Source organism: Nocardia sp. NPDC057440 (assembly GCF_042802915.1).
In the GTDB taxonomy this organism is placed as follows: Bacteria; Actinomycetota; Actinomycetes; order Mycobacteriales; family Mycobacteriaceae; genus Nocardia.
Genome location: NZ_JBHVDF010000013.1, coordinates 56900 through 170974, shown reverse-complemented (window position 1 = coordinate 170974; position 114075 = coordinate 56900). Strand labels below are relative to the sequence as shown.

The following is a 114075-nucleotide window of genomic DNA, read 5'->3' as shown; positions in this document are numbered from 1 at the left end:
TACGATGTGGCGGTCCAGGCCATGTGGGAGATGCCGCCCAGATCGCCGACGATGGTCGGCATCGCGGTGCCGACGATCATCTGATCGAGGCTGGCCAGGAACATCCCCGCGATCAGCGCGGAGAAGATCAGCCAGATCCGCTTCTGGGTCAGGACAATGGGGGTAGGCGGCGAATCAGCCGTCGTGGTCATCGACACGTCTCCTTTTCGAGCCGGCCGGCCGGTCGAACAGCCGAGCGGCCATCGCACAGTGATCGCGTATTGCAGTCGCCAGTGACCCGGTCGGGTCATCGGCCAAGGACATCACCGCCCTGGAGGTGATGGTTGTCACGAGTCCCGCTGTGAGCGCGGCGAATTCGGGTGTTGCCGCAGCGCCCATCCGCGCCGTCAGAAGTTCGCCGATGGCGGCCTCCAGCCGGACGCCGGAGGCGACGAAGGCCGCCAACACCCTCGGCTCGGTCTTGATGATCTCCGTCACCAACGAGATGCCTTCGCGCACTTCGTTTTCCGGCTCGAATCCCCAGGCGAACAGCCAGGTGAGATCGTCGATGAGAACGCCGGTCGGACCGCCCGCGATGAACTGCTCCCGCAGTTCCGGTGTGCCGATCTCGCCGACCGGGCCGACCACCGCGTCCATCTTCGTCTCGTAGTAGTTGAAGAACGTGCGCGGGGAGACCCCGACCGCCTTCGCAATGTCATCGACGGTCGTCGCGTCGAGCCCGTGCTCGACCGCCAAACGCCGTGCGGCGAGGCTGAGGTCGAGGAGGGTCCTGCGCTTCTTCTGCTCGCGCAAACCCATCGGTGGCGCGTCGTGCTTCGCCTGAGACATGCCGGAGAATTTAGCACGATCTGCAATATTTCATAACCTGCAATATTGATCCGGCGGGCAATCGGCCGCGCTGCGCAGCGGCCATCGGCAGGTCCGAGCGGATACCGTGGCAGGAAAGACAGTCCCGCGAGAATGTGGTGCGGTAGTGAAACTGTTGCTCACCGGAGCGTTCGGCAATATCGGCTCACATGTGCTTGCCGAGCTGCTGCGGCGCAAACATGAGGTCCGCTGCTTGGCCGCGCGCACACCCGCGGACGAGCGGCGTGCGGCGCGATTCGCGTCCGGCACCGATGTCCGCTGGGTAGACATCCGGGACGCGGACGCGGTCGCCGACGCGGTCGCCGGTGTCGAGGTGGTGCTGCATTTCGCGGCGGTGATTCCACCAGCCAGCGACGACGATCCCGGGTACGCCAGGCAGGTCAATGTCGAGGGCACCGCCAACGTGATCGCCGCCTGCCGAGCGCTGTCGACATCGCCTCGACTGATCTTCGCGTCCACCTTCGACGTGCACGGTCGCACGCTGGACAAGCCGCCGCCGCGCCGCGTCGAGGACCCGCTGCAGGCCACCGATGCCTACAGCAGGCACAAGATCGAGGGCGAGGCGCTGGTGCGGCGCAGCGGACTGACCTGGTTCATCCCGCGTTTCGCCGACGTGCCGATCATCGGCGTGCGCAAGGCGGAGCCGATCATGTTCGAGATCGGCCTCGACAACCGGATCGAGGTGCTCCACCCTGCGGACGCCGCGTTGGCCATGGCCAACGCATTGGAGACCGAACTGGTCTGGGGCACAACGATGTTCATCGGCGGCGGCGCCTCGTGCCAAGTCACCTACCGGCAGTTCGTCGCCGGTGTGCTCAACGCGATGGGGCTGCGGATGCTGCCGGAGTCGGCGTTCAGCGACAAGACCTACGCCACCGACTGGCTCGACACCGAGGCGAGCCAGCGGATGCTCTGGTATCAACGCTGCGACTTCGACACCATCACCGCCGATATCGCCGCGACACTCGGCTGGAAGCGCCACTTGATGCCGCTGAGCCGCCCGTTCGCCGAACGCGCGATGCTCCGGCTGTCGCCGTACTACGCCGAGGCCGCGGACGGCTCGTGAGCGAGTCCGTCAACGGCCGGACTGCGCGGCCGCGGCAGGTTTGCGGTGCAACCCCTTTCGATCGTAAAAGCGCGTGACCACAGCGCCCCCCAGCAGCCCGATGGCCAAGCCGAGCACCGCCATCCCGGTGCCTCGGTACAACCCGGCGGCGCCGTTGGCGTTGAAGTACAGAATCGACCGGACGCCGAGGAAGACCTGATGCATCGGCTCGAAGGTGGCCAGCCAGGCGAAGTACGCCGGTGTGGCTTCGATGGGAACGGTGCCACCCGAAGACGGCAGGCCCAGGACGATGAAGAGGATGAGGTTGACCAGCAGGCCCGCGGTGCCGAGAGCGGCGAGCACCGACAGCGCGGTGACGCCGACGGCGACGATTGCGAGCACGCAGTAGAGGAACAGGGCCAGCGGATGATCCAGCGGCACATCCAATAGGGTGGCGACGCCGAGAAAGACCGCCGAGACGATGGGGGCGGTAATGACCAGGATCGCCCACTTGAGCAGCAGCGTACGGAACCGGGATATCGGGGCCGACGGATAGTGCACGTACCACGGCCCGTACTCGGTCGGCGCGAATCCCAATGCGGAGTCGGTCATGGAGTGGATGATCATGGCGCCGGTGAAGCCCGCGAGCAAGACCATCAGCGTGTAGAAGAACGCGGACAGCCCCTGTCCGGTGCCGTCGGGCAGCGGGCGATACGGCGCGACCACCACCTGGATCGGATGGGCGAGCATCAGTTGGCTGGCTCCGGCGAGCTCGGTCCCCGGCGTTCCGGAAGTCGGCTGCAACTGGGCGTGCACGGTATCGATGAGCTGCTTGCCGACTGTTTCGTCGACCCGGCTCAATGCTTCGTCGGCGATGCGCTGCATGACCGCGGTGGCGAAACTGCCCGCGCGCGGGTTCGTGTGGACGGTGATCATGGGCTGCTCGACGGCGCCCGGCACGACACCGGCCACGCCGAGAATTGCCAGCCGTTTGGTGAAATCACTGGGTATGACGATGGCGCCGTACGCGTGCCCCTGCCGTAGCTGCCGCTGCGCTTCGGCGAATCCGACGACATGCAGGTCGATCTTGTCGGACGGCAGGTTCGCGACCAGGGCCTCGGTGATCTGGTTGCCCACATTGGCCGGCTTGCCGCCGAGAACGTCGCCGTCGTCCTGATTGACCAGAGCGACCGGGAAATCGTGCAGGTTCTTCGTGGGATTGACGACGTACGCGAGATACATCGTCGCCAGCAGCGCCATGAGCAGTGTGACCACGGCGATCGGGGCGATCCAGCCCCGCATCCGCAGGTGGCGGACGGGTCGATCGGCAATGTCGTCAGTCGTCATGGGCGAACCGTAATCCGTGCCGGCCACGGGCGCCTGTCTACCCGACGAGTCCGCCTTTCCGATGACGGCACGACCGACAGTCTGTTGTCCCGGCGGTGACACAATCGTGAACGGAATATCCAAATTGACTTATCGGCAGCCGACATCCGCGTACGCTGCGAGGATGTCGGCCGCTTCACAAGAGCGGCGGCGCAGACGCTGTCACAGCCTGGCAAACACAATCGGCTCTCTTGGGCGTACACACTGATCGGCCCTGCTGGAGTCTCGGTCGGTACCGAGCAGGTGCCGGCGACAGTGATACCGCTGCCGAGTGCGACGCACTCCCACCCTGGTGTCCTGCCACCCGGTCTGATTTTTGGGCAACCGCAAGACAGGCGGTCGATTCGATGACCCCACTGCACATTTCCCTGGTCACTGTGGTGATTACGTTCGCAACCGTAGTCGTGTGGCCCACCTCCCTGCTCCATCGACCGATCATTTTCTTGCCATCCTCGCCGCCGCCTCGCCGAGGTGAAAGTCCTCGACGCGACAGCCGATCGTCGATTCGCGCGGCGCGGGCGAATGCCCACACCGCCCCCGAAACATCCCTCACAATCGATCAGGCGCACACGGTGATGCAGCAGCACATGAATTGTCGGATTCGCCGCTGTGGCCGCAAAGCGGCCGCATTCGCCCTCCTCGTCGACGCCAACCACATCACGCCCGACCGCTCATACTTCCGATCCCGATCGTGACGCCGAGCCGACGCCCGGCGCCGGCCGTGAGCGGATAACAATTCTTCGAAATACGCGACGACACTGTGCGCGAAATACGCTCCTACGCGTGCGCGGAAAGTAGCGTGTTGTCAGCGATCGAAACGTCCGCACGCATATCTGCCGTGGGGGTGCCCGGGAATTCCATACCGAACGCTTCAACTTCGTCTGAAGGGGTCGCCGTGCGTCGCGTCTACACCACTCACACTGTCATCGGAATCACGCTGATCCTCATCGCCGCCTCCGCATGGTTCGGCGTGATCACGAGCTGAACGTTCAGCGCAACCATCCCTTCCGTTTGATATAGACCAACGGAATCACCGCCGCTACCAACGTCGTCACCGTGGTAGCCAGGAAGCCGTGCTGCCATTCCAGTTCCGGCATCCAGGTGAAATTCATGCCGTAGAACGTCGCGATCAGTGTCGGCGGTAGGAACACAGCGGTAATGATCGTGAACACCTTGACGATCTGATTCTGCTTCACGTCCAGCCAAGTCATCACCGACTGCTGCAGGTACCGCACCTTGTCGTGCTCGAAACCCGCGTGCTGCTTCACACCGTCCATATCGGCGATCAGGATGGCGATCAAGCCCTCCAGGTCGCCGCCTCGCGTGTCGGCCATCAGGTGGCGGGCGGCCCGGGCCAGTTGTAGCTGGGTCTCCTGGACACGGGAGACGATCTGCTCGGCCGCGTTCATCCGGGACATGGTGCCGCGCATGTCCGCGACGCCGATCTCGCGGCCGCGACGGTCGTAGCCGTTGGTGGCCATTTCGATGTCGCCGTTCATCGCTTCGAGTGCGTCGCTCGCGTAGTGGATCACCCGCTCCGATTCCTCGTTCAGCGCCCAGAGCAGCGCGTACATCACGCCGTGCGGGGAGCCGGTGAGCACCGGATTGCGGCGCATCTTGGCGACGGCCTTGTCGAACAGGGTGAAGGGACCGTCCGGTTGCAACGTCACCAGGAAGTCGCTGCCAAGGGCGAACATGATCGTGTCACGTTCGATGGTGTCACCGCGTTTGTGGTTGACGACGACCGGCAAGTAGATGAAATCGTCTGTCTCCCATACTCGATTCCGCGCCGTCGCGAAATCGACGCCAAGCCGCTCCCGAAGCACCGCCGCGGTGTCGGAGTCGGTGGCGGAGAGTGGAATCCAATGCTGCTGTAGAACTTCGGTGTCGAATCGGTCGGTGAGCACGGCCGCCGCGGTCGTTGTCATCGGCTACTGCCCGTAGGAGGAGTGCGCGGGTGAGACCGACGACGAGCCGACCGGCTGTTGCGCATGCACATAGTGCATCGTCAGCAGGGCCGCGCTGATCAGCAGATAGAGGCCGATCGTGAACCAGATCGCCTGGCGCTCCAAATTCGGTGCGCGGTGCGGTGATTCGATCTTGTCGAACAGAGTGGCCATGGTAGGGCTCCAATACTTGCCGTCGTCTTGATCTGGCTGCGCGCAGCATCGAGCCGCGCCCGGGTATCGGCCGACCACAGCGAGATTCGCCAGGCCGTACCGAACGCAATCGACCGGGCACTCGGAAAGTCCGAGGCGCCGGCCTGTCGGGTCGAGAGGTTGTGCTGGATGTGTGCCGCTGCCGACGACTCGTCGGCAGCGGGCGACGCGCGCAGGTCAACGACGAGCGGGCACAACCCGTTTCGCAAGGGCAGCCCGGCTGTAGACGTCGATACTGTCATCCGGCATCTGCCGCTCACCCCGCTTCGTCGGTTGAACCCGGCGCACGAATTGCGCCACCATTCATTAGAAACCCGAACTTGCGTGTCCGTCAATCAGTTGCGCAAGTATTCACCAACGCGACGGAATCCCCGGCCGCACAACGCGAGTGCCGTACCGCTGGGTCTGACTTCGGCGTTCTCGGACGATCAGTGGATCTCGCCTGTCAGCTGGCGATCTCGCTGACATCGTTGTGTGGATGCAGTGTGCGGAATTTGCTGCCGTGGAAGACAAGCGGGTCGACCTCGCCGGGGGCGGCGAGGCGGTTGATGCGGAGCAGGACTACGGCGTGGTCGCCCGCGGGCACCTGAACCTCGACGACGCCTTCGATCCACGCGGAGGCGCCGTCGACGAAGATCGCGTCGGTGGCCCCGCGGTAGAGGTCGACATTATGGAAGCGGTTGCCGTTGCGGGTGCTCAGTGCGCGGGCCGCGTCTTCCTGATGGGTGCCGAGCAGGCTCAGGCCGAGGTGGGTCGCGTTGCGCAGCTTCGGCCAGGTCGCCGAGCTGTTCTGGACGCAGAACGACACCAGGGGCGGGTCGAGGGAGACGGGAACGAAGGTGCTCACCGCCAGGCCGTGCCGGACGCCATCGATCTCGGCGCATACCGCGACCACGCCACTCGGGAAGCTGGCGAAGGCGCGGCGCAGGCCCGCGCCGTCGGCGGGAAATTCGAAGAGGTCATGCATGATTCGCGGTCCTTGTGCCTAGTGCCTGCGCGACGGCACGCCACCGATCGGTGTAGCGCTCGATCACACCGTCTTCCTGGAATGTGCGGTCCGAGAGGTAGAGCCCAGGCAGGGCCGCTGTCGCGCCGAGTTCGACGAGCACCGGCTTCAACAGCAGATCCGGCGCCAGTGCATGGACAGGACCTGCGCCCAGCATGACCGGGACGGCGACGACATCGGCCAGTCCGGTGCCTCCGTCGAATTGTTCGAGGAACAGCTTCAGCAGGCCGGTGTAGGTGGCCTTGAAGGTGGGGCTGGCGAACACGACCAGCTCCGAGGCCGCGACGGCCTGCACCGCCGCGGCGACCGCGGGGTCGCCCCACGCCAGCAGGCCCGCACCGAAGGAGACGAGGTCGATCACCGCAGGCTCAGCATCCGGGCGCAGCCCCTTCGCGACAAGAGTGGCCGCGGTCAGGGTTCGCGAGGCGGGCTTGGGGTTTCCGACGACGACCGTCACTGTCACTTTCGTATCCTTCTCTCGCTCTGGCGCTTTTCGGCTGATGGCTTGGGGTCAGATCACCCCGTGCAGCGGTGGTGGCGTGTCGTGTAGCAATGCTCGGCCGATGTGCTGGTACTTCCACCGAACCGGGTCGTGCAGCGTGTGGGTGCGCGCATTGCGCCAGAAGTGGTGCAGATTCAGATCCGCTGCGACGCTGCGTGTTCCACCCACTTCGAACAAAGCGGCCGACACTTCGTTCGCGGCTCGGTCGGACAGCACCTTGGCCGTGGCGACCGCGAGCGACGCGTGCGCCGCCACTTCGGGTGCAGCACCGCCCGACCCACCGTCGGTCGCGGCGTCGACAGCGGCACCCGCCGCCACGAGCGTCGCCTCCGCCGCCGCGACCGCTACCGACAACTCGCCGAATCGCTGGATCAGCAGCGGGTCGTCCACGGCCCTTGTGACGTCCGCTTCGAACCAGGGACGACTGGTGGTTCGGACGAATTCCGCCGCCGCCGTGAGTGCGCCACGGGCGATGCCCGCGTCGATCGCGGCGTGCAACAGTTGAGCGAAGGCACCGTATCCGGTGGGCGCGTGAACGGCCGCCGAACGCGCGATCAGCTGGCCGCCTTCGACCACGACGCCGTCGAACGACACCGTCCCGCTGCCGGTGGTGCGCTGCCCGAGGCCGTTCCAGTCGTCGATGATTCGAACACCCGCGGCGTCCGCGGGAAGGAAGGCGACATATTCCCCCGCAGGCAGGCCACTGCGCTCTTCCGGATCCTCCAGCCGCGTGAGCACGGCCAGCAGATCCGCGAAAAGTGAACCGGTGCAGTAGTACTTGACGCCATCGATACGAAACCGGCCTGCGGCCGGCCGGACAGTTGTCGCGATATCGGTGACCGTCGCGCCGCCACGCTCGGACTGCGCGTTCGCTATCCGCCCGCCGTCGAGCACCCTGGCGAAATAGCGCCGCCGCTGCTCCTCGGAACCGGCCAGGCGCAACAGATTCAGATAAACGAAGTGGCTGTGCGGGATCTGCGCGATATTGGGGTCCGCCGCGGCGAGAATACGCACCACCTCGGCCACGGTGCTCGGCGGGAGATCGGCGCCGCCGTACGCCGAGGGCACCGTCACGGCGAGCAGCCCACTCGCCGCGAGCCGGCCGACCTCCTGGTGCGGCAGCTCCCGTTCACGGTCCCGCGTGGCCGCCCCCGACGCGAACCCGGCCGCGAGTTGGGTGGCGACCGACCGTGCCTGCGCCGCGGACTGGATACGGTCGGCGCTGACCGCGGTCATCGGCTACCCACCGCCGCGGACGTGCGCGCCGCCCCCACTACCCGGTCGTCCGCACTGGCGACTGCGTGTAGGTCGTCCAGTTGTTCGGCGACACCGTCGAAGTCCCTGCCGTTGGGAAAATCCCAGCCGATGCGCCGTTCGATGTCGCTGGTGACCAGTCCCCCGCCGACGTTGGGCACCCGGTAGGCGAAGCGGATCTGCTCGGCGATGTTCTCCGTGGTCATAGCTGCTGCTCCAATATTGTCGGGGAACCCGTCGATCGGAGGCCGGGCACGGCCGTGCACCCGGCGCTCCTTCTACTCCAGCACCGCAATCCGGTCGGCACGAGGGTTTGAATCTGTGCGATCGGATCGGCGGATCGACCAGGCGGTGGCAAGGGTGTTCGAGAAGGGTCACGGTTCGTCGGGGGCGGCGGACACGGCCTGCGCCATTTTCACCAATGCGCCATGCAGCGCTGTCGCCACCCCTCCTGCCCTGTCCCCGCGCAACACGACCTCGGTGAATCCCTCGATCAACGCCGTGCCGGGGTCGAGCAGGCCATGGCCGAAACCTGCTCCACCACGCAGACTCTCAGTGATCAGCCTCCGCTGCGCTTCTTGGCGCGCGCGAAAATTGCCGGCCGTATCGAGTGCTCGACCGAATTCGCGAACGATCGTCACGTACACCGGCCGCTCGTCGTAGTCGTGCCGATCGGCACGTTTCCGGGTTGCCGAGGCCACCGCCCCTGCCGCACGGATCGGGTTCGCGACAGCGGCCCTGTCGAGGACGATCCAGGTCGCCGGGGCCTCCGGTTGCTCCCCCTCAGGAACCTCCTCTCGCACCAGGCGTGACGGCGCGCCGTCATGTGTTTCGGCGATCTCGATGCCCCGCAGGGGAATCGGATATTTCGCGAGCATGTCGTCGACAGCAACCGCGATTTCGCGAATAGTGGGTTCAGAGATGCCGGCCGTGTCGAAGCCGATGATCTCCAAATCATGTTTAGCCGCCATCTCGCGGGCGATTCGCATCGCTTCGTCATCGGTCCAGGCGCTGGCCGGTCGTCGCGACACCACGGAATCGTGGTGACGAGATCTGGCCCGCCAGCGAGGCGCCGGCGCGGGCACGATGGTAGCGCCGGTACTCGGCATCCGGGGCGCAGACACGTCAGTGGCGCCAGCACTCGGCAGGTGGAGCAAAGGCTGGGCTCCGGCATCAGGACTCGGCGCTCGCGGCGCGGGCACGTCGGACCCACCGCTGTCCGGCACGCGAAGCGCAGACACAGCTCCCGCATCAGCACTCGGTACGACAGGCACAGCGTCGGCACTCGGTACGACAGGCACAGCGCCAGCACTCGACACGCCCGACACCGGCATGTCGGCACCACCACTCGGCACACGCAGCGCAGACGCAGCGGTGCCCCTGGCGCTCGGCGTGCGTGGCGCGGACGGTCGAGAGGATGCACCGGACACGGGTCGGCAGGATGAGCTCGCGAGTGCCACCGGCGGCCTGCGTGACCACGGCGTAGGGCCCGGCTTACGGGCGACGGCGGAGTTGCCCGCTGACGGACCATTGACCTTCGCGGCCACCGCACTCGTGTCGATAACGGGCGGCAGTACCGCGCCTCGGGTACCCGAGATCGTCGAGTCGGGAAGGTGATCGCGCTGGCCGCTGTCCATGAGCGCTTCCGCGCTCGCGATGGCAGCCTTCAATTCCCCGACGGTTCGAGACGCCGCCGAGATGAGGTGCTCCAACGTCGACACCATCGCGTGAAGTTCGCCCGGGTTGATCGGCAACGACTGACTCACCGATGTCTCCTGCTGGTCGTTGCGGCGATCAGGTCGTGCCGAGTGGACGGGGTGCACCAGCCTTCCGATCTCACGTTGGCGCGTCAGCCGATTGTCGCCCACCCGAAGCCTGGTCAACTCCGTCCGGTACCTCCGATATTGGGAAGGCTCGACAATGTGACGTCAGCGGCGGAACGGGTTCGACCGGAGCACACCGCATCGTGGGAACGTCCTAGGATTCACCCATGTCATTCGCTGTTCCCGACCTCTCCGGCAACCGGTCCGAGCAGTACCGCCAACTCGTCGAGCAGGCCGAAGCGCTGGTCACCGGTGAGCCCGACCGCATCGCCAATGCGGCCAACCTGTCGTCGCTGGTATTTCACGCGCTGCCCGATCTCAACTGGGTCGGCTTCTATTTCTATAACGGGCAGGAACTCGTCGTCGGGCCTTTCCAGGGCAAACCGGCATGCGTCCGAATTGCACTCGGCAAAGGCGTGTGCGGAACCGCAGCCGATACGCGAGAAACCCAGCTCGTGCCCGACGTGCATGCCTTCCCCGGGCATATCGCGTGCGACGGTGACACCCGATCGGAAATCGTCGTGCCACTCGTTCGCGACGGTGAACTCGTCGGAGTCTTCGATCTCGACAGCCCTCGTCCGGACCGCTTCGACGCGATCGATCAATACGGACTGGAAGCCGTCGCGCACGTCTTTCTGGCCGCCATCTAGACCGAGCGCACGGCCCCTGAACCGGTCAGGCTCGATGATTGCGTTGCCGACCAGCGCGCCCGCGCCCACCGGACACAGCCAACACGCCCGTTCTGATCCCGGCTCGGTAAGCAGCTGGTCCTCGACAAACGAGAAGGCACGCACAGCACCGGCCGGAGATTCCCATGGGCTGCCCGCATCACGATCGAAAAAACGCTGTCCGTGCCATATCGCGTCGGCAACCGCGATCAATCAGTTGCGCAAGTATTCCCATCGTGCGACGCTACCCACACGGTGGAGGCGGAAGTGACCGAGCACGGCGAATCGCCGGGTCCCATCCCGGCAGATCGATTACACGACGCGGCAGCAGTTTTCGGCATGCTCGCCGCTACCGCCCGCCTCCAGATCCTGTGGCTGCTCAGCCAGGACGAGCGCGATGTCGGAACCCTGGCCGCCGAAATCGGGCAAACCGTCCCCGCGGTGAGCCAGCACCTGGCGAAACTCAAGCTGGCGGGTCTGGTTCACGCCCGAAAAGCAGGCCGCCACAATGTGTACGCCATCTCCCACCCGGACATCGCCGACATCGTCCGTCTTGCCTTCCGCCACCACCTCCGCGGGACTGCGATGCCGGGGACGATCGAGCCCTGAGCTGCCGCGACAACGGCCACCGGTGACTACTCGGGCTGCTGCAGGTTGTAGACGGTGGCGCCGCCTACCGAGGTCGGCGTGAAGGTAGCCCCGACCCATTCCGCGATGTCAGCGTGCCCGCTGCTCTGTGACCCGCCCCGCCCCTTGCCCGACGCCTGCCCCTCGCTCGATACTGCCTCTTGGTCCGATGCGGGGCCCTGGTCCGTCGTTTGCCCCGCACCGAGTGCGGAGCCTTGGCCCTGCCCCGGACCTCGGCCGGCCGCCTGCCCTTGATCCGGAGCCGGTCGCTGCCCTGGCTCGCGAGTTCGGGAGTTCCGAGGCGGCATCACGATGTAGTAGGTGACCTCGCCCTTCTTCACATAGTCCTGGAACTCGGCGAGCGACGGTGTCGGGTCGTTCTTGAAGCCGCCGATGGCCATTACCGCAGTGTCGCTGGATAATTCGAGCGCGGCCGCAGGCGAGGAGTGATCGATGGCGGCGGACCATCGTGTCGTGGTGGCTCGCAGCATCGCGTCCAACTGCGGGCTCGCCGCGTCCGCACCCGAGTAGCCGCCGGAACCCCGTCGTCCCGGCTCGGCGGGGCCGACGACGGGGCTGCCACCGGTGTGCGCCTGCCCCAGCGTTGCCGCCGCGTATGCTGACGTGCCGCCGAGCCCTGCGAGGACACCGACGGCGATCAGCACGGTCGAGAAGCGGCGCAGCCGAGACCACGAGGTCGCGGCAACGCCAACGGCGGCAACAATCGTGACGACGAGAATGGCCCATCGCAGCAACGGCAACCACTCCGAATTGCGCCGTAGCAGCACGAAACCCCAGCCACCACTGGCAAGAATCAGTGCCGCGGAGCCGTACCGGCCGAGGGCGCGATCGCGCAGCCGCCACATTTCGGCCACGCCGAGCCCGAACAGTCCGGCGATCGCAGGCGCTATGGCGAGGGTGTAGTAGGCGTGCATGCCACCGTTCATGTAACTGAAGACGATGCCGTCCACTACCAGCCAGACGCCGAAGACGAGCGCACCCGCTCGGACGACATCGGTGCGCGGACGACGACCACGGGCCATCAACACCAATACGCAGGCGAGCAGTGCCGCGGGGATGAGCCAACTGATCTCGAATCCGATTTCACCGGTGAACAGTCGGGCACCGCCCGCGTGGGAGCCGACGCCACCGAATCCGGAGCCCCCGCGACCGGGATAGACCTCCTGCGGCTGGAGGCCGGCAGGCATGCCCGCTCGCCCGGCTCCGCTGTCGCGGCCCTGGATGCGCTGCAACCCGTTGTAGCCGAACACCAGGTCCAGGAAGGTGTCATCCGTCGAACCCGCCATATAGGGGCGAGAGCCCTTGGGCCACAACATTGTCAACACGACATACCACCCGGACGACGCGACGAGCGTGACGGCAGCACCGAGCAGGTGCAGTATCCGTTTGCCGAGGGTGGTCGGCGCGGCAAGCAGATAGGCAATCCCCAACGCGGGCAACACCATCAGGCCCTCGAGCATCTTCGCGAGGAAAGCGAAGCCGAGCGCGACCCCGGCCACGGTGAGCCATCCGGCGCCTGCCCGCGGCAGGGCCCGAATTGTGCAGTAGGCGCCCGCTGTCATCAGCAGCACCATGACGGCATCCGGATTGTTGAACCGAAACATCATGGCGACCACTGGTATCAACGCGAGCACCGCGCCCGCGAGCAGTCCGGCTCCGCGCCCGCTCACCCGAGCGACCGCGCCATACAGCAGCGCCACCGCGGCCACCGCCATCAATGCCTGTGGCACCAACATGCTCGCGCTGGAGAATCCGAACAGCTGCCCGGACAACCCCATCACCCACTGCGATACCGGCGGTTTGTCGACAGTGATGAAGTTGCCGCTGTCCAACGACCCGAACAGCAGTGCCTTCCAATTCTCCGCCCCGGCCTGCGCCGACGCCGCATAGAACCCATTCCCCATACCATTGACGGTGATGTTCCATAGGTACGCGACGCCGGTCCCCACCAGTAGCGTCGCCAACCCGAGGCGCTCCCGCGCCCGATCGGACAACCCGGAGTGCCTGCGGTCCCCCGGCGACGATCTCAGGTTCGCTGTCTCCACGAGACTCGCACCATCGGCATTGATCGACGTCTCAGCGGTATCGGTCACAGCGGAATTCTCGGCACCCCAGGATCACGTCCGCTGTGTACCGGCTGGCAGTTTCCTGTGAGTGTCACCACCACCTAGGTCACGCCTGCCGAATCAGCGACAAGGCAACGCCCGGAGTTCCGTGCGGAACTCCGGGTCGTCGGCGCTGTCTGCCGCTGCACGTCTAGACCGGCTGCGCTACCTCGACCTTTCGCGCGGTGATCTGGATCCCCGGTTCGCCCGTGATGCGTTCGACCGTCGCACCGGCGACCGGCAGATCCTCGACGAGCTGCCGTCCGTCCTCCAGATCGAGGCCGTAACCAGCGATGTAGGTGCGGAAGAACGGCAGGCAGGCGCGTGCCATCGGACGCGGCAGCCGCCACCGATCGACGAACCCTTGGGCATCCTCGAAGGTGCAGCCACGGTCGGCCTCGATGATCAGCAGCAGACCGCCCGGACGCAGCACCCGGATCATTTCCGACAGGCCCTTGCGCTGATCCGGCCAATGCTTGATCGACCCGGAGCTGAGAACGGCGTCGAAGCTGTTGTCCGCGAACGGCAGATCCATCGCCGAACCCTGCCGGAACTGGACGCGGCCGCCCAGCGGCGCCCCGCGCTTCTGGGCGCGCCGGACCTGCTGCGGTGACAGATCGATGCCGCTGAGCTGCAAGTGCTCGCCGGCGGTGGCCAAGCCGACCGCGAGTTGTCCACCGCCGCAACCGACATCGAGAACCTGCGCCTTGTCCTTCAATTCGGCGGCGACGTCGTCGAACAGTGTCGGGGTCATGTCACGGACCGCGTCGGAGATGAAGTTGTCGTAGAACCAGGAGTCGATCGGGTTGTAGCGCTTGGTCTTATCCAACAGAACGGTCATGGTTTTCTCCTAGACGCGGGTAGCGAACTTGATCTTCTTGGCAAGGGTGGGAAGTTCCTGCTGCGCGATGATCGCTTCCTGGACCCGCTCCCGGCTGGAGCGCACGATTTCCATCGCCTCCTTCACCGCGACATCGATATCCATCACGGTGGGGATGTCCAGTACCTTCATGATCGATTCCAGCCGCTGCTCCGGGGTGCCGCGCACGGTCACCACGGGCTGGCCGAGCTCACTGATCGCATGCAGCAGCTTCTGATCGGAGAGGGCGCGGTAGCGCTCGTCGACCGGGCGGTGGCCGTCCGGATCCATCGGCACCTCCACCGGGAGGTGGAAGAAGATGTCGTAGTTCTGCCTGGCGCGCTGTCTTGCCATGTCCCCGTAGGCATTCAGATAGCGGCGATAGAACGGCCGACCGGGCAGGGTGATGGTGTTCTTCAGGACCTTGTGCCATCGTGCCGATCCGGGATTGGGGCCGGTGATCAGCCGGGTGGTGCCATAGATCCACTCGTTGAGCACGGAGCCGTCGGCGACGAATCCGCCCTCGGCGTCCAGGATGGCCTCGGCCTGGATCCGCAGTTCCAGGCGGCGGAAGCCGAGCGCCATGAGTTCGGTGGTGCTCAGATCCTGGAAGCGCATACCCGGATACAGTTCGGTGACCACCTCACGTGCCGACGAGGCGTCGACCCGGGGAATGCCGGTCAGCAGGGACAGTGCGGTCGAGGTGGTGGTCTTCCCGGTGGAATAGGTTCCGGAGATCACGATGCGTCGATAATTGATTCCCGACATGGGATGCCTTTCTCGGAGAACAGGTTCCGCGGAACTACGCGGGAAGTCGATGGGCCAGGTCGTATCGGATCTCGCAACCCGCGAAATCCGATTCCCAGGTGGATATTCGCCAATCGCCACCGCCGAAGGTGAGGATCATCGACCGCACCATCTGCGTCGATGCCGGGCCGGGCGCATAGGGCGGCGGCGCAGTGGCGGCCCGGGCCGTCATCCGTCGCATCCACAGCGTTTCGCTGTCCTTGCGGGCGATATTGTCCAGTTCGTAGAGCAGGACCTGGGACAGCTGCGCCAGGATCACCGTCGCGTCGACCAGCGTCACGGACGGCTGGTAGGCATCGGCGACGCCGCGCCCGCCTCCTGGCGAATCCTGCTCCACCAGTTCGAATTCGGCGCCGGCCCGGCTTTCCTCACTGGCTATCACGACGTTGCGCAGGTACTGACCGCGCGCATAGACCGCGCCGTGAAAATATCCGTGTCCTTCCTCCAGCACAGTGCATGGCTCCATGGTTCGCAATCGCGGTGTGACCGGTAGTGCGACAGTGGCTTCCAGCGCCATGGTCGCGCCGAGCTCGCTGGTGACGGTGATCGAGGAGTCCCCGACCGCGGTGACGGTTGCGACGATCCGGAACTGGTCGAGCGATTCGGTCGCCGCGGTGCCGCTGCTGAACTGGATGTAGGACAGCCACGACGACCGGATTTCACCCGGTGTCAGTCCGCAGAACTCTCGCAGGATGACCTCGAGCAGGCGGTAGCCGAAGATCGAGCAATCGATGCTGCTCAGATGCGGCTCGAGCACCCGGGAGCTCTTCTGCGACCAGTCGAGCGGATAGGTCACCCCTGCCGAGGCGGTGAGTCGTGGTCTGCCTGCCGGATCGTGATCCAGCGCGATATCGAAGATGTGGTGGGCGATTCGCTTGTAGCCTTCGCCGAAGAAGCGGCCCTCCCGGTGGCCCAATACGGCGTCGATGGTGTCGAATGCGATCAGTTCGGTGGACATGCCGCGTCCTTTCAGGCCGCGACCGGCTCGTCGCCGGGCGTCTCGAATTGGCTGACAATTTTGGTACCCAGACCGCGCAGCGACAGGCCCCTGCTGATCTCGAGCGCGGAAATCTTGAGGTCGAGCGCCTTTTCGGTGCGGGCGCCGAATTCCATCGCCATCAACGAGTCCATACCGAGGTCGGTGACCGGTTCGTCGATATTGATGGTGTCGGTCTCCACGCCGAGCACCACCGCGAGTTGGTCGGCGAGCCGCTGCGCGATGAAATCGACTCGCTGCTCGGTCGGCAATGTGAGGATCTCGGCGCGCAGCGTGCCGCCCGATGGGCCGCCGACGCCGATTTCGGCGAGCAGTTGGCGGAACCGGTGGGTTTCGGTGGAAGGCCGAGCGCCGCGCGACCACACCTCCCAATCGATGTCGGCCACCGCGGCCTGCGCGGTGTCGAGTGACAGACATTCACGCAGCAGCGTGGTCGCCCTGTCCATGTCGATGGGGAGGAAGCCGAGCATCTTGACGTACTCGACCAAGGCCTCGGTGGTGTCGGCCATACCGCCGCCACTCATGAAGCCCCAGTTCACCGACAGCACGGCCGCGCCTCGACCGCGCCGGTTGGCCGCAAGCGCGTCGAGCGCGGCATTGGCTGCGGCGTAACCGACCTGCGGAGTGATACAGCCGAGTGCGCTGATCGAGGAGTACAGCACGAACATGTCGAGCTCGACTCCGGCCGCATCGGTGGCCCGGTCGAGATTCTCGGCGCCGCGCACCTTGGCGAACAGGTCGTCGACCGACTCGCGCGTGATCTGCGGAATGGGCAGATTGTTGACCACCCCGGCGGCGTGGAAGATGCCGCGCAACGGCCCGGCCGCGCCGTCGATCCTGGCAATCAGACCGACCGTGGCGTCATAGTCGGAAATGTCGAGGCGCTCCTGGATCACTTCGACTCCTGCCTCGGTGAATTCGGCGATCTGGGCGCGGGCCTGTGGGCTGGCAGCGCCGCTGCGCCCCGCGAGCACCAGCCTGCGCGCCCCCTCCCGAACCAGCCAGCGGGCCGTGGCGAGACCGAAGCCGCCGAATCCTCCCGTCACGAGATAGCGTGCGGCAGGGTCGATCCGCGGATATTCCAGCCTCGGCCGCACCATCGGTTGATCCTCACGGAAGTCCACTACCACCCTGCCGACCTGATCCGCCCTCGCCACCGACTCGAACGCGGCGACGAGTTCGGACAGCCGATAGGCGGTGTAGGGCAGGTATTGGTAGGTGCCGTCGCGCAGGGCCTGCTGGGTGATCCGCATCGGCCTGCGCAGAATCTCCGGATCGTGCGCGAGCGCCCGATCCATGTCGACGGCGATGAATGTGAGGTTGCGGTCGAACGGCCCGAGATCGATGACGCCGCCGGTGTAGATATCGGCTTTGCCGATGTCGATGATCCGGCCGAATTCCGCTGCGACACGGAAGTTCTGCTGCAGGATCTCCCCCGGCGCCGAGCTATAGACCACGTCCACGCCACGCCCGCCGGTCAGTCGCGCGATGTCGTCGACGAAATCGGCCGACCGCGAGTTCAGCACCTCGTGCGCACCCACCGACCGCACGTGCTCGCGTCGTTCCGGCGTGCCTGCCGTCGCGATCACCCGAGCGCCGATATTCAACGCGACCTGTACCGCTGCCATGCCCATGCCGCCCGCTGCGCCATGGATCAGCACGGTCTCACCCGGCTGCAACTTGGCCAGCGCGCGCAAACCGAATTCGGCTGTCAGGAAAGGCAATCCAGAACCGCAGGTCAACGGGTCGTAGTATTCGCCGGGCTCGAGCGGATGCGGCAGCGTCGCGCCCGCGTCGGCGGGCATCGTGACGTATTTGCGCAGGATGTCGCCCGCGCACACCATCATCCGGTCGCCGATGGCGATATCGGTGACGTCCGGCCCGATCCGTTCGACCAGACCGGAGCCCTCCATACCCACTGTCATTCCGAAATAGGTGTCGCCGAGTTCCTTTTCGGTGAGAACGCCGATGATTTTCATGGCGTCCTTGTAGTTCAGTCCGACGGCATCCATCCGGATCTCGATCTCGCCGGGTCCCGGCGCGACCCGGTCGATTTCGCGCAGCGCCAGATCCGACATCAGCCGGGACCTGGGGATCTCCACCTCGAAGGATTGGTCGGGCCGCGACAGCGGTCCGGGCTGCTCGCGCTGCTCGAGGTAGGACCCGAGGTTCTGCTCGAGCCGCACGGCCCACTGCGCGGCACCGCGCACCGCGATCTCATCGACGATGTCCTCCGCCAGAATCAGATCCGCGGCAGGCTGCCCTGCGGTTCCGTCCAGATCGATCAGTCGCCACCGGGCCACCGGCTGCTCGTTGAGCAGCGCCCGGCGCGCGCCGATCAACGCGCCGTGGCGGATTCGGGCAGAGGAGTCCGCGGGCGTGCACAGTGCCTGTTCGGTGACCAGGACACCGCGAATCCGCACCGCCTCGTCGTCGTTGCGCAGATCCTCGACGGCCTTCGCGATTCGGGCCAGCCAGTAAACGTTCTGAGCGGCCGCGAATTCGGTGTCGAAGACGACGACCACCCGGATCCGTGGGCCGACCGATACTTCTTCGGTGCGCAGCGCGAGTCGCAGCCGTTCTTCGGTGCCGTCGTCGGCGGGATCGGTGATCACAACGGTCCGATCGGACCGATCCCCGAGCAGCGCGACCGCGCGATCGGCAGCGTGGGGCCCGACACAGACAGTGACGACGACCTCATCGGATTCGGTCTGTTCGGCGGATAGTTGTGGGTCGATGATCTCCCAGATCGGCTGGTAGAAAACCTGTTCCAGCTGATGTGGAATATCGACAGCCGCGCTGACGGGACGGAATTCGACTCCGGTCATCCGCATCGCGACCTCGCCGTGCTCGCCGACGATCGCGATATCGGCGCGCAGCGGATCGCTGCCCTGCCTGGTCACCACCACCCTCGGGCGCTCGGGCAGCTCGCCGAGCCACCGCACGCCCGCGATCGAGGCAGGCACGATGGCGACATCGGAATTCGCAGCCGGACCGGCGGCCAGTGCGGCAACGCACTGCAATGCCGCATCGACGATGGCCGGGTGGGCCAGATGCCGGTGTGCGACCTCGACCGGCGCCAGTGACGCGACGACAGCATCTCGGCCGACGACGGCCGACACGATGCGCTGGAAGGCAGGCCCGTAGTCGAGCCCGCGAGAAGCCAAGGCGCGGTACAGATCCGGACCCGCGATGACCGTGGCGTCCGCCGGTGCGCCGATGTTCTCGAGCGCAGGCTCGAAAGCGGCCTCGATCAGCCGGCCGTGGGCGTTCAATGTCCAGTTCACGGTATCGGCCGAACGCGAACGGATCATGAATCGGCGCGTCGATTCCTCGACGGTCACCCGCAGCACCGGCACATCGTGTTCATCGATCACCAGCGGCGCGACGAATTCCACCGACTCCAGTCCTGCGCTCGTACGGCCGGTGCGCTCGATCGCGGCGCTGAGCGCGGCATCCAGATAGGCGGCGCCCGGCAGCACGACGTAACCATCCACGACATGGTCGGCCAGCCAGGGCAGACGCGAAACCGAAAGCTGCACTTCCCATTCCGATGACACGGCCGAGATGGAGTCGCCGAGCAGCGCACGGCTGTCCGGCGTGCCGAGCCGGTCGAGCAACGTGACCGGCTCGTCGTGCCAGATGCGCTTGCGCTGCCACGGGTAGGCGGGCAGATCGACGTGTGCGACCACGGAGGCGGGACTGCCCGGGATCGACGAACCGTCCAGCGAGCCCGCGACATACAGATCGGCCACCGCGCGCAGCACATGCCGGCGGTCACGCCGGTCACGCGCCAGCGTGGTCACCGAGGCACCGACCACGCCCCGCTGGATCAGCATCTCCCGGATGTTGCCGCTGAGCACCGGGTGCGGCCCGACCTCGAGAAACACCCGGTGCCCAGCGTCGACCAACGCACCGATGGCGTCGGCGAACCGGACGGGCTCACGAACATTGCGGCACCAGTAGTCGCCGGTCCAGGTGTCGCCCGTGATCTCGTCCGCCGTCACGGTGGAATAGGTGGTTAGCTTCGCATCCCGCGGTGCGAGCGAGGCCAATTCGGCACGCAGCTCGTCGAGGATCGGGTCCATGAGGTGGCTGTGATAGGGCACCTCGACCCGCAGGGTGCGGGCGAAGACACCGGTGGAAGCCAGCATGTCGCGCAGCATCTCCAGGTCCTGGCTGTCGCCTGCGAGGGTGATCGAGCCGGGACTGTTGACCGCGGCGATCGAGATGCCCTCGGTGCGCGCGAGCAGCTCGCGCGCGTCGGCCTCGGACATGCCGACGGCGAGCATCCCGCCGGTGCCCGCCGTCGAGGCCTGCAAACGGGATCGGTGATAGCTGACGGTCACCGCGTCGCGCAGCGACAGTGCGCCGGAGACGTACGCGGCGGCGACTTCACCGACGCTGTGACCGACTACCACCGACGGATAGATGCCGTAATCGGCGAGTTCGGCGGCCAGCGCCGCCTGCAACAGGAAGTTGGCGGGCTGGGCGAACGCGGTCTGCATAATGCGCGAATCGGCCTCGTCGGCGAGCATCTCGTCGAGGATCGACCAGCCGGCCACCGCGACGAACTCACGGTCGATCTCGCGCGCCACCCTTGCGAAAGTGCAGTCGGCGGTGAGCAATTCACGGCCCATTCCCCACCACTGCGGACCCATGCCGCTGAACACGAAGACCGGCTCGACCTCCCCGTCACCGACGATCCGGCTCGGTGCGCGGCCCTCGCCCGCGGCGAAAGCGGCCAGCTGGGCGCGCAAGTCCTCGGCGTTCTCGTAGGCGAACCCGACGCGCAGTGGGTGGTGGGCGCGGCGGGTCCATGCCGCCGCCGTCACCGCCTCGATGGGCTGCTCGGCCAGCGCCGAAGCCATCTCGCCCGCGAGTGTCCGCACGGCGGCCTCGCCGCGTCCGGAGACCGGCAGCACGCGCAGTACCGGACGCTCGTCCTCGGTTGCCGGCACCGGCCGCGGCGCTTCGCCGAGCACGACATGTGCGTTGGTGCCGCCGTACCCGAATCCGTTGACCGCGACGATGCCCTTCCCCGGTGCTGCGGGCAACGGCTCGGCAGCCAACGGAACGCGCAGCCGTAGCTCGCCGAAGGGGATGTCCGGATTCGGCGTATCGAGCGAGCATTGCGGCGCCACGGTGCGGTGGTGCAGCGTCAGCGCCGCCTTGATGAGACTCGCGACGCCGGCCGCCGCTTCGGTGTGCCCGAAGTTGTTCTTCACCGAGCCGACCGGCACCGGTTCATTGCGGCCGTCCACTGCGCCGTATACCGCTCCCAGCGCCGTCAATTCGATCGGATCGCCCACGGCGGTGCCGGTGCCGTGCGCTTCCAGATAGCTCACCTCGTGCCCCGCAATGCCGGCGTCCTCGCGGACCTGTCGCGCAAGTTGTTCCTGGGCAATAGGATTCGGCACCGGAATGGCGATTGTGCGACCGTCCTGGTTGACCCCTGTCGCACGGACGACCGCGTAGATGCGGTCGTTGTCGCGCTGGGCCGCCTCCAGCGACTTCAGCAGCACCGCGCCCGCGCCCTCCGCACGGCCGTACCCGTCGGCGGCCGCGTCGAAGGTCTTGCAACGGCCGTCGACGGCGAGGAAGCGACCCTTGCACATGGAGATGAACGTCTCCGGCTGCAACATGGTGTTCGCGCCGCCGGCCAGTGCCATTTCGCACTCACCGTTCGTGATCGCCTGGACCGCCAAGTGCGTGGCGACCAGCGACGACGAGCACGCCGTGTCGACAGTCAGGCTGGGTCCGTGCAGGTCGAGCAGATACGAGATGCGGTTCGACAGCAGGGTGTGCGAGGCGCTCATCGCGGTGTGATTCGTGATCGCCTCTCGCACCAGCGGACCACTGCGGCCGAGCACGTTGTCGAGAATGAATCCGCCGATGTAGACGCCGACGGAATGTCCGGAGACCCGCCCGGCCATCCCCGCGTCGTCGAGCGCCTCCCAGGTCACCTCCAGCAGCAGCCGCTGCTGCGGGTCCAGGATGGCGGCCTCGCGATGGGCGATGCCGAAGAAGTCGGCATCGAAATCCCATAGCGGTTGAGCGAGGAAGCCACCGCGCCTGGTGTACATCCGGCCCGGCGCCTCCGGGTCCGGGTCGTAGTACTTCTCGACACTCCAGCGATCCGCCGGAATATCGACGATGCCGTCACCCTTCGCGAGGAGAAAATTCCAGTAGCTCTCCGGGTCGAATACGCCGCCGGGAAATCGGCAGCCGATACCCACAATTGCAATGTCGACCATTATCACTCCTGGTCTACGGAAATTAGATATGCCGAACCCCACCCGCAGCATAAATATCGATCGAGCCTCTTCGCTCGCGATGTCCATAATATTCGCGGGGTGGTTCAGACGTCAATCTTGTTGCATTAGAAGCGTTTCAGCCTGCGCAAGATCGATACAAGCGGCGCATTCGACAACATCCCGCTTCGTATTTTCGGATGAATTGCACTCAGGTTCATGAGCACGGCATAACGCAGGCCGTTGTCGCGCCATTCGGCCAGCTGATCGATCACTTCGTCCGGTGTCCCGGTCAGGCAGAATTCGCGCACCAGCGACCGCGGGACTTTTTCGATGTATTCGAGCACGGTCGGTTCGTCCAAGGTCTGCGGAATGAGGTCCTGCAGCCCGGCGAAATCCGCGCCCATCGGATGGGTGGCGCCGTGTCTTGTCCACATCTCGCCGGGGGCACAGAGCGTGAGCGCCCGCGCCCCGACGCTGTCGGTCAGCTCGTCGACATCGGACTGTCGCGCGCCGGTGAGCACGCTGAACACCGCCGCGGCTTCGACCGCCATCGGATTGCGGCCTGCGTCGGATGCCGCGCTGCGGACCTGTTCGAGCCGCTGCCGGTAATCCTGCGGCTGTTGAGCGAAGCCAGGGAACCACACGTCGGCGTATCGTCCTGCGGCGCGCAACATTCGCGGGCCTCCCGCGGCGACCCAGATCTCGGGCCGGGTGCCGCGATACGGCGGAATATCGAAGACGGCGTCCCGCAACGGGAAGTGCGCCGACTCCCGAGTGACCAAGCTGCCGCGTGAATCCCACAGCGCCCGGATGGTCGCCAGCGCTTCCTCGAAGCGCGCCACCGGCGCTTTCCAGTCCACACCGTAGGGCTCGTTGTTGTCGCGGATGCCGGTGCCGATGCCGAGAATCGCCCGGCCCCTGCTCAATTGGTGCAGCGTCGCCGCGGCTTGCGCGGTCACCGCCGGATTACGTCTGCCCGCATCGGTGACGCCGACCCCGAGGCGCATCCGCGCCAGCCGGTTCTGCGCGGCGAGATAGCCGAGCGCGGTCCACGGCTCATAGATCCCGTCGGCGTGCGGTGCGAGCCTGGTGATGCCGACGTGCCTTGGGTGCCAGATCGACGCGGGCAGGATGGAGGGCAGATGGTCGGTCACCCACAGCGAGTCCGCGCCGCCTGCCATCGCCAATGAACGGCTGCCGCGGAACTGCAGGTCGGGCGAAAACCGGGTGTAGACACCCGAATCCATGACGCCGGTGCGAAATTTCGCCATGTCGTGTCCTGTTCGATCATTTGGCTACTGGCTCGAGATCGACGCTGGTCTCGGAGATTTCGATGCGTTCGTGCAGAGTCGCGAGGCGGCGCGGCGCCCACCAGTTTGCGGCGCCCATCAGCCGCATCAGCGCGGGCGCGAGCACACCGCGGATCAAGGTGGCGTCCGACAGCACCGCCAGCGTCAATCCGAGGCCGAACAATTGGATGAACGACACGTGCGAGGTCACCATCCCCGCGAAGGCGATGGCCATCAGACAGGCGGCGGCGGTGAAAATGCGCGCGGTCCGCGCCACGCCCATGGCCACGGCATGGGTGTTGTCGCCGAACGACAGCCAGTCCTCACGGATGCGCGAGAGCAGGAACACCTCGTAGTCCATCGACACGCCGAAAGCGATGCAGAACATCAGAATCGGCATGGTCGGCACGAGATAGCCGGTCGGAGCGAAACCGAAGAGTGCGGCCAGATGCCCTTCCTGGAAGATCCACACCATCGCGCCGAAGGTCGCCGATAGCGACAGCGTGTTGAGCACCAGCGCTTTCACCGGCAGCACGACGCTGCCGGTGAAGAGGAACAGCACTACGAACGTGGACAGCGCGACCAGCGCGATCGCTAGCGGAACCTTCGCGCCGAGGGCACGCAGCGAATCGGCGTTCTCCGCCGCGGCGCCGCCGAAGCGGGCCTGACCGGGTGCGGTCACCGCGCGAATCCGGTCCAACTGGTCGATGCCCGCAGGCGAATAGGGATCGAGCCGAGTGCCGATCCGGAGACAGGCGCCCGCGTCATTGGCCATATCGGGCAGCGCGGAAGCCAGGCGCGTGCCGCCGATGTAGGTACCGGCCGCCGAGACCACCGAGGTGACACCGTCGACGCGCGACAGCTGCGCGGCGTAGGCGCCGATCGATTCGATCGGCCCGTGATAGTCGGGCAGCGCCACGAGCACGCCTGCCATGGCATTTTCACGGAAGTCGGTGCGCAGCGCATCGCCGACCTCGTGGCTGGTTGCCCCGGCGATCACCCGGTCGTCGGCGGACCCGAACCGTATCGACAGGAACGGCGCGCCGAGCACCAGCAGCACGGCGATCACGGCCGCCGCGGCGACCACGGGATGCCGCATCACCACGGTCACCGCGCGATACCAGCGACTCGCGGCCGGATCGACGGCGACCGGCGGCGGGCGACGCAGCAGGCGGCGCATCGGGATTCGCAGATCGAACAGGTTCACCCGTGGTCCGAGCACCGCGAGCGCGGCGGGCACGAGCAGCAACGTCGTGAACACAGCCGCCGCGAGCACGGCCAACCCCGCGTAGGCCAGCGAACGCAGGAAATACAGCGGGAACACCAGCAACGTCGACAGCGACAGCGCCACGACGAGGCCGGAGAACAGCACAGTGCGGCCGGCTGTCTGTGCGGTACGCAGCACGGCCGCCGTCGTGTCGCGGCCACCGGCGAGTTCCTCACGGAATCTGCTGACCATGAACAGGCTCGAATCGATAGCGACCGCGAAACCCAGTGCGCTCATCATGTTCAGCGCGAAGATCGACACATCACCGATCCCGGAGAGCAGCCGCAGAATCGGCAGCGTCGCGAAGATGGTGAAGACACCGACAGCGAGCGGAATCATCGACGCGATCACGCTGCCGAACACCAACATCAGCGCCAACCCGGTCAGCGGCACGGCAATTGCCTCCGTGACCAGAAGATCTTTGATGATCTGGTGGCTCATCTGGTCGAGTGCGACCGCCTGGCCGCCCGCTCGGACCGTGACGTCGCCGGTTTCGCGTGCGAGCTGTTCGGCGATCTTGCCCGCTCGCTTCGGCGCGTCGGTGTCGTCGCCGGTGACGTGGGCGAGTATCAGGCCGCTGCGGTCATCACTGCTGCGCAACGCCTGCCTCAGGTCAACGGGCAGTTCCCAGTACGACTGGACGGCGTCGATGTCGCCGCGCCCGCGCAGGTCCTTCGACAGTCGTTCGCCGACCGACCGTGCCGCGGGGCTATCGATGCCCTCCGGTGCGCTGACCAGGAGCACGATATTCGGCGCCGCGCCAGGAAAACTGCGATTCAGCAGTGCCGCGACTTGCGTCGACTCGGTGTTCGGCGGCACGAAGCCACCCGATTTCAAGTGCGCAGGCGCGGTCCAGCCGAGTGCGACACAGACAATTCCGATCAGTAAGGCCCCATAGAGAATTGAACGCGGCCGACGCGACGCAATGCGTGCGACACCAACAAGCATGACGAATACCTCGTTCAGATCTCGGGCGTTCGGGAGAATTACGCTCGGGTGACTATTCGGTGGCAGCGGATGCGGAATCGATCGAGCTGGCCAGCGCGCGCCATTCTTTGGCGTTCTTGCTGGCGAGTTCGGTGATGACCGGCACGGTGTGCGGTGGCACAGCGGCGATCAGGGTGGTCCAGACATCGCGCTGGATCGAGTGGGTGTGCAGCCAGCGCAACAGATCTCGGCCCTGTTGGTTCAACCGCATGGCGGGATCGCGGGTGAGCTGTTGCAGCAGCAGCGAGGCGTCATCCGGTTGTTCGGAACTGCCGACGCCGACCGGACAGTCCATCTCACGCAATCGCTTCCGGATGGCGTGGGCGGTGCTGATCGACACTTCCGCGGCCGCGGCCAAGGCACGCAGCGGCATATCGGGCGAGCCGGCCAGCAACTCGGCCACCCGCCGCCTGCGCTGCGTCCGATCCAGTGGCCTGCGGCGTCCGTCTGCGCCGACACGAACGTTCGACTGCGGAATTTCCGCACTCGAACGCTTTCGAATGGCGGCGACTGTCTTCCCCGACAGACCGGTGCTGGCCGCGATCGCCCGGTCCGACAACTCCGGCATCGAATCAATGATGCGCTCGGCCGCCACCTTTCGATCCGAGAGCGTCAGCGGCAGCCCGTGCGTCGTGTTCAGTTCGACGCCGCGGAGAAAGGCCTCGGCCTGACTGCCGTCGAAGAATTCGACCTCGATGCTGTCCTGCTGCCGCAACCGCGCGGCCCGCAGCCGGTGCATCCCGTCGATAACCCGCATTGTGCTGCGGTGCACCAGGATTGGCGGCAGTTCCGCCTCGATCTCGGCGAGCCGGGCGATATGCTTGCGGTCCTCGCCATTGGAACGAGGCGAGTCCGCGGGCAACAACTGATCGATCGAAACCAGATAGCGCGCGCTGGTCGAGATTGGAACTACATCACCGGCGGTAAAACTTCGCTCAGCGGACATTCGAAACCCCCAGGGGTGTCACCCAGAAACGGCACGGTCATCGATGACCAGACGGTCTCGAAACCGTCTAGGCTCCGACCGATCGGTCACAGCGTATGTGCGCGGGGTGTTCGATACTAGGCTTTCCAAAAAGAGTGGGGAGAGTGCGAAACTATGACAGTCATTGCCGACCCCGGTCGTACGGCACTGCTGATCGCGGGCACTGTGGTAGCGGAACGCGAGGGGCTACAACGCCTTTCGATCAATGCGGTGGTCGCGGAAGCCGGGATGGCGAAAGGCACCTTCTACCGCCACTTCGTCAATCGCCGCAGTTATGTCATCGCACTACACCGCCGGTTCTTCGATTCCCTCTCACAGAAGGTGATGGCTGCCCTGGTCGGCATTCCACCAGGGCTGGAGCGGGTCGGCCTGAGCCTCGACGCATTTCTCGATGCCTGCCTCGATGCGCGTGGCACCGAGGCGTTCATGGTGCAGGCGCGCACCGATCCGGATCTGCGCGAGGAGATCCGCAGACGCCACGAAATCTTTGTCGCGGTGGGGCAACCGGATATGGTCGCGGTGGGCTGGCCGGACCCGAACGCCGCGTCGCAGCTGAAGGTGGCCATGGTCGCCGAGATCTGCATCGCCGAACTCGATGTCCGCCGTCCCCGCCGCGACCTGCGCCGCGCCGCGGTCCAGATGCTCACCGCGAACCTGCAGTCCGTCGGATAGTCCTGCTCCCGCGGGCGCGGCGGGGAGAATGCGCTCAGCGTTCTTCGTACCGAATGTCGTAGGCGGCGGCGATCGGATTGATCTTCGCCGGGTCGAGTTCGCCATCGGTCAGCACCGCGGGCCCTGCCTCGAAAAGGTCCTCGAGGTAGTGCTCCCAGCCGCCCGGCGCGGAAATCTGCAGGACGCGCGGCGGCGGCGTCGAGACGCAGCGCAGCGCATGCGGAATGCCGCGCGGCAACAGCGTGAAGGTGCCTGTGCCCGCGGTGTAGGTGCGGTCGTCGTAGTCGATGCCGAGTTCACCGTCGAGGACGTAGATGCCCTCGTCGGCCGTGTGATGGATGTGACGCGGAATGTCCCTGGCGACAATCACTTCGAGCAGGGAGAAGCGGCCGTCGGTGTCGGCGGTCATCGCCTTCACGGCGAAGGCCGGCGGCATCGGCACGCGTCCCGGTCGCACCTGGCCGGGTTCGAGAAAGATGAAACGGTCTTCTGACATGGAACGCTGTCCTCCACTGTGAGATACTGGAACCGGATTCCGATTCCGTTTCAATTAACACCGAGGAGTGCAGACGTTGTCAACCCCATCGACGTCCGGCCGAAAAGATGCGCAGCGCAACCGGTTACGCCTACTCGAGACCGCAAGGGCATTGTTCGCCGAACGCGGCGACGACGTGCAGATGCCGGAGTTGGCGCGGGCCGCGGGGGTCGGGGTCGGCACCGTGTACCGGCACTTCCCCACTCGGCAGGCTCTCGTCGAAGCCGCCGCCGAACATCGGTTCGGCGAGCTGGCCGAATACGCGCGCACCGAATGCCGCAGGCAGCCCGAACTCGGCCGCGGGCTCGAGCTCTATCTGACCAGGGTCGGTGAGGTGCTGGCAGGCGACCGCGGACTCTCCGCCGCCATCGAAGCCGCCCGCGGGACATCGGAGACCGAACCACGCGGCACCGCCCTGACCGAACTCGAGGCGGCGATCCAGGTATTGATCACCGACGGCCGGGCCGCGGGAACACTGCGCGCCGACGCCACCGCCGCCGATGTCTACCTGCTCGTCGGCGCGTTGTCCGCGACCATCCGCACCGGCAGTGGCGACTGGCTCCGATTCATCGACCTCGCCGTGAACGGCTTGCGTGCGTCGTGAATCATCCACCGCGACAACAAAAACCGCCCCGGAGTCCTGACGGACGGCGGGGCGGTCGGTAGGCGGAGCTACTGCTGCGGGTTGTTACCCGGCTGCTGCCACGGACGACCATGGGGATCGTCGGGCCGGTACTGCTGCGACGGTTGCGGTGGCTGCGGCTGATCCGGCGGGAACGCTTCGTGCACGGGAATCACCGGTTGATGCGGAGAAGGCTCGTAGGAGCGCCTCGGTGCGGGCGTAGCGCCTTCGACCGGGGTGCGGGCGTCGGCCTCCGCGGCGCGGACCGCGCGTTCGATGGCTGGATCGCGGGCCGTGTCGAACCACCCCGCGACGTCGGAATCGTCCTCCGGCTTGCTCGCCACATCATCGACCGGCGCGGGCTCGTAGCGAAAGACGCCGTCCTCGCCCTTCGTGGCGAAGTTCTGCGCGAATCCTTCGAGCGCCTTTCCGAAATCGCTCGGCACCAGCCACACCTTGTTCGCATCGCCGCGCGCGACCAGCGGCAGCGTCTGCATGTATTGGTAGGCAAGCAGTTCCGGCGTCGGCTTACCGGATTTGATGGCGGCGAAGACCTTTTCGATCGCCTTCGCCTGACCCTGCGCCTGCAGGTAGGAGGCCGCGCGTTCACCCTGGGCACGCAGAATACGGCTCTGCCGTTCGCCCTCGGCCGCGAGGATCGCCGACTGCTTGGCGCCCTCGGCGGAGAGAATCGCGGCCTGCTTGGTGCCCTCGGCCGTCTTGATCTGCGATTCCCGCGTGCCCTCCGCTGTGAGGATCATCGCGCGCTTCTCACGGTCGGCCTTCATCTGCTTTTCCATCGACTCCTGGATCGACGGCGGCGGATCGATGCTCTTGAGCTCCACCCGCGCGACACGCAGACCCCAGCGCCCGGTCGCCTCGTCCAGCACGCCGCGCAACTGCCCGTTGATCTGGTCACGGGAGGTCAACGTCTGTTCCAGCGTCATGCCGCCGACCACATTGCGCAGCGTCGTCACGGTCAACTGCTCGACCGCCGCGATGTAGTTGCTGATCTCGTACACCGCCGCCTGCGGGCTGGTCACCTGGAAGTACACGACGGTGTCGATGTGCAGCGTCAGGTTGTCCTCGGTGATCACCGGCTGCGGCGGGAACGACACCACCCGTTCGCGCAGATCCACCTTCGCCCTGATCCGATCGGCGAAGGGCACCAGGAACGTCAGCTGGCCGGACACGGTCCGCGAGTACCGTCCGAGCCGCTCGATGACGGCCGCCTCGGCCTGCGGCACCAGCGCGATCGACTTGAAGACGACCACCACGACCAGCAGCACAAGAACGGCGGCAACGATCAGTACAGCCATTACGGCCCCTTCCAGACGACGGCGGTCGCGCCGTCGATCTTCATGACGAACACCTTGGTCCCCTCCGGATATTCTTCGGTCGGATCGAACGGCCGGGCGGTCCACACCTCACCGCCCAGTTTCACCTGCCCGCTGTGCTCGGTCACCGCGTCGAGCACCAGTGCCGACTTGCCGGGCAGCGCGTCCACATTGGTCGGCGTCAGCGGCGGCTTTCCGTAGTGCCGCAACAGAACCGGCCGCACCCCGAGCATCAGGACGATCGAAACCACCGCGAAGACGATCGCGTCCACGACCACCGATGTGTCTGCGGCAAAGCTGATTCCGGCGGTCAGGAGCGCACCGCTGCCCAACATCAGCAGAGTGAGGTCTCCGGTGAGCATCTCCGCCGCCGCGAGCAGAATCCCCGCGACCAGCCAAACAATTGCGGCCACAAAACCACTGTAGTGGTCCGGACCTCATCTGGGGCGCGACAGACACAAGATCAGCCCTCCGCCACCGGGCGGGCCGGGCACGGTAGCTTCGGGCGGGTGAGTTCGCGTGACATGTATGGCAACGACATCTTCGGCGGGCACTCGCGCAAGCAGAAGCGGGCAGTGCCGCAGGTGACGGCGGAACGAGACCTGGTCGTCGAAGACGCGGCGACCGGATTCTGCGGCGCCGTGGTCGGATTCGATCGCAGCTATGACGGTGACTTCGTGAAGCTGGAAGACGGGCGCGGAGCGGTGCGGCTGTTCGCGCTGCGCGAGGCCGCGTTCCTCATCGACGGCCAACCGGTCACCCTGCTCCGGCCTGCCGCTGCCGCTCCGAAAAGGGACACCCGCTCGGCGTCAGGCTCCACGCGGGTCGAAGGATTGCGCGCCCGGGTCGCCCGGACCAGCCGGATCTGGGTGGAGGGCGTCCACGACGCCGCCCTGGTCGAACGAGTCTGGGGCCACGACCTGCGCGTCGAGGGCGTGGTCGTGGAACACCTGGAGGGCCTGGACAACCTGGCCGAGCGACTCGTCGAATTCGACCCGGCCCCCGGCCGCAAAGTCGGCGTGCTGGTCGACCACCTGGTCACCGGCTCGAAGGAAACCCAACTGACCACCGGTCTCGGCCCCCATGTCCTCGTGACCGGCCACCCCTTCATCGATGTCTGGCAGGCGGTTCGCCCCGCCACGGTCGGGATCGAGGCGTGGCCGGAGGTGCCACGCGGCGAAGACTGGAAAACCGGCATCTGCCGCCGCCTCGGCTGGGGCACTCCCCAGGAGGGCTGGCGGCGCGTCTACAACGCCGTCGAATCCTTCCGCGACCTCGAAGCCCCGCTCATCGGCGCGGTGGAGCGGCTCATCGATTTCGTCGCCGAGCCCCAGCAGTAACCGGCACGTTCGAATTATCCGGTTTCGCCGAACCTCTCGTGCGGGCAGTCGACACGGCTGGGACGTCGAACGTATCCCGCCGCCGCATTCTGCAAGACTCGACGGGTGACCGACCATCGTGATGTGGACGCAACCCGGCTCGCTACCGACTCGCTTGCGCAAGGCGATCCGACCGGATGGTTCGAGCAGCTGTACGCCGCCGCGGAGGAGGGGTCGGCGATTGTGCCCTGGGATGCCGACGAACCGAATCCGCTGCTGGTCGACTGGGCCGAGCGGCACGAGCCCGCCGGTGTCGGCGGGCGGGCGCTGGTGGTCGGCAGCGGGCTGGGCAGGGATGCGGAACATGTTGTGCGGCTGGGCTTCCGCACCACCGCGTTCGATATTTCGGAAACCGCGATTCGGACGACCCGCGAGCGCTTCCCGAACTCACCGGTGGACTATGTGGTCGCCGATCTGCTCGATCCCCCCACCGAGTGGAGCGGCGCGTTCGACCTTGTGGTGGAGTCCATCACGGTGCAATCGATGCCACTGTCGGTGCGGGCCGAGGCCATCACCCGGGTCGCGACCATGGTCGCACCGGGTGGCGAACTGCTGGTCATCTCCGGCATCCGGGTGGAGGGCGAACATGTGGACGGTCCGCCGTGGCCGCTGACCCGCGCGGAAATCGAATCGTTCGCGGTCGGCGGGCTGGAACCCGTGCGCATCGAGCAGGTATCCCTGCCGACCAGGCCCGAGGCATACCGGTGGCGCGCGGTGTTCCGGAGGATCTGACACCGATGAGTTAACCATGCGCATTTCGAATCAGTCGGGCCGTCCATGCACGCAGCTCACCGGGGTACCAGGGATGGATGCCCCCGGGTAGCGATCACCCTTTATGCTCGATGATTATGTGCTCTCCTAGTGCCACGCTGACGGTGTGGGCCGGCTCATGGCTGGCCGGATGCAGCGCGCCCGACGACATCCTGGAGGCCTTGTACGCCTGGGCGCCGCAGCACACCATCGCCGCGGGCGACCCGGCGACCGGTGGCCGCAACGACCTGCCGTGGTCCTCGCGAGGCAACCTGCCCGGCACCGGAGTCATGGCCTTGCTCAAGGTGATTCGCGAGACCATGGCGCAGCCGGGCGCACAGCTGCGGCTGGTGCTTCCGGTGCCGGGCGACGTGCGCGGCCTGCCCGCGGGCACCGTGTTCGCCGCCGACGCGGTCGACACCGGTGAGGGATTGCTCATCGGCGTTCCGGGAGCCGACGGCACCGGCCTGATCCCGCAGTGGGCCGACGACGACACCCTGCAATGGACCGTCTACAGCACCCCCATCCCGCCCGCACCCGGCCCTGACATGTCGCTCGGCGAGGCCGAATACGCGATGCGCGAAGCCGTCCGCGACGCCGCCGACGCGCTGATGCAGCTGCACACCACCTCTGTCAACGCCGCCGACTCCGACCCACGCGAACTCATCGAGGCCGAGCTCGCCGACTACTCCAAACACGACTACCCCGAGTCGATTCCCTTGCGTGCCAGGCGAATTCTGAACAGCGCCGACCACGTAGCCGCCATCCTCACCGTGGCACAACGGGAACCGGCATCCTCCCCCACGTCGGCGACGGCAATCGGTGCGCAAGAAGACCTGCTACGCCCACTCTGGGACGCCATCCGCGCTGCCCGCCTCGTCGCCGTGCACGCGGCGGCACGCGGCACGTCGTGAGTCGCGCGAAACCATCGATCGGATCGCACACCGGGTGCCGGCCCTCTTCTGGTTGAATGGGGCCGACCAACCCGGCTCTCCGACTCAGGGCGGTGCGCGATGCTCCTCACCCAACGCAGTTGCGCGATCCTGGCCGCCGCGCTGATCGGCCTCGGTCTCCCCCCGGCTGTTCCCGCCTCGGCGATCGTGGGCGGCAGCGCCGCAGCGGCGACGGAATACCCGTGGCTCGCCGCGATCGGCAGCCCACTCTTCCTCACCCGCGAGTCGGGACAGTTCTGCGCCGGGGCGCTCGTCGCACCGGATCAGATGGTCACCGCGGCGCATTGCGTCCAGCTCGCCCAGCTGCTCCCACAGGCGCTCACCGTCACCTTCGGCCGCACCGACCTGCGCTCGAATGACGGAGACACCGTGCGAGTCAGAGACATTCGCATCCACCCCGGCTTCCACGACACCGACTTCGACGGCGAAACCGTCCACCACAACAACGTCGCGATCCTTACTCTGGACCGGCCACAACCAGGACCGTTCGTAGAAATCGCTACCCAGCGAGCCGATTTCGGCACGATCCTCGGGTGGGGCGCGACCGCCGAGGGCGATTACTCCAATACCGTCCTGCGCGCTGCCGTCGTCCCGCTGGTCTCCGACAGCGCCTGCGCCGCCGCATACGGCTCGGCCTTCGATCCACGCGACATGCTCTGCGCGGGCTCTACCGAAGCGGACACCGGCCAACTCGATAGTGGCGGACCATTGCTCGTCGACGGCAGGCTTGTGGGGCTGACCTCATGGGGCAAAGGCAGCGCGCGTCCCGGCTTCCCGGGTGTCTATGCACTCCCGCACCTTGATTGGTGATCGCGGGCAAACCTGATCCGCCCTTGACCCGAGGTCAGTAGGTGGGCGGCTGCTGCGGCGGGTATTGCTGGGGCTGTTGAGGATAGGGCTGCTGCCCGTACGGTTGCGGATAGCCCGGTGCGGGAGCTTGCTGCGGGTAGGGCTGCCCCGGCGTCTGCGGCGAATACGGCTGGCCCGCCTGCTGTTGGGGATACGGCTGGCCCGGCGTCTGCGGCGAGTACGGTTGCTGTGGATAGGGCTGGCCGGGGGTCTGCTGCGGGTAGGGCTGCGGCGCGTACTGCTGTTGCGGATATTGCTGCGGCGGGTACGGCGGCGGGTTCTGCGGCAGCTGGTTCTGGTTCCTGCTGTTCGACGACGAGCGGGCGACAATGATGATCGCGACGACGACGATGATCAAGCAGATGATGCCGACGATATAGGCGGAGGCGCTCACGCCGCCGCCGCTGCTGCTGCCACCACGACGCCGAGCGTCGTAGGAGTCCAACGCCGACGCCCACGTGGTGCTATCGGACCATACGTGCGTATCGAGCAGGCCTGCGTTGGTCAGCAGGTCGACATAGACCATCGGGTTCCCCCCTTCGAGCGGCTTCGGTCCTCTACCGAAGCCGAAAGGGATGCTATCGCAACCTCGTTGCCCCTCCCGGGGCTGGGCAGCCGAGGTGCACCACTCGGCAGCCGACCCCGATCCGCTCTCCGCGTGCCCGATTCACCGACCGACCGGGGCACTGCGCCGGGCCGGCGCACAGCAGCCGACGGCACACGGATCCCCATTCAGGGTGCATCCGTATCCCGGCATCTCGCCGAGCCGGCGCGCCGCCGCATCCGTCACGTGTTCGCCGATCAATTCGACGACCAACCGGGCGAATCGTGGATCGGTGCCCGGCGTCGCCGCCCTGGCGAATGCCATATCCAGCTCGGCGGCCTTCGCCTTCGCCTCGTTGTCCAGGTCCCAGATCACCTCGAGGTGGTCGGAGACGAAGCCGACCGGGCAGACCACCACGGCGTCGACGGCCTTACCGGACAGGTCTTCGAGGTGATCGACGATGTCGGGATCGAGCCACGGAACCTGCGGCGGGCCCGAACGCGACTGCCACACCAGGTCGAAATCGGTGAATCCGGTTGCGGCCGCGCACAAACGTGCCGCCTCGGCGACCTGGCGACTATAGAGTCTGCCACCGTCGGCGGGCGGGCCCGCGGTAGCGTCGGCGGAGATCGGTATCGAGTGCGCGGTGAACACCAGGCGCGCCCGATCCCGACGGTCGAGCGGAAGTTCGGCCACCGCGGCACGAATCGCGTCGGCGAAGGACTCGATCAGCAGCGGATGATCGAAATACTGGCGCAGCTTCACCAATTCCGGCGCACCTGCGCCGAAAGCCGCACGCGCCCTGGTGATGTCCTCGTGGTACTGCAGGCAACCGGAGTAGCCGCCCCACGCCGAGGTCGGGAACACCAGCGCGGAACGCACGCCGTCGGCAGCCATCCGTGCGACGGTGTCCTCGACCATGGGATGCCAGTTCCGGTTGCCGAAGTACACCGGCAGATCGATTCCGGCTGCGGCCAATTCGGCTTCGACCGCGGCGATGATATCGAGATTGAGCGCATTGATCGGCGAGACGCCGCCGAAGTGCAGATAGTGCTTCGCGACTTCGTCGAGGCGTTCGCGTGGCACTTCCCTGCCCCGCGTGACGTTCTCCAGGAACGGCATCACATCTTCCGGCCGTTCGGGGCCGCCGAAGGAAAGCAGCAGCAGCGCATCAAAACCCATGCTCAATCCATCCTCATGCCGACGCCTGCCGGAATCCGGTTGCCAGTGCCTCCGCCCACGCGACAGTTCCGACGCCGGGCCGACCGAAACACCGGTATCCGAGCGGCGGGGCCACCCCGCGCCCGGATACCGGGAGGTTCACCCGCCCGGACGCCGGGAGGTTCACGCGTTCGCGGGCTCGGATTCGGCCACCGGCGCGTCTTCACCGAGCATGCTGGCCGGGATGGACCAGTTGTGGCTGGCGCCGCCGTCGACGTAGACGATGGAGGCAGTGGTGCCGGGCAGCCAATCCGAGAGCAGCGCGCACACCGACTTGGCGACAGGGGTCGGGTCGTTGACGTCCCAGCCGAGTGGGGCGTTCTCGTCCCACACGGTGTTGAGCGCCTCGAGCTTCTTGGCCTCACCCGTCGCCGCGCCCGCGATGGCCTTGGCAGCGAGCGTCTTGACCGGCCCCGCCGCGACCAGGTTGGAGCGGATGCCGCGGTGGCCGACCTCGCGGGCGACATAGCGGTTCACCGACTCCAGGGTCGCCTTGGCGACGCCCATCCAGTTGTAGAACGGCACCGCCTGGCGCGGGTCGAAGTCCATGCCGACGATGGAGGCGCCGTCGTTGAGCACAGGCAGCAGCGCCTTCGCGAGCCCCGCGTACGAGTAGGCCGAAACCTCCAGCGCCACCGCGACATCCGACCACGGCGCGTCCAGGAACTCGCCGCCGATGCCGAGGCAGGAGCGCGGCGCGAACCCGATGGAGTGCACGACGCCGTCGATGCCCTCCGGCGCGACCTCGCGTACCCGGTCCGCCAGCGTGGCCAGGTGCTCGACGTTCTGCACGTCCAGCTCGATGGCCGGCGGCACCGGCTGCGGCAGCCGCTGCGCGACCCGGTCGATCAGCCGGAGCCGGTCGAACCCGGTGATGAGCACCTTTGCGCCCGCCTCCTGCGCCACCTTGGCGACGTGCCAGGCGATGGAAGCGTCGGTGATGATGCCGGTGACCAGGATGGTCTTGCCTTCGAGCAGTCCGCCCATGAGTTCTCGGTTCTCCTGAAAGTCGTGTGTAGGTTGCTTGCGGCCGCCGACGGCGTCGGGGCCACCCGGATTTCCGTCAGCTCAGCTCAGTGGCCCATGCCCATGCCGCCGTCGACCGGGATGACAGCGCCGGATACGTAACGTGAATCTTCGGAGGCCAGGAAGCTGATCACAGCCGCGACCTCTTCGGGCTGGCCGAGCCGCTGCAGCGGAATGAACTTCTTCGCGGTGTCGCGCAGATCGTCGGGCAGTTCCGCCGTCATGTCCGTCTCGATGAACCCGGGCGCGACGACGTTGGCGGTGATCGAGCGCGAACCGAGCTCACGGGTGATCGAGCGCGCGAGGCCGATTACGCCTGCCTTCGAGGATGCGTAGTTGATCTGGCCGGGGCCGCCGCCGAGGCCGACGACGGAACCGAGGAAGATCATCCGCCCCCAGCGCGCCCGCAGCATGGCCCGGTTGGCCCGCTTCGCACAACGGAACGCACCGGTCAGGTTGGCATCGATGACCCGGGTGAACTGCTCCTCGGTCATCCGCATCAGCAGCGTGTCGTCGGTGATGCCTGCGTTGGCCACCAGCACCTCGACCGGTCCCTGATGCTGCTCCACCTCGGTGAAGGCGGCGTCGACCGATTCGCTGTCGGTCACATCGCATTTCACACCGAACAGTCCGTCCGGCACCCCCGACCCACGATGCGTGACGGCGACCTTGTGGCCGTCGGCGACCAGACGCTGCGCGACCGCGAGCCCGATGCCACGGTTGCCGCCGGTCACCAGTACCGACCGGGATGTGATGTTCGACATAAAGACCAACCTATCTGTTCGAGTTCGTGCGCCGCGCCCGGGCACCACACATTGATGCGATGCCACAGTCGCAGCGCCCGCAGGCGAGGGCAGTGCCTATGGCAGGCGTTGACGATAGAGCAATCCGGTCACGACACCCGCGCAGACGAGGAGCATGCCGAGCAACAGCCACGGCCTACTCGCATCGCCACGGGTCATCTCGTAGCCGATCTGCTCCTCGAGGGTGTCGTAGACGGCGGTGAGCTCGGTCAGGCTCGACGCCGTGTAGAAATCGCCGCCGGAGAGTTTGGCGATTTCGCGCAGCGAGTCGTCGTCGACGGGCACCTTGACTCGCTGCGCCCCCTTGCCGTCCGGATCCGGGATCTCCACCGTGCCCCACTGCGTGCCGAACGAAATCGTCGACACCGGAACGCCTTTGTTCTTCGCGAGTCGAGCCGCGGTGAATCCGTGCCGCGGATTGTCGACGTCCTTGTCGTCGGGCACGGTCTGCTTGCCGTCCGACATCAGCACGATGCGGGCGGGCGGCGGCGTGCTGGCGCCGCCGAGCACCTGGGCGAGGGTCTCGATCGACTGCAGCGCGGTGAGAATGCCCTCACCGGTGGCGGTGCGCTCGGCCAGCTTGATGTTGTCGATAGAGGCCTTGACAGCTTCCCGGTTCGTGGTCGGCGGCTGCATCACCGAGGCGGTGCCCGCGAAGGTGACGAAACCGAGGTTGATGCCGGGGGTGAGCCCGTCGACGAATTCCTTGCCTGCCTTCTGCGCCACCTGCAGACGGCTCGGCTCGACGTCGGTGGCCTCCATGGACAGCGAAACGTCCATCACCAGCACGACTGTCGCGCGGTTGCGCGGCACCTTCTTCACCGCCGTCGGTCCCGCGGCGGCGATGGTGAGGAACACCAGCCCGACCAGCATCAGCGCGATCGGCACGTGCCGCATCGGACTCGGCCGCGTCGGTGCGACCTTTTCCAGCAGCTCCATGTTGCTGAAGCGCAGCATGTGCTTGTGCCTGCTGCGCTGAACAAGGATGTAGCCGAGGGCGATCAATCCGATGATGGCGAGGAAGCTCAGCCAGATGAGCGCGGTGAAATGCGAAATGCTCACTGGCGCGCCACCTTTCCGGTCGGCGCGCCGAAGGCATGGCGCCGGGTGGACACGAACCGGACCACGTCGGCTATCCAGTCCCGATCGGTCTGCAGCGTCATCACCGGCGCGCCGCAACTGCGCAGCGCCTGCTCGACCTGTTCTCGGTGTCGCTGGGCGGCGGCCGCGAAGTCCGCGCGCAGCGTCGGCGTCACGCTGAATTCGCGGGTGCGCCCGGTCTCCGGGTCGTGCAGCACCACATCACCCATGTCGGGCAGCGACAGGTCGCGCGGATCGAGCACCTCCACCGCGAGCAGATCGTGGCGCGCGGAGATGGCGCGCAGCGAACGCTGCCAATTGATGTCGCCGAGGAAATCGCTGATGACGACCGCGAGGCCGCGTTTGCGTTGCGGACGACGCAGGGATTCGATGCCCGCGCGCAGGTCACCGCGCACGCCGTCGGGGGCGTGCGGGGTGGTCGCGATGCTGCGCAGCAGCGACTGGGCGTGCACGCGACCACTGCGCGCCGGAATACGGACCAACTGCTCACCGGTGGCGACAACAGCGCCGATCCGGTTGCCGCCACCACTGGTGAGGTGGGTGATCGCGGCAGCGGCGGCGATCGCGAGATCGCGCTTCTGGCAGTACGCGGTGCCGAAATCCAGACTGGCCGACAGGTCGACGACCATCCAGGTTTCCAGTTCGCGATCGGCGATCATCTGCCGAACATGCGGATGAGTGGTGCGGGCGGTGACCGACCAGTCCATTTGCCGCACATCGTCACCCGGCTGGTACGTGCGAGCCTCCCCCGGCTCCGAACCGGGGCCGGGGATCAGACCCTGGTAGTCGCCGTGCAACACGCCGTCGAGCCGTCGGCGCACGGTCAGCTCGAGCGACTTCAGCGCCGCCGACAACTTCGGATCGGTCAGCTCTCCTGCTCGGAACGAAGGCGGTGCGTGTGATGACATCGTCGCTCGTGGAACCGGGTCCGATGCTCGGGTCACTTCGGCTGGTTATTGCCGGCGGCCTGCGGAATCTGCCCTACGGGCGGGTGGGGAGCCGCCTGCGGCTGCGGCACCGGGGGCTGCGGAATCGGCGGTTGCTGCGGCGGCAGCGGCGGCGTGGCGTGCGGACCCATCGTGGGCGGTGCGGCAGGCGCAGGCGCCTGCTGCGCGCTCGGTCCCATCGCCTGCGGCGCGACCTGCGGCAAGCCGATCGTCTGCAGCACGCGCTTGATCACGTCGTCCGGGCTGATCTCGTCGGCGAGCGCGTCGTAGGACAGCACAAGGCGGTGGCGCAGCACATCCGGGATGACCTCGACCACATCCTGCGGCACCACGTAGTCGCGGCCGCGGATCAGGGCGACGGCGCGGGCCGCGGCGATGATGCCGAGGCTGGCACGCGGCGAGGCGCCGTAGGAGATCCAGCTCGCCACATCCTGCATGCCGAAGTCGGCGGGCGTGCGGGTCGCCGCGATCACCCGGACCACATAATCGACAAGCGCGTGGTGCACGAAGGTGTTGGCGGCCAGCTTCTGCAGCCGGATCACATCGTCCGGTTCGAGAATCTGCTTGGCCTCCGGCGGGGTGACACCCATCCGGTAGATGATCTCGCGCTCTTCCTCGACCGACGGGTAGTCGACGACGACCTTGAACAGGAAGCGGTCGCGCTGCGCCTCCGGCAGCGGGTACACGCCCTCGCTCTCGATCGGGTTCTGCGTCGCCATGACGAGGAACGGATCGGGCATCGGGTAGGTCTTGCCACCGATCGACACGTGTCGCTCGGCCATCACCTCGAGCAGTGCCGACTGCACCTTGGCCGGCGCACGGTTGATCTCGTCGGCGAGCAGGAAGTTCGCGACCACCGGGCCGAGCTCGGTGTCGAACTGCTCGCGACCCTGCCGGTAGATCCGGGTGCCGATGAGGTCGGTGGGCACCAGGTCCGGGGTGAACTGCACCCGGGAGAACGAGCCGCCGACGACCTTGGCAAAGGTTTCCACCGCAAGGGTCTTCGCGATACCTGGCACGCCCTCGAGCAGGACGTGGCCCCGTGCGAGCACACCGACCAGCAACCGCTCGACCAGTCGATCCTGGCCCACGATAACCCGCTTGACCTCGTAGATCGCTTTTTCCAGGGTCTGGACGTCACGCTCCAGGGTGCTAGGCACGGGAGCAGGCGCCTCTTTCGCCAAGCTTGCCCCGCTCACACCGTCCGTCGAAGTCACCAACATCCCCGCTTTCGCTTTGGTCCTGTGCGTGCTGCCACAACTATTCCAGGTAATGGCCGCAAGCGCCGCAACCGGCTCCGACAGTACGGGAATCCGCGGGATTCGCCAGCCTGGTTACGCCGCAACGCCACAACCCTCAGGAGACGATACGCACCGCGTACGGCATGATGCCGCCCTCGCGTACCGCGGACACCCGGACGACCTCACCGGATTGCGGCGCTTCCACCATTTTTCCGTTGCCCAGATACAGCGCGACGTGCTGGCTACCGTTGGGGCCCCAGAACAGCATGTCGCCGCGGGCACGCTCGCCGACGGGAACCCGGGTGCCCGCGTTGTATTGATAGCCGCTGTAGTGCGGCAGCGAAACACCGATTCCGGCGAAGGCGTAGATCATCAGCCCAGAGCAGTCGAATCCGATCTTGGTGTAGTCGCCGTGGCTGTCGGCGACGCCGCCATCGCGAATGCCGAGGGTCGGCCCGTCCTCGTCGCCGCCACCCCAGGCATAGATGACACCCAGCTGGGACATGGCCCGGTCGACGACGGTTTCGACGGCATCGGAACCGCCGATAGCCGGCATGCTCGGGCGCGGGGTGCTCGACCGCGGCGGCGGCGAGTCCTCCAGCTGATTGTGTGGGCGCTTGCCCTGCCCCGCCTGAGCCGCACGCTCCCTGGCGGCAGCGTCCTGGGCCGCGCGGGCCGCCGCGGCGGCCGCGGCGGCGCGGATCGCGGCCTCCTCGGCCCTGCGCTGCTCGTCCCAGGCCAGGAAGGCTTCGCGTTGTCCTTGCAGCCCAGCCACATTCGTGCGCGCGGCGTCCAGCCGCCCTTGGGCAGCGGTGCGCTCGCGGACGATGTTGTCGCGCAGCACGGTCTGCTGATCCAGTTCGGACTTCGCGGCGGCGACGGCGTTCGCCGCGTCGACCTTCTTCTGTTCGGCCACCGCGGCGGCGGCTTCGGCCTCGGACTTCGCTCGGCGCGCACTGGAATTCTTATTGGCGTGATCGATCTGGGCACGTCGAAGGCTGTCGAGCACCTGTTGCTGGTTCTTGGATACCAGGCTCAGCACCTGGGCGCGATCGAGGGCGAGGCCGGGGGTGGCGGAGGCGAGATAGGTGACCATCGAACTGGTGCCGGGGCGGGTGTACGCCTGGGTGGCGAACTGGTCGAAGTTGCGCCGCGCCACGTCGACTTCGGTTCCGGCGTCGGCGAGTTCGCGCTGAGTCTCGACGACCACCGCGGCAGCGGCGTCAGCGGCCGCGCGCGCGTTCTGCAGGTCGACGAGGGCTTTGTTGACTTCTTCACGTTTGCAGGCAACGACGTCGTCGAGCTGCTGTAGCTGCTGGTCGGCCGCGGCGACCTGGTTGATCAGTCCGCCGACCTCGGTCAGCCTGGCGTCGACTTGGGCGCCGGCGTCGGCGATCTGGCCGTCGCTCGGGTTCGGCGGCGCCGGCGGCACCGCGGTGACGGGTCCCGCCGTCACCACCACGACCGAGACCAGCAACCCCAGAGCGACCCACAGCGGACGCTGAGAGCCGGCTTCGCCGTTGTTGCGCATCGCACCTCCCAAAGGACCCGACGTCGGCTTCGCCTCACGAGCATCAGCCGCACCATCGCGCTCAGTAGTCGGCGAATAGCTCTCCCAACACTTCTTCCCCATCGGTGGTCATTCGAACCGTACGACACATCCTTCACCAAGGAAACTCCAGCAACAGAATCACAGTCGCGTAATTTGGCATTTGCCCAAAATTAGCCGGATGCAGGCAGGGCTTCGCTCGGTTAAAACAAACCGACCGTTAGGAAAGGTGGTCGAACAGGTACTCGCTAGTGCGCAGAGTCCCGATCGCCGTCTCGACCGGAAACTCCCACCGGCACCGCGTCCGCCGACGATCGCCGAGACTTGATCCAGTACAGCCCGCCGACGACGATCGCGGTGCCCGCCAGCAACACACTCGTGATCGCGGTCCAGGAGATCATCTCCGGCTGCTCCAACTGATCCACGAAGAGCCGGGCCGCCTGTGCCGAATGCGCCTGCTGACTCTTCGAGAAGTCCTCGGCCCGCTCCAGCTTGACCCGGCTGACGGAGTCGCTGTAAGTGCCCACCCAGTCGTCGCTGAGCACCACCACAGTTCCGTGCTCGGTCTTGCCGACCACGGTGGCCAGGTCACGTAAATTGGAGTCGTGGCCTGGATTGCCGGGGATCACCACGATGCTGAGCTCGATTCCATGGGACCGGGCGTCGGCGACGACGGCCTCGAGCGCCTTCTGGTCCTTGCCCTTGGGGGTGGCCACATGGTTGTCGGCCACGTCTTTTTTGATGGCGTCCATGGCCTTCTCATCGATCCCGGGCGGCAGTTCGGCGGCCATGGGTGTGAAAACCGAGGTGTGCGAGACGGTCATCTTCCATCCGGTCTGTCGAGCCGCACGCGAGGCGACGGGCATCCAACACTGCGGGGTGAGCACTGCTCTGAGCCGGTACATGCCCACCGGCCACCCCTGCAACTCGAAAGCACAGTACGCGACGGAGTGTCGGGCCTCCCGCACACGGCACGTCCAACGGCCCCCGCGCGTTTCACAGGACAAGCGTACTGTTAGGCTCGAAGGCGCGAGGAGTCAGCACCTTCCAGCGCTGGAGCCCTCCGAAGACGTACCGCCGGCGACTGTTCGCAGGTCGCCCGAAACAACCAGCCACTGGCACAGCCCCGCCGGTGGCCACCCTCACAGACGAGTGGAGCTGACGTGACGACAAGTATCGATACTTTCGGCGCCAAGGGCACCCTCGAGGTCGGAAGCAACTCCTACGAGATCTTCCGCCTCTCCGCCGTGCCCGGCACCGAGAAACTCCCCTACGCACTCAAGGTCCTCGCGGAGAACCTGCTCCGCACCGAGGACGGCGCGAACATCACCGCCGATCACATTCGCGCCATCGCGAACTGGGATCCGTCGGCCGATCCGAGCATCGAAATCCAGTTCACCCCGGCCCGCGTGATCATGCAGGACTTCACCGGCGTGCCCTGCATCGTCGACCTCGCCACCATGCGTGAGGCCGTCGCCACTCTCGGCGGCGACCCGAACAAGGTCAACCCGCTCGCACCCGCCGAGATGGTCATCGACCACTCGGTCATCATCGACGTGTTCGGCCGCGCCGACGCCTTCGAGCGCAATGTCGACATCGAATACTCCCGCAACGGCGAGCGCTACCAGTTCCTGCGCTGGGGCCAGGGCGCGTTCGACGACTTCAAGGTCGTCCCCCCGGGCACCGGAATCGTGCATCAGGTCAACATCGAGCACCTGGCGCGCACGGTCATGGTCCGCAACGGCCAGGCCTACCCCGACACCTGTGTCGGCACCGACTCGCACACCACAATGGTCAACGGCCTCGGTGTATTGGGCTGGGGCGTCGGCGGTATCGAGGCCGAGGCCGCCATGCTGGGCCAGCCCGTCTCCATGCTGATCCCGCGTGTTGTCGGCTTCAAGCTGAACGGCGAGATCAAGCCGGGCGTCACCGCCACCGATGTGGTGCTGACCGTCACCGACATGCTGCGCAAGCACGGCGTCGTCGGCAAGTTCGTCGAGTTCTACGGCAAGGGTGTCGCCGAGGTTCCGCTGGCCAACCGCGCCACCCTCGGCAACATGAGCCCCGAATTCGGTTCCACCGCAGCGATCTTCCCGATCGACAGCGTGACCATCGACTACCTGCGCCTGACCGGCCGCAACGACGAGCAGCTCGCGCTCGTCGAGGCGTACGCCAAGGAACAGGGCATGTGGCACGACGCCGAGCACGAACCCGCCTACTCGGAGTACCTGGAGCTCGATCTGGGCGATGTGGTGCCATCGATCGCGGGCCCGAAGCGTCCGCAGGACCGAATCCTGCTGTCGGAGTCCAAGACTGCGTTCCGCAAGGACATCCACAACTACACCAGCGACGCGGAGAGCGGCCCGGCGGCCGTCACCCCGCACTCGCATCTGGACGAGGCCATCGAGGAGTCCTTCCCGGCCAGCGATCCGGCGGTGCTGTCCTTCGCCGATGACGACTCGGAGTTCGTGCCCTCGGCCGCCAATGGCGCCACCGGCCGCCCGAGCAAGCCGGTCAAGGTGTCGTCGGAGGAGTACGGCGACTTCGTGCTCGATCACGGCGCCGTGGTGGTCGCCTCGATCACCTCCTGCACCAACACCTCCAACCCGTCGGTCATGCTCGGCGCCGCGCTGCTCGCACGCAACGCCGTCGAGAAGGGCCTGACCTCCAAGCCGTGGGTGAAGACCTCCATGGCCCCGGGTTCGCAGGTCGTCAACGACTACTACAACAAGGCCGGACTGTGGCCCTACCTGGAGAAGCTCGGCTTCTTCCTGGTCGGCTACGGCTGCGCCACCTGCATCGGCAACACCGGCCCGCTGCCGGACGCGGTGTCGAAGGCGATCAACGACAACGACCTGTCGGTCACCGCGGTGCTCTCCGGCAACCGCAACTTCGAAGGCCGCATCTCCCCCGACGTCAAGATGAACTACCTGGCCTCCCCGCCGCTGGTCATCGCGTACGCGCTCGCGGGCACCATGGACTTCGACTTCGAGACCGACGCCCTCGGCCAGGACACCGACGGCAACGACGTCTTCCTGAAGGACATCTGGCCTTCGCCGAAGGAGATCGAGGAGACCATCGGCTCCGCGATCAGCCAGGACATGTTCATCAAGTCCTACGCCGACGTGTTCAAGGGCGACGAGCGCTGGCGCAGCCTGCCCACCCCGGAGGGCAAAACCTTCGAGTGGGATGCCAAGTCCACCTACGTGCGCAAGCCCCCGTATTTCGAGGGCATGCCGCAGACCCCGAACCCGGTCACCGACATCAAGGGCGCGCGGGTGCTCGCCTACCTGGGCGATTCGGTCACCACCGACCACATCTCCCCGGCAGGCAACATCAAGCCGGGCACCCCGGCCGCGCAGTACCTGGAGGCCAACGGCGTCGAGCGCAAGGACTACAACTCCTACGGCTCGCGTCGCGGTAACCACGAGGTGATGATCCGCGGCACCTTCGCCAACATCCGGCTGCGCAATCAGCTCCTCGACGACGTCTCGGGCGGCTACACCCGCGACTTCACCCAGGACGGCGGCCCGCAGGCCTTCATCTACGACGCCTCACAGAACTACCAGGCCGCGGGCATCCCGCTGGTCGTGCTCGGCGGCAAGGAGTACGGCTCGGGTTCCTCGCGTGACTGGGCCGCCAAGGGCACCAGCCTGCTGGGTGTGAAGGCCGTCATCACCGAGTCGTTCGAGCGCATCCACCGCTCCAACCTCATCGGCATGGGCGTCATCCCGCTGCAGTTCCCGGCAGGCGAGTCGGCCGCGTCGCTGAAGCTGAACGGCACCGAGACCTTCGACATCGACGGCATCACCCAGCTGAACGAGGGTGCTACTCCGAAGACCCTGAAGGTCACGGCCACCAAGGAGAACGGTGACAAGATCACCTTCGACGCCGTGGTCCGGATCGACACCCCCGGTGAAGCCGATTACTACCGCAACGGCGGCATCCTGCAGTACGTGCTGCGCAACATGATCAAGGGATAACACCCGAACGATCACGGTGACTGTGCGTGAAAGCTCCTGCCCCGCTTATGAAAGGCTAGGCTCGAGCTTTCACGCACAGTTCGTTGGCGGCATCGCGCTGAGCTTGCCGAGCGTCCGGAAGACTCCAGCGCCCGCAAGACTCTAGCCACGGAACGGAGACTGTGTGCCCAAGGTCAGTGACGATCACCTCGCCGCCCGGCGCAACCAGATTCTCGACGGCGCACGCAGCTGCTTCGCCGAATACGGTTACGACGGTGCCACGGTGCGCCGCCTCGAAGAGACCACCGGGCTCTCGCGTGGCGCGATCTTCCATCACTTCCGCGACAAGGACGCCCTTTTCCTCGCGCTCGCGCAGGAGGACGCCGTGCGGATGGCCGATGTGGCCGCCCACCAGGGTCTGGTGCAGGTGATGCGGGACATGCTTGCCGACCCGAAGCAATTCAATTGGCTCGGAACACGTTTGGAGATCGCGCGCCGGTTGCGCACCGACGCCGAATTCCGAGCGAACTGGGAGCAGCGCTCGGAGGAGCTGACCGCCGCCACCTTGGCCCGCCTAGAGCGTCGCAAGGCGGAGGGCAGGCTGCGCGACGACGTCCCGACCGACGTCCTGCTCGGCTACCTGGACCTGGTCCTCGATGGCCTGATCGCCCGGATAGCTTCCGGCCACACCAATGAAAACCTTTCAGCGGTATTGGATCTCGTCGAAGCCTCGGTTCGCCGCAGGGAGTGACTTCCCGAACGGGCGTCCCGGCCATCGACCAGTTCGAGCGGTGACCGGCCTACCAGCCGCAATGGCGGCCTCGGGTGACATCGGCCGGGATTATGATCGGTAGGTCGGGGCTGCATATTTCGCCTCTAGAGGTGGTGGACGCCATGAGCGGTTGCGATACGACACGGGGCCTGGCCGACTGCGAACATTCGGCGAATATCTGCGCGTGCCGTGGACCTGCTCCGGCCGACGAGAGAGTGCGCGGTGTCCGATGACGGTATCGGGGGGACGCAGCGCGATCTGAGGTTCGGCATCGCGGCAGAATTGGCCGAGGCCGGCTTCGACGATGCCCGCGAGGTCGGCCGCGGCGGCTTCGGGGTCGTGTATCAGTGCGTGGAGCAGGCTCTCGACCGCACCGTGGCGGTCAAGGTGCTGTCGACGGAGGTCGATGATGACGGGCGGGCTCGCTTCCTTCGCGAGCAACGAGCCCTCGGCCGGTTCTCCGGGCATCCGAACATCGTGCAGGTGTTGCGCGCCGACATCACCGCGACCGGCCGCCCGTTCATCGTGATGCCATTTCATCGCCGCGGATCCCTGGATTCCCGCATTCGAGCCGACGGGCCGATCCCCTGGCAGGAGGTGCTGTCGATCGGTGTGAAGCTGGCGGGAGCACTGGCCTCGGCCCATGCCTGTGGCGTGGTGCATCGTGACGTGAATCCGGCCAATGTCCTGGTGACCGACTACGGCGAGCCGCAGCTCGCGGACTTCGGAATCGCCCGCACCGGCGATCTGTTCGAGACCGCGACCGGGTTGGTAGCGGGCACGCCTGCCTACACTGCTCCCGAAGTCCTGAAGGGCGCGCCGCCCTCGGTGGCCTCGGACGTCTACGGCCTCGGTGCGACACTGTTTTGCCTGCTCACCGGTCACGCCGCCTTCGCGAGACGAACCGGCGAGACGATGGTCGCGCAGTTCGTGCGGATCACCTCTGATCCGGTTCCGGACCTGCGGGCAGAGGGCGTGCCGCCGCTGCTGCACGCCGCCATCGACAGTGCGATGGCACCCGAGCCGACCGACCGGCCCGGCTCCGCACAAGACTTCGGCGAGCAACTGCGCAACATCCAGTTCGCCTGCGGTCTTCCGGTCGACACGCAGGCTGTCCCGATCGGCGTGGAATCCACGCCCAGCGTGACGGCGCAAGCGGTTGCGCGCACGCCGCCGACGCCACCGGCCGCCGCGGCGACGCCGATGACCCGGTATCGGCCGCGTACATCGCCACATCGACTTGTCGAACGCCCGGCGCTGCTGGAGTTGCTGCGGGCCGGCCAGTCGCGGCGGCTGGTGCTGATCCACGCACCCCCCGGTTTCGGCAAGAGCACGCTGGCGACGCAATGGGCGGACGTCCTCGAGGCGGACGGGTCCAGCGTCGCCTGGCTCACGGTGGACACCGACGACGACAATGTCGTGTGGTTCCTGTCCCACCTCGTGGAGGCCGTGCGGCTCGTGCATCCCGCGCTGGCCGCCGAGCTGGCCCAAATTCTCGAAGAACGCGCCAGCAATGCTGCCAGGCACGTGATGACGATGCTCATCAACCAGATCCACGCCGACGGTGAAACGGTCGCCGTGGTGATCGAGGATTGGCATCTGGTCACCAGCCCCGCGTCGATCGCGGCGATGGAGTTTCTGCTGGATAACGGCTGCCATCACCTGCGCATGATCGTCACCAGCCGAAACAGGACCGGACTCCCGCTCGGGCGGATGCGGGTGCAGGACGAACTCGTCGAGATCGACGAGGGTCAGCTCCGATTCGATGCCTCGGACACCGCCCGGCTACTCGCCGGTGTCGAGGGCGTCGAACTGAACGCCGACGACATCGACAACCTGTGTCGATCGACCGAAGGATGGGCTGCCGCACTGCAGTTGGCCGCGTTGTCACTGCGCGGAAAGGGCCGTCCCGGTAGTCGTCTGAACGGGACTTCAGGTCAGCACTACGCCATCGGCGAATACCTGATGGAGAATGTGGTGTCGGATCTCGACCCCCCGGTCCTCGATTTCCTGATGCGGACCGCCGTCACCGCCACCACGTGCGGAGGCCTCGCCGAGGTGCTCGCCGAGGTGTCTTCGGGTCAGCAAATGCTCGAAGATCTGTACAAGCAGGATCTGTTCCTGCGCAACGTCGACGATGAGCTGCACTGGTTCCGATATCACGGACTGTTCGCAGACTACTTGCGCCGCAGGCTGATTCGACAACATCCCGGCCTGCTCGAACAATTGCACGCGACCGCGTCGATCTGGTTCGCCGAGCACGACATGCTCACCGAAGCAGTCGACCACGCGCTCGCGGCGGACGCGCCGGAGCGCGCGATGAGCCTGATCGAGGAACATGCCGACGAGCTGCTCGAGAACGCCAGGATGGCCACGTTGCTCGGTCTCGTCGCGAAGGTGCCCACCGCACTCTGCCTCGGCAACCCCCGGCTGCAACTGTCGGTAGCCTGGGCGACTATCGCATTGCAACGCGCCGCCGCGACCCGCACCGCACTGGAGCAGGTCGACGCCACGGTCGCGGCGCTTCCCGCCGACGATGCGCTCGGCGCGGATCTTCGCGCCGAGGCTGCCGTGGCCCGCGCGGCCGAGTTACTGGTGATCGACAGATGCACCGACCTGCCGGACTACGTGATCGCGCGGCAGCAGGCACCGCTACGGCCATTTTTCGCCAACGCCCTGGCCACCACCGCGGCGGCAATCTCCGCGTGCCACTTCGACTTCGACGGCGCGGCCCGATGGCACGAGTGGGCCGAGCACTCTCGGACCCGCGCCGCGGGCCCGTTCGACGCCGTGTACGGCCACTGCATCGCCGGAGTCGCGGCCTTCGATCGTCTCGACATCGCCCACGCCGAGACGAGCTTCCGCAAGGCGGTGCGCCTTGCGCTCGAAACCGGCACCCGATCCCACGCCACCCGCCAGTCCACCGCACTGCTGGGAGATCTGCTGTACGAGACCGGACAGTTCGTGGAGGCCGAGGAACTTCTCACACCCTGGCCCGGGATGGAAGGCGGCACCGTCGAGGTCGTGCTCGCCATCTACGGCACCGGAGCGCGTCTGGCGGCATTGCGCGGCGATCTCGACACCGCTCGAGCCCGGCTCGACGAAGGCCAGCACATCGCCGAGATCCGGAGCCTGCCCCGGGTGGCGGCCCGGATTCTCAACGAGCGGGTGCGCCACGGCCTGCCGATTCCACCGACCGATCGCGAGAATCTCGAGCACCTCGCGACCTATCGTCGACAACCGGACGCGATCCTGGCCATGACATCGGAGCTCGCGCAGGACTCGGCCGTCCACCTGCTGCTCGCTGAGAATTCCACCGACTCGATTCGGGCCGCCACCGCCAGAGCCGAGCGAATGATGCAGGTTATCCAGCGCCAGACACGGCCACGGGCACTGCTGCACGCGCAACTCCGCTACGTCTGTTGCCTGTCCGCGGCTGGAAAGTCCGACCAGGCGGCGACGCTGCTGGCTCCCCTGCTGCGCCGCTGCGCCGAGCTCGGCTTGGTCCGCGCCGTTGTCGACAGCGGACCCGGCATCAGACCGGTGCTGCAGACACTGGCCGAGGCCGCCGATGAAAAGACCCGGCCGCCGAACTCGTTCCTGCGACAGCTATCGGCGGCCATCGATCAATCGCACCGCGCGTGAGCGCGGGCTCGCGTTTCGGCGCGCTGCCGACAGCGGGGCTATGAACCGATGGTCGGCGTCGATTGCGCCGGATCGGTCAGTGACCCGTATAGCGCCTTCAAGGTACGGATCGTGGCCTCGACATCGGCTCGGGGCAGGTCGCCGAACCCTTGCTGCTCAGACTGCGCGATCAATGCCTTCGCGTCGGCGAGCAGTTGCTTGCCTGCGCCTGTGAGGGTGAGTGTGTGCTGCCTGCGAGACTGCGCCGAGACCTCGACCTGGATCCAACCTCGTTGCCTTGCGATATCGATCTGTCTGCTGACCGCGCTTTTTGCGATGCCGAGACGTTCGGCGATGAGTTGCTGGGACGGCACCTCGGGCCCGACGTCGAACAGTCGCAGCAGCGTGAACTGCCGCAGGCTGATGCCGAGCTCGCGGCGGAACATCGCATCGCCGCGCTTGTCGACCAAGGTGACGACCTGATGAACGTAGTAGCCGAACTCGCTGTATAGATCCGTCGGACGCGACATATCAGCATCATACCCACTGAGTTCACATCAGAACTGTTCACATGAGAACGATCTGGGATACGCTGGCCCGAGAGCACCCCCTCGGAAGGACAAAAAATGATTCACGAAGTAACACGCGGCCAAGCACGCAACGGTGAGGTCTCACTCGCCTACGAGATGTTCGGACCGAGCACCGGAGAACCGCTCCTGCTGATCATGGGGGTAGGCGCGCAAATGCTGCTCTGGCACGAGGACTTCTGTCTCGAGTTGGTGCGACGTGGATTCCAGGTCGTACGGATGGACAATCGCGACGCCGGACTCTCGACCCACCTCACCCATCTCGGTGAGCCGAGGCTGTCCGACCTGATCATGCGCCCGAAGGCCGCGGCCCGATATTCGCTCGGCGACATGGCCGCCGATGCGATCGCGGTACTCGACGATCTCGGCTGGCCCTCGGCCAACGTGGTCGGCGGCTCGCTCGGCGGCATGATCGCGCAAACGATGGCGATCGAGCATCCCCGGCGGCTGCGTTCGCTGACCTCGATCATGTCGTCACCATCGGCGCGCATCGGACGCGCCACCATCAGGACGAGCATGAAAGTTGCCGCGTTGCTGAAACATCCGGTGAACACCGCGGAGGAGGCCGGACAGCAGCTCATCGACACGTACAGGATCATCGGCACACCGGCCGATACCTATCCACTCGACGACAAGTGGCTCGAAGAGATCGGCGCGTTGAGCTTCCAGCGGGCTCACGACCCCGCGGGCAAGCTCCGGCAGCAGGCAGCCATGCTCGCGGCCCCGGATCGAAGAAAGGCGCTGGCCGCACTCCGGCTGCCGACACTGGTCATGCACGGCACCGCCGATCCGATGATTCGCCCCGCCGGCGCACGAGCGACCGCCGAGGCCGTCCCCGGGGCGAAACTCGTCATGATGCCCGGCGTCGGGCATGGCGCGTTCCCCCGCGAGGTCTGGCCGATCATGATCGACAATATCTGCGCGATCGCCGAGTAAGCGGTCACGACATCGTGCGCCGGGCCGGCGAACCTCCGTTCAGTAGGTGTCGTTGAGGTAGTCGGCGGCGTGCGTTGTCCAGAGGACGTCGGTACCGGGCATGTTGTGACCCGAGTACAGGACGTGCTGACCATCGGGCCACGGGGTCAGATACCCGATGACCCCGTTCACGGCCGTGGCATACCGGCCGAGGTTGGCGATCGGGTCGTTCATCAGGAAACTCAGCAGTTCGGCGAAGATCAGCGGCGCCACGTTGCCGATGCGGGCTCCTTCGACGAAGGAGAACGGCGATATCCCGACGTCGATCACCCGCAGCGGCGAGTCCTGCGGTGACGAGGTGATGATGTCGCCGGGATTGGCATACTCGCGCACGTCGAGGGCCGGCCAGGCGCCGCGCTCGCCGTGCAGTCCGTAGGTCGTTGCGGGGCAAAGATTTCCGACTGACTGACCGCGCTTGCGCAGCGGGTTCGCGATATTCACCGCGAAGGCGATCTCGAGGGGTGAGCCGTCGGCGTTGGTGTACTTGCCCGAACGCACTCCTTCCAGAATCTTGCTCGCGCAGATACCGCCGAGCGAATAGCTCAGCAGCCCACAGACATTCGGCGAGTCCTGGATGGCCCGCACGCCCGCCGCGACGCCGCGACGGATCGAGGTCTTCAGTGACGGGCCCCAGAGCTCCGGCGTCGGTCCGATCGAGGCGGGCCAGTCCGGTTCGAAGCAGGTGAAGCGGTCGGCGTCGAGCAGCTTGGTGACATCGTGGAGCATCCCTGCCGGCGTCCCGTTGGCGTTCCGCGGCTCACCAGTGCCGCGGAGGGTGACGATATCGATCATCATGCTCTCCTTGTGCACCGCACTTCGGTGCGATAACCCCAAGGATGACCCACTGATCGTCCCGCCACGCGAGTAGCGCACTACCTCATTGCCCGCAGGTCAACCACCGTGTTCGAGGCTGCCGAGCAGGGTGCGAGCGATGCGGTCGAGTTCACGGCGGTCCGTGGCCGACAGCACCGACAGGATGCGGGTTTCGTTCTCCGCGTGCGCGGTGACCACCGTGTCGATGAGCTCGCGGCCCGAATCGGTGAGTGCGACGCGGACCGCACGACGATCCTCGGCGTCGGCGATGCGCCGGACCAGCCCGGCGGACTCGAGACGATCGAGGCGTCCGGTCATTCCGGCGCGCGACAGCATCAGCGTGTCGGCGAGCACCGACGGGTTCAGTTCGAAGGGCTCCCCCGAACGGCGTAGCGCGGCAAGCACATCGAACTCACCTCGCTGCAGTCCGTGCGCGGTGAAGACCGCTTCGATCGCTCGTTGCGCGACCACTAGCAGTCGCCCGAGGCGACCGATCACGGCCATCGCGTCGAGCTCGAGGTCCGGTCGTTCCCGGCGCCACTGCTCGACGATCGCGTCGACGGGATCTTGCTTCATATCGGCCATGGACAAGATTCTATTCGTTACGATATAGTTCGGTAGCGAATTATCAATGACCGAATCAGTTGGAGGCATCATGAACGACACCACCACCCGCAGCTTCGCCATCCGCCAGCCGCAGGACGCCGAGGTTCTGCGGACGGACTCGGTCACCATGCGACTTCTCATCGACTCGAGCGAAGCGGGCGGCGCGGTAAGCCACCTGGAGGTCAGCATGGATCGGGGCGCCGACGGTGCGGCCCCGCACTTCCACACCAAGTCCGACGAGCTCTTCTATGTCGCCGACGGCGAGCTCCAGGTACTGGCCGGCGACGAGATCGTCACCGTCGGCGCGGGCGGATCGATCGTCGTGCCCAAGCTCATGCCGCACGCTTTCGGCGCCACCCCGGACAGCTCGGCACGAATTCTGATCGCCCTGATGCCCGCCGTCGAACGCTTCGGATACTTCCGACTGCTCGACCGGCTCGTCAAAGGCGAGGCGACCTTCGAGGAGCTCGCCGCGGCTCAGGAAGAATTCGACAACCATTTCATCGATGCACCGGCCTGGTGGGCCGAGCGCAACGCCAACAGGCGGTGATTCCGGCACGCACCGAATATGGACCACGACCGACAGCGCGATACCCGGATCACATGAATGTGGCGAAGGCATCAGCCCGCACGGGAACAATCCGCACCGAACGCGAGGTTTTTCCTGGCATGACATTTTCCGTTCCTGTCGTGGTGCGCGGCTATGAGCTCGATACACAAGGCCATCTGAATCAGGCCGTGTATCTGCAATACGCCGAGCACGCCCGGTGGGAACTGCTGCGCGCCGCCGGAGTGGGCCAGGACAAGCTCCTGGCCACCGGTGTGGGGCCGGTCGTGCTGGAGACCACCATCAAGTACCGACGCGAGCTGCGCGGCGGCGATGACGTGAGCATCACCTGCGAATTCGATTGGCAGCAGGGCAAAACCTTCCGCATCCGCCAGGAGATCCGCAAGCTCGACGGAACGGTCGCCGCCGAGGTTTCGGTAATCGGCGGCGTCCTCGATCTCACCGCGCGCAAGCTCGTCGAGGCTCCGGGTGAACGTTTCCGCACCCTGGCCGAACGACCGGATCTGCTCGGCCTCTGAACAAGCTCACCATCCAGCGCCGCCGGACGGGTCGGCCAGAACTTGCACGTTCGCCTGCACAGCCGCCAACACTCGGCAATACCACTAGGCATACCTAGGTATTCCGATAGCGTGCCGATTGCTGAACATTGTTCTCCGGCGCACCGAAAATCTTTCGGCTCAAGCGCATCCCACGCGGTATCCGGTTTGCCAGCCACCGTGAAATCTTTCGATCCGAACCGATCGACGGCCTCTGCGCGTTATGCTTCAGATCACGCTCGGGGGCCCTGGCAAATCGCGAGCAGATCGGAGAACCCACTATGACCGACGCTATCCACCTTCCCGGTACCGCGCCGACGGGAGATCGCGTTCCCGCGTTGCAGGGCCTACTGGTGGCCGAGTCGGAACGCGCTATCACCGTTCGGGTCAACGAGGGCACCTGGACGTTCCGCAGGGACGACGTACTGCGGGTGCTCCCCGATCAGCACGCCACGAGTTCCGACGGTCGCCCGGTCCTGGTCGACATTCGTCCCGGCGCCACCGCCGACTTCACCCGACGCCTGCGCGTCGACCTCGTCGAACGCCCGATGACCATCGCGGCCGAGCCGTCACTCGCACTGGGAGATGAACTGCTGCAACAACTCACGGCGTCGTGGGCCGACTCGCTCGAGCTCGTCGACTGCCCGGGCGCCGGCAGCGCAACCTTCACCTATTGCCAGACCAAATCGTTCGAAAGTAGCGACGACGGCATCAACTGCGACAGTCTCGACTGAACGGGACCCCGCATGGCGGCGCGCCGTACAGGTTCGGTCCTGATCGTCACCGAATCCGATGATCTGCACAGCACCGCCATGGCGGCGACGTTGCGAGAACACCACGGGCTCAGCCCGATTCAACTCGACCTCCGCGACTTTCCGCGCGAATCAGGAAGTTTCCGGCTCGACCGGTTCGGCACTGCGCGATCACTGTCGCATCTGATCGGGATCGACGACGTGCGTTCGGTATGGTGGCGACGTCCACATCCGACGCGGGTTCCGGTCGGCGTGCGCGCGTCCGACGATGCCTACCGCCAAGCCGAGTGCGACGGGTTCATCCAGGGGCTGCTGTGGTCGATCCCGGCGAACTGGGTCAACGACCCCGGCGCCGACCGCACCGCCACCCGCAAGATCGTGCAGCTGCAGACAGCGCAGCGAGCGGGATTCGTCATTCCGGAGACCCTCATCACCAACGATCCCGACGAGGCGCGCAGTTTTGTCGAATCCCGTTCCGGCGCTGTCGTTTACAAGCGCACCGGAACCGGGCGCGCAGAATTCGCCGAGACCAGGATCATCACCCGGGCCGACTTCGGCAAGCTCGCAGGCATCCGCTCCGCGCCCACCACATTCCAGGATTACGTCCAAGCCGAGTGCGATCTGCGGGTCGTGTGGGTCGACGGTGTCGAATGGACGGTCCGGATCGACTCACAAGCCGGTGTCGGCCGGGTGGACTCGCGGTTGGACACCACCGTGGACTTCAGCCGCGCCAGTCTGCCCGCATCCGTCAGTAAGTCACTGGCCACCCTGATGGGCGCGCTCGGCCTGAGCTTCGGCGTCCTGGACCTGCGCCTCGGCGTCGACGGCGAGTACTACTTCCTCGAGGTCAACCCGCAGGGCCAGTTCGCCTACCTGGAGATCAAGACGGGGCTGCCGATGTTCCGTAGCCTCGGCAATCTCCTGGTGCATGGTGACGGCGCAGTGCCGGGGTACTGAGCACAGAGCGGTTCGAGACCGCTACGAGCTCTTCCGGCGGTTCGCGCCACCGCGGCTGCGGAGTTGCACATGCGACTCCACCAGCACGTTGTGGATGAAACCGTACGAACGTCCGGTAGACCGGGCCAGCGAACGAATGCTTGCGCCCGCCTCGTATTGCTTCTTCAACTGGGTTTGTAGCCGATCGCGTGACTTACCGGTGACGCGTGTGCCCCTACCCAGTGGGGATTTGACTTGTGTGGGCCTGTCGCTCATGGCTTCCTCCGAGTCGCCGAGCCGCGTCTATCCAGGCTAAGCACTCAGCGGGCCGTGATCAACAGATCCTTGTGATGAAAATCACGCAAGCTGAATAAGTTCCAGATAATCCTGGGACCAGTGGTCCTCGGTGCCGTCCGGAAGCAAGATCACACGCTCCGGATTCAGCGCCTCGGCCGCGCCGGGATCGTGCGTGACGAGCACGACAGCCCCCGCATAGCTACGCAATGCGTCCAGCACCTGCTCACGCGAGACGGGATCGAGGTTGTTGGTCGGCTCGTCGAGCAGCAGCACATTCGCCGCCGAAGACACCAGCCCGGCCAGCGCGAGGCGGGTCTTCTCACCACCGGACAGCGTTCCCGCGGGCTGATCCAGCTGCGGGCCGGTGAACATGAACGCGCCCAGCAGGCTGCGCAGCTCCTGCTCTCCGGCATCCGGTGACGCGTGCCGGATGTTCTCCCACACCGATGCGTCGTCGTCGAGCGTGTCGTGTTCCTGGGCGAAGTAGCCGATCTTCAGACCGCGGCCCTCTTCGAGTCCACCCGAATCCGGGGTCTCCACGCCCGCGAGCAGCCGCAACAGCGTGGTCTTGCCTGCACCGTTGAGTCCGAGCACCACGACCCGGCTGCCCTTGTCGATCGCGAACTCCACACCGGTGAAGATCTCCAGCGAGCCGTACACCTTGGTCAGGTTCTTCACCATCAGCGGCGTCTTGCCACAGGGCGCGGGCTCAGGGAACTTGATCCGCGCCACCTTGTCGGCGACCCGGATGTCATCGAGCTCCGCCATCAGCCGATCGGCGCGCTTGGCCATGTTCTGCGCCGCAGTGGCCTTGGTGGCCTTTGCGCCGAGTTTGGCGGCCTGCACGCGCAGCGCGCTCGCCTTCTTCTCGGCATTCGCCCGTTCTCTGCGCCTGCGCTGTTCGTCGGTGGCGCGGGCGTCGAGATACTTCTTCCAGCCCATGTTGTAGATGTCGGCCTCGCCACGCACCGCGTCCAGGAACCACACCTTGTTGACCACGTCGCCGAGCAACTCGACATCGTGGCTGATCACGATCAGTCCGCCGTCGTGGTTCTGCAGGAAGCCCCGCAACCAGGTGATGGAGTCGGCGTCCAGGTGGTTGGTCGGCTCGTCGAGCAGCAGGACCGTGTCGGAGCGACCGCCACTGCCGTCGGAGGCGGCGAACAGGATGCGCGCCAACTCGATTCGCCGGCGCTGGCCACCGGACAGGGTGCGCAGCGGCTGGCCGAGCACGCGGTCGGGCAGGCCGAGGCTGTTACAGATGCGCGCGGCCTCACTCTCGGCGACATAACCGCCCAGCGACGAGAAACGCTCCTCCAGCCGTCCGTATTTGCGCACGGCTTTGTCGCGTTCGGCGTCATCGGCCACCTCGGCCATCAGCGCCTGCTGTTTTTCCATGTCGCGCAGCAGTGCGTCGAGTCCGCGCGCGGAAAGGACACGATCGCGGGCGAGCACGTCGAGGTTGCCCTCGCGCGGGTCCTGCGGCAGGTAACCGATATCGGTGGATCGCAAGATTTTTCCGGCGTAGGGTTCGCCCTCACCTGCCAGAATGCGCAGCGTGGTGGTCTTGCCCGCGCCATTGCGCCCGACCAGTCCGATCCGGTCGCCGGCCTGCACCCGCAGTGCCGGCCCCGGGGCCGACAACAGGGTGCGGACTCCGGCCCGGACCTCCAGGTCCGTCGCGGTGATCACAGGCTTCTCCTCACGGATACGTGGTGCTGGTCGGTAGCTGCTCGATTGTGTGACGAGATCAGCGCAAGAACCACCGATTTTACCTGGCCCCGGAGACCGCTCTTACACCCAGCGAGCCCGGTGTGACCTCGGTAACGCTCGGGGACCTTCCGATGCCGGTCGTCCCCGTCGCCACTCCTGCTTCCCTCCGGCGCGGATGTCGAAAAGTTCGGCGGGCCGCGGGTGGATGTCGTGGAAGCGCGCGGGCCGTTTCGATGTGTGCCCAACCGCTGGAACCGCGATCCGCCGCCGCGCGTGGCCACCGCGCCTGCCTTCGGCGGCGTGAGGTGTGTATTTCCTTGCCACACTGAAGAATTGGGAGCCTGTTCCCATTGATGAGGACGTGGCCACCGGCGCAACGATCACAATCTCTAATGGAACAGCGGCGTCATAAGGAGCGAGTCGATGAAGCCTGAGGCATGGGGAGGCCGTGGTGACTAGCAGCGAGTTACCACAGCTGATCACCGACCTCGACGCCGCTGCCGACGACGAGCCGACTACCGACCAGCCCGCTGCGCCGGGACAGCCCCCGCCGGAACGACAGTCGGACGTCGTAGCGAAAACGGCTCTGGCACTGGCGAATCTGGGTCGGAATCTGTCCGGGGCTCCGGCACCGCCGAATCTGTCCGAGGCCGCGGCGCCGCCGAGTCCCGCCCCACCGTGGCACGGGTTGCCGTCACTGCGCCCCACCCCCGCCGTGGGCACCAGCGCGGCACCGACGGCACCTGCCACCTCGACGACCACGCCTGCGGTGCCCGCGCAACCTTCGGTTACGCAGCCACCCCCGGCTGCCGTCACCCCCGCCGCTGCGGCACCGGCATCGACGGGGCTCGATCCGGAGATGCTCGCGCAGCTCGCGCCCACCGTGGGCTCGGCAGCGCTGTCCGCGCTGCCGATGCTGGCCTCGGCGCTGGCAGGGCTGTCCAAAAAAGATTCCGGGTCCCCCGCCGCCGCGGCTCCCGCCGTCGACGACACCGGTGCCGGCCTGACCCCCGAAGCCCGAGAAGCCCTCGCGGCGTTGGAGAAACTGGCAGTCCTGTACGGCGAGGAAGGCGGTGACGTCACCTCGAATACCGGCAGCCTGGCGACCCGACCCGGCGCAGTCGACGGCTCCGGCGCCACCGCGGCAGCCCTGCAAGCGCGGTCACTGTTCCAGAAGAACGCGGCGACGGCGTTCAATGCCCTCGACAACGGACTCGTGAGTCACCTGATGGGCCTGGCCGGATCCAACCAAGTCGACAAGAAGGCCATTCTTCGGCTCATTCGCGAGGTCAATGTGCAATTGGCCGAGCTCGGTCCGAACGCCTACACCAAGGCCGGACAGCAGAAAGTGCACCAAATACTTACCGCCGCGCTGCAAAAAGCCCAGACGATCGTCGGCAGCGGTCAAGCGAACGCCTCCGAAACCGCCGCGGCAGTCAACCAGCTCACCAACCAGTACCTCAATGGATTAGTCGGAAGGCAGACAGCGATCGGCGGCACCGGGCAACCTGGCGACGGGCGTGCCCGGCTGCCGCTGGACCCCGGGAGCTACCGCGTCAGTTCCAGCTTCGGCCCCCGCCACGGCGACCACCACGGCGGTATCGACCTTGCGGCCGCTGCGGGCACCCCGATCTACGCCGCTACCGGTGGCACCGTGATTCAAGCAGGCAACAGTGGCAGCGGCTACGGCTACCACGTGCGGATTCGGTCCGCGGACGGCACCGAGACCATCTACGCCCACCAAACCGCAGGCAGCATCCGTGTGCGAGTGGGCGATCAGATCCCCGCGGGAACAGTCATCGGCGCAGTCGGATCGACCGGCAATTCCACCGGCAACCACCTGCACTACGAGGTTCGCCAGAACGGCCGAGCGGTGGATCCCCGCAGCCAGCTGGCCGCCAATGGGCTACAGGTATGAGCGCGGTGCCTGCCCGACCCCGGACCACGGCGCCGGTGGAAAGCTCTCCGGACTGGGCACGCCTGATCAGGCCACACATGTTGTAGCCACGCCGTGCACGAAAGCGTCAGACCGAGGCGACCTCCCACACGAACCCGTCCGGGTCGGTGAAGGGCCCGGTATTGCCGCCGATGACGATCCGGTGTGACCCGGTGCCCTCCGGTGCGACGCCTGCGTCCTTGGCGGCGGCACGGCGCCCGTAGAGCGCCAGCTTGACCGAAGACGGCGGGGTGTCGAACTCGACGTACTTGCTGCCGAAACTCTTCGCCACGGCCAGACCGCGGTCGAGGTAGAACTGCTTGGTCGCCTTGACGTCCTCGACCCCGAGCAGCACCACGAAATCGTCGACCTCCCGGGTGGCCGGGCCGGTGTTCTTCTTCGACGACGTCGCGACCTTCCAGATCGCCCCATCCGGGGCCTGGACGACCCCGCCGTAGCCCCAGAAGCTCTTCTTGGCCGGCTTCAGCGTCGTCGCGCCTGCGTCGAGAGCGGTGCCGATGAGGCTGTCGACCGTGCTCGGCTGAGACACCACGAGCGACAGGATGAAGCCACGAAAACCGGTCGTCGGCGCCTCCGAGGCACGGACCCGCACCCTGTCGCCGAGACCGAACGCGGCGGCATAGAAGGCCACGGCGGCCGCGGGGTCGGGCACCTCCAGGATGACGGACTCGATAGAGGTCTGGTGAGTGGTGATGTCCATGGCAGTCACGCTAATTGCTGCTCGGTGACCGGCGCTTCTCGATTCCTGATCGGTTCGGTCATCGGCTCGCCACGCACGGCGACATCCCCACCGTCGCGCACACCGCGTGGATCCGGATGACGCGGATACGGGGTCTTGTACAGAAACGCCCGCCGTTTGGCTTCGAACCCGAGACTGTCTGAGAACAGGTTGCGCGCCATCTCGCCGAGTTCCTCGAACTCGTAAGCATCCAACGGCTTGTCGGCCAGATCCCGGGCCAGCCGCCCGCGCGTGCGCGTCATCGTCGACAACCACCGCTCAGGCTGGACATACTCGCGAGCCAGCGCAATGAGCCAGTCGTCGAACCCGATATCGGGGCCGACGTGATCGACGAACCCGATATCGAGAGCCGCGAGGGCGTCGATCGGTTCGGCGGCCTCGAGTAGCCCGTGCGCGGTGTCGGCGCCGACGCGCCGCGGCAGGGTGTAGGAATGCAGCTCGGAGCCACCCAAACCCATGGTGCGATAGTGCGGGTCGATGACCGAGTGGCCGGTGGCGACCACAACATCAGCCGACAGCGGCAGCATTGCTCCACCGGCCCCCGCGGATGTCATCGCCACAAGCGACAGCTGGGGGCAGAACAAGATTTCCCGGCACAACGCATTGATCGCACGGATAGTCCGCCACGCCTGTTTCGCCGGTTCCGGCGAGATCTCGATCTCGCCCAAATGGAGGCCGTTGCTGAACACCGCGTGGCCGCGCCCGCGTACCACCAGCACCTTGGTGTCTTCACACGCTGCGGCCCGGATCGCGATGGCCAGCCGATGGCAGAGACTTTCGGTCATTCCGCCGTTGTACGAATCGAATGCCACCTCACCGATCTCGCCGACCGGGCCGAACCGCCGATAGGTGATGTCGGTGAACTGCCCGTCCTCGGCTGCCGCAGCACCAGTCGTGGCCGGGATCGTGCCGAGGGCGATCCCGGCTCGTGCAAGTACGGCGGTGGACGGGGCTTTGCACGACCAGCGATCGCCGAGGTCGATGCTCAGGTGGCCGACCCAGATGCTGGCGCCCCCACCGCAGGCCACTTCGACCGCATGATGGCGACGACTGATCAAGGTCCCCGGCGCCGCGTCGAGCCCACTGCGACCGGGGTGTGCGTCGTAGAGACGCACGGACCGCTGCGCCAGCGTCGAAACCACGCCCGGCGCGCCGTCGGCGGCGTGGATGTGGCGCAGAATCTGCTCGGGATCGGACGCCCAATCGAAGGCCCGGTCACTCTGGCGCATCAACCGCCGCGCCCTCGCATGCGCGATCGGGCGATGTGCAGTTTCCTGATCGAATGGACGGAAATTTGGGTCGGCGGCCTTGTCGGCTACTTCTAAAATGCACTCGATGGCAGCATTCGCCATTCGCCCGTTATACACGAGCGATTTTCGGAGACGCGGCAGTGTGAAAGTCCGTGTCGCCCAGACAGGTCCGCTGTCGAACGCATCAACCGCGGAGAGTGCTGTGACACCCCACAACGGCTCGTTCTCACTCACAGCCCAGTCGAGGCTGCTGCCTCCGCGATCGCCGACCGGGCCTGGGTGGATAACGACGGTAGGCCATCGCGTATATACCGATTCCGGAATGCGGACAGTTAGGAATGGACAGATCACCACATCGGAGTCGCATGTCTCGACCGCTTTTTCGATATCGCTGCTGATGGTCACCACCGCTGTACGCACCAGTCGTCCAGAGCGGCGCAATGCCAGCCGGGCGCGCCTGGTCAGGCCGTTGTCGGCGCTGCTCACAAGGAGAATACGCTGCTGCACTCTCGACCCTCTCGATACGCCCGCATCCGAACCAGCGGTGCCAGAATCCGAATCGAAACCACTCGCGTGGAACTATCGAGTTCACCACCCTCAGAGGTCAACGCACTCCTCCGATTCGTGTGCACCCAATTATTGTGCATACAGAACGCGGGAAACCAGGCCATTGACGACCTATCAGTCGGCCCGGCTACTGTGAAATACAGAAAATCCTTTCTTCTGCCGATGAATGGAACAGGGACTCCGAATTGGCAGCAACCGTGGGAGTTTCCGTTTAGAATGACCCCTCGTTCACGAGGGGCTAGCGCCCGTTTTCCGGGTTCGTCGACAACCACTACGTGATCGCAGGCCGCGAAGCCACCGAATGTCGAGGCCTACACAGCGCTGAGCGAATCATCGACAACGGCGGGCTGGAAGTTCGACAATGATTCCGACGCCCTTCGAACACCGGCAAATGCAGCTCGACGGTGGCGAAAACCCGTACCCGTCAGATCTGGGTTGCCGCCGGTATGCGCGAGTCCAGCAGAGACCACCTGAGCGACTGCCCGAGAACAGGGAGTCACACGCGGCAGCGTACGGCGCCATGAGCCCGCAGACAGAGCGAAATCGCTCAGATCATGTGACTGAGGTAACCGTCGAACACAATGTCGATGCGGATCCGCAGGGCTCGCGTTGCGCTATCCCCGCGCTGCCACACATCACCGATACCCGCCCACGCCTCGCCGACTCGGCTCTCCAGGTGGTCGGCGTGGCTGACGCGGACATTCTCGCGCCCGTGATCCCAAGGGCCACACCCGTGTGCCCACCGAACTCGATGATGCCGCCTGCATCGAGGTCGGCACGCAGCCGCATGGGTCTGACAGTGCCTCCGATCCATCACGTGAACACCGTGCCCGCGCCGAGGGCCTACTACGGACTCCGCGCAGTCGATAGCAGCGGACGAGTCACAGCCAAGGAGGTCCTGAACACGCTGGGCTGGGCGTGCCGACGATCGCCTCGAATGGTGGCTCGTTCACGGCCTGGTCGTCGTCGGCGGCACCGACAGCACTCTTCGGGACCGAGGCATCACACGTGGCGGCAGGCTCGGCATCGACACACAGGGCAACGTACGGCTGTCCATGCGCCCGCGTCGCGTCGCCGCCATCTCTTCCGGCAGCCGCATACTGCTCGTCGCCCGCCCCCGCGAGAAAACGCTGGTGATCTTCCCTTCGCCTGTGCTCGACGACGTCGCCGTTCGGTGCATGGCTGAGCGCGGTATCGGGGCGGAATCATGACCGCCGCGATAACGACCGACAAGATCGCCACTGCGGCAGCAGTGCTGCAGAGCCTCGGTGTGTCAGCGCGGGACCTGCTGCACGCTGCTCCACACCGACCACAGGTTCCGGCCTTCAGAGAGTATGTGCCGGTTGTCTACAACGCTATGCCGGACACCGTGACCCGTGACGGCTATATGGCCTATTGGAGGAAGGTCTTGGCCGCATGGGGCGACCGCCGAATCGACGCGCCAACGGTCTCGGAATTCAAGCACCTCACGGCGACTTTGGTCAGCACTAGGGTGGTGCGACGCAGCGACCGCGGCGGGCATAGCACCAAGGAACACTTCTTCCACGCAATCCGATGCCTGTATCGGTTCGCTGTCGACGACGGACACGTCGCTGCCACAGAGGATCCGTCCGCCAAGCTGGAGAAACCCCGACCTCGTCCGTCGAACCGGAGAGCACTTCCCGCCGACCTACTCGAAGAGATATGTCGGGTCGCCGTCGTCACCAGCGACGACCCTGAACTCGACAGCCTCATCCTCCGCCTGCACATCGAGACCGCCTGCCGTCTGGAGGGAGCCCTCAATCTGCGCCTGCAAGATCTCGACCCGACACAGTGCTTGATCCGGCTACGTGAAAAGGAGACGAGGAGCGGTGGCAACCAGTCTCACCAACACTGATGGCAGGGTTGCTGCGCCACTACCACGAACGCATCAACCTGCCAGGTGCCACGCGACCGAAATCCCGAAACGGTCGTCCCGTCAGCGCTGCGGCACATCAACGACTGCTGCGATACCGCTACGGACCCCCGATCAGCAAACGCCGCTACGACACCCTCTGGGCCCGGATCGGTACCGAGCTGGAGGTTGTTGCCATACAAGGGATCACCACACACTGGCTGCGTCACACCACGCTGCGTTGGGTGAACGTAACTTCGGCTTTAGCGTCGCCAAAGCATTTGCCGGACACGCACATACACACGGCCTGGGCGCTACCACCGTCTATACCCGCGCAGGAATCGAAGAGATCGCCGGACTCACCGGCGAGCCCCACCCCTTGCCGCCGGGCCAGGTCTGCATTGGCACCCTGCTGACCGAACCCACCCCTCGCGAGCACAACGCTGACATAACAAACGGCGGCAAACCGCACGGTCATCGCGCAGCACCCCGGCGAGCGCAGCAAAACACGACCGAGGTCCACGACCTGAGCCATGCGCACCTAATGCCTTGCCATGCCGAACAACCTCGTCCAGGAACGACGCGTAAGCCGATTTTTGTTGCGCCCGTGTTGGTTCCAAGTCACAGAGACGAACTCCCGATGTCGCCCCCGGCGCGACCGCGGAGCCTGGTATCAAGCCGGCAAGATTTGAACCTGCGACCACTTGACACAGGTTCCAATCTCATCGACATGCCTCAGCGGACCCCAACACACCTGGTCACAGCCGATATCTATACGCCAGCACCCGCCCGTCATGTCCCATCAGATCTGGACAAATCCCATCAAAAATGTGAGATTTTGGTGGGAAGGATCGAATGACAGAATCCGCCGTGGTCCAGCCACTCAAACCCCGTTGTGAGACATTTCGATCTTGCTTCGCACTAGCCGCACTGCGGTCCACGTTCGCGACAGCGCCGACGGCGTGTCAGAGTGCGACACGCCAAGCACCTTCCGTACTAGAAACTCTTCAGCAAATCGCTACCGCGTCATCGCCGAGCGGGGAGCGCGGCCCCGGACACCAGGCATCCCGCTAGTTCATCCCAAGTCGGCATGGACGGCAAACACCGAGGCGCCCACGACCCATGTCCCTCCTGACCTCTCGATCCGACGACCGGTAGCGCTCACCCGAAATCACTGCCACACATGGGAATCCACGCGCGCAAACCGGAAGGGAAGCGCTCCCCCAAGGACAGCGCTGGCACGGCCGTCAACATCAGGGCACGTCAACACACGTCCACGTCAACATCCCGGTCAAAATCCAGTTGACGAAAGGCCAGAGAAATACCCTCTGAACTGCGGCTATATCAAACTAAAACTGTGAACGAAGGGGACTCGAACACCTAACCCCCACACTGCCAGTGTCGCAAGAACATTCCAGCGGGTGGGCTCCCGTCCATCTCGTCCAGGCCAGGGGCCATACCCCGTCCTGGTCGACCACACCGTCCCGCCCGCACGTGCCTGTCTTGGCAAGCTCTCGGCAAAATGGCGAAGAGATGAAACCAGTTCCTGACCTGGGCAGCCGACCTGCTCGGGCACATCCTACCGAGCTACCCTTCGGACTCGGCCGTCTCGGCGCGTACGTCGAAACCGTCCACGGCCTTGGACGCTGACATTCACTCCTTGTGCACATCGAACGGCAACAAATACGGAGTGCGGACCGGCGGCGATCAGCGTGTGGGCGGAGTCGCCGTGGATGGCTTGGGCTGCTAGCAGGGCGAAGAGCTTCTTTGCGAGTGGCCCCGGCTATGTCCTCCGGCGTCCAGCGGGCACCGTGCTGTCCAGATCAGCGGCCCAATTGTTTTCCGCCACGGCCTGTCCATCGATCCGCTGTGAGCAAGGACCCACTACGAGGACGGCGGCGGAGTCGACGGCAGTCCGGCGCAGCCTGCGTAGGAGTCGACTGCTTCGCAGGGTGCGGCCTCGCGGGTCGGCTGATAGCCGTCGGGCACACCGCCCTCGGCAATGATCGTGGTGTAGGTGGGGACGGCGTCGGTGGCCTTACGTTCGAGGGCGTCGGGTTTGCCGACCACATCGACCTGGTAGAGACCGAATCGAGGACTGTAGCTGCCCCATTCGTAGTTATCGGTGATGCTCCAGTAGTTGTAGCCCATGAGACTCACGCCGTCGGCCTTAGCGCGCTGCAACCAGTAGACGGTGTCACGCAGATGATCACTGCGGGTGTAGCCGTCCAGACGTGTGCCACCGTCCTCGATGGGCATGCCGTTCTCCACAACGTAGAGCGGCTTACCGGGAAATAGTCCCGAATACCGTTTCAGCGCGTAGTAGATGCCTTCGGCCCGCACAGTGAGCTGCGAGATGCCGCTCAGTGGGGAATCGGCGATGGCGCGAGCCGGAGTGGACACACTCGACGGCGTCGCACTGCGAGCGAAGTAGTAGTCGAGGCCGATGTAATCGAGCCGGTCACGGATCTTCGCGACGACCTGGCCGTTGACCTGCTCGTCCTCACCCGCGACATACGCGACATTGCTGGTCACCTTCGCGGTAGGACGCTTGTCGTGGATATAGTCGTAGATCGCGTTATGCGCCTCGACGACCCGATCTTCCATCACCTGCTGGTTGGTCTCGTTCTTGACCACCTCGTGCATGATGTAGGCGACAGGCTCGTTGATGGTGACCCATAAGGGATCTCGGCCGTCGTAGCGGTCGACCACCTTCTTCATATTGGCCAGCCAATGACTGACCATGCTGTCGGAGTCCCATCCGCCTTTCTCGAAGGCCCAGGCGGGGTACACCCAGTGATCGAGGGTGATCATCGGCCGCATCCTCGCTGCGACGATCTTGGCGACCACCTTGTCGTAGAAAGCGAAACCGTCGGCATCCCACTGATTGGGGCCCGTCGGCTGCAAACGCGCCCACTCGATGCCGATCCGGAACACCTTCACACCGAGCGACTTCGCCAGATCAATGTCGGAGGCGTACCTGTCGTAGAAGTCGATCGAGTTCTCGTAGGGTTCCAGACCTCTGTCCGCGATATAGCGCATCCAATTGCTGTCGGGCGCATGGCCTTCCGATTGGAAGCCGGAGGCGGCCACACCCCACAGAAATTCGGGCCCGAACGCAGGAGCGCCCGCTACAGGCCATGGCGGAGCCGCGGTGCCCACACTGGGCACCAGCAGTACAGCCATCGAGGCCGCGACCGCACTCGTCACCTGCCGAGTCCAAGTGCGCATGAACCGTGAATCTAGCCGCGCGATAGCTGGACTATCGGCAGGCACCGTCAACCCGGCGATTTCGCATCGAGTTCTCCCATCGCCGCGCGACGGATCACGGTGTCCGTCGCCAATGCCGCACCACCGAAACGCCAGGACCTTGCGAGGCTGCACCATGCACGCGAAAGGTGCTGTGTGCTGCCTATTCCGGCAGAACCATTGAGCGTGCTGACTCGTAAACTCAGCGACTACCGCGTTCTTCCCACCAACGTCGGCCAGCCCTACAGCGAAGCAGCCTTCGACCCGACCGATTCCGAAATCGTGAACCGCATCTCCGCGCTCCACGTCTCACCGACCGCATACAACACAGCCGCCTGCCCCTTCGAAAGCATCGACCTTCATGGACAGCCGCGCTCGGACTACGCACGGGCCCCTGATGATTGAGGGGTGGTTCTGGCAGCGGAGTAAGTCAGCGACGCGCGTAGCCGTCCAAAGGTCTTCGTACTCGTTGCCCGCTTTGTCGGCTACCCCGCCGGGAAGCACGGGAAGTCGGCAAGCTCACCCGCAAGAAGCGGGCCACGCCGCGTGCGGCGGATCTGGAGACGCTGAAGGCGCTGCGTGCACAGATGGAACTGTGGGTGTCAGGTCAGAAGATCGAAGGTTGCGACGCGTACGTCAGCGGCCCCAAGCGCAGCCGAGTCATCCTCGACGTGACCGACATCGCGTTGGGCACAGGTGCCCGCCCTGCCGAAGTTCTCGCCATCCGTTGGTGTGACCTCGACCTTGCAGCCCCGGTTCCGTTGGCGACCATCTCCGGCACGGTTACCCGCGACTCCGAGAAGGGATTACACCGCCAGGAGTTCACCAAGACCGAAGCCGGATACCGCGTCCTCAAGCTGCCCAAGTTCGCCGTGACAACCCTTCTGCGGCTCAAGCTCGAAGCCACACCGAACGATCTCGATCTGGTGTTCCCAGACCGCAAGGGAAACGTCCGGTGCCCGCACAACTTCCGCCGCACGTGGCGACAGGCGCGTGGAACCACATTCGATTGGATCACGGTGAAGACGTCGAGATCGACTACGACGATTACTCCCGCGCTAAAGCCGTGTCTCACGTGGATGATTTTGCGGGTTTCTTGAAGCCTGTCAGCGCGGCGGCGAGGGTGAGGGCGATACGGACGCCGATGTCTCGATCGCGCACCCATTCCCGCAGTTCAGCAGCATCATAGGCTTTGTCGGCGTGCGGGTTTGCGCCGGCGTGGGCCGCGCCGCGATCGGACCCGGGGATCGCTATGACCAGTGGCCGCAGCGCTTGTGCATCATGGTGTTGGCCGCCGAAATGCCCACGGACAGAGGGATTCCCGCACGATCGGACAGGACGTGGATCTTCGAGCCAGATTTGCCGCGGTCGACCGGACTCGAGCCCGTCAGCGATCCCCTTTTTTGGCTCGTACCGACGCCGCGTCGACTACTGCTCGCGACCAGTCGATCAAGCCTCTGCTGCCCAGCTCGTCCAGGACTGCCCGATGTAATCGCCGCCAGAGGCCAGCTTCGGTTCATGCACTGAACCGGCGGTGCGCAGTCGGGACGGTGACACCGAACGATGATGGCAGCATCCGCCAGGCACAGCCGCTGGTCAGCACGAACACCACCGCGGTGAACACCGCCCGTTCGTCGGTCGGCGCGGTCCCACCACCCTGCGGGCGCGGGCTGAACTTCGGCAGCAGCGACTCGGCCAGCGCCCACAACTCGTCGGGCACCAACCGGCTGGAGAACTCGACGACTACGACGAGACATCATGCAGCACAACGGTTCCCGACGCATCCTGCATGCATCCCATCCACGTCAGACGCGGTTCTTTGATGGCGCGCGAAGGAGGTGGTTTCGGCAAACGTACATCTATACGCATGCCCCCCGAAATATTCGGCCTGGCCTGACCCAAATCAATGGCGGCGACCACCTCCTGGTCGCGTACGCCGAAGCAGTCTGTCCGACCGGCACTCATGCTATCAACTGGCTCGAACTGCATACCCCCGAGAGTGGTGAGTACAACTGGGGCTGCTGTCTGCGTGCTTCCTGACTCTGCGCGGGACCCGCGGCTGAACGTGGGTGGCGGTGAAGAACATGTTCACCGCCCGCGGGCCCGATCACCGGCGGATGCGCAAACTGGTCTCGCCCGCTGGCCAGTTCCGCCAAGCAGCGTCACCTCTTCTCCCCCGACCCGCCACTTGCCGAAAACATCCCATCTTTGCCGAAAACGGTAGAGACCCAACGGAATCGACGGCTACCTTTGAAATGGCCCCAGAGGCCGAGGGGGCAAAACACAAACCCCCGCCCGCCGGTTTACGGTCAGATTGGAGTTCTCATGGACAACCACACCGACCCCATCATCCTCGATCCCGAAGGTCCTGACATTCAGGGTGAGATCGCCCGCATCCGGGAGCGGGGACCGGTCACCAAGGTCGTGCTCCCGGGCGGGGTGCCGGCATGGTCGGTAACCGACGCGGCCATACTCAAGGAGATCCTCTCCGGTTCCGATGTTTCCAAAGACCCTCACCAACACTGGCCAGCGTTCCGGAACGGGGAGATCGGCAAGGACTTTCCTCTCCTCAACTGGGTGAATACGCGCTCGATGTTCACCGCCTACGGATCCGAACACCGTCGGCTCCGCAACTTCGTGGCACCGGCGTTCACCAACAGGCGCACCGCAGCGCTGCAGCCCCGCATCCAGGCGATCGCCGATGATCTGGTCACGGGTCTGGATGCCGCGCCGGAGAGCCACCCCGTGGACATCCGCGAGAATTTCGCCTATCCGCTGCCTCTGCGTGTGATCAACGAGCTGATGGGGGTTCCCGAGCACCTGATCGGGCCACTGCGGAAATGCGTGGACGGCATCTTCGACATCGCCTTGAGCGAAGAGGCGGCCGTAACCAACTACCAGGAGATGATCGGGCTCCTGCAGCACCTCGTCGCGTATCGCCGGGAGAATCCCGCCGAGGACATGACCAGCACACTCATCTCCCATGTCGACGATCCCGCAAAGAATTTCAGCGTTGAGGAACTTGTCGGGACGCTCTATCTGACGGTCAACGCCGGGCACGAGACGACGGTGGACCTGATCGACCAGTCGATATACCTGCTGCTCACCAACCCCGACCACCTGGCCGCCGCGCTCGACGGCAGTCTCAGCTGGGCAGATGTGATCGAGGAAGTGCTGCGGTTGGAGCCATCGATCGCGCACGCCCCGCTGCGCTACGCGGTGAAGGATTTCGTTCTCGGCGACGTGGCTATCATCGAAGGCGATCCGATACTCTCCTGCCCCGCCGGTGCCAACCGGGACCCCAAGATCTACGGCGACAGCGCGGACAAGTTCGACCCCACACGGAAGAACAAGGACCACATGGCATTCGGGTACGGCGCCCACCGCTGCCCGGGCGCACCGCTGGCACGACTGGAGGCGCAGGTGGCCCTTCCGGCACTCTTCCAGCGGTTCCCGCACATGAAACTAGCCGTCCCCCCTGACGAACTCGGCACGGTACCCGGTTTCATCGCCAACGGGCACGACCACCTGCCGGTACTCCTGAAATAGACAGCGGTATTCGAAGGGGGAATCAAGTCGCCATCGGCCGCGGCGTCGGGCGGGTGCAGAAGCTCCGGGTGACTCACGAGGTCACCGGTCGCAGTACCCGCCCGCACCGCGGCGAACTGCTAACTCGCAGGCGCCCCTCGATCGGGTGCTCGGGAAGTGTCTGATTTTCAGTCAGTCCCGGTGCTCGTCTCCCGGGCCCCATGTCAGCGCAGCCAGTGTCCGTTGCGAGTTGGTCTGACGCAGAGGACGGGTGGTGCGCAGCGGTGCGTCAAACTAAGTGGCAGACGATGCTCTGGGTTCAGGTGTCAGTGTGCGGGCTCAGGACTTCCTTCACCATTTGTTATCGAGTGACGCTTGACGTTTCGTGCTACGTAGAAGTAGAGGCAGTGAAGGGCAACAGCGAGGGTGTCAGCGTTGGCAGGGACCGGTGGTGGGGACTGACACTGGAGTACGTCGACGGTCGGCCCGTGCTCCGGGCGACCGGTGGGAGCATGGCCCCGCTGGCCGTCGAGATGGTGGATGAGGCAGGGAAACCGTTCGCGGTTTACCTTGCGGGCAAGATCGTCGAAGGGCCGCCGCAGGCGGACGCAGCCCCTGAGGTCCGATGGGAACCGATGCTCGGGAACACGGGTCAACCCTGGAATAAGCCTTGGGTACCCTTCTTCGTCGAGTGGCAGGTTGAGTACTACTCAATCGGGTTCGCTGAGGGCTCGGCCGAATCTTCCGACTCTTGGCGCTTCGAGTAGAAGCGTCTCTGCTTACCGCGGGCGTGGCCTAGCCGCCGGTAAGGCGCGCGTCCCAGCCGGTTCTCGGTGGTCAGGCGCTCGCCTCGATCACCGGTTGCGGCTCGGTGGCCAGTTCGGGCAGGTACTTGTAGATCGTCGACCGCGAAACCCCGAGCAGTCTTGCGACCGAGGAGACGGTTTCCTCCGGTCGGGTGAGGGCGCGCGGGCCTGGCGGATCTGTTCGGCGGTCATGGCCGGCGGCCGGCCGAGGCGTTGCCCGCGGGCGCGGGCGGCGTCCAGGCCTTCGTGGGTGCCGTGGACGATCAACTCCCGGATGAACTCCGCCAGGGCGGCGAACACGTGGAAGACCAGGCGCCCGCCCGGGGTGGTGGTGTCGAGGGCTTCGTGCAGGGATCGGAATCCGATGCCGCGCTTGCGCAGTCCGGCGACGATCGAGATCAAGTCCTGGAGGGATCGGCCGAGTCTGTCCAGGGACGGCACCACGAGAGTGTCACCTGGGCGCAGGTACTCGAGGCACTTCCAGAGTTTCGCGCGTTCGGTGTCCTTGCCGCTCTTCTTGTCGGTGTAGATCTTCTGGCATCCCGCCGCGGTGAGCGCGTGGATCTGGCGGGCGAGGTTCTGGTCCTTGGTGGAGACGCGGCCGTAGCCGATGAGCGCGCCGCCTCCGCCGACGCCATATCCGTTGTTTTTCGGCGATTGCAACCGGGACCCCCAACTGGTGGAGAGTACGTATTCCCACTGTGCGCTATTCCTTCATCGACCGATCGCCCTCCGTCCCAGCCTCATTACAACCCACGGTCGACGCTGAGCGGCGGGGTGTCGTGCCCGTAACGATCGAATAGCCAGGCGTTTGTTCGACCAGCCGACGGTCCGCAACCGCGTCACAGACCGACATGGAGATGCGCACCTGCGGCTGGAGTGGCCCGGATTGAATGTGGCCCCGTGGCGGGCTTCAGCGTTCGGTGATGCCCTGGTGCGCGATTATTGGGACACCGAAGTCGGCGCCCTGGTGAGTGACCCGCAGCGGCTGCGGCGGCCTGACCTGGAACGATCGAATGGCTATCAGCCCGGTCGAGTTTAATACGAAGGTCAATCGGATGTAGCGCACCGGCACACTTGCAGGAAAGGAGTAGTGAAACTCGGGGGCCGACGCGCCGAATGTATAGTGTTCGAGCCAGTTCGCACCGTCGACGGAGGTATCCAAACTCGTATGCGGCAGCCGGTAATTTCCGTTCGGGTCACCGGGATACACATCGACACCATCAATCTTTACCACGTTTCCGAGATCGAATTGCACGCTCGAGTTCTTAATGGGATCATTTTTGCTCTTGTAAAAGGTTTCGAGATTCCCATCCAGCATGTTTTCCGCCGGATGCGCGGGGTCAAACCCTGGATAACTGCCCACATTCACGGTCCAAGGCGTCGCCATGGTGATCTCACCCAGCACAGTGAGGTTGTTGATCTTGAGGTCGGGTACGAGGACGGTAACGGTGGTGGACAGGGTCCGTTCGACGGTGTTGTTGCCGACCTGGACGGTTGCGCGCAGATAGAACACAGTGGTGTGGCTGAGGTTGTTGATCGTGTAGGTGGTCATGTTCAGGACGTTGACCTCGGCGACGTCGTAGAGCAGCTTGAGTGAAGAGACGCCGCTGGCTTCCCAGTTGAGTTTGACCGTGCCACCATTGTCGACGATCAATTCTTTGGCCATGAAATTGTCCACATGAAAGCTCGGGGGAAACTTACCGATGTCGAATACCGTGGTACCGGTTTCCCAGGGGTCATCGTAGCCGGCTTCCCGCCATTCGAGGTCGATACGCAGTGGCGCGCTGCCGATCTCGGTGTTGATCCGCATGCCCATCAGCTGCACGGTGACGCCCTGGTCGCGGCCGATCTCGGCGCTGCCCGAGGTGGGGGCGAAGGTGATTGTTTTGGCGGCGGTGTTGGTGGCCGGGGTCCAGCCGGGCAGGCTGATCTGGGCCGAGGCACTGGTGAGGTCCGGGGTCAGATCGGGCGAATTGGGGCCGGTGGGGACGGTGACAATGATCTTGCGGCATTCGATGGGGGTCGCGCTGCGGCGGCTGCCGACCAGAACGAAGTCCGCGCGTTGCGGGTCACCGGTGGAAGGCGAGATCCGGACCGGGTCGGGGTTGGTGTTGAGGTCGAAATGCAGCGGCGCACTGGCGCTCACCGCACCCTGGGTGGTTGTCGTGGCCGTGTACTGCGGGACCGTGGTCATCAGCGCGCTCCTCGCTTGTAGTGCTGCTGGGTGTTTCGGCTCCACTGCGCGGCGTCCTCGAGAACCAGGTAGCCCGAGCGGATCTCGGGGTCGCTGCCGATCGGCAGGGAGGCGGGGACGGGGACGGGGACAGAATCTCACCCCGCCGGCCCGGCGAACTCGTCGAGCATCATGCGCAAGATATCGATTCGGACGATCACGGTGCCCCTCCTCCGTGTCCTGCCCCGCCCGCAGTCCGGACGGGACAGCCTCGGTCAACAGTAAGCCACAACAGAGCCGCCGTCCCGCTGTTCGACAACATGCCCGCTCAACGGCGTGCCGGGCGAGGCGATACAACAGCTGTCGTAGCAGCCCGGACACCGCGTGAGCGGAAATCGTTGGCGCGCAACGCTATCGGCAGCGGCACCCACGAATCCGCCGCCCACCGCAACCGGCGACACCAGCCGTACTCGGTCGGGTTCGACCACACCGAACCATCGACGCAGCGACATAAGCGGCTGATCGCACGCAGGGTATCGGGATGATCGAACGCGCCGCCGCTCGAAAGGACGTTCCGGCTCGCTGGAATCGGTGTCAGCCTTCAACGGCCACGCGGCCACTGCTGCCTAGTTCGGGGATGTGCTTGTAAAGAGTGCCGCGCGAAACGCCGAGCAGGCGCGCGACCGAGGACACCGTTTCCTCCGGGCGGGTGAGGATGGCGCGGGCCTGGCGGATCTGTTCGGCGGTCATCGCCGGTGGCCGGCCGAGGCGTTGCCCGCGGGCGCGGGCGGCGGCCAGGCCCTCGTTGGTGCCGTCGACGATCAGCTCGCGGATGAACTCCGCCAGCGCGGCGAACACGTGGAAGACGAGCCTGCCGCCGGGGGTGGTGGTGTCGAGTGCTTCGTGCAGGGACCGGAATCCGATGCCGCGGCGGCGAAGTCCGGCCACGATCGTGATCAGGTCCTGCAAGCTACGGCCGAGCCGGTCCAGTGACGGCACGATCAGGGTGTCGCCGGGTCGCAGGTATTCCAGGCACGCCCGCAGCTCCTCGCGCTCGGCGTTCTTGCCGGACTTCTTGTCGGTGAAGATCCGCTGACATCCGGCCGCGGTAAGCGCGGCGACCTGGCGGTCGAGCAGCTGTCCCTTGGTCGAGACCCGTCCGTAGCCGACGAGGGCGCCGCCCCCGCCGATCGGGTCGAGCGCATCGCCATCGAGGGCGAGCGGTTCGGCGATGTCGAGGGCGTGAGTCTGGCTGGCCATGCCCCGGAGACTGTACGAGAAAGGTCTGACAAGACTCGTTGAACACCAGCCGTTTTCGACATGTTTGTTGAACACCACGCTGGCGTGGTCGCCCTGGCGATTCCGTCCGGCGGGTGGTGTTCAAGAACCGAACGTTTTACGACACCGCAAGTTGTTGCTACTCAGCCGAAGCATCCGCCGGGGCGATCAGGTGAGGTGGACGGTCAGAGCGCTCTTCCCGGACTCGATGACATCGACGTGGATGTAGCCGCGAGCCGCTTTGTAGCTGCCGGTGTCTCCGGTGATCGCGATGCCGTACACGGACTTGCCGGGCTTGCCAGGGTCTTTCACCATGCCCTGAGCGGTGATCTGCCCCTCAGGTAGCAAGAGGGCGGCTTGGAAGTTTCATTCCACCGACCCGTCCGATGCGGAGAGGACTGTGCCGACAAGGCTATCGCGGCCAACCTTGTCGCCGTCGCCCCGGAATAAATCATCGGTGACGATCACCTGGTCACCGGGATCGAGGCTGCCGTTGCCGACATGATCAACCACAGTGCTGCTCGTTGCGACCGCAAGCAGCTCAATATGCTTCTTAGCCATAACCATATAGTCCCACTCCACAGCGCCACCGGCGCCGAGTCGGTGAAGGTGAACCACGAAGCTTGACCCAGCGGATCGGCCGCCAGCTGTGACGACATCCTGACTGCCGCCGAAGGTCAGCTGTCGGAGAATCGATCTTCTCGACATCTCCGAACCGCTCATTATCAGCGGTCAGACCCCGGGTTGGTTCACTTTATCGGCGGTCAGAAATAGGCCGATTGTTGATCTTGATCGCCAGGCTCTCGCCTTGCACAGGAACTCCCACAGGCGCTGCCCGCCATGCGCGAGACGTCGGTATCGACCCCGAGCATCCAGAACTGAGCCTATGCCACCGGCAAGCTGAGTGCGGCGACCGCGACGGACACATCGCGTGACACCAAGCCACTGCGAAAGCCGTTGGCTGTCCCCGATACAGCGACCTGTACTCGGTGGCCCGGTTGGAAGCGATGCACGGCGGCGGGCACCGTCACCTGCACGGTGGAGTCGGAGCTGACGCGCGTGGGAACGGTGTTGCCGACGGCTGTTGCGGTGCCGTCGGGGGCGAGGTCGTAGACCGTCATGAACAGCACCGCCGCCTCGGTAGCGTTCGCCGCGGTAGCCCCCGAAACCTTCAGTGCGACTTGCGGTGCCCCTACCTGTGCGAGGTCGGCGGTGAGCGGCTCGCTGGTCCAGGTCGCGGTGGCCTCGGGAGTCGCCTCGGGGCCGGAACGCAGTTGCTGCGCGCCAGCGGTGAGCGGGAGATCGGTCAGGGTGGCCGCGTCGTCGAGACTGGGCGCGAATGCATACGCGGGTTCGGCGTTGCCGTCGTAGGCGACCCAGTCACGGAACCAGGAGAACTCGGGAGCCGCTGCGATGGGGGCGCCTTTGAGGTGGCGGTCGAACCAGCCCATATACCGAGAGACCAGGTAGTCGGTCTCGCGATTCGGCGCTTTCTCGGTCAGCTCGCCCGGTATCCGATCACCGCCATGACCGCGGTAGTGCCAGATCATGCTCACCTCGACACCGCGTTGCTTCAACCCGCGATAGGTCGCCGTGGCTTCCTGTAGGTCGAACAGCGTGTCGTGTTGTGCCTGCGCGAGCAGAACAGGCACCCGCACCCTGTCGATGTAGTCGGCGACCGAGGTCGACTGCAAGTACTCCGCCTCCGCATCACCGGCGAAGCCCTGCGTAAGCGAGACGCTCAGTGCTGGACACACCGGGTCGGCGAGGTTCGGGCAAGGCAGCGCCCGCGACGGCTCGGCGAGATAGCCCTGCACTCCTGGAGACAACGCACCCATGGCCGCAAAGGCTGTCGCCCACGTTGACTTGATGGCGCCGGTGCCGCCGGTGCCTCGGCCTGCCGGGCCGACAGCGCCGTCGGGGGACAGCGAGTAGCTCAGATCGTTCCAGGTGATCATGGGCACGATGGTGTCGATGCGCGGATCGGTAGCGGCCGCGGCAAACTGGACGGCGCCGCCGTAGGAGCCGCCCAGCATCCCCACACGCGGATCATGGTCGAGTCGCTGACCCGAGGTGGACTGTTGGTCGGTACGAACGAAGTCGATCGGGGCAGCGGGGATCTTCAATGCCGGATCGGTGTACGCGATCCCGGTGGCGCCGCCGAGGAAGCTCACCAATTGTTGCGCGGCACGGCCGTCCCACTCCGGATTGTCGAGGCTGACCTTGCAAGTCGAGGCCCCGAATCCCAGACCGGAATACATCAGCGCCGCGTACCCTTGCGCGGCGAGCATCGCCCCGGTTCCCACCAGGTCAGCCTTGGACATGCCGAAGCCGTTCGTACCGAGAATCGCGGGAACCGGCGTGGAAGCCACGGCGTCGGATGGGCGATACAGATCGCCCTCGACAATGCATCGATGAGTGCCGTCGGGTCCGGTGGCGACGTCGAACCACAGTGGCGTAACGCTGAAGTCGCCGGGCGCAGCGTACGCATTCCCCGGGACTGCCCCAGCGGACAATGCCGACACCGACACCACGACCGCGCTCAGCGCCCTCGCAATCCGAACCCACTCGAATCCCACGTCGTCACATCCCTGCCCGTGCTCATTACAAGATCCGGCCGAGTGTGGCATAGGGATGAGCGAACAGCAACTGGCTTACGTAGCGTTAAGTAAGCTTGTGTCTGGAATCACGAAGACGATGCTGCGCATCATTCGCAAGATTCCGGCGACGGCGTGGGATCCGCGTTTGCATCTCATGGAGCGGGTTTTCCAGGCGCTCGTCGGCCGAGCATTGATCGATAACGGCGCTGCTCAGGCCTGAGGCTTCGGGAGACCGAACTGATCGGCGAGTAGGCCGGTGAAGGTGCGCATTCCCGCGACCATGTCGAAGTTCTCGTCCAGTAGCCACAGGTGTTCCAGTCCGACGAAGGTAGCGATGATCAGATCCGCCATACTCGCCGTATTGTTTCTCGCGGTGGCCGATACCTCACCGTCGCGCAGCGCGCGCTCGACGACTGCTTCGGTATTGCTGCGCATTCGTGCCAGCCGCACGCGGGACCATTCCGCGGCCATCTCGGCGCCGTCGCCGGGAGCGAGCGCGCACAGATGCTCCAGGCGGATGACCTCGCGGTCACGGAGGTTCTCCTGAACAACGCGCACGATGAGTTCGAGTGCGTCCGCGCCGGAGACGTCACCGTAACTCGGGCCTTGCTCGTCGTCGGATACCGTTCTGCCTCGATCTGCCAGTACCGAGAGCAGCAACGTCCGTTTGTCCGGGAAATGGTGCAGCACACCAGGTGCCGACAGTCCGACGGCCTTGGCGACAGCGGCGATCGAGGTTCCCGCATAGCCGCGTTCGGAGAACAGCCGCAGCGCCGCGCTCAGGATCCGCGCTCGGGTCTCACGGCCGGTTTGATCGGCGACCAAGGTACGGGCCACCTCACGCCCCCTTTCTCGTTGTCGCGTCCACACAATCTTAGAGGTGATGGCACTGCTCCAAGCAAGCCTGATGAGTGTTCGGTAGGTCGGCTGGTCGCGTCAGTCGTGCGAGCTTCGTGCAGCAGGAACGCCTGCGCTCTCGGCCGGCCCCGGTTCACTATGGTCGTTCTTCGAGCGCATGGCACATCGCCGCGTGATGTGAGACTGCGCCTGGCCGCTAAAGGGCATTGGCCGCAATTGGTCAGCGGCGTCAGCGAGCGAGAGCGGCGGCGTAGCCGTGGTGGTCGTTGCCCGCGAGGGCAGCCCATTCCGTGGCAGTTCCGCGCTCGGAATCCAGGAAGGCACCCGCCATCCCCACCCACGAACGGCTGCCAGAGCCCTCCGCGACCACGAGGACTTGGTGTCCGCGACGGCTGCAGCGGGCAATACGGGCTTCCCACGCGGCAGCATCCAATGCCTCTGCCTCGCACAATGTTTCAAGGAACGCCGTCCCGTGAGAGCGCAACGCCTGCAACCGCAGCGCACGCAACCGCGGCCCATCCCCCACACGCGGCCGCCTCAGCGTCCACATCGGACGGTCACTAGCTACGGACGGGATGAATAGTTCGGGGCGTCGGTGGTGATGGCGACGTCGTGCGGGTGGCTTTCGCGCATTCCCGCTGCCGTGATTCGCATCAGCTGTGCCTGCTGCAATTCCGGGATCGTACGTGTGCCAGCGAACCCCATTCCGGCGCGCAGACCACCGACCAGCTGATGCAAAACATCGGGCAGGGCCCCCGGAACGGGGTGCGTCCCTCGATGCCCTGGGGAACGAGCCGTTCCTCAGCGAGTACATCGTCCTGGAAGTAGCGGTCCTTCGAGTAGGACTTGCCGCCCTCGCCGCGTCCGCGCATCGCCGCCAGAGAGCTCATTCCCCGGTAGACCTTGTACTGCTTGCTGCCGACCAGCACAATGTCGCCGGTCGACTCGGCAGTCCCAGCGAGCAGGCTTCCCAGCATGACCGAACTGGCTCCTTCTGCAATCGCTTTCGCGATGTCGCCTGAGTACTGGAGGCCGCCGTCGGCGATGACAGGGGCGTCTGCGGGACCGCGCGCGGCGTATGCCTCGGCAGCAGATCGGTCGTGTCGCCGCCACGACCGGTAACGACCCAGAACTGGACGCGCTGATCTTGCGGCTGCACATCGAGACCGCGTGCCGACGCGGCGCCGTCCTGGCGTTGTCACTCGAGGACCTCAATCACGCCGACTGCCTGGTCAGACTTCACGAGAAAGGGGAAATCATCCGGTGGCAACCCGTCTCGCTGCAGCTGATGACAAGGCTCGTCGAGCATGTCGAGCGCCGCGGCGGCGCACCGGCCACTGAGAAAGTTCTGCGCTATCGCAATGGAAAACCCGTGGGGCGCAGACGCTACGACTACCTCACCAAGCGCATCCGCGAACACCTGCCATGGGCCGACATACTTCAAATCAGCATCCACGGGGTCCGCCACACCACACTCACCTTCGTCGAACGTGAGTTCGGCGTTGCGATCGCGCGTGCCTATGCCGGGCACACCCACTCCGGAGGCACCGGCGGCGCGACCTTGACCTATACCACCCCCAGCATCGTCGAACCGGCCGAGGCGTTGAGCGCGATCACCGGACAGCCCCATCCCCTCGCGCGCGACGTGCGACACCCACTTGCGCCGAGAACGGGGAGTCCCACGCGGCAACGTATGACGCTATGAACCCGCAGATAGAGCGAAATCGCTCAGATCATGTGACTGAGGTAACCTGACGTCACATGAGTACCGATCTGTTGGGCAAGAGCGCACTGGTCACCGGAGCCAGCCGGGGTATCGGCAAGGCGGTGGCGGCCGAATTGCTGAGTCGCGGCGCAAACGTGCTGATCACCGCGCGCAAACCGGAGCCATTGGACGAGGCCGCCGTCGACCTGCGCGCGCTCGGCCATCAGGGTGAGGTGGTTGCGCTCGCAGGCAACTCCGGCGATGGGGAGAGCAGGGCGGCCGCGGTCGGCCGGGCGGTCTCCGAGTTCGGCTCGCTGGACATCCTGATCAACAACACCGGCATCAACCCGGTGTACGGCTCGCTGATGGAGGCCGACCTCGATGCCGTCCGCAAGATCTTCGACGTCAATGTCGTCGCCGCGCTCGGCTACATTCAGGAGGCGTACAAGGCCTGGATGCGCGACAACGGCGGCGCGGTCGTCAACGTCGCCAGTGTCGCGGGCATCCGCTCCTCGGGCGTGATCGCCGCCTACGGCGCGTCCAAGGCAGCCCTGATTCGCCTCACCGACGAACTGGCCTGGCAGCTGGGCCCGAAGATCCGGGTGAACGCGGTCGCCCCCGGTGTCATCAAGACGAAGTTCGCCGACGCCCTCTACTCGGCGGACGAGGAAGCGGCCGCATCGGTGTATCCACTCAAGCGTCTCGGGGCGCCGGAGGATGTGGCGAGGCTGATCGGCTTCCTGGTCTCCGACGAGGCCGCCTGGATCACCGGTGAGACGGTCCGCGTCGACGGCGGCCTGCTCTCCACCGGCGGCATCTGACTCGTCCCGCTGAACTCGATGGCCGTTCGGTACTCACCGAGCGGCCATCGGCCATTCGGGTCGTCACACTCGTGCGGGACTGCGGTGCTCGTCCAGGCTGCGCACCGGCGGTGCGGAAGCGCCTTCGTCGAAGCCGAAGCGAGCATGCAGCTTCTCCAGTGGACCCGGCGCCCACCAGTTCCAGTCGCCGAGCACCTTCATCACCGCGGGCAACAGGAATCCACGCACCAAAGTCGCGTCGACGAGCACGGCCAACGGCAGACCGATGCCGAAGGCCTTCATGAAGGTGATGTCGGAGGCGAGGAAGCCGAGGAATACCAGCGAGATCAGCACCGCCGCCGCGGTGACGATGCGGCCGATGCGTTCCAGCCCGAACGCCACCGCCGACTCGTTCTTGCCGGTGCGCTCGTACTCCTCGAGAATCCGGGACAACAGGAACACCTGGTAGTCCATCGCCAGCCCGAAGGCGACGCCGAACAGCATCACCGGCACCGTGGGCGGTAGATCGCCGGTCACGGTGAAGCCGAGCAGCCCGGACAGGTGCCCGTCCTGGAAAATCCAGACCAGCGCACCGAAGGTCGCGGTGAGGCTGAGCACGCTCAGCACGATGGCGACCAGCGGCAGCACCACACTGCCGGTCAGCAGGAACAGCACGATCAGCATCACGATCACCACGAAACCGAGCGCGGTCGGCAGCGTCGAGATCACCGAATCGATCGCGTCGGCATTGGCCGCGGCGATGCCGCCGACCAGCACCCGCGATGGCGCCGGTACCGCGCGCACGTCGCCTGCCACCCGCTCCAGCGCTTCTGGGTCGGTGGTATCAGGAAGCACCGCGAGGTATGCGGCGTCGGTGGCACCGAAGCGCTTGTGCTGCTCGGTCGGCTGTGCGAGGAAGCCGCCGTGTGAGTAGCTACCGGTGGCGGTGTCCACACGCTGCACGTTCTCGACTTCTGAGAGCTTCCTCGCGTAGGCGTCGAGTCCCTGTGCGCTGTCGGGCAATACGGCGACCAAGCTGTTGGCGTCGGTCGCGGTGAAATCGCGCTGGATGATCTCGGTGACCTGACGATTGTTCATCGACTCCGGCAGTGCCCGCTCATCCGGAAAACCGAGTTGCACCCCGAGGAACGGCGTGCCGAGTAGCACCAGGAGCGCGGCGACCACCAGGCCGATAGGCACCGGACGACGCATGACGAAAGTCGCGAGGCGATGCCAGAAACCCTCGCCGGGCGCGGGCCGCGGCGCCCGGAGGAACCAGCCGAGCTGGCCGCTATCGATGCGGGTGCCGATCAACAACAGGATCATGGGCAGCAAGGTCAGCGACACCGTTGCCGCGATCACCGCGACCGCGAGGCCCGCGTATCCCATCGAACGCACCGCGAGCAATGGGAAGAACAGCAGCCCGGACAGTGCGACACCGACCGTGACGGCGGAGAAGGCGACTGTCCGACCTGCCGAACGCATGGTCGCGCGTACCGCCGCGGCCGGCGGCGCACCGATGGCGAGTTCGTCACGGAAACGGTTGATGATCAGCAGGCTGTAGTCGATCGCCAAGCCGAGTCCCAGCAGAGTTGCGACATTGGTCGCGGTCGCGGCCAGATCGGTGCACAGGGTGATCAACCACAGCGCGCCCATGGTGATCATGACGGTGACGAGGGCGACGACCAGCGGCAGACTGGCCGCAACCAGGCCGCCGAACACGAACAACAGCGCGAGCAGAGTGACCGGGAAGGCGATGGATTCGCCGAGCACCGCGTCCTTCTCACTCTGTTGCACGGTCTCGTGCAACAGCATTGCGTAGCCACCGACACGAACGTCGAGAACGCCGTGCCTGCCGCCGTACTTGTCGGCGAGGCCGCCGACTTTTCTATCGACGTCTGCTTCCTCGCCGAGAATGCTGGCGACGATCAGTCCTTGGGCACCGTCAGTGCTGGCGAGCGCGGACGGCTTGCCGTCGGTCCAATACGACGCGACACCCGAGACACCGGACTCGTTCTTCAGCCGCTGCGCCAACTCGGCTGCGGCGGTGGCCGATTCCGGGTCGTCGACCGACTTCCCGGTCTGCACGAGCAGCACGAAGTTAGGCGCCGCCTGACCGAATTCTTCGCGCAGGATCTCGGTCGCGCGCGCGGATTCGGCGTCCGGGTCGGAGTACCCGCCGCCTTGTACCCGGTCGAACAGCGTCGAGCTGAGCATGCCCATCGCCAGCGCGAACACCGCGAATACGGCCAGGACCTGCCTGCCGCGCCGCCTGGTCAGTTCGAACACTGCCTTACCCCTAACTCTTTATGCCGCAGCGCGTCCTGTGACGCGGCAACAGCTCGCCCGGCTTTCGCCACCTACCTGGCGTTCCCGCATCGGCAACAGCCCCAGGGTGAACCAGCGCGCCGATCACCGTTGACCACCGCGACACCGGGCATCGAGAGCTGGCGTCGGCGCTCGGAGATCGTAACAACCGGACCGGCAAAACCGGTGAGCGAGAACACAATTCCCGCAACTGCCGAGCAAAGCATGCGAGCATCACCTCGATAGTCGCGAAAAGTGGCTACGACCTGGGGATTTCACTCGACGAAGTGGGCATGGAGACCGACGTGCCCACCGCCGGCCGGGGACGGGTATGAAATGGATCACCGTCCGGTCGGCGAATCGTCACCAGAGATCTTCGGTGTCGAACGCGCCAACTAAGCTCGGCCCGACGAAAGGACGCGCGCGACCGATGCCCGGATTCGAATCCACCTCACACCGGCGAGTACACCGTACGACAGGCGTGGCATGACCGCAGACATCATCGTGTGCGGCCTCGGCCCCGCCGGTCGCGCGTTGGCGCATCGCAGTCTCGCCCATGGCCTTTCGGTCACCGCCATCGATCCGTTCCCGGACCGGCTCTGGTCGGCGACCTATGCCGCTTGGGAAGACGAGCTGCCCGCGTGGCTGGACCCGGCAGCTGTCGGCGCGACGGTAGACGAGCCGACCGCGTGGGGCACCATGGGTCACCGCATAGCGCGGCGCTATGCCGTTCTCGACACACCTCGACTACAGGACTCCCTCGAGCTGGCCGGCGCGGACGTGATCGCCGATCGGGTCGTCGGGCTCGGACGTCGCTCGGTGTCGCTGGCCTCCGGGACGGTGCGCAACGGCGCACGGGTCATCGACGCCCGCGGCATCGCCCGCTCCGCCGGCTTGGCCGAACAGACCGCGTACGGGGTGATCGTCGCTGACGATCGCGTCGACCCGCTGTTCATGGATTGGCGCCCGGACAATGGCGCGCACCCGGAGGCACCGCCGTCCTTCCTGTACGCGGTGCCGCTCGGCGGCGGTGCGATGCTGCTCGAGGAGACCTGCCTGGCCGGAAGGCCCGCACTCGACGGCGCGGTATTGCGCGATCGCCTCGAGCATCGATTGCGTTCCCGCGGCATCGAACTCACCGGAAACGAACCGGTGGAGCGGGTGCGTTTCCCGGTCCAGGGCGGTCGGCCGGGGCCGCGAAGGTTCGGGGCCGCAGGCGGTTTCACCCATCCCGCCACCGGATACAGCGTCGCGGCCGCGCTCACCGCCGCCGACGCGGTAGCGGCAGGAGACTCGCCGTGGTCCGCCACGGCAGGGGCGGTACACCTGCTGCGGGCGGCCGGTCTGCGTGCTCTGCTCGCCTTGCCGCCCGCCGAAATTCCGGTCTTCTTCGATGTGTTCTTCTCGCTGCCCCCCGAGTTGCAGCGGGCGTATTTGTCCGGGCGCACCGATCTCGGCGGCACGCTCGGCGCCATGCGGACGCTGTTCGCCGGATTACCCCCCGGACTGCGGCGCCGAATCGCCGCTGCGACACTGCGGATTCCGGTTCGCTCGCGTATTCGAATTCATTCCGCCATCATGGGAGCATGAGGGCCATCTGGAAGGGCTCGATCGCATTCGGGCTGGTAAACGTCCCGGTCAAGGTCTACACCGCTACCGAGGACCACGACATACGGTTTCATCAGGTGCACGCCAAAGACGGCGGGCGGATCAAATATGACCGGGTGTGCACGGTCTGCGGAAAGTCCGTGCAATACGCCGATATCGACAAAGCTTACGAATCGCCCGAGGGCGACAAGATCATTCTCACCGACGCGGACTTCGCGAAACTCCCCGCGGCCGAAAAACACGAGATCCCGGTCCTGCAATTCGTGCCCTCGGAGCAGATCGACCCGATCTTCTTCGACAAGAGCTACTACCTCGAGCCCGACTCGAATACGCCGAAGGCGTATGTACTGCTCGCGACAACGCTGGAGCGCATCGACCGCACCGCGCTGGTGCACTTCACGCTGCGGCAGAAGACCAGGCTTGCGGCATTGCGCGTGCGCGAAGGGATGCTGGTGCTGCAGACGCTGCTGTGGCCCGACGAGGTCCGAGCGGCCGAATTCGAGTCGCTCGACGGCGTCGCCGAGCCCAAACCACAAGAGATCAAGATGGCCGAGACGCTCGTCGAGACCATGTCCGACGATTTCGATCCCGGCCAGTACACCGACGAGTACCAGATCGAACTCAAGCGGGTGCTCGACGATGCCATCGCCAGCGGCACCGGCAAGGTGGCCGACCTGCCCGAGTCGGCCCCCGCCGAGATGGATGCCGAGGTGGTCGACCTGGTCGCCGCATTGCAGCGCAGCCTGGAAGCCAGCGGCCGCCGCGCCGTGTCCAGCCATGGCAGCGGCGAAAGCGCAGGCAAGAAAGCCGCCCCTGCGAAGAAAACGGCCGCGAAGAAGGCGGCACCCAAGAAGGCCACCGACGAACCGGCGAAGAAGCCCGTGAAGAAGGCGGCTGCCCGTAAGGGGGCGTGAACCGCTCGGTCAGGCGGGCACCCGGGGTGGACACCAGCTGGCAAACTGTGAGCTATGGACCCCGCACTAGCGATCGTCCCGATGGGCCTCGGCCACCTCCGTCAAGTGCTCGACCTCGGCCACGAGGTATTCGACATCACTACCAAGCCGTACACCTCATGGTCGTTGACCTCGGTGGCCGAACACCTCGACAGCCCGGACAACGCGTGCTGGGTCGCTCTCGACTCCGACCGGGTCGTGGGCTTCGTGCTCGGATCGATGGAATTCGAGCATCGTGACGACTGGGCTTACCTCGAATGGATCGCGGTCTCTCCCGACATGCAGGGCCGCGGGATCGCGCGCCGCCTAGTGGATATCTGCTCGGAGGCGCTGTTCGCACGCGGTGCGAAGCGCATCGTCACCGACGTGGAGAATCGGAACGCCGCGTCGTCGGCCCTGATGACCCGCAGCGGCTTCGCCCCTGCCGCAACGGTCACCCTGTTCGTCCGCCCCAATCCCACCGAGCCCGAACCCGAGGATGCGCTGCCGGCGGTGATGCCCGGTACCAAGCGCGCCCTCATCCGTCGCGGCCGACTCGCGGGTGAAGGTCGGGGCGCTCGCTGAACGCGCCCCGAACCGCTCTGCTCAGAACATCCCGTGCGGGATCTCGGCGGCGTCGGGCACCGGCTGCACAACGTCCCAGTGCTCGACAATATGTCCGTCGACCAGCCGCCAGACGTCGATCACGGCGAGGCCACGCTCGTCGCCGGGCGGAATCATGTGGTAGTGCACGACCGCGAAGTCAGCATCGGTGATCACGCGTTTGATCTCCAACCGGCTGGCGGCGACCGGAGAGTTCGCGGTGAATTCGATGAAGGCGTCGCGGCCGGAGGGATTGCCGGGACTGTGCTCGATGAAATTCTCGTGCAGCAGGTCGCGCAGTACCTCGATGTTGCCCTTCGCGAACTCGGCAAGGCCGTGCAGCACAAGTTGTTTGTTGTCGGCGGGCAGGGTGTTCGGTCTCATGGCGGTAACCGTCGCAGCGGTATGGTGCGCGTGTCGATTACCAGGGATGTCATGGCGGCCGGTCCAGTGGCACGGCGATACTGGCCGCATGGATCAGGATCGCCCGGCCGGTGCGCTGCTACGGGAGTGGCGCACCCGGCGCAAGCTGAGTCAGCTCGAGCTGTCGATCCGGTCCGGGATCTCCGCCCGGCACATCAGTTTCGTCGAAACCGGCCGGACGATCCCCAGCCCCGCAATGATCGAGCGATTCACCGAGCATTTGAATATCCCACTGCGCGAACGCAATCGGCTGCTGATGGCGGCCGGGCACGCCCCCTCCTATCGACAGCGACCGCTGGATGATCCGGACCTCGCCGAGGCCGAGGCCGCGGTGCGGCGGGTCATGGACGCGCAGGAGCCCTTCCCGGCGCTGGCTCTCGATCGCCGCTGGAATCTTCTGTTCGCCAATGCGGCCGCCGAGATCTTCTTTCATGATGTACGGGGGGCGTTACTGGAGCTGCCGATCAACGTGATGCGACTCGGTCTGCATCCCGACGGATTCGCACCACGGGTGCGCAATCTCGCCCAGGTTCGCGGCTTCCTGCTGCCGCGTCTCGCGCGCCAGGCCGCATATACCGGCGATCCCGAACTCGCGGCGTTGCACGAGGAATTGAGCCACTACGCCACCGACACCGATCCGGTGCACATCGACCCGGCCGACGTCGCGCTGACCATCCAACTGCGCCATCGGGGCATGGATCTCTCGTTGTTCAGCACCATCACGACGTTCGGCGCGGCCTTCGACGTCACGCTCGACGAGATCACGGTCGAGTCCTTCTTTCCCGCCGATGCCACGACCGCGGACTATCTGCACGCGCTCGCCCGCGCTACCTCCGATCGTGCTGCCGGGCTGTCGGATCCGTCGGGCTCGAGCCGCTGATCAGATCGTCTCCGCCGCGCGAGCCCTGCCTTCCTCGAAGAACCTGAGCAAGTCCGCCTCGGCGTTCACTTCCGCACGCGGGAGCAACGCACCGAACGGCGCGTTCCAGAATGCGCCGCGGCGCGGCGTCCACGGTCCGACGTAGGCGTAGGGACCGGGATGGGTGTCGTCGCCGGGCGACACGCCGTAGTTGACCTCGTTCAGGGTGTTGGAAAGGTCGAAATGCTCCGGCCACAGCACTGCGGTGGCATCGGGCGCCAAGCAGCGCAGCGCGGAATTGCCGAGGGCGAACCAGTCGGCGATCACCGCGGCCGCCGCGGCGTCGACCAAGATCGGGTCATCGGGGTCGACGCCGGTGGTGTCTTTGTAGACGCCCTCGGGCGCCTCCGGTGGAAAGCCCGCTTGCGCGGCGACCTCGCGATATGTGCCGTCCAGCGGGATGCGCCCCTCGGTGGTGACCAGCTCGGTGCCCACCACCGAGACCGGCCATCGCACACCGCCGAAACCGCCGAGCACCGACCGCAAACGAATGGTTCCGAACATCCGATATTGCGGGCCCGCGATCAACAACTCCCCCGCGGCATGCAATGCCATCCGGGTCTCCCGGTACTTTGCCTCGTCCACCCCACGAATCATTGCCGGTCAGCAGATCGCCCGCAGGTGTTTCGACACCGAAATCGTCCGAGTTCCGGCGACGAACTGTTCAGCGGTGTGCCAACCGGCCGAATACGGCGCTCGCGCAGACGAACCCGATCATGGCGAGACCGACACACCAGAACACCGCGATCGTGGCGTCGTGCCGGGTTTCGGTGGAATCGAGCAGCCCGCGCACCGTGTCCACGATGGGGGTGGCCGGTTGATACTCGGCGAACCCGCGCAGCCACCCGGGCATGGTGGAGGTCTGCACGAAAGCGCTGCTGATGTACGGGATGAACATGATCGCGTACGTGAGCCCACCGGCGGCCTCGGGGTTCTTCGCGACGAGTCCCAGTGCGACCGCGATCCACGAGATCGCCAGGACGAACAGCGTGATAAGCGCGAACGCCGAGAACCAGCCGGCGACGCCGGTGTGGGGCCGGTACCCGAGGACGAGCGCAACGGCGACCGCGATCGCGATGGCGGCCAGATTGCGGACGACGCCCTCGGCGACGTGTCCGGCCAGCACGGCCTGCTTGAACATCGGCAGAGTACGGAACCGATCGATGCTGCCCCTGGTCATATCGGTCGACACGCTGGTGGCGGTGATCGATGAGCCGAAACCCGTGCACAACAACATGATTCCTGGCACCACATAGTCCAGGTACGGCCCGCCGACGTCGATCGCCCCACCGAAAACGTAAGTGAACAACATCATGACCAGGACCGGCATGAGCAGCGAGATGATCAAGGTGTCGCGGCTGCGCAGGGTATGCCGCGCGCAGCGCCGGAACATGACGGTTGTGTCGGTGACAACGTGCGATATCACCGGGCGGTGGCCTCGACGATGTCCGCGGTGCGGACGCCTGCGTCGTCAGCGCTCAGCGTCTCAGCGAATTCCCTTGCGCGAGTTCTGCATTCTTTGTCGAGGATGGACGTGACACCCTGCTCCAGGCGAGCCGTGGTGAGCTTCGTGAACTTCATGTGCGCACCGACGCCGAGACGCTCGACCTGCCCGCCCCACATGGGCTGCTCGAACGATACCGAGCACACCAGCGTCGGCAGTCCGGCGCGTAAGCTCTCGAACAACGTCCCGATACCGCCGTGATGCACGGCGGCGGCGCAATGCGGAAAGACGACGTCGTAGGCGAACGGCCCGACGACCTTCACATTCGGACCGGCTTGCGCGGTAGCGACATCCAGGTCACTCCAGCCCGCGCTCACCAGCGCGCGCACACCCAGCCGAGCCGATACCTCGGTGGCCATGGCCAGCACGGCCGCGGTGTCACGGATCGGCATGCTGCCGAAGCCGAAGAACACCGGCGGGTCCCCTTCCTCGATCCACGACAGAATGCCGGCGTGGTCGCCGTCGAGGTCGCCGACCGCCGCACGGGCGGCATGGTCGAGGGTCAGGAAACCGGTGAACGGCCTGCGCGCGTCCCATTGCTCGGGCAGCCCGGGAACCAGCGCTCGATCGTAGATCTGCACTTCCGGAACGTGCCGGCGGGCCAGGACCGCGGCGGTGCTCGCCATCGACTTCGGCAGGCCGAGCGTCGCCCGCAGATCGTTGAGGTAGCGCATGAACACCAGCCGCCGCAGATTCTCCGCCAGGGCCCAAGTCGCCCGGTTGACCGGCGCGGGCGGACGCCACTGCGGCGGCAGCGCGCCGGGAAACGGATAGGCGCCGTTGGCGCGGCAGGGAAAGTAGTGCAGGCTGACCAGCGGCACGCCCATCGCTTCGGCGACCGAACTCGCCCGGTCCTCGGTGACGGTGCTGGCGACTATCAGGTCGGCGCCCGCGCACACGTCGATGACCTCACGGTTCATCTGCTCGGCGTAGCCCGCCATCTGTCGGGCGACCAATTGCATCAGGCGCAGGGTGTTGCCCGCTGCCAGCGCCTGCTGCCCGGCGTCGGAGCTGTAGAGCTGCTGCACATCCGGCCCGCACGAGCGCGCGGCGAGTCCCGTGCCGGTAACGAAATCGACCAGGTTGGGCGGCGCACCGAGCAGCACGTCGTGTCCGCGCCGCTGCAACTCGAGTCCCAGTGCCACGACCGGCTGTACGTCACCTCGGGTTCCGGTGAGTGGAATCGCTATTCTCACGGCGCTTCTTTCGGTGCTGTTGTGGTCCCGTCGGCACTGTGCTCCCATCGACGTTCGCCGGGTAGTCGACAGAATTGTGGGCTCTCGGCGACCGTCGCGTGTCGGTACAGTGCCCATTGTGCACATCGCTATGTTCATGGATTACCACCCGGCGACGCTCGGTGGTGTCCAGAGTGCGGTCGGCTCGCTGAGTCGCGGGCTGGAGCGTGCGGGCCACCACGTCACCCTCTTCGTCGCGCCACTGCCGGGCAGCACCACCGATTCCCAGCCGAACGTGGTCGAGCTCGATGCGGTCGCCGGGCTCGAGGTGAACGGCTTCCCGGTGGTGCTGCCGACCAAGCGCAATGCCGAGTTGATCGACGCCGCTTTCGCCGCATACGGTCCGATCGACGTCGTGCACACGCACACCACCTACGGTGTCGCCATTTCCGGAATGAAAGCGGCACGGCGGCATCGGCTTCCGCTGGTGCACACCGCCCAGAGCCGGGACGACGCCTTCATCGAACACACCTCGCCCGCGCCCTACGCGGCAGCGTTGGCGCTGCGCGCGCTGCACGGCCGGTTCGTGCCGCACCGCCATCACATGCCGCACCGGGCCGAGAGTCGGGCCGCGCGCCATGCCTGGTGGACGATCGTCGGTCAGGCCCAGGCTGCCGACCGGGTGATCGCGCCGACGCGGCATTTCGCCGACCTGATGGTCGCGCACGGGCTGTCCCGCCCGATTCAGGTGGTGTCCAACGGCGTCGACGATGCCCTGCTGGAAAACCACGGCAGCGTGGTTTCCGGACAGACGGCCGACGAGCCGCTGCGGCTGGTGTGGAGTGGCCGGCTTTCCACCGAGAAGCGCCTGCTCGACGCGATCGACGCCGTACGGCGCACCGGCAACTGCACCCTCGATATCTATGGCGAAGGGGATTTGCGCGATGCCGCGGCCTCGGCGATCGCCGAGCACCGTCTGGACGATCGAATCCGATTGCACGGCAGAGTCACTCAGGCCGAATCTCTCGACGCCATGTCCGGTGGCGATGCGCTGCTTTTCCCCTCTTACGGCTTCGACACCCAGGGCATGGTCCTGCTCGAGGCGGTGGCGGTGGGGCTTCCGATCATCTACTGCGATCCCGATCTCGACGAGTCGGTGCCCAGCGGTGGCGGTGTCCGCACGGCGGATGCCTCGGCCGTGGGGATCGCCGCGACCATTGCCGAGCTGGCCGCCGACCGCGACGCGCTTGCCGAAATGCGCACCGTGCTCGGCAAATACAGCGACTCGGTACGGCAATCACAGCACACGGGCGCCGTGCTGGACATCTATCGACAGGCAGGCGAGACGTCCGCGCTCAGCCTCGAACTGGTAATGCCGCACTCGCTTTCGGAGGTGCCCACCGCGCCGGGGCAACTACCGCTGGTCGGGCACAGCTTGCGGGCGCTGCGCGACGCCCCCGCGTTTGTGACGTCGCTGTCGGACCTCGGGCCGATTGTGCGGATATTCTTCGGCAAGCAGACCGGGTACCTCCTCACCACCCCGGATCTGGTTCGCGAGGCAGGCATCGGCGACGCGGAACTCAATCGTGAAGACCTGCGTGAGGCGATCGAGGACATCGCAGGCGGATCGGTCAACGTCCTGCGCGGCGACGAACACAAGCTGCGGCGCAGGATGATCGCGCCCGCGTTGCGCCAGAGCCGCCTCGCCGAGTACACGAGGTCGGCGGCCGACATCGCCGAAAGCTGGTCGGCGGGACTGCCATCGGGTGCACGGGTGAATCTGATGGACGAGGCCCACGGCCTGATCCTCGACACGGTCTCCTCGACGCTGTTCACCGCCGAGTTCAGTGACGACGCGCGACGCGAGATCCGCGACAATGTGCCGTGGCTGCTCGGCCAGGTCATCCTGCGAACCGCACTACCGCCGCAGGTACGCCGTCTGCGGGTAATCGCGAACTGGCGGTGGCGCACGAAGGCGCGCCACCTGCGTGGCGCCATCGGGGAGGTGGTGTCGGAATATCGCCGCCGCGACGAGGATTTCAACGACGTGGTGTCCGCGCTCATCCGGCACACCGACAGCGAGACCGGAGCAACGCTGTCCGACGAGCACATCATCGATGAAGCGATCCTGATGCTGGCAGGCGGCGTCGGATCGATGGCCTCACTGACCGGATGGCTGTGGCACGAGGTCATGCGCCGCCCGCACATCGCCGAACAGCTCTATTCCGAAATCGATGCCGTCGTCGGAACCGGTCCCGTTCGACCGGAGCATCTCGCCGCGCTCCCCTACCTCAAACAGGTTGTGGCGGAGACACTTCGCTTCTGGGGCCCGTGGATCAGCGCGGGCACCGCCGACGGCGACGTCACCATCGGCGGGCTCACCATCCCGGACGGCGCGGCAATCATGTTCAGCCCCTACATGGTTCAGCACGACAAGCGCTATTACGCCAACCCGGAGGCTTTCGACCCGGCGCGCTGGTCACCGGAGCGCGCCGACGGCATCGACAAGAAGGCCAACCTGTCCTTCGGCGTCGGCCGGCGTCGCTGCCTCGGCGACCACTTCGCCCTGCTCGAGATCACCCTGGCCTCAGCAGCGCTGCTCGCACGCTGGCGGCCGACGCCCGATCCGAACTACGTCGTGCGGGCCTCCAACCGAGACTTCGTCCTGTCCCCCTCGGCGCTACCGGTCACCCTGAGCCCGCGGTAGCCGACTGGAGATGAGGTCTGCTCGCCACACCCAGACGCGGCGAGCTGGACATGCGTTGCGAGATTGTTTCCGGCAATGTCGGTGCGCGGTGTCGCCAGTGTTGCCAAAATCAGCTGATGAGCGGTCCATCCGACCCGAGCGACGAGCAATCGGACGAGCTTCAGCAGGAGGGCGGTCCGCCCGCGACCGGGTGGGTGACGTTCGACAACGCGTACGGGCCCGGGGCGCAGCCCTACGGGGCCGGCTCGCCGACAGGGGATAGCTCGCAGCCTCCGTCCGAGCAGCCCGGTGTTGTGCAGCGAATCATCAAGAGACTGTTCAGGACGAGGTAGCGGGGCACCGGCCGTGTCCGAGCAGGGCAGCGGGTGGGCGAGCTTCATCCAGGGCCAGCTCAATCGCGAATATTCCCGCCGCGACGCCCTGAACACCCGCGCGGCGGCAGCCGTCACGAGCGCGACCGGGCTCGTCACGCTGGTGCTGGCAGTGGTCGCGGTGGTGAAGGGCAAGGACTTCACGCTGACCGGCGGAGCACTCATCGCCTTGTACGTCGCGATGCTCGCCCTGTTCGGGTCGGCCGTCCTCGCGGTTCTCGCCGGTATCAGCTGGCGGTACCGGGTGACGTCCACCGATTCGATGCGAGCGATGCTGACCGATCACTGGACGGACAGCGAAGTGGACGCCCGGTACGTATCGGCGTACTGCAACCCACAGACGATCGCGTCGCTTCGGGCAGGCACGACCCTCAAGGCTCATCTGCTGCTCGGCGCGGCGGCGCTGCAGGTGCTGGCGATTCTGGCGATGGCCACCACCACACTCATCCTCGTAGCGTGAGCCTGCGCGTGCTCGCGTTCCATTGCGGTCAGGATCGACACACTCCGGTATAATCGAACACACGTTCGAAGTGGAGGGAGTCGGGCATGCGAGCGCTTCGCCAGGCCGAGATCGCCGGGCTGCTGGCCAACGACATCGTCGCGCATCTGGCCACGGTCGATCCGTCGGGATATCCGCACGTCACGCCGATCTGGTTCCTTTGGGACGACGGCGCCTTCCGTCTCACCAGCTATGCGGGGCGGCCACATCTGCGCAGGATTCGTTCGAACCCGCGCGTCGGCCTCGTCATTGATCGGGAAGCCGGGCTGCGGGCCGATGGCCAACGACCCAATCGGCAAGTCCGCGTCATCGGTGACGCCGTACTCGCCGCCGACCGGGACGGCATCTGGACCGCGCGCATCCGTGAGAAGTACCTCGACGGCGGGACGGCTTCCGGGATGACCGAACGAGATTCCGCCCGCGACCGGATACTGATCACGGTCACACCGAGCCTGTTCATCGCTGTCGCGAGCACCTGACGATCCGCACACCGCCCAGCGTGGGCGGCACCGCACGCGAGAGGACATCACTGGAAAGGAAGTGCCGGTTCGGCGCCCGTCGCGTTTCCCGGCCGGTCCGAGGAGATCCCCTGCCCCGCACCACAGTTCCCGGACTCCGTTAAGGTTCGCTCAGTCACTGTCCGTAACGTTCTGGAGTCCCGAGTGAGCGACGACCTTGCGATCGAACTGCGCGACGATCATGTGGCAGTGGTGGAATTCTCGCGGCCACCGTACAACTACTTCGACACCACGCTGATCCGGTCACTGGCCGATGCGTACACGACGCTGGACGAAGACCCCGACTGCCGAGCAATTGTCTTGTGCTCCACCGGAAAGCATTTCTGCGCGGGAGCCGACTTCGCCGGGCCGGGGATCGGCGATCCGCGCGAGCTGTATGCGGAGGCCGCGCGGCTGTTCGAAGTCGGCACCCCGACCGTGGCGACCGTGCACGGCGCGGCGATCGGAGGCGGGCTCGGACTGGCGCTGTCCGCCGACTTCCGGGTCGCCACCCGTGAGACGCGATTCATCGCCAACTTCGCCAGACTCGGCATCCACCACGGGTTCGGACTTACCGTCACACTGCCCGCGGTCATCGGCGCACAGAAGTCGCTCGACATGCTGACCACCGGTCGGGCCGTCGACGGGGCCGAAGCCGAAACCATCGGCCTGTGCGATCGGCTGACCACCGCGAGCACACTGCGCGACGAGGCCGTCGCACTGGCCGCGCAGCTCGCGGCCAACGCGCCGCTCGCAGTGCGCTCGATCCGCGCCACATTGCGCGGTGATCTGGCGCAAAAGATCCGTGCCGCAACCGATCACGAGGCCGCACAGCAGGCGGAACTGATGCAGAGCGCCGACTTCGCGGAAGGCGTCCGCGCGGTCGGCGAACGCCGCGCGCCGAAGTTCACCGCCTCCTGAGGACTACCCCTTCGGCAACAGCCGGGTTCCGCGCGATCGAAGGTGAATTCGCGCAAGGGATCGTTGGCGAGCTCGGGCGGAAGTCAGTTGTGCTGGTTCTGCAATTCCCCTACCAGTCCGAGACGTTCGGCGAATTCCGACATCTTGTCCAGCTGTTGACCGGGATCACCCGGCTGGAGTCCGACGACGATTCGGGTCACGCCGCGCACGGCCGAAGCCTCGACCTGTTCGGCGGTCATATCGACGGTTCCCCAGCGGGTGTACTCGAGCGCCGCGGGATCGCGGCCTGCCTCCACAGCCGATGCCTTGGCCAGTTCCCACTGGATGTCGCGTTCGGGCTCGGGCAGCATCCCACCGGCGAAATAGCCGTCACCGCGCTGACCGGTCCGCCGCGCCGCCGCTCGGCTGCTGCCACCGATATGGATCGGAAGCCCGCTCGCCCCTTGTGGTTTCGGGAAGCTGCACAGATCGTCGAAGTCGAAGAACTCGCCGTGATAACCGACCCCCTCCGGCCCGCCCGACCACAGCAGGCGCATGACGTCGATCGCTTCATCGGCGCGTCTGCCACGGGTGGCGAAGTCCACGCCCGTCGCTTGCGCCTCGCCCGGCAGGAAACCGAGCCCGACGGTGAGCAACCGCATACGCCCGCCGGACAGCACATCGATCGTCGCGAGCCGCTTGGCCAGCACCACCGGATGCCGGTACGGCAGCAGCAGTACACCCGTACCCAGCAGAATCCTCCGGGTGGACGCGGCGACGAAGCTCAGGCTGTCGAGCGGGTCGAAATACGGCAGCGTCGACGGCAGCTCGTTCCCCCCGTATATCGCACCGGGATACAACGCGATGTGATCCGGCAGATACAGGCCCTCGAAACCACAGGTCTCGGCATGCACAGCAAACGCGGTGAGCCTGTCGGGGTCGGTGCCGTTGAACGGCGTGCTGTAGCTGATCGCGAACTTCATGGGCATTCCTCGGATGATCGATGCGGACCAAGCGCGGCCCTTCCGTGCGGCCGGCGTCCGCAACGCTAAACGTTGCCGCCGAGGTCAAGGCAACCTTGGATGAGCAGGCCAGACGTTTATCGCCCGCAACGGACGGATGGCTTTTTCGTCTCCGAGGGCGGGGCCGGGCGCATCCAGGAGGCACCTGCCGCCGCGCAGCTTTACGCGATCGTGACCCGAATGACCGAACGCGGCATGCATCCGGCCACAAGCTGGATGTATGCCGCCCGGCCAGGAAAGGACACGCACATGATGGAGTTCGGTGTTCCCGTCATCGACATCTCGTCCTACGTCGACCGGGCAAGCGACGCCGAGCGGGCCGCGGTCGCCCGTCAGGTGGATGCGGCCGCGAGCACGGTCGGGTTCATGCAGATTCGCGGGCACGGCATCGCGCGGCCGGTCCTCGACGATTTCGCCGGCGCACTCGACGACTTCTTCGCCCTCGATCCGGCGATCAAACAGCGGTACCGGACCGCCGTCGAGTTCAATCGCGGTTACACGCCGCCGAAAAGCGAGAACCTGAGCTTGAGCCTCGGGGTGGCCTCGGCGACGCGGATGAACGATTTCTTCGAAGCGTTCAACGTCGGCACCACCACCGCCGACTACCCGGACCTGGACCTGCCCGCGGCGGCAGGCTATGCCGACAACGTCTGGCCCGCAGAGCTGTCCACATTCCAGCAGCGAGTGCAGGCGTACTTCGCCGCGGCCGCGCGCGTCGTGCGTACCCTCACCACCATCTTCGCCGACGCCCTCGACCTGCCCGCCGGGTATTTCGACCGGTTCACCGATCACTCGCTGGATGTGCTGCGGATGAACAACTACGCCCTGCCTCCGGGCACCGCCGACCTCGACGGTGACCTCACAGGCATGGGCGAGCACACCGATTACGGCATCGTCACCGCGCTGTGGGCCGACCAGGTCCCGGGCCTTCAGGTACTCGGTGCGGACGGACGCTGGCACGACGTGCAGCCCGCCGACGACGCACTGCTGGTCAACCTCGGCGACCTGATGGCACGCTGGACCAATGAACGGTGGCTGTCCACACTGCATCGGGTGATGCCGCCGATCGTCGACGGCACCATCGAACGCCGCCGCAGCGCCGCGTTCTTCCACGACGGCAATTTCGACGCGGTGATCGAGACACTGCCTTCGTGCATCGGTGCGGGCAGCAAGTACGCGCCGATCACGGTCTCCGAGCACGTGCAGGCGAAGCTGGCCGGTTCGCGTGCGCTGCAACCGAATACGAACGCACAGCGCGAGGCTGCCCGAGTGCTGTCCGCGATGGACAGGTGAGACCTACTTGCGGAATTTCGCCTCGAGTTCTGTCAACGTGGCCTGCAGGTCCGCGGGATCGTTGGTCTTGAACACCCCCTGGTAGCCGGTCTCGGCGCGCACCGCCGCCTCGACCTCGGGGTCGTGGTACAACTTCGCCAGGGCTACCAGTTTCGGGTTGTCCTTGTCCGCGGCGCGGGCGGCGAAGATATTGATGTACTGCTTCAGCTCCGGCCGCTCGGGGTCGTCGGTGAAGATCACTTCCTTGGCGGTCAGACCGGCGGGCCGCGCGAAGGTGTCGTCGACGAATGCCGCGTCCGCACTGTCGAGCGAGGGCGCGGTCAGCGTCGGCTCGATCGTGGTCAGGCGCACCTTGGAGGCGGCGGTGTCGACGTCCTCGATCTTGGAGTCCCAGCTCGCGCCGCCCTTCAGCACGATCAGGCCCGCCGCGGCCAAACTGAGCAGCGGCCGCACCTGGTTGGCCGGATTGTTGCTGAGAGTTATCTGGCCGCCCTTCGGAATGTCGTTCACTGACTTGTGCTTCCGTGAGTACAGGGTGAGCGGGAAGATCTCGGTGGCGCCGATAGGCACCAGGGTGTCGTTGTTGCGGACGTTGTAGTTGGCCAGGTATCGCACGTGCTGGAACTTGTTGAGATCGATCCGCTTCTGCGCCAGCGCCGGATTCGGCTGGTTGTAGTCGGTGAAGTTGACGTACTCGACCGTGATGCCCTGCTCGGCCGCCTTCTTCTTGTAGACCTCCCAGTGCGGTAGTGCGATGTCGTTCACACCGACACGCACCACGTCGGGACTGCGCTCCTCGCCACATGCCACCACACCGGCAGCCAGCGCGAACAGGATCGGGATCACCGCAACACGGCGCAGAATTCGCATTTCTCGCAAACTAGACGCCCGTCCAAGAGTTCGCGAGAGTTTTGCTCAGCACAATTCAAACCGTTGTCGTCCCCTGCGACGCACCGCTTGGATTACCGGGTTCAGAAAACGCTCGACCGGGCACAGGTCCGTCGGGCGGATGTTGCGACAAGAATTCGGGAGCACGAGTGAAATTCCATCGGGTACTGGCGATCCCGGTCCTGGTCGCCACCGCGGCCCTCACCCTTACGGCGTGCGGCTCCGACGACAAGGCCTCCTCCGACACGGTAGTGCGCATCGGCACCACCGACAAGGACAAGGCCTGGGACGTCTTCGAACAGAAGGCGAAGGAGCAGGGCATTACCCTGAAGATCACCAACTTCTCGGACTACAAGCAGCCGAACCTCGCGCTGTCGCAGCAGCAGATCGATGTGAATCTGTTCCAGCACCTGCAGTTCCTCGGCGCCTACAACGTCGCGAACAATGCCGATCTGACCCCGATCGGCTCCACCTACATCGTGCCGCTGGGCCTGTACTCCAAGAAGCACAAGACCCTTGCCGACCTGCCGCAGGGCGCCGAGATCGCGATCCCGAACGACCCGACCAATCAGGCGCGGGCCCTGTTCGTGCTGCAGGCCGCGGGTCTGCTGAAGCTGTCGTCGGATACTAAGGCGCCCTCGCCCGCCGACATCGACAAGGGCGCGTCCAAGGTCAAGGTGACCCCGGTAGACGCCGCGCAGACGGCGCTGTCGCTGGCCTCGGTCGACGGATCGATCATCAACAACACCTTCCTCGACCGCTCCGGCATCGACCCCAATTCGGCGCTGTACAAGGACGATCCGAAGAATCCTTCCGCGGAGCCGTACATCAACGCGCTGGTGACAAGGGCCGAAGACAAGAACAACCCGAGGTACCAGAAGCTCGTCGAACTCTGGCACTCCCCCGAGGTGCAGCAGGCCCATGCCGAGGTGACCAAGGGCACCGCGGTCGAGGTGCGGCGAAACGGTCCCGAGCTGGAGCAGATCCTGCAGCGGGTGCAGCAGACCATCCGCGACGGCAAGTGAGCGAGCACCAGGTCCCCGCGGTCGAATTCCGTTCGGTCACCAAGGCTTTCGGTACAGGCGCAGATCGCCATGTCGCGCTCGACAGCATCGACCTACGGATCGAAAAGGGTGAGATCTTCGGCGTGATCGGCTATTCCGGGGCGGGCAAGAGCACGCTGGTACGGCTGATCAACGCACTGGAGAAGCCGACGAGTGGCACCGTCGAGGTCTCCGGCACTCCCATCACGGGGGTGCGGGAGGCCGAGGTGCGGCGGATCCGCCGGGATATCGGCATGGTGTTCCAGCAGTTCAACCTGTTCCGATCGCGCACGGCCGCAGGGAATATCGAGTACCCGCTGAAGGTGGCGCGCTGGCCGCGGGCCGAGCGCAAGGCGCGCGTCGCCGAACTGCTCGAGTTCGTCGGCCTGTCGGAGAAGGCGCGCAGTTATCCCGACCAGCTCTCCGGTGGCCAGAAGCAGCGCGTCGGCATCGCGCGCGCCCTCGCTACCTCGCCGTCATTGCTGCTCGCGGACGAATCGACCTCGGCGCTCGACCCGGAGACCACCCAGGAGGTGCTGCGGCTGCTGAAGAAGATCAATCGCGAGCTCGGCGTCACCATTGTGGTCATCACCCACGAGATGGATGTCATCCGCGCGGTGGCCGACCGTGTCGCGGTGCTTGCCGAGGGTCGAATCGTGGAGCTGGCCCGCACTTTCGATGTCTTCGCCGACCCGCAGGCGGCGCCGACCCGGTCGTTCGTCGACACCGTGCTGCACAACCGGCCGAGCGATGAGGAGTTCCGCAGGCTCAGCGAGCTGCACGGCGGCAGGCTGGTCACCGTCGATGTCGACGACAAGCGAGGCATCGGCGCGGCACTGGCCGCGGCGACCAACGCACAGGTCCGGTTCGAGGTGGTCTACGGCGGGGTGAGCACGTTGCAGGACAGGACGTTCGGCAGCGTCACGCTGGCTCTGCACGGGCCCGATGACGCGGTCGACAAGGTGGTCGACGAACTCGATCGCCGATCGGCCTGAAAGGAGCAAGCATGCATACCGATTGGGACAAACTGCGGCCGGTGCTGCAGGAAGCGATCGGCACGACCGTCTATCTGGTGCTGCTCACCTTCGTGATCGGCGGATTGATCGGGCTGTTCCTCGGGACCGCGCTGTACACCACCCGTAAGGGCGGCCTGCTCGCGAACGCCCCGATCTACTTCCTGCTCAACGTGCTCGTGAATGTGGTACGGCCGATTCCGTTCATCATCCTGCTCGCGGCCCTCGGGCCGGTAACCCTCGAAGTGGTCGGCACCACCATCGGCACCGAGGCTGCCGCCTTCGTCATGATCGTGGCCGCGTCGTTCGGCATAGCGCGCATCGTGGAGCAGAACCTGGTCACCGTCGATCCCGGGGTCATCGAGGCGGCACGGGCCGTCGGCGCCGGACCGCTGCGGATAATCCTGACGCTGCTCATCCCGGAAGCACTCGGCCCGCTCGTGCTCGGCTACACCTTCGTGATCGTCGCGATCGTCGATATGTCGGCCATGGCCGGCACCGTCGGTGGCGGCGGGCTCGGCGACTTCGCGCTGGTCTACGGGTATCAGCGGTTCGACTGGCAGGTCACGCTGGTTGCGACGCTGATCATTATCGCCGGCGTCCAGGGCATCCAGTTCTTCGGCAATTTCCTGGCCAGGAAAGTATTGCGCCGCTGAAACATTGATGCGCGCGATGGTCGACCGCGCGTACCAATGGGCTCATCAGCGTGCGTTCGCGGTGCACTCCGAGGTGACGATCGCTGCGCGGCTCGGCGCCGCGCTGCCGAGGGCGACCAGCAGCGGTGACGGGTCGGGGCCGAGCTGCCCGACCGCGGCCCGCTCCGCCTCCAGCCGCGAATTCCCGAACGCCCAGGTGTAGTGGCCGTCGCGGACCGCGACGGCGCCACAGGCATTGACGAAGTGCACGATGACTTTGCACATGGAGGCGCCGCATTCCGATAGCGCACGCCGATCCGCCTCCTCGTAACTCCCATAGTCGACACCGGATCCGACGACCGCGCCGCGCGATGTGATCGAGATCGCCAGCGACCCGTAGAGGTCGCCCGCCGCGCCGGCGGTTCCGGCTCCGAGCGCCACGAACGCGGTCGCGGATGACACGACCAGGCCGAGAGCCGCCTTGCCCGACACTGCCATGATGATTTCTCCCGTTTTCTCGAAACGATGTCCAGCAAGATCGTCGTCCACCGCTCGCGAATTGTCCAAGCTTCCACTTCATCGCGACGCCATTCGATTCCGCAGCGGGACAACGTCTCTCCAGTCGGCCGGCCAGTTCAGCAGGGCGACGACCACCATGATCACCAAGTGCAGCGGCGCGGAGACCTCCTCGTAGATCGCGCCATCGTCGATGAGGTGCGTGGTCACGGCGCCGGTCAGCACCAGAACCAGCATCGCGGCGCCGAGGAATCGAGCCTCCCTGCGCGGCACCACCAGCAGCACGGCGGCGATCAATTCCAGCCCGCCGACGACGAATCGCATGTTCGGGTCGAAACCCCACTCGGCGAACTTCTCCGAGTACGCCGGACCGAAAAAGGTCGGCCCCGGCCAGTACTTCGTGGCGAAACCGACGACGAACTCGAACGCGAGAAACCAGTAGACGACCGTGCCGAGCCGGGCCGATCGTGAACGTTGCGGCATGTTGTTCCTCCGGGCAGTGTGTCGCCACGCGGGCGCGACGACGACGGGTAGATCCCGTCACCGCAATGACCGTGGGAGGCCCGAAGATGTGACAGCCGCAGGTTCCGGCTCAGAACCAGCGCGCAAGTAACATCGCCACACCGTCCTCGGTGACCGGTAGGCAGACTTCGTCCGCAGCCGCGCGGACCACTTCCGGCGCCTGGCCCATAGCGACGCCGTGTGCGGCCCACGCCAGCATCTCGAGATCGTTGGTGCCGTCGCCGACGGCCAGCGTGCTATCGGCCGACACACCCAGACGGACCCGAAGCGCTTCCAGCGCAGAACCTTTGGTGACACCGATCGGGCTGATATCCATCCACGCCCCGTCCACCTCGTACACGCAGTGCGCGCCCGGCACCTGCACACCCGCCAACGCGGCAGCCAGATCGACGCGCGTGCGTTCGGGCCAGTGCACCGTCAGCCTGGTGCTCGGGGTGGCCACCAATTCGTCGATGTCCACCACCCGCAGTGCCCCACCGAAATACGGTCGTCCGGGAATATGCAGGGTGGTCCGCTCCCCGACCCCGACCTCCTCCACCGTGAACACCGCGCCGGGCAATACTTCTCGTAGCACAGTGACCGGCTCGACCAGGTCGAACACGGCTTGGTCGAGCACCGCCCCGGTTGCCGCATCGATCGACACCGCGCCGTTCGAGCAGATCGCCGTGCCGGCCGACAGCCCGAGCTCGGCCAAGAAGGGCAGCGTGGCGATTGTCGAACGCCCCGTCGACAACACCACGTGGGCGTCGGAGCGCAACACCGCGCCGATGGCCTCCCGCACCGCGGGACTCATCGTGGTGTGCGCCAGCATCGGACTCACGCCATGTCCCGGACACAGCGTGCCATCGATATCCAAGGCCACCAGGTGAGGCCGCCACTGCGGCGCAGGCACCACATCGGATAGTGCTGGCGCTCCCATCGCGCTCCCCTTCCAGCCGCACCGTCGACCCGCGGCCCCAGCTCGGTGCGAGGAGGTCGGACGCACTCGATCGTACGTGCGCCGCGCCTGGAGAACACTCGAATTAGCCCGCGAACGGACGCTACCCGCCACCCGGCGCGGTAGTGCTCCGGATACAGAACGGCTGGCATGGCCCCGACGTGGACGGCACGGTCGTCGTCGGTCCGTCCTCGAAATCATCGGTGCTGACCAACACCATCACCAGCACCGCGAAAAACAGCACGGCGGCAAGAATGATCACGACCCACCCCCAGCGCGGCTGACGGTCCCTCGAGAACTCGTGGATCTCCAACCAGAACATCGCGCTTCTTCCGACTCCCGCCCCATCATCGCAGGCTCACGATGCGGCTTCATCGCACATGATTGCTCAAACGCGAGAAGCACTCTCCATGGTGCGCCCTCGCCGGAGGATCGGCCCCCGAATGCACAACGCCCCGACCAACGGCCGGGGCGTAAGGGCGGGTATCCGTCAGACGGTGAAGCCGAGGGCGCGGAGCTGTTCGCGGCCGTCTTCGGTGATCTTGTCAGGGCCCCACGGGGGCATCCACACCCAGTTGATCTTGAGGTCCTCGACGAGGCCGCTGCGGACGAGCGCGTTGCGGGACTGGTCCTCGATGACGTCGGTCAGCGGGCAGGCCGCGGAGGTGAGGGTCATGTCGAGGATGGCGACTTCGTCCTGGACGGCCAGGCCGTAGACCAGGCCGAGGTCGACCACGTTGATGCCGAGTTCGGGGTCGACGACGTCGCGCATCGCCTCCTCGAGATCCTCGAGGCGCTTGATGTCCTCCGCGGACAGCTCGACCTGTTCAGCCTGTTCGGCAGATTCGGTTACCGGTGTCTCGCTCATGCCGTTTCCCCATTCGTTGGCAATCCATTGCCCATCTGACGCTTGGCTTCCTCGGCGGAGGTTATCCGGACCACCGCGTCCTTGAACGCCATCCAGCCGAGCAAAGCGCACTTCACCCGAGCCGGATACTTGGCGACGCCCGCGAAGGCGATACCGTCGCCGATCATGTCCTCATCGCCCTCGACCGTGCCGCGGCTCGCGACCATCTCGTTGAACGAGTCGACCACCTTCAGCGCCTGCTGCAGCGGCAGGCCGATAACCTGATCGGTGAGCACCGAGGTCGACGCCTGCGAGATCGAACAGCCCTGACCGTCGTAGGAGACGTCGGCGACGTCACCGTTGTCGTCGAGCTGGACGCGCAGGGTCACCTCGTCACCGCAGGTCGGGTTCACGTGGTGCACCTCGGCGCCGAACGGTTCCCGCAGCCCGCGGTGATGCGGGTGTTTGTAGTGGTCCAGGATCACTTCCTGGTACATCTGCTCCATGCGCATGTCTTATCCAACCCCGAAGAAGCTCTGAGCCTTCCGCACCGCGGCTACCAGCTTGTCTACCTCTTCGAGGGTGTTGTAAACCGCGAAGGAGGCACGCGCGGTCGCAGGCACGCCGAGGCGGCGCATCAGCGGCCACGCGCAGTGGTGACCCACCCGGATGGCGACGCCTTCGTCGTCCAGGATCTGGCCGACATCGTGCGCGTGGATGCCATCGACCACGAACGACACCGCGCCACCGCGGTCGACGTTCTCGGTCGGGCCGACGATCCGCACGCCATCAATGGCGCCGAGTCCGGCCAGCGCCGCGTCGACGAGCGTGTGCTCATGCGCGGCAACGGCTTCCATGCCGATCGCCTCGAGATACCGCACCGCGGCACCGAGTCCGACCACCTGCGAGGTCATCGGCACGCCCGCCTCGAAGCGTTGCGGCGGCGGGGCGAAGGTACTCGCCTCCATGGTGACGGTCTCGATCATCGAGCCACCGGTGATGAACGGCGGAGTCTCCTCCAGCAGCGCGCGGCGGCCGAAGAGCACACCGACACCGGAAGGTCCGAGCATCTTGTGGCCCGAGAACGCGGCGAAATCGACGCCGAGCTCACGGAAGTCCACCGGCATGTGCGGCACCGACTGGCAGGCGTCCAGCACGGTGAGAGCGCCGACTTCTTTTGCCCTGCGCACCAATTCGGCCACCGGCGCGATCGAGCCGGTGACATTCGACTGATGCGTGAACGCGACAACCTTGGTGGCGGGCGACAATTCGAGCGAATCGAGATCGATCCGGCCGTCATCGGTGATGCCGTACCACTTCAGCGTCGCACCCGTACGGCGCGCGAGCTCCTGCCATGGAACAAGATTCGCGTGGTGCTCGAGCTCGGTGATGACGATCTCGTCACCGGGGCCGACGTGGTACGGGAACCGGCTGTCGGCGAAGGAGTACGTCACCAGGTTCAGTGATTCGGTCGCGTTCTTGGTGAAGACGATCTCACCGGCGTGCACGCCGACGAACCTGGCGATATCGGCCCTGGCATCCTCGTAGGCGTCGGTCGCCTCCTCGGCCAGCTGGTGCGCGCCGCGGTGCACCGCCGAATTGTGCTGGACCAGGAATTCGCGTTCCGCGTCCAGGACCGCGACGGGCCGCTGCGAGGTCGCGCCGGAGTCCAAGTACACCAACGGTTTCCCGTCCCGAACCGTACGGCTCAGGATCGGGAAATCGGCCCGGATGCGGGCCACGTCGAGTGCGGGGACCGTGGCGGTCATATCAGGCTCCTGCGGTAGCAGACTGGGTGAAGCGGACGTAGCCGTTCGCGTCGAGTTCGTCGGCCAGTTCCGAACCGCCCTCGGCGACGATGCGGCCACCGACGAAGACGTGCACGAACTCCGGCTTGATGTAACGCAGGATCCGGGTGTAGTGCGTGATCAGCAGCACGCCGCCGTTCTCACGCTCCTTGTAGCGGTTGACACCCTCGGAGACGATGCGCAGCGCGTCGACGTCGAGGCCGGAATCGGTCTCGTCCAGGATGGCGATCTTCGGCTTGAGCAGGCCGAGCTGCAGGATCTCGTGACGCTTCTTCTCACCACCGGAGAAGCCCTCGTTCACATTGCGTTCCGCGAAGGCGGGATCGATCTCGAGCTCGCTCATCGACTCCTTGACTTCCTTCACCCAATGCCGCAACTTGGGGGCCTCACCGCGGACGGCGGTGACAGCGGTACGCAGGAAGTTCGACGTGGAGACGCCGGGCACCTCGACCGGGTACTGCATGGCCAGGAACAGGCCCGCACGCGCACGCTCGTCGACGGACATCGTGAGGACGTCCTCGCCGTCGAGCGTGATCGAACCGGAGGTCACCGTGTACTTGGGGTGGCCGGCGATCGCGTACGACAAGGTCGACTTGCCGGAGCCGTTGGGGCCCATGATGGCGTGCGTCTCACCGGACTTGATGGTGAGATCCACGCCCTTCAGGATCTTGATGGGCTCACCGGACTCGTCCGGGTTGGCAACCTCGACGTGCAGGTCCTTGATTTCCAGGGTGGTCATCGAATTCGAGTTCCTTTGTGGGGGTAAGTGGTTCGGGATCAGACGCCGACAGCGGCGAGCTCGGCCTCGATGGCCGACTCCAGCCGCTCCCGGATCTCGGGGACCGCGATCTTCTGGATGATTTCTTGGAAGAAGCCGCGCACCACCAGGCGTCGCGCCACATCCTCCGGAATACCGCGGGAGCGCAGGTAGAACAGCTGCTCGTCGTCGAAACGGCCGGTAGCGCTCGCGTGACCCGCGCCGACGATCTCGCCGGTCTCGATCTCCAGGTTCGGCACCGAGTCTGCGCGCGCGCCGTCGGTGAGCACCAGGTTGCGGTTCACCTCGAAGGTGTCGGTGCCCTCGGCGGCCGCACGAATCAGCACATCGCCGATCCACACGGTGCGGGCGTCACCCTTGGGCGAATGCGGATCGCCCTGCAGCGCACCCTTGTACAGCACGTTCGACTTGCACTTCGGCTGCGAGTGGTCGACGAGCAAGCGCTGCTCGAAGTGCTGGCCCGCGTCGGCGAAGTAGAGGCCGAGTAGTTCGGCGTCGCCGCCGGGGCCTGCGTAGCGGACGGTTCCACTGAGGCGAACCAGGTCACCGCCGAGCGTGACCGCGATGTGGCGCAGCGTGGCGTCGCGGCCGAGCAGCGCGTGGTGCGCGGTCGCATTCACGGCGTCGTCGGCCCAGTCCTGGACCGCGACGACGGTCAGCTTCGCGCTGTCACCGAGCACGAACTCCACGTTCTCGGCGTAGGTTCCGCTGCCGCGCTGGTCGATGACCACAGTGGCCGTGGCGAAGTTGGCCAGCCGGATCTGCAGGTGACCGTAGGCGGTCTTATCCTCGCCGGGACCGGTGACCGTGACGATCACCGGTTCGGCGACCTCGGTCTCCGCATCGACCGACACGATGGTCGCCGACTCGAAGCCCGAGTACGCCTGGGCGGCAACGCGATCCGACGGCACGCCGGCCTCGCCGAGGCGAGAGTCGGTACGCGCCACGGTCTCCACCTTCACATCGGCGACCGAGCTGACCTCGACCGTGGCCTGTCCGTCGCGCACCGCGGTGCCGTCGTGCAGGCCGCGCAGTCGACGCAACGGCGTGAACCGCCACGCCTCGTCCTTGGAGGAGGGCACCTCGAAGGCGTTCACGTCGTAGGAGGTGAACACCTCACCCTTGTTGGTCGCGGAGCCGGCGCCCGGGTTCTGAATCGGCTTGGCCGTAGGGTTCTCGCCCTCGACCGCTCCAACAACGCCAGTCGCCATCAGCCGACGGCCCCTTCCATCTGCAGCTCGATGAGCCGGTTCAATTCCAGTGCGTATTCCATCGGCAGTTCCTTGGCGATGGGCTCGACGAACCCGCGCACCACCATCGCCATTGCCTCGTCCTCGGTCATGCCGCGGCTCATCAGGTAGAACAGCTGGTCCTCGGACACCTTCGACACGGTGGCCTCGTGGCCCATCGTCACGTCGTCCTCACGGATGTCGACGTAGGGGTAGGTATCCGAGCGGCTGATCGTATCGACAAGCAGCGCATCACATTTCACGGTCGACTTGGAGCCGTGCGCGCCCTTGTTGACCTGAACGAGGCCGCGGTAGGAGGCCCGGCCACCGCCGCGCGCCACCGACTTGCTGATGATGGTCGAGGAGGTGTGCGGCGCCAGGTGCAGCATCTTCGCGCCAGTGTCCTGGTGCTGACCCGGACCGGCGAACGCCACCGAGAGCACCTCGCCGCGGGCGTACTCACCGGTCATCCAGACCGCCGGGTACTTCATCGTGACCTTGGAGCCGATATTGCCGTCGACCCACTCCATGGTCGCGCCCGCCTCGGCCTTGGCCCGCTTGGTGACCAGGTTGTAGACGTTGTTCGACCAGTTCTGGATCGTGGTGTAGCGGCAGCGGCCGCCCTTCTTCACGATGATCTCGACGACCGCGGAGTGCAGCGAGTCCGACTTGTAGATCGGCGCGGTGCAGCCCTCGACGTAGTGCACGTAGGCGTCTTCGTCGACGACGATCAGGGTGCGCTCGAACTGACCCATGTTCTCGGTGTTGATCCGGAAGTAGGCCTGCAGCGGGATGTCGACGTGCACGCCCGGCGGTACGTAGATGAACGAGCCACCCGACCACACGGCGGAGTTCAGCGCGGAGAACTTGTTGTCGCCGGCCGGGATCACGGTGCCGAAGTACTTCTGGAACAGCTCCGGCTGCTCCTTCAGTGCGGTGTCGGTGTCGAGGAAGATGACGCCCTGCTTCTCCAGGTCCTCGCGGATGGAGTGGTAGACGACCTCGGACTCGTACTGTGCCGCGACACCGGATACCAGGCGCTGCTTCTCCGCCTCGGGGATGCCGAGCTTGTCGTAGGTGTTCTTGATGTCCTCGGGCAGGTCTTCCCAGGTCTCGGCCTGCTTCTCACTGGAACGCACGAAGTACTTGATGTTGTCGAAGTCGATGCCATCGAGGTTGGAGCCCCAGTTCGGCATGGGCTTGCGATCGAAGATGCGCAGCGACTTGAGGCGGTAGTCCAGCATCCAGTCCGGCTCGCTCTTCTTCGCCGAAATGTCGCGGACAACCGCCTCGGAGAGGCCTCGTTGCGCGCTGGCACCGGCCACATCCGAATCGGCCCAGCCGTAACCGTATTTGCCCAGTGAAGCGATGGTCTCTTCCTGAGTGAGCGGTTGCACCTGGTCGGTGGTTGTCGTCATTCGGCACTCCTTCCGGAGTCGTTCGTACGTCCCGCTGCGGGCTGTGCAGCGGTTGATGGAGAAGCTGACTTCGTATCGGTAATAGGGGGAACCAACAGCGGCACGTGGGTGGTGCACGCACAATCGCCGTTGGCGATCGTCGCAAGCCGCTGCACATGGGTTCCGAGCAGGTCCCGGAAAGCCTCCAGTTCGGCCTCGCACAGCTGCGGAAATTCCTCCGCCACGTGGGAGACCGGGCAGTGGTGCTGACAGATCTGCACGCCAGAGCCCACTTTGCGAGTGGTCGCGGCGAAACCGGCGTCGGTGAACGCCTCGGCGATCTCGTCCGCCTTCGCGGTGGTCGTCTCCGGCGTGTGCTCACCGACCGGCTCGATGCCTGCCACGATGGTGCGCGCCCGCTTGCGCGCGAACTCGGTGATGGCCTGGTCGCCGCCGATCTCGCCGAGCTGCCGAATGGCCGCGCCGGCCAGGTCGTCGTAGGCGTGCCCTAACCGGCCACGGCCCACGGAGGTGAGCTGGTATTGCTTGGCGGGCCGACCGCGGCCCTTCTGCTGCCAGGGCGCCGACCGGCTGGCCCTGGCCTGACCGGAGTCGATGAGCGCATCGAGATGGCGACGGACCCCGGCCGGGGTCAAGCCCAGCTTGGTTCCGATGGCGGTCGCGGTGATCGGTCCGTCTTCCAGCAGCAGTTGGACGATGGCTGCCCGCGTATGCCCCTCACCGCTCGGGACGAGGGTCGCGGGCGCGGCCGACGACGCGGCGCCGGTGCGGCGACCGGCCCCGGAGTCCTCGTCATGCGGCAAACCCACGGTTTTCACAACACCAGTGTGACGGAATTCCTTCCCGGAATCTAATAAGGGTGCCCTGACCCAGGGTGCTCGTGACCTGCCGATGAACCCCCGCGAGCCCGACAATCACGCGATTCTTCGACAGCCAGATGTTCGCTAGCAGAATTGCGAGGTCGCACCTGTGACCGATCACACTGCGTCACGCTGCTGAACATCCGAGCAATGACCAGTGAGGACAAGGATTCGGCGAGTGGGAATCACCGGTATCCGAATATTCGCCGACGTCCGTTCGATCACTCGGTGACGATCACGGCGACACCGGCCACAGCATCCTGCTCGGGCTCCCCACCGGTGGCTGGTGCGACCGCGCGCTACACCGGTCCGCCCCGACGATCGACCGCCGCCTGCCGAGATCCCGCGCAGCGCGACAAGCCGAAACCAGGCCGCCAATTCCGCGCCACCGGCGCCGGTCAACGGCCCGAGATCGGCGGCTGCCGTCCGCCACGGTGAGGGCACCCGCATTCCTCTAGGCTTCGTCTCGTGGCGGTACTCGACAGCGCGCGGCGCAGCACCAAGGCATTCGGACGCCGGGTACTCGGACTCGACGCGCCTGCCGCCGATCACTCTGTCGTCGCGGTTCTGCATCGCGATGAATCAGAGGTCCCGGAGCTCGACCGCCGGGAGATGGCGCAGCTCGATCGGATCCGCCTGCTCGGCGCGACCGGGACGGTGCTGATGGTGATCAGCGCGCTCGGCGTCGGGGCCCAGCCGGTGCTGCAGAATCCCACCTCGGGCATCCGCATCATCGCGATCTTCGGGCGCGCGCACACCGGGTCGCTGGCGGTGTGCATGGTCGGCACCACGATGGTGGTGCTCGCGTGGCTGCTGCTCGGCCGTTTCGCGGTCGGCGGCCTGGGTGGCTCGCCCCTGCACCGGCTGACCCGCTCGCAGCTCGACCGCACGCTGCTGCTGTGGATCCTGCCGCTGTGTATCGCGCCGCCGATGTTCAGCAACGACGTGTATTCCTATCTGGCACAGAGCGAGATCGCCGCGCGCGGCATCGACCCCTATGAAATGGGGCCGGCCCAGGCGCTCGGGAACGACAATGTGCTGACGAGAAATGTCCCGAACATCTGGCGCGAGACGCCGGCACCGTACGGCCCGCTGTTCCTGTGGATGGGGCGCGGCATCGCCGCGCTGACCGGCGACAACATCATCATGGGCGTCTGGATGCACCGAATCCTCGCGCTGGCCGGAGTCGCGCTGATCGTCTGGGCGCTGCCGCGGTTGTCGGCGCGCTGCGGGGTGGCGCCGGTGAGCGCGCTGTGGCTCGGCGCGGCCAACCCGTTGGTGCTGTTCCATCTCGTCGGCGGCGTGCACAACGACGCGCTGATGCTCGGGCTGATGCTCGCCGGCTTGGAGCTCTGCCTGCGCGCGATTGATATCGAACCGTTCGACGGACGGGCCTACGCGCTGTTGATCGGCGGGGCGGTGGTCATCACCTTGTCCTCGTCGATCAAGATCACCTCGATTGTCACCATGGGATTCGTCTGGGTCGCGCTGGCCCGCAAATGGGGCGGCGGTATGCGCTCGCTCGTCATCTCCGCCGCGCTACTCGGCGCGATCGCCCTCAGCACGACAGCTGTGATCAGTTCACTGAGCGGCCTCGGGTTCGGCTGGGTCCATACGCTCAACACCGCGAGCGCGGTGCGCAGCTGGATGTCGCTGCCCACCGCGGTCGGTATCGTCACCGGATTCGGCGGCGTGCTGCTCGGCCTCGGCGACCACACCACCGCGATGCTGAGCATCACCCGGCCGATCGCGGCAGTGGTCGCGGCGTTTGTCACGGTGCGCATGCTGGTCGCCACCGGGACTGGGCGATTACATCCGGTCGGTGCGCTCGGTGTCTCGCTCGGCGCCATCGTGCTGTTGTTCCCGGTGGTGCAGCCCTGGTATCTGCTGTGGGCGATCGTGCCGTTGGCGGCGTGGGCGACCCGGCCGATATTCCGCGTGCCCGCCATCCTGTTCTCGGCGATCGTCAGCGTGCTGCAGATGCCGCGCGGCGGGGAGTTCGAGGTCTTCCAGATCGTCGGCTCGGCGATCGTCACCGTGATCGTGTGCCTGCTGTTCATCGTGGTCACCCGCAATGCGCTGCCGTGGCGCGGTCAGTCGGGGGTGTCGGCTCCGTCACAGCAGCCGACGTCCTACGGTGTCTCATCGTGACCGTAGCCTCCGGACCCACCGTGCGCATCGACGGCGTCGTCAAGCGTTACGGCGAGACCACCGCGGTCGACGGGATCAGCTTCGATGTCGAGCGGGCGCAGGTGCTCGCACTGCTCGGCCCGAACGGCGCGGGCAAGACCACGACCGTCGAAATGTGTGAAGGCTTCGTGACGCCCGATGCCGGGTCGGTGCGGGTGCTCGGCCTGGATCCGATCGCCGACTCCGATCGTCTTCGGCCACGTATCGGCGTGATGCTGCAGGGCGGCGGCGCCTACCCTGGCGCGCGGGCGGGCGAAATGCTCGACCTGGTCGCGGCCTACTCCGCCGACCCGATCGACCCCGATTGGCTGCTGAAAACCCTTGGCCTGCAAGACAACCGGCGCACCCCATATCGCCGTCTGTCCGGCGGGCAGCAACAGCGGCTCGCGCTGGCCTGTGCGCTGGTCGGCAAGCCCGAGATCGTGTTCCTCGACGAACCGACCGCGGGCCTGGACGCCCAGGCCAGGCTGATCGTATGGGAGCTGATCGACGCGCTGCGCCGCGACGGGGTCACCGTCCTGCTCACCACCCACCTGATGGACGAGGCCGAACAACTCGCCGACCAGCTGGTGATCATCGATCACGGCAGTATCGTCGCCTCCGGCACGCCCGCCGAGGTGACCGCGCACGGCGCCGCCGGACAGCTACGCTTCTCCGCCCCACC

The 114075-nt window shown here is 65.9% G+C and carries 104 protein-coding genes and 4 pseudogenes (2 of these 108 only partly in view); 40 read left to right on the top strand and 68 right to left on the bottom strand.

The window, feature by feature from the left end; translation table 11 throughout:
* A protein-coding gene (locus ACFU4Z_RS25495; protein WP_379067221.1) for an MDR family MFS transporter crosses the window boundary here: on the bottom strand, window positions 1-191 show its beginning. The gene continues 1417 nt to the left of window position 1, outside the view; only the first 191 of its 1608 coding nucleotides appear in the window; its start codon is at window positions 189-191; its stop codon lies off the left edge, out of view.
* Window positions 175-828 carry a TetR/AcrR family transcriptional regulator gene (locus ACFU4Z_RS25490; RefSeq protein ID WP_379067219.1) on the bottom strand — a complete coding sequence of 218 codons (654 nt, stop codon included), beginning with the start codon at window positions 826-828 and terminating at the stop codon, window positions 175-177. The genes ACFU4Z_RS25495 and ACFU4Z_RS25490 overlap by 17 nt, the downstream gene beginning before the upstream one ends.
* A gap of 145 nt (window positions 829-973) precedes the next feature.
* Here ACFU4Z_RS25490 and ACFU4Z_RS25485 point away from each other — a divergent pair, with 145 nt between their 5' ends.
* The gene (locus ACFU4Z_RS25485) at window positions 974-1933 is read left to right on the top strand and encodes an NAD-dependent epimerase/dehydratase family protein (protein ID WP_379067217.1); all 960 of its coding nucleotides are present in this window, start codon (window positions 974-976) and stop codon (window positions 1931-1933) included.
* A gap of 9 nt (window positions 1934-1942) precedes the next feature.
* Here the strand turns inward: ACFU4Z_RS25485 and ACFU4Z_RS25480 are convergent, their stop codons facing one another.
* The 8 genes and pseudogenes from ACFU4Z_RS25480 to ACFU4Z_RS25445 form a co-directional block, all read right to left on the bottom strand.
* Window positions 1943-3259: a YhgE/Pip domain-containing protein gene (locus ACFU4Z_RS25480; RefSeq protein ID WP_379067215.1), complete on the bottom strand. Its 1317-nt coding sequence runs from the start codon at window positions 3257-3259 to the stop codon at window positions 1943-1945.
* A 1028-nt stretch (window positions 3260-4287) separates the two neighbouring features.
* Window positions 4288-5226 (bottom strand): magnesium transporter CorA family protein, encoded by a 939-nt coding sequence (locus ACFU4Z_RS25475; protein ID WP_379067213.1) that lies wholly within the window; start codon window positions 5224-5226, stop codon window positions 4288-4290.
* A 3-nt stretch (window positions 5227-5229) separates the two neighbouring features.
* Window positions 5230-5418 (bottom strand): hypothetical protein, encoded by a 189-nt coding sequence (locus tag ACFU4Z_RS25470; RefSeq protein ID WP_379067211.1) that lies wholly within the window; start codon window positions 5416-5418, stop codon window positions 5230-5232.
* A gap of 484 nt (window positions 5419-5902) precedes the next feature.
* Window positions 5903-6424, bottom strand: a complete 522-nt coding sequence (locus ACFU4Z_RS25465; RefSeq protein ID WP_379067209.1) for a flavin reductase family protein — start codon at window positions 6422-6424, stop codon at window positions 5903-5905.
* Window positions 6417-6926 carry an NADPH-dependent FMN reductase gene (locus ACFU4Z_RS25460; protein ID WP_379067207.1) on the bottom strand — a complete coding sequence of 170 codons (510 nt, stop codon included), beginning with the start codon at window positions 6924-6926 and terminating at the stop codon, window positions 6417-6419. Before ACFU4Z_RS25460 ends, ACFU4Z_RS25465 begins: the two co-directional genes overlap by 8 nt.
* A 48-nt stretch (window positions 6927-6974) precedes the next feature.
* The gene (locus tag ACFU4Z_RS25455; protein ID WP_379067205.1) at window positions 6975-8201 is read right to left on the bottom strand and encodes an SfnB family sulfur acquisition oxidoreductase; all 1227 of its coding nucleotides are present in this window, start codon (window positions 8199-8201) and stop codon (window positions 6975-6977) included.
* Between the two features lie 83 nt (window positions 8202-8284).
* Window positions 8285-8425: pseudogene (locus ACFU4Z_RS25450) on the bottom strand (dimethyl sulfone monooxygenase SfnG); the annotation flags it as partial.
* A gap of 168 nt (window positions 8426-8593) precedes the next feature.
* Window positions 8594-9250 carry a hypothetical protein gene (locus ACFU4Z_RS25445; RefSeq protein WP_379067203.1) on the bottom strand — a complete coding sequence of 219 codons (657 nt, stop codon included), beginning with the start codon at window positions 9248-9250 and terminating at the stop codon, window positions 8594-8596.
* Between the two features lie 959 nt (window positions 9251-10209).
* Here ACFU4Z_RS25445 and ACFU4Z_RS25440 point away from each other — a divergent pair.
* Window positions 10210-10692 (top strand): GAF domain-containing protein, encoded by a 483-nt coding sequence (locus tag ACFU4Z_RS25440; RefSeq protein WP_379067201.1) that lies wholly within the window; start codon window positions 10210-10212, stop codon window positions 10690-10692.
* A gap of 285 nt (window positions 10693-10977) precedes the next feature.
* A complete protein-coding gene (locus ACFU4Z_RS25435) occupies window positions 10978-11319 on the top strand; it encodes an ArsR/SmtB family transcription factor (RefSeq protein ID WP_379067199.1) in 342 nt (113 codons plus the stop codon).
* A 26-nt stretch (window positions 11320-11345) separates the two neighbouring features.
* Here the strand turns inward: ACFU4Z_RS25435 and ACFU4Z_RS25430 are convergent, their stop codons facing one another.
* From ACFU4Z_RS25430 to ACFU4Z_RS25395, 8 genes are all read right to left on the bottom strand, one after another.
* Window positions 11346-13388 carry an ArnT family glycosyltransferase gene (locus tag ACFU4Z_RS25430; RefSeq protein WP_379067380.1) on the bottom strand — a complete coding sequence of 681 codons (2043 nt, stop codon included), beginning with the start codon at window positions 13386-13388 and terminating at the stop codon, window positions 11346-11348.
* A 226-nt stretch (window positions 13389-13614) separates the two neighbouring features.
* Window positions 13615-14304 carry a class I SAM-dependent methyltransferase gene (locus ACFU4Z_RS25425; protein WP_379067197.1) on the bottom strand — a complete coding sequence of 230 codons (690 nt, stop codon included), beginning with the start codon at window positions 14302-14304 and terminating at the stop codon, window positions 13615-13617.
* 9 nt (window positions 14305-14313) lie between these two features.
* Window positions 14314-15090: an ATP-binding protein gene (locus ACFU4Z_RS25420; protein WP_379067195.1), complete on the bottom strand. Its 777-nt coding sequence runs from the start codon at window positions 15088-15090 to the stop codon at window positions 14314-14316.
* A 34-nt stretch (window positions 15091-15124) separates the two neighbouring features.
* Window positions 15125-16087: an AvrD family protein gene (locus ACFU4Z_RS25415; RefSeq protein WP_379067193.1), complete on the bottom strand. Its 963-nt coding sequence runs from the start codon at window positions 16085-16087 to the stop codon at window positions 15125-15127.
* A gap of 11 nt (window positions 16088-16098) precedes the next feature.
* Window positions 16099-22383 (bottom strand): SDR family NAD(P)-dependent oxidoreductase, encoded by a 6285-nt coding sequence (locus ACFU4Z_RS25410; RefSeq protein WP_379067191.1) that lies wholly within the window; start codon window positions 22381-22383, stop codon window positions 16099-16101.
* Between the two features lie 125 nt (window positions 22384-22508).
* Window positions 22509-23654 carry an LLM class flavin-dependent oxidoreductase gene (locus tag ACFU4Z_RS25405; RefSeq protein WP_379067189.1) on the bottom strand — a complete coding sequence of 382 codons (1146 nt, stop codon included), beginning with the start codon at window positions 23652-23654 and terminating at the stop codon, window positions 22509-22511.
* A gap of 16 nt (window positions 23655-23670) precedes the next feature.
* Complete coding sequence (locus ACFU4Z_RS25400; protein ID WP_379067187.1) at window positions 23671-25887, bottom strand: MMPL family transporter; 2217 nt, start codon at window positions 25885-25887, stop codon at window positions 23671-23673.
* 52 nt (window positions 25888-25939) lie between these two features.
* Window positions 25940-26872 carry a ParB N-terminal domain-containing protein gene (locus ACFU4Z_RS25395; RefSeq protein ID WP_379067185.1) on the bottom strand — a complete coding sequence of 311 codons (933 nt, stop codon included), beginning with the start codon at window positions 26870-26872 and terminating at the stop codon, window positions 25940-25942.
* 153 nt (window positions 26873-27025) lie between these two features.
* On the opposite strand from ACFU4Z_RS25395, the gene ACFU4Z_RS25390 reads away from it, so the two are divergent.
* On the top strand, window positions 27026-27583 hold the full coding sequence (locus ACFU4Z_RS25390) for a TetR/AcrR family transcriptional regulator (RefSeq protein WP_379067183.1): 558 nt from the start codon (window positions 27026-27028) through the stop codon (window positions 27581-27583).
* Window positions 27584-27617: 34 nt separating this feature from the next.
* Here the strand turns inward: ACFU4Z_RS25390 and ACFU4Z_RS25385 are convergent, their stop codons facing one another.
* Window positions 27618-28079 carry a cupin domain-containing protein gene (locus tag ACFU4Z_RS25385; protein WP_379067181.1) on the bottom strand — a complete coding sequence of 154 codons (462 nt, stop codon included), beginning with the start codon at window positions 28077-28079 and terminating at the stop codon, window positions 27618-27620.
* A gap of 76 nt (window positions 28080-28155) precedes the next feature.
* On the opposite strand from ACFU4Z_RS25385, the gene ACFU4Z_RS25380 reads away from it, so the two are divergent.
* Complete coding sequence (locus tag ACFU4Z_RS25380; RefSeq protein ID WP_379067179.1) at window positions 28156-28722, top strand: TetR/AcrR family transcriptional regulator; 567 nt, start codon at window positions 28156-28158, stop codon at window positions 28720-28722.
* A 68-nt stretch (window positions 28723-28790) separates the two neighbouring features.
* On the opposite strand, the gene ACFU4Z_RS25375 is transcribed toward ACFU4Z_RS25380, so the two are convergent.
* Both ACFU4Z_RS25375 and ACFU4Z_RS25370 read right to left on the bottom strand, forming a co-directional pair.
* Entirely contained in the window at window positions 28791-30059 is a 1269-nt protein-coding gene (locus tag ACFU4Z_RS25375) for an SPFH domain-containing protein (RefSeq protein WP_379067177.1), read from the bottom strand.
* The gene (locus ACFU4Z_RS25370) at window positions 30059-30490 is read right to left on the bottom strand and encodes an NfeD family protein (RefSeq protein WP_364901172.1); all 432 of its coding nucleotides are present in this window, start codon (window positions 30488-30490) and stop codon (window positions 30059-30061) included. Before ACFU4Z_RS25370 ends, ACFU4Z_RS25375 begins: the two co-directional genes overlap by 1 nt.
* Window positions 30491-30601: 111 nt before the next feature.
* Here ACFU4Z_RS25370 and ACFU4Z_RS25365 point away from each other — a divergent pair, with 111 nt between their 5' ends.
* The 4 genes from ACFU4Z_RS25365 (at window position 30602) to ACFU4Z_RS25350 (ending at window position 33969) form a co-directional block, all read left to right on the top strand.
* The gene (locus ACFU4Z_RS25365; RefSeq protein ID WP_379067378.1) at window positions 30602-31417 is read left to right on the top strand and encodes a DUF3097 domain-containing protein; all 816 of its coding nucleotides are present in this window, start codon (window positions 30602-30604) and stop codon (window positions 31415-31417) included.
* Between the two features lie 105 nt (window positions 31418-31522).
* A complete protein-coding gene (locus ACFU4Z_RS25360; RefSeq protein WP_379067175.1) occupies window positions 31523-32188 on the top strand; it encodes a class I SAM-dependent methyltransferase in 666 nt (221 codons plus the stop codon).
* A 116-nt stretch (window positions 32189-32304) separates the two neighbouring features.
* Complete coding sequence (locus tag ACFU4Z_RS25355; RefSeq protein ID WP_379067173.1) at window positions 32305-33120, top strand: hypothetical protein; 816 nt, start codon at window positions 32305-32307, stop codon at window positions 33118-33120.
* Between the two features lie 99 nt (window positions 33121-33219).
* Window positions 33220-33969, top strand: a complete 750-nt coding sequence (locus ACFU4Z_RS25350; protein WP_379067171.1) for a S1 family peptidase — start codon at window positions 33220-33222, stop codon at window positions 33967-33969.
* Window positions 33970-34003: 34 nt separating this feature from the next.
* On the opposite strand, the gene ACFU4Z_RS25345 is transcribed toward ACFU4Z_RS25350, so the two are convergent.
* The 9 genes from ACFU4Z_RS25345 to ACFU4Z_RS25305 form a co-directional block, all read right to left on the bottom strand.
* Window positions 34004-34534 (bottom strand): hypothetical protein, encoded by a 531-nt coding sequence (locus ACFU4Z_RS25345; protein WP_379067169.1) that lies wholly within the window; start codon window positions 34532-34534, stop codon window positions 34004-34006.
* A gap of 141 nt (window positions 34535-34675) precedes the next feature.
* Window positions 34676-35734 carry a ferrochelatase gene (locus ACFU4Z_RS25340; protein ID WP_379067167.1) on the bottom strand — a complete coding sequence of 353 codons (1059 nt, stop codon included), beginning with the start codon at window positions 35732-35734 and terminating at the stop codon, window positions 34676-34678.
* A 162-nt stretch (window positions 35735-35896) separates the two neighbouring features.
* Window positions 35897-36760, bottom strand: a complete 864-nt coding sequence (gene inhA / locus ACFU4Z_RS25335; RefSeq protein WP_379067165.1) for an NADH-dependent enoyl-ACP reductase InhA — start codon at window positions 36758-36760, stop codon at window positions 35897-35899.
* Window positions 36761-36846: 86 nt separating this feature from the next.
* Window positions 36847-37563, bottom strand: a complete 717-nt coding sequence (gene fabG1, locus ACFU4Z_RS25330; protein ID WP_379067163.1) for a 3-oxoacyl-ACP reductase FabG1 — start codon at window positions 37561-37563, stop codon at window positions 36847-36849.
* A 96-nt stretch (window positions 37564-37659) separates the two neighbouring features.
* A complete protein-coding gene (locus ACFU4Z_RS25325; RefSeq protein WP_379067161.1) occupies window positions 37660-38664 on the bottom strand; it encodes a VWA domain-containing protein in 1005 nt (334 codons plus the stop codon).
* Complete coding sequence (locus ACFU4Z_RS25320) at window positions 38661-39611, bottom strand: DUF58 domain-containing protein (RefSeq protein WP_379067159.1); 951 nt, start codon at window positions 39609-39611, stop codon at window positions 38661-38663. Before ACFU4Z_RS25320 ends, ACFU4Z_RS25325 begins: the two co-directional genes overlap by 4 nt.
* Window positions 39612-39643: 32 nt before the next feature.
* A complete protein-coding gene (locus ACFU4Z_RS25315; RefSeq protein ID WP_379067157.1) occupies window positions 39644-40873 on the bottom strand; it encodes an AAA family ATPase in 1230 nt (409 codons plus the stop codon).
* Between the two features lie 133 nt (window positions 40874-41006).
* The gene (locus ACFU4Z_RS25310) at window positions 41007-42422 is read right to left on the bottom strand and encodes an NlpC/P60 family protein (protein ID WP_379067155.1); all 1416 of its coding nucleotides are present in this window, start codon (window positions 42420-42422) and stop codon (window positions 41007-41009) included.
* A 266-nt stretch (window positions 42423-42688) separates the two neighbouring features.
* The gene (locus ACFU4Z_RS25305) at window positions 42689-43264 is read right to left on the bottom strand and encodes a DUF6676 family protein (protein WP_379067153.1); all 576 of its coding nucleotides are present in this window, start codon (window positions 43262-43264) and stop codon (window positions 42689-42691) included.
* Window positions 43265-43603: 339 nt separating this feature from the next.
* Here ACFU4Z_RS25305 and ACFU4Z_RS25300 point away from each other — a divergent pair, with 339 nt between their 5' ends.
* The 3 genes from ACFU4Z_RS25300 (at window position 43604) to ACFU4Z_RS25290 (ending at window position 50819) form a co-directional block, all read left to right on the top strand.
* The gene (locus tag ACFU4Z_RS25300; RefSeq protein WP_379067151.1) at window positions 43604-46423 is read left to right on the top strand and encodes an aconitate hydratase; all 2820 of its coding nucleotides are present in this window, start codon (window positions 43604-43606) and stop codon (window positions 46421-46423) included.
* A 163-nt stretch (window positions 46424-46586) separates the two neighbouring features.
* Window positions 46587-47153, top strand: coding sequence for a TetR/AcrR family transcriptional regulator (locus ACFU4Z_RS25295; RefSeq protein ID WP_379067150.1), 567 nt, complete (start codon window positions 46587-46589; stop codon window positions 47151-47153).
* Between the two features lie 243 nt (window positions 47154-47396).
* Window positions 47397-50819: a protein kinase gene (locus tag ACFU4Z_RS25290; protein ID WP_379067147.1), complete on the top strand. Its 3423-nt coding sequence runs from the start codon at window positions 47397-47399 to the stop codon at window positions 50817-50819.
* A 38-nt stretch (window positions 50820-50857) separates the two neighbouring features.
* Here the strand turns inward: ACFU4Z_RS25290 and ACFU4Z_RS25285 are convergent, their stop codons facing one another.
* Entirely contained in the window at window positions 50858-51328 is a 471-nt protein-coding gene (locus ACFU4Z_RS25285; protein ID WP_379067145.1) for a MarR family winged helix-turn-helix transcriptional regulator, read from the bottom strand.
* 96 nt (window positions 51329-51424) lie between these two features.
* Here ACFU4Z_RS25285 and ACFU4Z_RS25280 point away from each other — a divergent pair, with 96 nt between their 5' ends.
* Complete coding sequence (locus tag ACFU4Z_RS25280) at window positions 51425-52321, top strand: alpha/beta fold hydrolase (protein ID WP_379067143.1); 897 nt, start codon at window positions 51425-51427, stop codon at window positions 52319-52321.
* Between the two features lie 39 nt (window positions 52322-52360).
* On the opposite strand, the gene ACFU4Z_RS25275 is transcribed toward ACFU4Z_RS25280, so the two are convergent.
* Both ACFU4Z_RS25275 and ACFU4Z_RS25270 read right to left on the bottom strand, forming a co-directional pair.
* The gene (locus ACFU4Z_RS25275; RefSeq protein ID WP_379067141.1) at window positions 52361-53155 is read right to left on the bottom strand and encodes a hypothetical protein; all 795 of its coding nucleotides are present in this window, start codon (window positions 53153-53155) and stop codon (window positions 52361-52363) included.
* Between the two features lie 96 nt (window positions 53156-53251).
* Window positions 53252-53758: a MarR family winged helix-turn-helix transcriptional regulator gene (locus ACFU4Z_RS25270; RefSeq protein ID WP_379067139.1), complete on the bottom strand. Its 507-nt coding sequence runs from the start codon at window positions 53756-53758 to the stop codon at window positions 53252-53254.
* A 70-nt stretch (window positions 53759-53828) separates the two neighbouring features.
* Between ACFU4Z_RS25270 and ACFU4Z_RS25265 the strand changes: the two genes are divergently transcribed.
* The 4 genes from ACFU4Z_RS25265 (at window position 53829) to ACFU4Z_RS25250 (ending at window position 56592) form a co-directional block, all read left to right on the top strand.
* Entirely contained in the window at window positions 53829-54329 is a 501-nt protein-coding gene (locus ACFU4Z_RS25265; protein WP_379067137.1) for a cupin domain-containing protein, read from the top strand.
* 119 nt (window positions 54330-54448) lie between these two features.
* The gene (locus ACFU4Z_RS25260) at window positions 54449-54865 is read left to right on the top strand and encodes an acyl-CoA thioesterase (protein ID WP_379067135.1); all 417 of its coding nucleotides are present in this window, start codon (window positions 54449-54451) and stop codon (window positions 54863-54865) included.
* 299 nt (window positions 54866-55164) lie between these two features.
* Window positions 55165-55617 carry a hypothetical protein gene (locus ACFU4Z_RS25255; RefSeq protein WP_379067133.1) on the top strand — a complete coding sequence of 151 codons (453 nt, stop codon included), beginning with the start codon at window positions 55165-55167 and terminating at the stop codon, window positions 55615-55617.
* Window positions 55618-55629: 12 nt separating this feature from the next.
* The gene (locus ACFU4Z_RS25250; RefSeq protein ID WP_379067131.1) at window positions 55630-56592 is read left to right on the top strand and encodes a hypothetical protein; all 963 of its coding nucleotides are present in this window, start codon (window positions 55630-55632) and stop codon (window positions 56590-56592) included.
* A 21-nt stretch (window positions 56593-56613) separates the two neighbouring features.
* Here ACFU4Z_RS25250 and ACFU4Z_RS25245 read toward each other — a convergent pair whose 3' ends face one another.
* The gene (locus ACFU4Z_RS25245; protein ID WP_379067129.1) at window positions 56614-56847 is read right to left on the bottom strand and encodes a helix-turn-helix domain-containing protein; all 234 of its coding nucleotides are present in this window, start codon (window positions 56845-56847) and stop codon (window positions 56614-56616) included.
* An 81-nt stretch (window positions 56848-56928) separates the two neighbouring features.
* Window positions 56929-58560: an ABC-F family ATP-binding cassette domain-containing protein gene (locus tag ACFU4Z_RS25240; RefSeq protein WP_379067127.1), complete on the bottom strand. Its 1632-nt coding sequence runs from the start codon at window positions 58558-58560 to the stop codon at window positions 56929-56931.
* A 472-nt stretch (window positions 58561-59032) separates the two neighbouring features.
* On the opposite strand from ACFU4Z_RS25240, the gene ACFU4Z_RS25235 reads away from it, so the two are divergent.
* Window positions 59033-60499: a peptidoglycan DD-metalloendopeptidase family protein gene (locus ACFU4Z_RS25235; protein WP_379067125.1), complete on the top strand. Its 1467-nt coding sequence runs from the start codon at window positions 59033-59035 to the stop codon at window positions 60497-60499.
* Between the two features lie 106 nt (window positions 60500-60605).
* On the opposite strand, the gene ACFU4Z_RS25230 is transcribed toward ACFU4Z_RS25235, so the two are convergent.
* Entirely contained in the window at window positions 60606-61238 is a 633-nt protein-coding gene (locus ACFU4Z_RS25230) for a glyoxalase (RefSeq protein WP_379067123.1), read from the bottom strand.
* A gap of 5 nt (window positions 61239-61243) precedes the next feature.
* Window positions 61244-63013: an enoyl-CoA hydratase-related protein gene (locus ACFU4Z_RS25225; protein WP_379067121.1), complete on the bottom strand. Its 1770-nt coding sequence runs from the start codon at window positions 63011-63013 to the stop codon at window positions 61244-61246.
* A gap of 1288 nt (window positions 63014-64301) precedes the next feature.
* On the opposite strand from ACFU4Z_RS25225, the gene ACFU4Z_RS25220 reads away from it, so the two are divergent.
* On the top strand, window positions 64302-64970 hold the full coding sequence (locus tag ACFU4Z_RS25220) for a hypothetical protein (protein WP_379067119.1): 669 nt from the start codon (window positions 64302-64304) through the stop codon (window positions 64968-64970).
* A gap of 223 nt (window positions 64971-65193) precedes the next feature.
* Here the strand turns inward: ACFU4Z_RS25220 and ACFU4Z_RS25215 are convergent, their stop codons facing one another.
* The gene (locus ACFU4Z_RS25215) at window positions 65194-65502 is read right to left on the bottom strand and encodes a hypothetical protein (RefSeq protein ID WP_379067117.1); all 309 of its coding nucleotides are present in this window, start codon (window positions 65500-65502) and stop codon (window positions 65194-65196) included.
* A gap of 1349 nt (window positions 65503-66851) precedes the next feature.
* Window positions 66852-68198 (bottom strand): family 1 glycosylhydrolase, encoded by a 1347-nt coding sequence (locus ACFU4Z_RS25210; RefSeq protein ID WP_379067115.1) that lies wholly within the window; start codon window positions 68196-68198, stop codon window positions 66852-66854.
* 174 nt (window positions 68199-68372) lie between these two features.
* Here ACFU4Z_RS25210 and ACFU4Z_RS25205 point away from each other — a divergent pair, with 174 nt between their 5' ends.
* A complete protein-coding gene (locus tag ACFU4Z_RS25205; protein ID WP_379067113.1) occupies window positions 68373-68621 on the top strand; it encodes a hypothetical protein in 249 nt (82 codons plus the stop codon).
* Window positions 68622-68815: 194 nt separating this feature from the next.
* Window positions 68816-69316 (top strand): hypothetical protein, encoded by a 501-nt coding sequence (locus ACFU4Z_RS25200; protein WP_379067111.1) that lies wholly within the window; start codon window positions 68816-68818, stop codon window positions 69314-69316.
* A gap of 28 nt (window positions 69317-69344) precedes the next feature.
* Here ACFU4Z_RS25200 and ACFU4Z_RS25195 read toward each other — a convergent pair.
* Window positions 69345-69936, bottom strand: a pseudogene (locus ACFU4Z_RS25195) (IS5 family transposase); the annotation flags it as partial.
* A gap of 488 nt (window positions 69937-70424) precedes the next feature.
* Between ACFU4Z_RS25195 and ACFU4Z_RS25190 the strand changes: the two are divergent.
* Entirely contained in the window at window positions 70425-71765 is a 1341-nt protein-coding gene (locus ACFU4Z_RS25190; protein WP_379067109.1) for a cytochrome P450, read from the top strand.
* A gap of 347 nt (window positions 71766-72112) precedes the next feature.
* The gene (locus ACFU4Z_RS25185; RefSeq protein WP_379067107.1) at window positions 72113-72511 is read left to right on the top strand and encodes a hypothetical protein; all 399 of its coding nucleotides are present in this window, start codon (window positions 72113-72115) and stop codon (window positions 72509-72511) included.
* Between the two features lie 70 nt (window positions 72512-72581).
* Here ACFU4Z_RS25185 and ACFU4Z_RS25180 read toward each other — a convergent pair whose 3' ends face one another.
* The 7 genes and pseudogenes from ACFU4Z_RS25180 to ACFU4Z_RS25150 form a co-directional block, all read right to left on the bottom strand.
* The gene (locus tag ACFU4Z_RS25180; protein WP_379067376.1) at window positions 72582-72668 is read right to left on the bottom strand and encodes a hypothetical protein; all 87 of its coding nucleotides are present in this window, start codon (window positions 72666-72668) and stop codon (window positions 72582-72584) included.
* 155 nt (window positions 72669-72823) lie between these two features.
* A pseudogene (locus ACFU4Z_RS25175) lies at window positions 72824-73213 on the bottom strand (recombinase family protein); the annotation flags it as partial.
* A 250-nt stretch (window positions 73214-73463) separates the two neighbouring features.
* Window positions 73464-74747 (bottom strand): discoidin domain-containing protein, encoded by a 1284-nt coding sequence (locus tag ACFU4Z_RS25170; protein ID WP_379067105.1) that lies wholly within the window; start codon window positions 74745-74747, stop codon window positions 73464-73466.
* A 573-nt stretch (window positions 74748-75320) separates the two neighbouring features.
* Entirely contained in the window at window positions 75321-75986 is a 666-nt protein-coding gene (locus ACFU4Z_RS25165; protein ID WP_379067103.1) for a recombinase family protein, read from the bottom strand.
* A gap of 186 nt (window positions 75987-76172) precedes the next feature.
* Complete coding sequence (locus tag ACFU4Z_RS25160) at window positions 76173-76319, bottom strand: hypothetical protein (protein ID WP_379067101.1); 147 nt, start codon at window positions 76317-76319, stop codon at window positions 76173-76175.
* Window positions 76320-76370: 51 nt separating this feature from the next.
* Entirely contained in the window at window positions 76371-76565 is a 195-nt protein-coding gene (locus ACFU4Z_RS25155) for a hypothetical protein (RefSeq protein ID WP_379067099.1), read from the bottom strand.
* A 323-nt stretch (window positions 76566-76888) separates the two neighbouring features.
* Window positions 76889-78583, bottom strand: a complete 1695-nt coding sequence (locus ACFU4Z_RS25150; RefSeq protein WP_379067097.1) for a CocE/NonD family hydrolase — start codon at window positions 78581-78583, stop codon at window positions 76889-76891.
* Window positions 78584-78638: 55 nt separating this feature from the next.
* On the opposite strand from ACFU4Z_RS25150, the gene ACFU4Z_RS25145 reads away from it, so the two are divergent.
* A complete protein-coding gene (locus tag ACFU4Z_RS25145; RefSeq protein WP_379067095.1) occupies window positions 78639-78824 on the top strand; it encodes a hypothetical protein in 186 nt (61 codons plus the stop codon).
* Here ACFU4Z_RS25145 and ACFU4Z_RS25140 read toward each other — a convergent pair.
* From ACFU4Z_RS25140 to ACFU4Z_RS25130, 3 genes and pseudogenes are all read right to left on the bottom strand, one after another.
* Window positions 78815-79441 carry a TetR/AcrR family transcriptional regulator gene (locus ACFU4Z_RS25140; protein WP_379067093.1) on the bottom strand — a complete coding sequence of 209 codons (627 nt, stop codon included), beginning with the start codon at window positions 79439-79441 and terminating at the stop codon, window positions 78815-78817. The genes ACFU4Z_RS25145 and ACFU4Z_RS25140 overlap by 10 nt on opposite strands.
* 250 nt (window positions 79442-79691) lie before the next feature.
* Window positions 79692-79988 (bottom strand): hypothetical protein, encoded by a 297-nt coding sequence (locus ACFU4Z_RS25135; RefSeq protein WP_379067091.1) that lies wholly within the window; start codon window positions 79986-79988, stop codon window positions 79692-79694.
* A gap of 38 nt (window positions 79989-80026) precedes the next feature.
* Window positions 80027-80508 (bottom strand): annotated as a pseudogene (locus ACFU4Z_RS25130) (IMP dehydrogenase).
* A gap of 32 nt (window positions 80509-80540) precedes the next feature.
* On the opposite strand from ACFU4Z_RS25130, the gene ACFU4Z_RS25125 reads away from it, so the two are divergent.
* Together ACFU4Z_RS25125 and ACFU4Z_RS25120 are read left to right on the top strand one after the other, a co-directional pair.
* Entirely contained in the window at window positions 80541-81167 is a 627-nt protein-coding gene (locus ACFU4Z_RS25125) for a tyrosine-type recombinase/integrase (protein WP_379067089.1), read from the top strand.
* Between the two features lie 56 nt (window positions 81168-81223).
* Complete coding sequence (locus tag ACFU4Z_RS25120) at window positions 81224-81988, top strand: SDR family oxidoreductase (RefSeq protein ID WP_379067087.1); 765 nt, start codon at window positions 81224-81226, stop codon at window positions 81986-81988.
* A 63-nt stretch (window positions 81989-82051) separates the two neighbouring features.
* On the opposite strand, the gene ACFU4Z_RS25115 is transcribed toward ACFU4Z_RS25120, so the two are convergent.
* Window positions 82052-84256, bottom strand: coding sequence for an MMPL family transporter (locus tag ACFU4Z_RS25115; RefSeq protein WP_379067085.1), 2205 nt, complete (start codon window positions 84254-84256; stop codon window positions 82052-82054).
* Between the two features lie 504 nt (window positions 84257-84760).
* Between ACFU4Z_RS25115 and ACFU4Z_RS25110 the strand changes: the two genes are divergently transcribed.
* From ACFU4Z_RS25110 to ACFU4Z_RS25100, 3 genes are read left to right on the top strand one after another with little or no spacing between them, the layout of a single operon-like run.
* A complete protein-coding gene (locus ACFU4Z_RS25110) occupies window positions 84761-85864 on the top strand; it encodes a lycopene cyclase family protein (protein WP_379067082.1) in 1104 nt (367 codons plus the stop codon).
* Window positions 85861-86796, top strand: a complete 936-nt coding sequence (locus tag ACFU4Z_RS25105; protein ID WP_379067080.1) for a Ku protein — start codon at window positions 85861-85863, stop codon at window positions 86794-86796. The genes ACFU4Z_RS25110 and ACFU4Z_RS25105 overlap by 4 nt, the downstream gene beginning before the upstream one ends.
* Before the next feature lie 54 nt (window positions 86797-86850).
* Complete coding sequence (locus tag ACFU4Z_RS25100; protein WP_379067078.1) at window positions 86851-87399, top strand: GNAT family N-acetyltransferase; 549 nt, start codon at window positions 86851-86853, stop codon at window positions 87397-87399.
* Window positions 87400-87420: 21 nt separating this feature from the next.
* On the opposite strand, the gene ACFU4Z_RS25095 is transcribed toward ACFU4Z_RS25100, so the two are convergent.
* Window positions 87421-87801: a nuclear transport factor 2 family protein gene (locus ACFU4Z_RS25095; RefSeq protein ID WP_379067076.1), complete on the bottom strand. Its 381-nt coding sequence runs from the start codon at window positions 87799-87801 to the stop codon at window positions 87421-87423.
* Between the two features lie 88 nt (window positions 87802-87889).
* Here ACFU4Z_RS25095 and ACFU4Z_RS25090 point away from each other — a divergent pair, with 88 nt between their 5' ends.
* Window positions 87890-88720 carry a helix-turn-helix domain-containing protein gene (locus ACFU4Z_RS25090; protein ID WP_379067074.1) on the top strand — a complete coding sequence of 277 codons (831 nt, stop codon included), beginning with the start codon at window positions 87890-87892 and terminating at the stop codon, window positions 88718-88720.
* Here ACFU4Z_RS25090 and ACFU4Z_RS25085 read toward each other — a convergent pair whose 3' ends face one another.
* The 3 genes from ACFU4Z_RS25085 to ACFU4Z_RS25075 all read right to left on the bottom strand — a co-directional run bounded on the left by ACFU4Z_RS25085 (window position 88721) and on the right by ACFU4Z_RS25075 (window position 91507).
* Window positions 88721-89344 (bottom strand): hypothetical protein, encoded by a 624-nt coding sequence (locus tag ACFU4Z_RS25085; RefSeq protein ID WP_379067072.1) that lies wholly within the window; start codon window positions 89342-89344, stop codon window positions 88721-88723. It abuts the gene before it with no gap.
* Between the two features lie 79 nt (window positions 89345-89423).
* Window positions 89424-90152, bottom strand: coding sequence for an ABC transporter permease (locus tag ACFU4Z_RS25080; RefSeq protein ID WP_379067070.1), 729 nt, complete (start codon window positions 90150-90152; stop codon window positions 89424-89426).
* A gap of 29 nt (window positions 90153-90181) precedes the next feature.
* Window positions 90182-91507 carry a glycosyltransferase gene (locus ACFU4Z_RS25075; protein ID WP_379067068.1) on the bottom strand — a complete coding sequence of 442 codons (1326 nt, stop codon included), beginning with the start codon at window positions 91505-91507 and terminating at the stop codon, window positions 90182-90184.
* Window positions 91508-91577: 70 nt separating this feature from the next.
* Between ACFU4Z_RS25075 and ACFU4Z_RS25070 the strand changes: the two genes are divergently transcribed.
* The 4 genes from ACFU4Z_RS25070 to ACFU4Z_RS25055 all read left to right on the top strand — a co-directional run bounded on the left by ACFU4Z_RS25070 (window position 91578) and on the right by ACFU4Z_RS25055 (window position 96433).
* A complete protein-coding gene (locus tag ACFU4Z_RS25070; protein WP_379067066.1) occupies window positions 91578-94145 on the top strand; it encodes a cytochrome P450 in 2568 nt (855 codons plus the stop codon).
* A 345-nt stretch (window positions 94146-94490) separates the two neighbouring features.
* On the top strand, window positions 94491-94976 hold the full coding sequence (locus ACFU4Z_RS25065; protein WP_379067064.1) for a hypothetical protein: 486 nt from the start codon (window positions 94491-94493) through the stop codon (window positions 94974-94976).
* 86 nt (window positions 94977-95062) lie between these two features.
* Window positions 95063-95494, top strand: coding sequence for a pyridoxamine 5'-phosphate oxidase family protein (locus tag ACFU4Z_RS25060; protein WP_379067062.1), 432 nt, complete (start codon window positions 95063-95065; stop codon window positions 95492-95494).
* 183 nt (window positions 95495-95677) lie between these two features.
* A complete protein-coding gene (locus ACFU4Z_RS25055) occupies window positions 95678-96433 on the top strand; it encodes an enoyl-CoA hydratase/isomerase family protein (RefSeq protein ID WP_379067060.1) in 756 nt (251 codons plus the stop codon).
* 83 nt (window positions 96434-96516) lie between these two features.
* Here ACFU4Z_RS25055 and ACFU4Z_RS25050 read toward each other — a convergent pair whose 3' ends face one another.
* Window positions 96517-97395 carry an LLM class F420-dependent oxidoreductase gene (locus ACFU4Z_RS25050; protein WP_379067058.1) on the bottom strand — a complete coding sequence of 293 codons (879 nt, stop codon included), beginning with the start codon at window positions 97393-97395 and terminating at the stop codon, window positions 96517-96519.
* Window positions 97396-97686: 291 nt separating this feature from the next.
* On the opposite strand from ACFU4Z_RS25050, the gene ACFU4Z_RS25045 reads away from it, so the two are divergent.
* The gene (locus tag ACFU4Z_RS25045; RefSeq protein WP_379067374.1) at window positions 97687-98727 is read left to right on the top strand and encodes an isopenicillin N synthase family dioxygenase; all 1041 of its coding nucleotides are present in this window, start codon (window positions 97687-97689) and stop codon (window positions 98725-98727) included.
* A gap of 3 nt (window positions 98728-98730) precedes the next feature.
* Here the strand turns inward: ACFU4Z_RS25045 and ACFU4Z_RS25040 are convergent, their stop codons facing one another.
* Window positions 98731-99597, bottom strand: coding sequence for a MetQ/NlpA family ABC transporter substrate-binding protein (locus ACFU4Z_RS25040; RefSeq protein WP_379067056.1), 867 nt, complete (start codon window positions 99595-99597; stop codon window positions 98731-98733).
* Between the two features lie 167 nt (window positions 99598-99764).
* Between ACFU4Z_RS25040 and ACFU4Z_RS25035 the strand changes: the two genes are divergently transcribed.
* Genes ACFU4Z_RS25035 through ACFU4Z_RS25025 form a run of 3 tightly spaced genes read left to right on the top strand, consistent with a single transcriptional unit; the run spans window position 99765 to window position 102327 of the window.
* Window positions 99765-100640 carry a MetQ/NlpA family ABC transporter substrate-binding protein gene (locus tag ACFU4Z_RS25035; RefSeq protein ID WP_379067054.1) on the top strand — a complete coding sequence of 292 codons (876 nt, stop codon included), beginning with the start codon at window positions 99765-99767 and terminating at the stop codon, window positions 100638-100640.
* A complete protein-coding gene (locus ACFU4Z_RS25030) occupies window positions 100637-101653 on the top strand; it encodes a methionine ABC transporter ATP-binding protein (protein ID WP_379067052.1) in 1017 nt (338 codons plus the stop codon). The genes ACFU4Z_RS25035 and ACFU4Z_RS25030 overlap by 4 nt, the downstream gene beginning before the upstream one ends.
* Window positions 101654-101664: 11 nt before the next feature.
* On the top strand, window positions 101665-102327 hold the full coding sequence (locus ACFU4Z_RS25025) for a methionine ABC transporter permease (protein WP_328402849.1): 663 nt from the start codon (window positions 101665-101667) through the stop codon (window positions 102325-102327).
* Between the two features lie 45 nt (window positions 102328-102372).
* On the opposite strand, the gene ACFU4Z_RS25020 is transcribed toward ACFU4Z_RS25025, so the two are convergent.
* The 11 genes from ACFU4Z_RS25020 to ACFU4Z_RS24970 form a co-directional block, all read right to left on the bottom strand.
* A complete protein-coding gene (locus ACFU4Z_RS25020) occupies window positions 102373-102804 on the bottom strand; it encodes a DUF4189 domain-containing protein (RefSeq protein WP_379067049.1) in 432 nt (143 codons plus the stop codon).
* Between the two features lie 78 nt (window positions 102805-102882).
* Complete coding sequence (locus ACFU4Z_RS25015; RefSeq protein WP_379067047.1) at window positions 102883-103305, bottom strand: DoxX family protein; 423 nt, start codon at window positions 103303-103305, stop codon at window positions 102883-102885.
* Window positions 103306-103414: 109 nt separating this feature from the next.
* Window positions 103415-104263, bottom strand: a complete 849-nt coding sequence (locus tag ACFU4Z_RS25010; RefSeq protein ID WP_379067045.1) for an HAD family hydrolase — start codon at window positions 104261-104263, stop codon at window positions 103415-103417.
* 121 nt (window positions 104264-104384) lie between these two features.
* A complete protein-coding gene (locus tag ACFU4Z_RS25005; protein ID WP_379067043.1) occupies window positions 104385-104603 on the bottom strand; it encodes a hypothetical protein in 219 nt (72 codons plus the stop codon).
* A gap of 168 nt (window positions 104604-104771) precedes the next feature.
* Entirely contained in the window at window positions 104772-105149 is a 378-nt protein-coding gene (locus ACFU4Z_RS25000) for a metal-sulfur cluster assembly factor (RefSeq protein ID WP_328402857.1), read from the bottom strand.
* Entirely contained in the window at window positions 105146-105640 is a 495-nt protein-coding gene (sufU, locus tag ACFU4Z_RS24995; RefSeq protein WP_379067040.1) for a Fe-S cluster assembly sulfur transfer protein SufU, read from the bottom strand. Before sufU ends, ACFU4Z_RS25000 begins: the two co-directional genes overlap by 4 nt.
* A 3-nt stretch (window positions 105641-105643) precedes the next feature.
* The gene (locus tag ACFU4Z_RS24990; protein ID WP_379067038.1) at window positions 105644-106897 is read right to left on the bottom strand and encodes a cysteine desulfurase; all 1254 of its coding nucleotides are present in this window, start codon (window positions 106895-106897) and stop codon (window positions 105644-105646) included.
* Window position 106898: 1 nt separating this feature from the next.
* Window positions 106899-107675, bottom strand: a complete 777-nt coding sequence (gene sufC, locus ACFU4Z_RS24985; protein ID WP_379067036.1) for a Fe-S cluster assembly ATPase SufC — start codon at window positions 107673-107675, stop codon at window positions 106899-106901.
* Between the two features lie 38 nt (window positions 107676-107713).
* Window positions 107714-108925 carry a Fe-S cluster assembly protein SufD gene (sufD, locus tag ACFU4Z_RS24980; RefSeq protein WP_379067034.1) on the bottom strand — a complete coding sequence of 404 codons (1212 nt, stop codon included), beginning with the start codon at window positions 108923-108925 and terminating at the stop codon, window positions 107714-107716.
* Window positions 108925-110361, bottom strand: a complete 1437-nt coding sequence (gene sufB, locus ACFU4Z_RS24975) for a Fe-S cluster assembly protein SufB (RefSeq protein WP_379067032.1) — start codon at window positions 110359-110361, stop codon at window positions 108925-108927. The genes sufD and sufB overlap by 1 nt, the downstream gene beginning before the upstream one ends.
* A complete protein-coding gene (locus ACFU4Z_RS24970) occupies window positions 110358-111179 on the bottom strand; it encodes a helix-turn-helix transcriptional regulator (RefSeq protein WP_379067030.1) in 822 nt (273 codons plus the stop codon). The genes sufB and ACFU4Z_RS24970 overlap by 4 nt, the downstream gene beginning before the upstream one ends.
* 510 nt (window positions 111180-111689) lie before the next feature.
* On the opposite strand from ACFU4Z_RS24970, the gene mptB reads away from it, so the two are divergent.
* A complete protein-coding gene (mptB, locus tag ACFU4Z_RS24965) occupies window positions 111690-113372 on the top strand; it encodes a polyprenol phosphomannose-dependent alpha 1,6 mannosyltransferase MptB (RefSeq protein ID WP_379067027.1) in 1683 nt (560 codons plus the stop codon).
* Window positions 113369-114075: the 5' portion of an ABC transporter ATP-binding protein gene (locus ACFU4Z_RS24960; RefSeq protein ID WP_379067025.1), read on the top strand. 226 nt of this gene lie beyond the right edge of the window; only the first 707 of its 933 coding nucleotides appear in the window; the start codon lies at window positions 113369-113371; the stop codon falls past the right edge of the window. Before mptB ends, ACFU4Z_RS24960 begins: the two co-directional genes overlap by 4 nt.

What these genes read in the sequence shown, in the direction of transcription:
- ACFU4Z_RS25490 (WP_379067219.1), bottom strand. Translation starts at nt 828, where the DNA reads ATGTCTCAGGCGAAGCACGACGCGCCACCGATGGGTTTGCGCGAGCAG.
- ACFU4Z_RS25480 (WP_379067215.1), bottom strand. Translation starts at nt 3,259, where the DNA reads ATGACGACTGACGACATTGCCGATCGACCCGTCCGCCACCTGCGGATG.
- ACFU4Z_RS25475 (WP_379067213.1), bottom strand. Translation starts at nt 5,226, where the DNA reads ATGACAACGACCGCGGCGGCCGTGCTCACCGACCGATTCGACACCGAA.
- ACFU4Z_RS25470 (WP_379067211.1), bottom strand. Translation starts at nt 5,418, where the DNA reads ATGGCCACTCTGTTCGACAAGATCGAATCACCGCACCGCGCACCGAAT.
- ACFU4Z_RS25465 (WP_379067209.1), bottom strand. Translation starts at nt 6,424, where the DNA reads ATGCATGACCTCTTCGAATTTCCCGCCGACGGCGCGGGCCTGCGCCGC.
- ACFU4Z_RS25455 (WP_379067205.1), bottom strand. Translation starts at nt 8,201, where the DNA reads ATGACCGCGGTCAGCGCCGACCGTATCCAGTCCGCGGCGCAGGCACGG.
- ACFU4Z_RS25440 (WP_379067201.1), top strand. Translation starts at nt 10,210, where the DNA reads ATGTCATTCGCTGTTCCCGACCTCTCCGGCAACCGGTCCGAGCAGTAC.
- ACFU4Z_RS25425 (WP_379067197.1), bottom strand. Translation starts at nt 14,304, where the DNA reads ATGACCGTTCTGTTGGATAAGACCAAGCGCTACAACCCGATCGACTCC.
- ACFU4Z_RS25420 (WP_379067195.1), bottom strand. Translation starts at nt 15,090, where the DNA reads ATGTCGGGAATCAATTATCGACGCATCGTGATCTCCGGAACCTATTCC.
- ACFU4Z_RS25415 (WP_379067193.1), bottom strand. Translation starts at nt 16,087, where the DNA reads ATGTCCACCGAACTGATCGCATTCGACACCATCGACGCCGTATTGGGC.
- ACFU4Z_RS25410 (WP_379067191.1), bottom strand. Translation starts at nt 22,383, where the DNA reads ATGGTCGACATTGCAATTGTGGGTATCGGCTGCCGATTTCCCGGCGGC.
- ACFU4Z_RS25405 (WP_379067189.1), bottom strand. Translation starts at nt 23,654, where the DNA reads ATGGCGAAATTTCGCACCGGCGTCATGGATTCGGGTGTCTACACCCGG.
- ACFU4Z_RS25400 (WP_379067187.1), bottom strand. Translation starts at nt 25,887, where the DNA reads ATGCTTGTTGGTGTCGCACGCATTGCGTCGCGTCGGCCGCGTTCAATT.
- ACFU4Z_RS25395 (WP_379067185.1), bottom strand. Translation starts at nt 26,872, where the DNA reads ATGTCCGCTGAGCGAAGTTTTACCGCCGGTGATGTAGTTCCAATCTCG.
- ACFU4Z_RS25390 (WP_379067183.1), top strand. Translation starts at nt 27,026, where the DNA reads ATGACAGTCATTGCCGACCCCGGTCGTACGGCACTGCTGATCGCGGGC.
- ACFU4Z_RS25385 (WP_379067181.1), bottom strand. Translation starts at nt 28,079, where the DNA reads ATGTCAGAAGACCGTTTCATCTTTCTCGAACCCGGCCAGGTGCGACCG.
- ACFU4Z_RS25375 (WP_379067177.1), bottom strand. Translation starts at nt 30,059, where the DNA reads ATGGCTGTACTGATCGTTGCCGCCGTTCTTGTGCTGCTGGTCGTGGTG.
- ACFU4Z_RS25365 (WP_379067378.1), top strand. Translation starts at nt 30,602, where the DNA reads ATGTATGGCAACGACATCTTCGGCGGGCACTCGCGCAAGCAGAAGCGG.
- ACFU4Z_RS25355 (WP_379067173.1), top strand. Translation starts at nt 32,305, where the DNA reads ATGTGCTCTCCTAGTGCCACGCTGACGGTGTGGGCCGGCTCATGGCTG.
- ACFU4Z_RS25350 (WP_379067171.1), top strand. Translation starts at nt 33,220, where the DNA reads ATGCTCCTCACCCAACGCAGTTGCGCGATCCTGGCCGCCGCGCTGATC.
- ACFU4Z_RS25345 (WP_379067169.1), bottom strand. Translation starts at nt 34,534, where the DNA reads ATGGTCTATGTCGACCTGCTGACCAACGCAGGCCTGCTCGATACGCAC.
- ACFU4Z_RS25340 (WP_379067167.1), bottom strand. Translation starts at nt 35,734, where the DNA reads ATGGGTTTTGATGCGCTGCTGCTGCTTTCCTTCGGCGGCCCCGAACGG.
- inhA (WP_379067165.1), bottom strand. Translation starts at nt 36,760, where the DNA reads ATGGGCGGACTGCTCGAAGGCAAGACCATCCTGGTCACCGGCATCATC.
- fabG1 (WP_379067163.1), bottom strand. Translation starts at nt 37,563, where the DNA reads ATGTCGAACATCACATCCCGGTCGGTACTGGTGACCGGCGGCAACCGT.
- ACFU4Z_RS25320 (WP_379067159.1), bottom strand. Translation starts at nt 39,611, where the DNA reads ATGTCATCACACGCACCGCCTTCGTTCCGAGCAGGAGAGCTGACCGAT.
- ACFU4Z_RS25315 (WP_379067157.1), bottom strand. Translation starts at nt 40,873, where the DNA reads ATGTTGGTGACTTCGACGGACGGTGTGAGCGGGGCAAGCTTGGCGAAA.
- ACFU4Z_RS25310 (WP_379067155.1), bottom strand. Translation starts at nt 42,422, where the DNA reads ATGCGCAACAACGGCGAAGCCGGCTCTCAGCGTCCGCTGTGGGTCGCT.
- ACFU4Z_RS25305 (WP_379067153.1), bottom strand. Translation starts at nt 43,264, where the DNA reads ATGACCGTCTCGCACACCTCGGTTTTCACACCCATGGCCGCCGAACTG.
- ACFU4Z_RS25285 (WP_379067145.1), bottom strand. Translation starts at nt 51,328, where the DNA reads ATGTCGCGTCCGACGGATCTATACAGCGAGTTCGGCTACTACGTTCAT.
- ACFU4Z_RS25280 (WP_379067143.1), top strand. Translation starts at nt 51,425, where the DNA reads ATGATTCACGAAGTAACACGCGGCCAAGCACGCAACGGTGAGGTCTCA.
- ACFU4Z_RS25275 (WP_379067141.1), bottom strand. Translation starts at nt 53,155, where the DNA reads ATGATGATCGATATCGTCACCCTCCGCGGCACTGGTGAGCCGCGGAAC.
- ACFU4Z_RS25270 (WP_379067139.1), bottom strand. Translation starts at nt 53,758, where the DNA reads ATGGCCGATATGAAGCAAGATCCCGTCGACGCGATCGTCGAGCAGTGG.
- ACFU4Z_RS25265 (WP_379067137.1), top strand. Translation starts at nt 53,829, where the DNA reads ATGAACGACACCACCACCCGCAGCTTCGCCATCCGCCAGCCGCAGGAC.
- ACFU4Z_RS25260 (WP_379067135.1), top strand. Translation starts at nt 54,449, where the DNA reads ATGACATTTTCCGTTCCTGTCGTGGTGCGCGGCTATGAGCTCGATACA.
- ACFU4Z_RS25255 (WP_379067133.1), top strand. Translation starts at nt 55,165, where the DNA reads ATGACCGACGCTATCCACCTTCCCGGTACCGCGCCGACGGGAGATCGC.
- ACFU4Z_RS25250 (WP_379067131.1), top strand. Translation starts at nt 55,630, where the DNA reads ATGGCGGCGCGCCGTACAGGTTCGGTCCTGATCGTCACCGAATCCGAT.
- ACFU4Z_RS25245 (WP_379067129.1), bottom strand. Translation starts at nt 56,847, where the DNA reads ATGAGCGACAGGCCCACACAAGTCAAATCCCCACTGGGTAGGGGCACA.
- ACFU4Z_RS25230 (WP_379067123.1), bottom strand. Translation starts at nt 61,238, where the DNA reads ATGGACATCACCACTCACCAGACCTCTATCGAGTCCGTCATCCTGGAG.
- ACFU4Z_RS25220 (WP_379067119.1), top strand. Translation starts at nt 64,302, where the DNA reads ATGACCGCCGCGATAACGACCGACAAGATCGCCACTGCGGCAGCAGTG.
- ACFU4Z_RS25215 (WP_379067117.1), bottom strand. Translation starts at nt 65,502, where the DNA reads ATGGCTCAGGTCGTGGACCTCGGTCGTGTTTTGCTGCGCTCGCCGGGG.
- ACFU4Z_RS25210 (WP_379067115.1), bottom strand. Translation starts at nt 68,198, where the DNA reads ATGCGCACTTGGACTCGGCAGGTGACGAGTGCGGTCGCGGCCTCGATG.
- ACFU4Z_RS25170 (WP_379067105.1), bottom strand. Translation starts at nt 74,747, where the DNA reads ATGACCACGGTCCCGCAGTACACGGCCACGACAACCACCCAGGGTGCG.
- ACFU4Z_RS25165 (WP_379067103.1), bottom strand. Translation starts at nt 75,986, where the DNA reads ATGGCCAGCCAGACTCACGCCCTCGACATCGCCGAACCGCTCGCCCTC.
- ACFU4Z_RS25160 (WP_379067101.1), bottom strand. Translation starts at nt 76,319, where the DNA reads ATGGTGAAAGACCCTGGCAAGCCCGGCAAGTCCGTGTACGGCATCGCG.
- ACFU4Z_RS25155 (WP_379067099.1), bottom strand. Translation starts at nt 76,565, where the DNA reads ATGGCTAAGAAGCATATTGAGCTGCTTGCGGTCGCAACGAGCAGCACT.
- ACFU4Z_RS25145 (WP_379067095.1), top strand. Translation starts at nt 78,639, where the DNA reads ATGAGCGAACAGCAACTGGCTTACGTAGCGTTAAGTAAGCTTGTGTCT.
- ACFU4Z_RS25125 (WP_379067089.1), top strand. Translation starts at nt 80,541, where the DNA reads ATGCCTCGGCAGCAGATCGGTCGTGTCGCCGCCACGACCGGTAACGAC.
- ACFU4Z_RS25120 (WP_379067087.1), top strand. Translation starts at nt 81,224, where the DNA reads ATGAGTACCGATCTGTTGGGCAAGAGCGCACTGGTCACCGGAGCCAGC.
- ACFU4Z_RS25110 (WP_379067082.1), top strand. Translation starts at nt 84,761, where the DNA reads ATGACCGCAGACATCATCGTGTGCGGCCTCGGCCCCGCCGGTCGCGCG.
- ACFU4Z_RS25105 (WP_379067080.1), top strand. Translation starts at nt 85,861, where the DNA reads ATGAGGGCCATCTGGAAGGGCTCGATCGCATTCGGGCTGGTAAACGTC.
- ACFU4Z_RS25100 (WP_379067078.1), top strand. Translation starts at nt 86,851, where the DNA reads ATGGACCCCGCACTAGCGATCGTCCCGATGGGCCTCGGCCACCTCCGT.
- ACFU4Z_RS25095 (WP_379067076.1), bottom strand. Translation starts at nt 87,801, where the DNA reads ATGAGACCGAACACCCTGCCCGCCGACAACAAACAACTTGTGCTGCAC.
- ACFU4Z_RS25090 (WP_379067074.1), top strand. Translation starts at nt 87,890, where the DNA reads ATGGATCAGGATCGCCCGGCCGGTGCGCTGCTACGGGAGTGGCGCACC.
- ACFU4Z_RS25080 (WP_379067070.1), bottom strand. Translation starts at nt 90,152, where the DNA reads ATGTTCCGGCGCTGCGCGCGGCATACCCTGCGCAGCCGCGACACCTTG.
- ACFU4Z_RS25075 (WP_379067068.1), bottom strand. Translation starts at nt 91,507, where the DNA reads ATGGGAGCACAGTGCCGACGGGACCACAACAGCACCGAAAGAAGCGCC.
- ACFU4Z_RS25060 (WP_379067062.1), top strand. Translation starts at nt 95,063, where the DNA reads ATGCGAGCGCTTCGCCAGGCCGAGATCGCCGGGCTGCTGGCCAACGAC.
- ACFU4Z_RS25050 (WP_379067058.1), bottom strand. Translation starts at nt 97,395, where the DNA reads ATGAAGTTCGCGATCAGCTACAGCACGCCGTTCAACGGCACCGACCCC.
- ACFU4Z_RS25045 (WP_379067374.1), top strand. Translation starts at nt 97,687, where the DNA reads ATGGAGTTCGGTGTTCCCGTCATCGACATCTCGTCCTACGTCGACCGG.
- ACFU4Z_RS25040 (WP_379067056.1), bottom strand. Translation starts at nt 99,597, where the DNA reads ATGCGAATTCTGCGCCGTGTTGCGGTGATCCCGATCCTGTTCGCGCTG.
- ACFU4Z_RS25025 (WP_328402849.1), top strand. Translation starts at nt 101,665, where the DNA reads ATGCATACCGATTGGGACAAACTGCGGCCGGTGCTGCAGGAAGCGATC.
- ACFU4Z_RS25020 (WP_379067049.1), bottom strand. Translation starts at nt 102,804, where the DNA reads ATGGCAGTGTCGGGCAAGGCGGCTCTCGGCCTGGTCGTGTCATCCGCG.
- ACFU4Z_RS25015 (WP_379067047.1), bottom strand. Translation starts at nt 103,305, where the DNA reads ATGCCGCAACGTTCACGATCGGCCCGGCTCGGCACGGTCGTCTACTGG.
- ACFU4Z_RS25010 (WP_379067045.1), bottom strand. Translation starts at nt 104,263, where the DNA reads ATGGGAGCGCCAGCACTATCCGATGTGGTGCCTGCGCCGCAGTGGCGG.
- ACFU4Z_RS25005 (WP_379067043.1), bottom strand. Translation starts at nt 104,603, where the DNA reads ATGTTCTGGTTGGAGATCCACGAGTTCTCGAGGGACCGTCAGCCGCGC.
- ACFU4Z_RS25000 (WP_328402857.1), bottom strand. Translation starts at nt 105,149, where the DNA reads ATGAGCGAGACACCGGTAACCGAATCTGCCGAACAGGCTGAACAGGTC.
- sufU (WP_379067040.1), bottom strand. Translation starts at nt 105,640, where the DNA reads ATGCGCATGGAGCAGATGTACCAGGAAGTGATCCTGGACCACTACAAA.
- ACFU4Z_RS24990 (WP_379067038.1), bottom strand. Translation starts at nt 106,897, where the DNA reads ATGACCGCCACGGTCCCCGCACTCGACGTGGCCCGCATCCGGGCCGAT.
- sufC (WP_379067036.1), bottom strand. Translation starts at nt 107,675, where the DNA reads ATGACCACCCTGGAAATCAAGGACCTGCACGTCGAGGTTGCCAACCCG.
- sufD (WP_379067034.1), bottom strand. Translation starts at nt 108,925, where the DNA reads ATGGCGACTGGCGTTGTTGGAGCGGTCGAGGGCGAGAACCCTACGGCC.
- sufB (WP_379067032.1), bottom strand. Translation starts at nt 110,361, where the DNA reads ATGACGACAACCACCGACCAGGTGCAACCGCTCACTCAGGAAGAGACC.